102 protein-coding genes, 1 tRNA gene and 2 pseudogenes (1 of these 105 running past the window's edge) are annotated in these 111,947 nt (G+C 71.9%); 48 read left to right on the forward strand and 57 right to left on the reverse strand.

All coding sequences use genetic code 11. The features are described 5' to 3' along the window. Positions 1-176: 176 nt before the first annotated feature. A complete protein-coding gene (locus AB0D29_RS19705; RefSeq protein ID WP_362855691.1) occupies positions 177-1,370 on the reverse strand; it encodes an acetyl-CoA acetyltransferase in 1,194 nt (397 codons plus the stop codon). 211 nt (positions 1,371-1,581) lie between these two features. Here AB0D29_RS19705 and AB0D29_RS19710 point away from each other — a divergent pair, with 211 nt between their 5' ends. Both AB0D29_RS19710 and AB0D29_RS19715 read left to right on the forward strand, forming a co-directional pair. Next, the gene (locus AB0D29_RS19710; protein WP_362855693.1) at positions 1,582-2,862 is read left to right on the forward strand and encodes an acyl-CoA dehydrogenase family protein; all 1,281 of its coding nucleotides are present in this window, start codon (positions 1,582-1,584) and stop codon (positions 2,860-2,862) included. Continuing rightward, entirely contained in the window at positions 2,862-3,344 is a 483-nt protein-coding gene (locus AB0D29_RS19715; protein WP_362855695.1) for a nitroreductase family deazaflavin-dependent oxidoreductase, read from the forward strand. Before AB0D29_RS19710 ends, AB0D29_RS19715 begins: the two co-directional genes overlap by 1 nt. A 97-nt stretch (positions 3,345-3,441) precedes the next feature. Here AB0D29_RS19715 and AB0D29_RS19720 read toward each other — a convergent pair whose 3' ends face one another. Continuing rightward, a complete protein-coding gene (locus AB0D29_RS19720) occupies positions 3,442-4,089 on the reverse strand; it encodes a TetR family transcriptional regulator (RefSeq protein ID WP_362811166.1) in 648 nt (215 codons plus the stop codon). A gap of 296 nt (positions 4,090-4,385) precedes the next feature. On the opposite strand from AB0D29_RS19720, the gene AB0D29_RS19725 reads away from it, so the two are divergent. The 3 genes from AB0D29_RS19725 (at position 4,386) to AB0D29_RS19735 (ending at position 8,342) form a co-directional block, all read left to right on the forward strand. Next, positions 4,386-5,180, forward strand: a complete 795-nt coding sequence (locus AB0D29_RS19725; RefSeq protein ID WP_362855696.1) for a VOC family protein — start codon at positions 4,386-4,388, stop codon at positions 5,178-5,180. A 193-nt stretch (positions 5,181-5,373) separates the two neighbouring features. Beyond that, the gene (locus AB0D29_RS19730) at positions 5,374-7,776 is read left to right on the forward strand and encodes a PQQ-binding-like beta-propeller repeat protein (protein ID WP_362855698.1); all 2,403 of its coding nucleotides are present in this window, start codon (positions 5,374-5,376) and stop codon (positions 7,774-7,776) included. 68 nt (positions 7,777-7,844) lie between these two features. Then, complete coding sequence (locus AB0D29_RS19735) at positions 7,845-8,342, forward strand: peptidylprolyl isomerase (protein ID WP_362855699.1); 498 nt, start codon at positions 7,845-7,847, stop codon at positions 8,340-8,342. 113 nt (positions 8,343-8,455) lie between these two features. Here the strand turns inward: AB0D29_RS19735 and AB0D29_RS19740 are convergent, their stop codons facing one another. Beyond that, on the reverse strand, positions 8,456-8,926 hold the full coding sequence (locus tag AB0D29_RS19740; protein WP_362855700.1) for a hypothetical protein: 471 nt from the start codon (positions 8,924-8,926) through the stop codon (positions 8,456-8,458). Positions 8,927-9,204: 278 nt separating this feature from the next. On the opposite strand from AB0D29_RS19740, the gene AB0D29_RS19745 reads away from it, so the two are divergent. Continuing rightward, positions 9,205-9,696, forward strand: a complete 492-nt coding sequence (locus AB0D29_RS19745; RefSeq protein WP_362855701.1) for a hypothetical protein — start codon at positions 9,205-9,207, stop codon at positions 9,694-9,696. A gap of 37 nt (positions 9,697-9,733) precedes the next feature. On the opposite strand, the gene AB0D29_RS19750 is transcribed toward AB0D29_RS19745, so the two are convergent. From AB0D29_RS19750 to AB0D29_RS19760, 3 genes are read right to left on the reverse strand one after another with little or no spacing between them, the layout of a single operon-like run. Continuing rightward, positions 9,734-10,510, reverse strand: a complete 777-nt coding sequence (locus tag AB0D29_RS19750; RefSeq protein WP_362855702.1) for an enoyl-CoA hydratase/isomerase family protein — start codon at positions 10,508-10,510, stop codon at positions 9,734-9,736. Continuing rightward, a complete protein-coding gene (locus AB0D29_RS19755) occupies positions 10,507-10,974 on the reverse strand; it encodes an OB-fold domain-containing protein (RefSeq protein ID WP_362855703.1) in 468 nt (155 codons plus the stop codon). Before AB0D29_RS19755 ends, AB0D29_RS19750 begins: the two co-directional genes overlap by 4 nt. A 7-nt stretch (positions 10,975-10,981) precedes the next feature. Beyond that, on the reverse strand, positions 10,982-12,133 hold the full coding sequence (locus AB0D29_RS19760; RefSeq protein WP_362855704.1) for a lipid-transfer protein: 1,152 nt from the start codon (positions 12,131-12,133) through the stop codon (positions 10,982-10,984). 94 nt (positions 12,134-12,227) lie between these two features. Between AB0D29_RS19760 and AB0D29_RS19765 the strand changes: the two genes are divergently transcribed. After that, the gene (locus AB0D29_RS19765) at positions 12,228-13,838 is read left to right on the forward strand and encodes a FadD3 family acyl-CoA ligase (RefSeq protein ID WP_362855705.1); all 1,611 of its coding nucleotides are present in this window, start codon (positions 12,228-12,230) and stop codon (positions 13,836-13,838) included. Here AB0D29_RS19765 and AB0D29_RS19770 read toward each other — a convergent pair. The 4 genes from AB0D29_RS19770 to AB0D29_RS19785 form a co-directional block, all read right to left on the reverse strand. Beyond that, a complete protein-coding gene (locus AB0D29_RS19770; protein WP_362855706.1) occupies positions 13,835-14,656 on the reverse strand; it encodes a hypothetical protein in 822 nt (273 codons plus the stop codon). The two genes, AB0D29_RS19765 and AB0D29_RS19770, sit on opposite strands and share 4 nt — an antisense overlap. 96 nt (positions 14,657-14,752) lie before the next feature. Next, the gene (locus AB0D29_RS19775; protein ID WP_362855707.1) at positions 14,753-15,481 is read right to left on the reverse strand and encodes a methyltransferase domain-containing protein; all 729 of its coding nucleotides are present in this window, start codon (positions 15,479-15,481) and stop codon (positions 14,753-14,755) included. A gap of 181 nt (positions 15,482-15,662) precedes the next feature. Continuing rightward, positions 15,663-15,875, reverse strand: coding sequence for a hypothetical protein (locus AB0D29_RS19780; protein WP_362855708.1), 213 nt, complete (start codon positions 15,873-15,875; stop codon positions 15,663-15,665). A gap of 172 nt (positions 15,876-16,047) precedes the next feature. Further along, positions 16,048-19,137, reverse strand: coding sequence for a BTAD domain-containing putative transcriptional regulator (locus AB0D29_RS19785; protein ID WP_362855709.1), 3,090 nt, complete (start codon positions 19,135-19,137; stop codon positions 16,048-16,050). Positions 19,138-19,269: 132 nt separating this feature from the next. Between AB0D29_RS19785 and AB0D29_RS19790 the strand changes: the two genes are divergently transcribed. Beyond that, complete coding sequence (locus AB0D29_RS19790; RefSeq protein WP_362855710.1) at positions 19,270-20,496, forward strand: amidohydrolase family protein; 1,227 nt, start codon at positions 19,270-19,272, stop codon at positions 20,494-20,496. Between the two features lie 59 nt (positions 20,497-20,555). Here the strand turns inward: AB0D29_RS19790 and AB0D29_RS19795 are convergent, their stop codons facing one another. Both AB0D29_RS19795 and AB0D29_RS19800 read right to left on the reverse strand, forming a co-directional pair. Then, complete coding sequence (locus tag AB0D29_RS19795) at positions 20,556-21,818, reverse strand: MFS transporter (RefSeq protein ID WP_362855712.1); 1,263 nt, start codon at positions 21,816-21,818, stop codon at positions 20,556-20,558. Positions 21,819-21,958: 140 nt separating this feature from the next. Continuing rightward, complete coding sequence (locus AB0D29_RS19800; protein WP_362855714.1) at positions 21,959-23,296, reverse strand: RICIN domain-containing protein; 1,338 nt, start codon at positions 23,294-23,296, stop codon at positions 21,959-21,961. Between the two features lie 117 nt (positions 23,297-23,413). Between AB0D29_RS19800 and AB0D29_RS19805 the strand changes: the two genes are divergently transcribed. The 3 genes from AB0D29_RS19805 to AB0D29_RS19815 all read left to right on the forward strand — a co-directional run bounded on the left by AB0D29_RS19805 (position 23,414) and on the right by AB0D29_RS19815 (position 25,242). Continuing rightward, positions 23,414-23,905, forward strand: a complete 492-nt coding sequence (locus AB0D29_RS19805) for a GNAT family N-acetyltransferase (protein WP_362855715.1) — start codon at positions 23,414-23,416, stop codon at positions 23,903-23,905. A gap of 69 nt (positions 23,906-23,974) precedes the next feature. Further along, positions 23,975-24,832: a trypsin-like serine protease gene (locus AB0D29_RS19810; protein WP_362855717.1), complete on the forward strand. Its 858-nt coding sequence runs from the start codon at positions 23,975-23,977 to the stop codon at positions 24,830-24,832. Between the two features lie 23 nt (positions 24,833-24,855). Next, the gene (locus AB0D29_RS19815; protein WP_362855718.1) at positions 24,856-25,242 is read left to right on the forward strand and encodes a hypothetical protein; all 387 of its coding nucleotides are present in this window, start codon (positions 24,856-24,858) and stop codon (positions 25,240-25,242) included. Between the two features lie 35 nt (positions 25,243-25,277). On the opposite strand, the gene AB0D29_RS19820 is transcribed toward AB0D29_RS19815, so the two are convergent. The 5 genes from AB0D29_RS19820 to AB0D29_RS19840 form a co-directional block, all read right to left on the reverse strand. Next, entirely contained in the window at positions 25,278-25,721 is a 444-nt protein-coding gene (locus AB0D29_RS19820; RefSeq protein WP_362855719.1) for an NUDIX domain-containing protein, read from the reverse strand. A gap of 119 nt (positions 25,722-25,840) precedes the next feature. Next, positions 25,841-27,025, reverse strand: coding sequence for an ABC transporter permease (locus AB0D29_RS19825; protein ID WP_362855959.1), 1,185 nt, complete (start codon positions 27,023-27,025; stop codon positions 25,841-25,843). A gap of 89 nt (positions 27,026-27,114) precedes the next feature. After that, positions 27,115-27,816, reverse strand: coding sequence for an ABC transporter ATP-binding protein (locus AB0D29_RS19830; protein WP_362855721.1), 702 nt, complete (start codon positions 27,814-27,816; stop codon positions 27,115-27,117). Positions 27,817-27,848: 32 nt separating this feature from the next. Then, the gene (locus AB0D29_RS19835) at positions 27,849-28,952 is read right to left on the reverse strand and encodes a peptidoglycan-binding protein (RefSeq protein ID WP_362855723.1); all 1,104 of its coding nucleotides are present in this window, start codon (positions 28,950-28,952) and stop codon (positions 27,849-27,851) included. Further along, complete coding sequence (locus AB0D29_RS19840) at positions 28,949-29,440, reverse strand: hypothetical protein (RefSeq protein ID WP_362855725.1); 492 nt, start codon at positions 29,438-29,440, stop codon at positions 28,949-28,951. The genes AB0D29_RS19835 and AB0D29_RS19840 overlap by 4 nt, the downstream gene beginning before the upstream one ends. 90 nt (positions 29,441-29,530) lie before the next feature. Between AB0D29_RS19840 and AB0D29_RS19845 the strand changes: the two genes are divergently transcribed. From AB0D29_RS19845 to AB0D29_RS19855, 3 genes are read left to right on the forward strand one after another with little or no spacing between them, the layout of a single operon-like run. Next, positions 29,531-30,193 (forward strand): response regulator transcription factor, encoded by a 663-nt coding sequence (locus AB0D29_RS19845; protein ID WP_362855726.1) that lies wholly within the window; start codon positions 29,531-29,533, stop codon positions 30,191-30,193. Then, on the forward strand, positions 30,190-31,521 hold the full coding sequence (locus tag AB0D29_RS19850) for an ATP-binding protein (protein WP_362855728.1): 1,332 nt from the start codon (positions 30,190-30,192) through the stop codon (positions 31,519-31,521). Before AB0D29_RS19845 ends, AB0D29_RS19850 begins: the two co-directional genes overlap by 4 nt. A gap of 26 nt (positions 31,522-31,547) precedes the next feature. Then, positions 31,548-32,345, forward strand: a complete 798-nt coding sequence (locus tag AB0D29_RS19855; protein ID WP_362855729.1) for a L,D-transpeptidase family protein — start codon at positions 31,548-31,550, stop codon at positions 32,343-32,345. Here AB0D29_RS19855 and AB0D29_RS19860 read toward each other — a convergent pair. The 3 genes from AB0D29_RS19860 to AB0D29_RS19870 all read right to left on the reverse strand — a co-directional run bounded on the left by AB0D29_RS19860 (position 32,317) and on the right by AB0D29_RS19870 (position 33,637). Continuing rightward, positions 32,317-32,940: a hypothetical protein gene (locus AB0D29_RS19860; RefSeq protein WP_362855960.1), complete on the reverse strand. Its 624-nt coding sequence runs from the start codon at positions 32,938-32,940 to the stop codon at positions 32,317-32,319. The two genes, AB0D29_RS19855 and AB0D29_RS19860, sit on opposite strands and share 29 nt — an antisense overlap. Before the next feature lie 65 nt (positions 32,941-33,005). Next, complete coding sequence (locus AB0D29_RS19865) at positions 33,006-33,383, reverse strand: hypothetical protein (RefSeq protein ID WP_362855731.1); 378 nt, start codon at positions 33,381-33,383, stop codon at positions 33,006-33,008. After that, positions 33,380-33,637, reverse strand: coding sequence for a hypothetical protein (locus AB0D29_RS19870; protein ID WP_362855733.1), 258 nt, complete (start codon positions 33,635-33,637; stop codon positions 33,380-33,382). Before AB0D29_RS19870 ends, AB0D29_RS19865 begins: the two co-directional genes overlap by 4 nt. A gap of 170 nt (positions 33,638-33,807) precedes the next feature. On the opposite strand from AB0D29_RS19870, the gene AB0D29_RS19875 reads away from it, so the two are divergent. The 5 genes from AB0D29_RS19875 (at position 33,808) to AB0D29_RS19895 (ending at position 40,210) form a co-directional block, all read left to right on the forward strand. Further along, positions 33,808-34,755: an LLM class F420-dependent oxidoreductase gene (locus AB0D29_RS19875; RefSeq protein WP_362855735.1), complete on the forward strand. Its 948-nt coding sequence runs from the start codon at positions 33,808-33,810 to the stop codon at positions 34,753-34,755. A 25-nt stretch (positions 34,756-34,780) separates the two neighbouring features. Then, on the forward strand, positions 34,781-35,566 hold the full coding sequence (locus tag AB0D29_RS19880; RefSeq protein ID WP_362855962.1) for a glucose 1-dehydrogenase: 786 nt from the start codon (positions 34,781-34,783) through the stop codon (positions 35,564-35,566). 114 nt (positions 35,567-35,680) lie between these two features. Continuing rightward, positions 35,681-36,802: an LLM class flavin-dependent oxidoreductase gene (locus tag AB0D29_RS19885; protein WP_030706821.1), complete on the forward strand. Its 1,122-nt coding sequence runs from the start codon at positions 35,681-35,683 to the stop codon at positions 36,800-36,802. A 196-nt stretch (positions 36,803-36,998) separates the two neighbouring features. Beyond that, positions 36,999-38,738 (forward strand): D-aminoacylase, encoded by a 1,740-nt coding sequence (locus AB0D29_RS19890; RefSeq protein ID WP_362855964.1) that lies wholly within the window; start codon positions 36,999-37,001, stop codon positions 38,736-38,738. After that, positions 38,735-40,210, forward strand: coding sequence for an aldehyde dehydrogenase family protein (locus tag AB0D29_RS19895; RefSeq protein ID WP_362855736.1), 1,476 nt, complete (start codon positions 38,735-38,737; stop codon positions 40,208-40,210). The genes AB0D29_RS19890 and AB0D29_RS19895 overlap by 4 nt, the downstream gene beginning before the upstream one ends. A 48-nt stretch (positions 40,211-40,258) precedes the next feature. On the opposite strand, the gene AB0D29_RS19900 is transcribed toward AB0D29_RS19895, so the two are convergent. The 3 genes from AB0D29_RS19900 to AB0D29_RS19910 are packed head-to-tail and all read right to left on the reverse strand — an operon-like array spanning position 40,259 to position 43,913. Beyond that, positions 40,259-42,046, reverse strand: coding sequence for a hypothetical protein (locus AB0D29_RS19900; protein ID WP_362855737.1), 1,788 nt, complete (start codon positions 42,044-42,046; stop codon positions 40,259-40,261). Positions 42,047-42,100: 54 nt separating this feature from the next. Next, positions 42,101-43,189, reverse strand: coding sequence for a DNA alkylation repair protein (locus AB0D29_RS19905; protein WP_362855738.1), 1,089 nt, complete (start codon positions 43,187-43,189; stop codon positions 42,101-42,103). A gap of 34 nt (positions 43,190-43,223) precedes the next feature. Next, entirely contained in the window at positions 43,224-43,913 is a 690-nt protein-coding gene (locus tag AB0D29_RS19910) for a hypothetical protein (RefSeq protein ID WP_362855739.1), read from the reverse strand. A 312-nt stretch (positions 43,914-44,225) separates the two neighbouring features. Here AB0D29_RS19910 and AB0D29_RS19915 point away from each other — a divergent pair, with 312 nt between their 5' ends. After that, positions 44,226-45,791 carry an APC family permease gene (locus AB0D29_RS19915; protein ID WP_362855740.1) on the forward strand — a complete coding sequence of 522 codons (1,566 nt, stop codon included), beginning with the start codon at positions 44,226-44,228 and terminating at the stop codon, positions 45,789-45,791. A gap of 138 nt (positions 45,792-45,929) precedes the next feature. After that, positions 45,930-46,208: a hypothetical protein gene (locus tag AB0D29_RS19920; protein ID WP_362855742.1), complete on the forward strand. Its 279-nt coding sequence runs from the start codon at positions 45,930-45,932 to the stop codon at positions 46,206-46,208. A gap of 69 nt (positions 46,209-46,277) precedes the next feature. On the opposite strand, the gene AB0D29_RS19925 is transcribed toward AB0D29_RS19920, so the two are convergent. Then, the gene (locus AB0D29_RS19925) at positions 46,278-46,676 is read right to left on the reverse strand and encodes a VOC family protein (RefSeq protein WP_362855743.1); all 399 of its coding nucleotides are present in this window, start codon (positions 46,674-46,676) and stop codon (positions 46,278-46,280) included. A 278-nt stretch (positions 46,677-46,954) separates the two neighbouring features. On the opposite strand from AB0D29_RS19925, the gene AB0D29_RS19930 reads away from it, so the two are divergent. Together AB0D29_RS19930 and AB0D29_RS19935 are read left to right on the forward strand one after the other, a co-directional pair. Beyond that, positions 46,955-47,485 (forward strand): hypothetical protein, encoded by a 531-nt coding sequence (locus AB0D29_RS19930; RefSeq protein ID WP_362855744.1) that lies wholly within the window; start codon positions 46,955-46,957, stop codon positions 47,483-47,485. Between the two features lie 131 nt (positions 47,486-47,616). Then, entirely contained in the window at positions 47,617-48,105 is a 489-nt protein-coding gene (locus tag AB0D29_RS19935; RefSeq protein ID WP_362855746.1) for a hypothetical protein, read from the forward strand. Positions 48,106-48,121: 16 nt separating this feature from the next. Here the strand turns inward: AB0D29_RS19935 and AB0D29_RS19940 are convergent, their stop codons facing one another. Next, positions 48,122-48,367 (reverse strand): DUF397 domain-containing protein, encoded by a 246-nt coding sequence (locus AB0D29_RS19940; RefSeq protein ID WP_362855747.1) that lies wholly within the window; start codon positions 48,365-48,367, stop codon positions 48,122-48,124. Then, complete coding sequence (locus tag AB0D29_RS19945) at positions 48,364-49,200, reverse strand: helix-turn-helix transcriptional regulator (protein WP_362855749.1); 837 nt, start codon at positions 49,198-49,200, stop codon at positions 48,364-48,366. Before AB0D29_RS19945 ends, AB0D29_RS19940 begins: the two co-directional genes overlap by 4 nt. 127 nt (positions 49,201-49,327) lie before the next feature. Here AB0D29_RS19945 and AB0D29_RS19950 point away from each other — a divergent pair, with 127 nt between their 5' ends. Further along, positions 49,328-49,768: an ATP-binding protein gene (locus AB0D29_RS19950; protein WP_362855750.1), complete on the forward strand. Its 441-nt coding sequence runs from the start codon at positions 49,328-49,330 to the stop codon at positions 49,766-49,768. Between the two features lie 7 nt (positions 49,769-49,775). Here AB0D29_RS19950 and AB0D29_RS19955 read toward each other — a convergent pair whose 3' ends face one another. The 4 genes from AB0D29_RS19955 to AB0D29_RS19970 all read right to left on the reverse strand — a co-directional run bounded on the left by AB0D29_RS19955 (position 49,776) and on the right by AB0D29_RS19970 (position 53,405). After that, the gene (locus AB0D29_RS19955; protein WP_362855751.1) at positions 49,776-50,327 is read right to left on the reverse strand and encodes a hypothetical protein; all 552 of its coding nucleotides are present in this window, start codon (positions 50,325-50,327) and stop codon (positions 49,776-49,778) included. Positions 50,328-50,377: 50 nt separating this feature from the next. Then, the gene (locus tag AB0D29_RS19960; RefSeq protein WP_362855753.1) at positions 50,378-51,070 is read right to left on the reverse strand and encodes a hypothetical protein; all 693 of its coding nucleotides are present in this window, start codon (positions 51,068-51,070) and stop codon (positions 50,378-50,380) included. 133 nt (positions 51,071-51,203) lie between these two features. Next, positions 51,204-52,064, reverse strand: coding sequence for a TIGR03619 family F420-dependent LLM class oxidoreductase (locus AB0D29_RS19965; RefSeq protein ID WP_362855755.1), 861 nt, complete (start codon positions 52,062-52,064; stop codon positions 51,204-51,206). Between the two features lie 135 nt (positions 52,065-52,199). Further along, positions 52,200-53,405, reverse strand: a complete 1,206-nt coding sequence (locus tag AB0D29_RS19970; protein ID WP_362855966.1) for an ADP-ribosylglycohydrolase family protein — start codon at positions 53,403-53,405, stop codon at positions 52,200-52,202. Positions 53,406-54,380: 975 nt separating this feature from the next. Between AB0D29_RS19970 and AB0D29_RS19975 the strand changes: the two genes are divergently transcribed. After that, positions 54,381-55,466 carry a tyrosine-protein phosphatase gene (locus tag AB0D29_RS19975; RefSeq protein WP_362855756.1) on the forward strand — a complete coding sequence of 362 codons (1,086 nt, stop codon included), beginning with the start codon at positions 54,381-54,383 and terminating at the stop codon, positions 55,464-55,466. 104 nt (positions 55,467-55,570) lie between these two features. Here AB0D29_RS19975 and AB0D29_RS19980 read toward each other — a convergent pair whose 3' ends face one another. The 7 genes from AB0D29_RS19980 to AB0D29_RS20010 form a co-directional block, all read right to left on the reverse strand. Continuing rightward, positions 55,571-58,147: a bifunctional FO biosynthesis protein CofGH gene (locus AB0D29_RS19980; RefSeq protein WP_362855758.1), complete on the reverse strand. Its 2,577-nt coding sequence runs from the start codon at positions 58,145-58,147 to the stop codon at positions 55,571-55,573. 51 nt (positions 58,148-58,198) lie between these two features. Next, positions 58,199-58,981 carry an SDR family oxidoreductase gene (locus tag AB0D29_RS19985; RefSeq protein ID WP_362855760.1) on the reverse strand — a complete coding sequence of 261 codons (783 nt, stop codon included), beginning with the start codon at positions 58,979-58,981 and terminating at the stop codon, positions 58,199-58,201. Between the two features lie 167 nt (positions 58,982-59,148). Then, positions 59,149-59,565, reverse strand: a complete 417-nt coding sequence (locus AB0D29_RS19990) for a contact-dependent growth inhibition system immunity protein (RefSeq protein WP_362855761.1) — start codon at positions 59,563-59,565, stop codon at positions 59,149-59,151. A 26-nt stretch (positions 59,566-59,591) separates the two neighbouring features. Next, positions 59,592-59,984: a polymorphic toxin type 28 domain-containing protein gene (locus AB0D29_RS19995; RefSeq protein WP_362855762.1), complete on the reverse strand. Its 393-nt coding sequence runs from the start codon at positions 59,982-59,984 to the stop codon at positions 59,592-59,594. Next, the gene (locus AB0D29_RS20000) at positions 59,891-64,156 is read right to left on the reverse strand and encodes a putative T7SS-secreted protein (RefSeq protein ID WP_362855763.1); all 4,266 of its coding nucleotides are present in this window, start codon (positions 64,154-64,156) and stop codon (positions 59,891-59,893) included. The genes AB0D29_RS19995 and AB0D29_RS20000 overlap by 94 nt, the downstream gene beginning before the upstream one ends. Next, the gene (locus tag AB0D29_RS20005; RefSeq protein ID WP_362855765.1) at positions 64,156-64,788 is read right to left on the reverse strand and encodes a hypothetical protein; all 633 of its coding nucleotides are present in this window, start codon (positions 64,786-64,788) and stop codon (positions 64,156-64,158) included. Before AB0D29_RS20005 ends, AB0D29_RS20000 begins: the two co-directional genes overlap by 1 nt. Next, positions 64,785-65,177: an SseB family protein gene (locus tag AB0D29_RS20010; RefSeq protein ID WP_362855766.1), complete on the reverse strand. Its 393-nt coding sequence runs from the start codon at positions 65,175-65,177 to the stop codon at positions 64,785-64,787. Before AB0D29_RS20010 ends, AB0D29_RS20005 begins: the two co-directional genes overlap by 4 nt. 741 nt (positions 65,178-65,918) lie before the next feature. Here AB0D29_RS20010 and AB0D29_RS20015 point away from each other — a divergent pair. Next, positions 65,919-66,737, forward strand: coding sequence for a helix-turn-helix domain-containing protein (locus AB0D29_RS20015; RefSeq protein WP_362855768.1), 819 nt, complete (start codon positions 65,919-65,921; stop codon positions 66,735-66,737). A 77-nt stretch (positions 66,738-66,814) separates the two neighbouring features. Continuing rightward, a pseudogene (locus tag AB0D29_RS20020) lies at positions 66,815-66,982 on the forward strand (Uma2 family endonuclease); the annotation flags it as partial. 41 nt (positions 66,983-67,023) lie between these two features. On the opposite strand, the gene AB0D29_RS20025 reads toward AB0D29_RS20020, so the two are convergent. Further along, the gene (locus tag AB0D29_RS20025; protein WP_362855770.1) at positions 67,024-68,244 is read right to left on the reverse strand and encodes a PLP-dependent aminotransferase family protein; all 1,221 of its coding nucleotides are present in this window, start codon (positions 68,242-68,244) and stop codon (positions 67,024-67,026) included. 121 nt (positions 68,245-68,365) lie between these two features. Here AB0D29_RS20025 and AB0D29_RS20030 point away from each other — a divergent pair, with 121 nt between their 5' ends. Beyond that, positions 68,366-69,223 carry a hypothetical protein gene (locus AB0D29_RS20030; RefSeq protein ID WP_362855771.1) on the forward strand — a complete coding sequence of 286 codons (858 nt, stop codon included), beginning with the start codon at positions 68,366-68,368 and terminating at the stop codon, positions 69,221-69,223. Between the two features lie 115 nt (positions 69,224-69,338). On the opposite strand, the gene AB0D29_RS20035 is transcribed toward AB0D29_RS20030, so the two are convergent. The 3 genes from AB0D29_RS20035 to AB0D29_RS20045 all read right to left on the reverse strand — a co-directional run bounded on the left by AB0D29_RS20035 (position 69,339) and on the right by AB0D29_RS20045 (position 71,687). Further along, complete coding sequence (locus AB0D29_RS20035) at positions 69,339-69,548, reverse strand: DUF397 domain-containing protein (RefSeq protein WP_362855773.1); 210 nt, start codon at positions 69,546-69,548, stop codon at positions 69,339-69,341. A 216-nt stretch (positions 69,549-69,764) separates the two neighbouring features. Next, positions 69,765-70,649 carry a helix-turn-helix transcriptional regulator gene (locus AB0D29_RS20040; protein WP_362855774.1) on the reverse strand — a complete coding sequence of 295 codons (885 nt, stop codon included), beginning with the start codon at positions 70,647-70,649 and terminating at the stop codon, positions 69,765-69,767. Between the two features lie 303 nt (positions 70,650-70,952). Beyond that, positions 70,953-71,687 carry a GPP34 family phosphoprotein gene (locus tag AB0D29_RS20045; protein WP_030390041.1) on the reverse strand — a complete coding sequence of 245 codons (735 nt, stop codon included), beginning with the start codon at positions 71,685-71,687 and terminating at the stop codon, positions 70,953-70,955. Between the two features lie 540 nt (positions 71,688-72,227). On the opposite strand from AB0D29_RS20045, the gene AB0D29_RS20050 reads away from it, so the two are divergent. From AB0D29_RS20050 to AB0D29_RS20070, 5 genes are all read left to right on the forward strand, one after another. Next, positions 72,228-74,510, forward strand: coding sequence for a hypothetical protein (locus AB0D29_RS20050; RefSeq protein ID WP_362855775.1), 2,283 nt, complete (start codon positions 72,228-72,230; stop codon positions 74,508-74,510). Positions 74,511-74,998: 488 nt separating this feature from the next. Beyond that, positions 74,999-76,738, forward strand: a complete 1,740-nt coding sequence (locus AB0D29_RS20055; RefSeq protein WP_362855967.1) for an MFS transporter — start codon at positions 74,999-75,001, stop codon at positions 76,736-76,738. 119 nt (positions 76,739-76,857) lie between these two features. Then, positions 76,858-77,061, forward strand: a complete 204-nt coding sequence (locus tag AB0D29_RS20060; protein ID WP_362855777.1) for a hypothetical protein — start codon at positions 76,858-76,860, stop codon at positions 77,059-77,061. A 220-nt stretch (positions 77,062-77,281) separates the two neighbouring features. Beyond that, positions 77,282-77,971, forward strand: coding sequence for a sortase (locus AB0D29_RS20065; protein WP_362855778.1), 690 nt, complete (start codon positions 77,282-77,284; stop codon positions 77,969-77,971). Positions 77,972-78,109: 138 nt separating this feature from the next. Beyond that, positions 78,110-79,420 carry an ATP-binding protein gene (locus AB0D29_RS20070; protein WP_362855779.1) on the forward strand — a complete coding sequence of 437 codons (1,311 nt, stop codon included), beginning with the start codon at positions 78,110-78,112 and terminating at the stop codon, positions 79,418-79,420. A gap of 109 nt (positions 79,421-79,529) precedes the next feature. Here the strand turns inward: AB0D29_RS20070 and AB0D29_RS20075 are convergent. After that, positions 79,530-79,602, reverse strand: a tRNA-Arg gene (locus AB0D29_RS20075). A gap of 930 nt (positions 79,603-80,532) precedes the next feature. On the opposite strand from AB0D29_RS20075, the gene AB0D29_RS20080 reads away from it, so the two are divergent. Continuing rightward, the gene (locus tag AB0D29_RS20080) at positions 80,533-82,968 is read left to right on the forward strand and encodes an IPT/TIG domain-containing protein (protein WP_362855780.1); all 2,436 of its coding nucleotides are present in this window, start codon (positions 80,533-80,535) and stop codon (positions 82,966-82,968) included. A gap of 75 nt (positions 82,969-83,043) precedes the next feature. On the opposite strand, the pseudogene AB0D29_RS20085 reads toward AB0D29_RS20080, so the two are convergent. From AB0D29_RS20085 to AB0D29_RS20100, 4 genes and pseudogenes are all read right to left on the reverse strand, one after another. After that, positions 83,044-83,145 (reverse strand): annotated as a pseudogene (locus AB0D29_RS20085) (DNA mismatch repair protein MutT); the annotation flags it as partial. Positions 83,146-83,461: 316 nt separating this feature from the next. Then, entirely contained in the window at positions 83,462-83,848 is a 387-nt protein-coding gene (locus AB0D29_RS20090) for a nuclear transport factor 2 family protein (RefSeq protein ID WP_362855781.1), read from the reverse strand. Positions 83,849-83,943: 95 nt separating this feature from the next. Further along, entirely contained in the window at positions 83,944-84,456 is a 513-nt protein-coding gene (locus AB0D29_RS20095) for a hypothetical protein (protein ID WP_362855783.1), read from the reverse strand. Further along, positions 84,453-85,271 (reverse strand): hypothetical protein, encoded by an 819-nt coding sequence (locus AB0D29_RS20100; RefSeq protein ID WP_362855785.1) that lies wholly within the window; start codon positions 85,269-85,271, stop codon positions 84,453-84,455. Before AB0D29_RS20100 ends, AB0D29_RS20095 begins: the two co-directional genes overlap by 4 nt. Before the next feature lie 544 nt (positions 85,272-85,815). Here AB0D29_RS20100 and AB0D29_RS20105 point away from each other — a divergent pair. Both AB0D29_RS20105 and AB0D29_RS20110 read left to right on the forward strand, forming a co-directional pair. After that, positions 85,816-86,271 (forward strand): peptidase inhibitor family I36 protein, encoded by a 456-nt coding sequence (locus AB0D29_RS20105; protein ID WP_362855786.1) that lies wholly within the window; start codon positions 85,816-85,818, stop codon positions 86,269-86,271. 93 nt (positions 86,272-86,364) lie between these two features. Beyond that, positions 86,365-87,228, forward strand: a complete 864-nt coding sequence (locus AB0D29_RS20110) for a hypothetical protein (RefSeq protein ID WP_362855788.1) — start codon at positions 86,365-86,367, stop codon at positions 87,226-87,228. A gap of 71 nt (positions 87,229-87,299) precedes the next feature. Here the strand turns inward: AB0D29_RS20110 and AB0D29_RS20115 are convergent, their stop codons facing one another. Further along, positions 87,300-87,869, reverse strand: coding sequence for a hypothetical protein (locus AB0D29_RS20115; RefSeq protein WP_362855789.1), 570 nt, complete (start codon positions 87,867-87,869; stop codon positions 87,300-87,302). Positions 87,870-88,807: 938 nt separating this feature from the next. Here AB0D29_RS20115 and AB0D29_RS20120 point away from each other — a divergent pair. Both AB0D29_RS20120 and AB0D29_RS20125 read left to right on the forward strand, forming a co-directional pair. After that, positions 88,808-89,608, forward strand: a complete 801-nt coding sequence (locus tag AB0D29_RS20120) for a BTAD domain-containing putative transcriptional regulator (protein ID WP_362855791.1) — start codon at positions 88,808-88,810, stop codon at positions 89,606-89,608. A gap of 130 nt (positions 89,609-89,738) precedes the next feature. Continuing rightward, a complete protein-coding gene (locus AB0D29_RS20125) occupies positions 89,739-90,509 on the forward strand; it encodes an alpha/beta fold hydrolase (protein ID WP_362855792.1) in 771 nt (256 codons plus the stop codon). Between the two features lie 90 nt (positions 90,510-90,599). Here AB0D29_RS20125 and AB0D29_RS20130 read toward each other — a convergent pair whose 3' ends face one another. The 4 genes from AB0D29_RS20130 to AB0D29_RS20145 all read right to left on the reverse strand — a co-directional run bounded on the left by AB0D29_RS20130 (position 90,600) and on the right by AB0D29_RS20145 (position 97,523). Continuing rightward, entirely contained in the window at positions 90,600-91,061 is a 462-nt protein-coding gene (locus AB0D29_RS20130) for a hypothetical protein (protein WP_362855793.1), read from the reverse strand. Between the two features lie 73 nt (positions 91,062-91,134). Beyond that, a complete protein-coding gene (locus tag AB0D29_RS20135) occupies positions 91,135-95,253 on the reverse strand; it encodes an SGNH/GDSL hydrolase family protein (RefSeq protein WP_362855795.1) in 4,119 nt (1,372 codons plus the stop codon). A 168-nt stretch (positions 95,254-95,421) separates the two neighbouring features. Continuing rightward, complete coding sequence (locus AB0D29_RS20140; protein ID WP_234323422.1) at positions 95,422-95,958, reverse strand: hypothetical protein; 537 nt, start codon at positions 95,956-95,958, stop codon at positions 95,422-95,424. 287 nt (positions 95,959-96,245) lie between these two features. Continuing rightward, positions 96,246-97,523 (reverse strand): M6 family metalloprotease domain-containing protein, encoded by a 1,278-nt coding sequence (locus AB0D29_RS20145; RefSeq protein ID WP_362855797.1) that lies wholly within the window; start codon positions 97,521-97,523, stop codon positions 96,246-96,248. A gap of 280 nt (positions 97,524-97,803) precedes the next feature. Here AB0D29_RS20145 and AB0D29_RS20150 point away from each other — a divergent pair, with 280 nt between their 5' ends. From AB0D29_RS20150 to AB0D29_RS20160, 3 genes are all read left to right on the forward strand, one after another. Further along, positions 97,804-98,586: a TetR/AcrR family transcriptional regulator gene (locus tag AB0D29_RS20150; protein ID WP_362855798.1), complete on the forward strand. Its 783-nt coding sequence runs from the start codon at positions 97,804-97,806 to the stop codon at positions 98,584-98,586. Between the two features lie 62 nt (positions 98,587-98,648). Next, positions 98,649-100,187 (forward strand): MFS transporter, encoded by a 1,539-nt coding sequence (locus AB0D29_RS20155; protein ID WP_362855800.1) that lies wholly within the window; start codon positions 98,649-98,651, stop codon positions 100,185-100,187. Positions 100,188-100,295: 108 nt separating this feature from the next. Further along, on the forward strand, positions 100,296-101,105 hold the full coding sequence (locus AB0D29_RS20160; protein WP_362855802.1) for a class III extradiol ring-cleavage dioxygenase: 810 nt from the start codon (positions 100,296-100,298) through the stop codon (positions 101,103-101,105). Here the strand turns inward: AB0D29_RS20160 and AB0D29_RS20165 are convergent. Next, complete coding sequence (locus AB0D29_RS20165) at positions 101,102-101,746, reverse strand: Uma2 family endonuclease (protein WP_362855804.1); 645 nt, start codon at positions 101,744-101,746, stop codon at positions 101,102-101,104. The genes AB0D29_RS20160 and AB0D29_RS20165 overlap by 4 nt on opposite strands. 550 nt (positions 101,747-102,296) lie before the next feature. Between AB0D29_RS20165 and AB0D29_RS20170 the strand changes: the two genes are divergently transcribed. Next, positions 102,297-103,274, forward strand: coding sequence for a sigma-70 family RNA polymerase sigma factor (locus tag AB0D29_RS20170; protein WP_362855806.1), 978 nt, complete (start codon positions 102,297-102,299; stop codon positions 103,272-103,274). A gap of 173 nt (positions 103,275-103,447) precedes the next feature. Here the strand turns inward: AB0D29_RS20170 and AB0D29_RS20175 are convergent, their stop codons facing one another. Then, complete coding sequence (locus tag AB0D29_RS20175; protein ID WP_362855808.1) at positions 103,448-104,404, reverse strand: YafY family protein; 957 nt, start codon at positions 104,402-104,404, stop codon at positions 103,448-103,450. Between the two features lie 195 nt (positions 104,405-104,599). On the opposite strand from AB0D29_RS20175, the gene AB0D29_RS20180 reads away from it, so the two are divergent. The 3 genes from AB0D29_RS20180 to AB0D29_RS20190 all read left to right on the forward strand — a co-directional run bounded on the left by AB0D29_RS20180 (position 104,600) and on the right by AB0D29_RS20190 (position 107,727). Continuing rightward, positions 104,600-106,039, forward strand: coding sequence for an MFS transporter (locus AB0D29_RS20180; protein ID WP_362855969.1), 1,440 nt, complete (start codon positions 104,600-104,602; stop codon positions 106,037-106,039). A gap of 173 nt (positions 106,040-106,212) precedes the next feature. Then, positions 106,213-107,163: a 1-phosphofructokinase gene (gene pfkB / locus AB0D29_RS20185; protein WP_362855810.1), complete on the forward strand. Its 951-nt coding sequence runs from the start codon at positions 106,213-106,215 to the stop codon at positions 107,161-107,163. Positions 107,164-107,220: 57 nt separating this feature from the next. Beyond that, complete coding sequence (locus AB0D29_RS20190) at positions 107,221-107,727, forward strand: hypothetical protein (protein WP_362855811.1); 507 nt, start codon at positions 107,221-107,223, stop codon at positions 107,725-107,727. 26 nt (positions 107,728-107,753) lie between these two features. Here AB0D29_RS20190 and AB0D29_RS20195 read toward each other — a convergent pair whose 3' ends face one another. After that, on the reverse strand, positions 107,754-108,524 hold the full coding sequence (locus tag AB0D29_RS20195; protein WP_362855813.1) for a DUF6227 family protein: 771 nt from the start codon (positions 108,522-108,524) through the stop codon (positions 107,754-107,756). 192 nt (positions 108,525-108,716) lie between these two features. Here AB0D29_RS20195 and AB0D29_RS20200 point away from each other — a divergent pair, with 192 nt between their 5' ends. Next, entirely contained in the window at positions 108,717-109,358 is a 642-nt protein-coding gene (locus AB0D29_RS20200) for a vitamin K epoxide reductase family protein (RefSeq protein WP_362855815.1), read from the forward strand. Positions 109,359-109,451: 93 nt separating this feature from the next. Here AB0D29_RS20200 and AB0D29_RS20205 read toward each other — a convergent pair whose 3' ends face one another. Next, a complete protein-coding gene (locus tag AB0D29_RS20205) occupies positions 109,452-109,862 on the reverse strand; it encodes a rodlin (protein WP_362855817.1) in 411 nt (136 codons plus the stop codon). Between the two features lie 271 nt (positions 109,863-110,133). Between AB0D29_RS20205 and AB0D29_RS20210 the strand changes: the two genes are divergently transcribed. Then, the gene (locus AB0D29_RS20210) at positions 110,134-110,637 is read left to right on the forward strand and encodes a hypothetical protein (protein WP_362855819.1); all 504 of its coding nucleotides are present in this window, start codon (positions 110,134-110,136) and stop codon (positions 110,635-110,637) included. A gap of 155 nt (positions 110,638-110,792) precedes the next feature. Further along, positions 110,793-111,032 (forward strand): chaplin, encoded by a 240-nt coding sequence (locus tag AB0D29_RS20215; protein WP_362855821.1) that lies wholly within the window; start codon positions 110,793-110,795, stop codon positions 111,030-111,032. Positions 111,033-111,117: 85 nt separating this feature from the next. Here AB0D29_RS20215 and AB0D29_RS20220 read toward each other — a convergent pair whose 3' ends face one another. After that, positions 111,118-111,465, reverse strand: coding sequence for a hypothetical protein (locus tag AB0D29_RS20220; RefSeq protein ID WP_362855823.1), 348 nt, complete (start codon positions 111,463-111,465; stop codon positions 111,118-111,120). 195 nt (positions 111,466-111,660) lie between these two features. Further along, positions 111,661-111,947 carry the end of a chaplin gene (locus AB0D29_RS20225; RefSeq protein ID WP_362855825.1) on the reverse strand. It continues 883 nt past the right edge of the window, so the window shows 287 of its 1,170 coding nt (coding positions 884-1,170); its start codon lies beyond the right edge, outside the window; its stop codon occupies positions 111,661-111,663.

Consider the following 111,947-nt stretch of genomic DNA (forward strand, 5'->3'; position numbering starts at 1 on the left):
CGAACGCACTGCCGCCGAGCTCTCCGACCTCCCGACACGTTCGACGTCCGAGGAGACACCCCGGCGCGCGCCCGGCCCCGTCACAACCGGCCCCCGCCGTACCCGGCCCGAGCGGCGCAGCCGACCGGCTCACCCCTGCCGAACCGCCGGAGGCAACCCGCAGTCACCCGACCCCCTCACCCCCGCCCCAGCAGGACCGTGCCCGATGAGCAGAACCAGCCGCCCGTGCCCGAGGCGAGGGCGACCCGCGGGAGGCTGCCGTCGGGTTTGGTGACCTGGCCCGGGCCCGCCTCGCCGCGGAGTTGGCGGACCGCCTCGACCAGCAGGAACAGGCCGCGCATGCCGGGGTGGCAGGCCGAGAGGCCGCCGCCGTCGGTGTTGACGGGGAGTTCCCCGTCGCGCAGCAGCCGGCCCTTCTCCACGAACGCCCCGCCCTCGCCCTTCGCGCAGAAGCCGAGGTCCTCCAGGGTCACCAGGGTCATGTAGGTGAAGGCGTCGTAGATCTCCGCGAGGTCCACGTCCGCCGGGGTGAGGCCGGCCCGCTCGAAGGCGATGCGGCCCGAGACCGCCGCCGGCGAGACCGTGAAGTCCTCCCACTCCGACATCGTGGTGTGGGAGACCGACGTGCCCGAACCCAGGATCCAGACCGGCTCCTTCGCCGTGTCCGGCACGTAGTCCTCCGCCGCCAGCAGCACCGCGCAGCCGCCGTCCGAGCGGATGCAGCAGTGCAGCTTCGTGAAGGGGTCCGCGATCATGTCGGAGGACAGGACCTCGTCCACGGTGATCGGGTCCCGGAACATCGCGTCCGGGTTGGTCGCCGCGTTCGCCCGGGCCTGTACGGCGACCGCGGCGAGCTGCTCCAGCGTGGTCCCGTACTCGTGCATGTGCCGGCGGGCGGCCATCGCGTACTTGGAGATCAGCGTGTGTCCGTACGGGACCTCGAACTGGAGCGGTCCCCGCGCGCCGAACGAGAGGTTCGAGGTGCGCCGGCGCGCCTTGATGTCGGCGCGCGCGGTGGAACCGTAGACCAGCAGGACGGCGTTGGCGTGTCCCGCGGCGATGGCGTCCGCCGCGTGGGCGGCCATGACCTCCCAGGTCGAGCCGCCCACCGAGGTGGAGTCGACCCAGGTGGGGCGCAGGCCGAGGTACTCGGCCACCTCGACGGGCGCGAGCGTGCCGAGGCCGGCGGAGGCGAGGCCGTCGATGACGGAGCGGTCCAGGCCGGAGTCGGCCAGGGCGCGCCGGGCGGCCTGCGCGTGCAGGGCGTACGGGGTGGGGCCGTCCACCCGGCCGCAGTCCGAGAGGGCGACGCCGACCACCGCGACCCTCCGGCGGGCGCGGGAGGCGGTTGCGGGCGTGAGTCCAGGCATGGGAAGTCCAGGCATGGGAAGGACGGTATATCTGACGTATCGTCAGATGCTAGAGGGTCGGGCCCTCCTCCGCCCCCGCTCCCGGCGTCGCCGGCGCCCGCAACCCGCCCTCGCCGCCCCCTGTGCATCTGCCGCCGCCGGGCCTAACATGACGGCCCGTCAGATACGCCCCCGGCCGCCGCCGGGCGGTGCCCCCAGGAGGAGCCAGACGATGGATGCCGCCTTCACCGCGGAGCAGGCCGAGATACGCCGCACCCTGCGCGAGATCCTGGGCAAACGCTGCGGCCCCGACGAGGTCAAGGCCGCGGTCGGCACCGCCGCCGGACACGACCGCGAGCTGTGGCAGCAGCTCGCCGAGCGGCTCGGGCTGCCCGGCCTCGCCATCGCCGAGGAGTACGGCGGCGTCGGCTGCACCGCCGCCGACCTGGCCCTGGCCTGCGAGGAGACCGGGCGGGCGCTGCTGCCCTCGCCGCTGCTGGCCACCGCCGCACTCTGCGCGCCCCTGATCACCGCCCTCGGCACCGACGCCCAGCGCTCCGCGCTGCTCCCGCCGCTCGCGGCCGGCGGGCTGACCGCCGCCCTCGCCGTACCGGGCCCGGCGCTGGCCACCGCACTCGCGCTGACCGGCGACGACAGCGCCGGGCACTGGTCCGGCGGCGGCCGCGCGGGCGGGATCCAGGCCCGCGCCGACGCCGCGGGGACGGGCTGGCGGCTGTACGGGGAGGCCGCCCAGGTGCTCGACGGGCACAGCGCCCCGCTGTTGCTGGTCGCGGCGCACACCGGGGGCTTCGCCCGCAGCCGTACGCTGCTGTTCCTCGTACGGGAGGACGCGCCCGGGCTCGTACGGTCCCGGCAGGCCGTCCTGGACGAGACCCGCCCGCAGGCCAGGATCCAACTGCGCTACGTCCCCGCCGAGTTGCTGGGCGGCGAGGAGGGCGACGTGGTGGGCGCCCTCGCCGCCACCGGACGCACCGCATCCGCCGTGCTCGCCGCCGAGGCGGTCGGCGCAGCCGGGCAGGCCCTCGCCCGCACCGTCGAGTACGTACGCCAGCGCGAGCAGTTCGGCCGGGCGATCGGCTCCTTCCAGGCGGTCAAGCACCGGCTCGCCGACCTCTACGTACAGGTGCAGGCGGCCCGCTCGGCCGCCTACTACGCCGCCTGGGACCCGGACCAGGGTGGCCTCGCCCTCGCCCAGGCGCTGGAAGCCCTGCGGGTGACCGCCGGCGAGGCGATCCAGCTGCACGGCGGCATCGGCTTCACCTGGGAACACGACGCACACCTCTACTTCAAGCGCGCGGCCGCCGACGAACTGCTCTTCGGCCCGGTGCACCGGCTGCGGGCGCACGCCGCGGACCGCGCGGGCCTGTTCGCGGCCCCGGCCGCGGACCCTGCCGCGCCGCCGGTGGCCCCGGCCCCGGCTCCCGCCACGGCCGCTCCCCCCGTCCCGCCCGCCCCGCCCGTCCCGCCCGCCCAAGAGAAGGTGGCCGTCTGATGGCTCCCGTGGCACCCGGCGTCAAGCTGATGCAGAAGGTCTCCTCGACCATGCTCTTCGCCAAGATCGCACCGCACTTCATCCCCGCCCTGGACAAGGCGGTGCACAAGCTCACCCGAGGCAAGGTCATGCTCAGCGCCCAGATGCTGCCGGGCGTGATCCTCACCGCCAAGGGCGCCAAGACGGGCGAGCCGCGCACCACCCCGCTCGCCTGCATGCCGGAGAACGGCGGCACGAGCTGGGTCCTGATCGGCTCCAACTTCGGCCGGCCCGGGCACCCGGCATGGACCGGGAATCTGCTCAAGCACCCGGACGCGGACGTGAGTTGGCAAGGCCGGGACATTCCCGTACGGGCCCGGCTGCTGGCGGGGGAGGAACGCGCGGCGGCATGGCAGGCGGTGCTGGGGTTCTGGCCGCCGTACGCGACGTACCAGGCGCGCATCGAGCGCGAGATCCGGTTGTTCCGCCTGGAGCGCCGCTGATCCCAGGCGGTCGTGCACGCCCGCGCGAAGCACGGGCACGGGAGGTGCCGGCGACGCGAGGCCGCCCAAGGCGGCGGACCCCGGAAGGGATCCGCCGTTACTTGGTCGGCTTCTTGCCCGTGATGCCGAGGTGGACGAGCAGCGCCAGGTTCGGCTTGAGCTCGGCCTGCTTGACACCCCAGGTCTGGAAGCCCTTCTGGTGCGAGGCGACCGCGGCCAACATCGCGACCAGCGAACCGGCCATCGCCGCGGGGCTGACGTCCTTGTCGACCTTGCCCTTGGCCTGGAGCTCCTTCATCGACTCCGTCAGGGAGTTGGTGACCGAGTTCAGGATCTTCATGCGGATCTTGTAGAAGCGCTTGTCGCCCTCGGCCGCACCGAGGTCGACGACCCGCAGGATCGCGTCGTTGCGGCGCCAGAACTCCAGGAAACCCTCGACGAGTTCCTCGGCGGCGGACCAACCGGACTTGCCGACCCAGGTCCGGCCCTCGACGAGCGACGTCAACTGCGCGCCCTCGGTGGCCATTTGTTCGGCGATCTCCAGGACGGCGCCCTCGACGTCCGGGAAGTACTGGTAGAAGGTCGCGGGGGAGGTACCGGCCTTGCGGGCGACGTCGATCACTTTGACGTCGCGGTACGGCGAGGAGCTGAGCATCTCGCTGAGGCAGTCGAGCAGCTTCTGCCGCGTCGCCTGGCCGCGCCGGCCGGCGACACGCCCGTCGACGGTGCGTACTTGTCCTGTCATGCCGTCAGCTTACCGAGGGGTGATCGGCGCGCTATTCGGCCGCCTGCAAATGGGGTTACGGGGTCCCTGGCCTGGGTGGGAGGCGGTCCGAAGCGTCTCGGTGGCGGATTTCCGGACGGCCCGGGCCCGGGCGCGCCCCGGGTGCGCCCCGTGGTCGCGGCCCGGGCGTGTCGCCCTGATCCGCGAGGTTTCCCCCGAATAGTCTTATCAACAGGCTGTGGACAAGTTTTCGGACGGATCATGGCTGAGAGGGTTGGGAGGGTACACACCCCCGCACAACGGAAGGAACCGGGCCCATGGCCGCATTCGCGGAAGGCGCACCCTGCTGGGTGGACGCCTCGCTTCCGGACGTCGAGGCGGGCAAGCGCTTCTACGGCGAGCTGTTCGGGTGGACCTTCGCGGACAGTGCGGGCGCCGAGTACGGCCACTACACGCAGGCCTACAGCCGCGGCCGCAACGTCGCCGCCCTCGCCCCCAAACCGGACGGCCGGATGCCCACCGTCTGGGGGGTCTACCTCTACACGACCGACGCCTACGCCTGTGCCCAGCGCATCCGCGCCGCCGGCGGCCAGATGGTGATGGACCCGATGCCGGTGGGCCCGTACGGCACCGCCGCGATGGCCGCCGACCCCGGCGGGGCCGTCTTCGGCCTGTGGCAGCCCGGCACCCACCACGGCTTCGAGGCCCAGCAGGAGCCGTACACGTACTGCTGGAGCGAGGTCTACACGCGGGCCCGCGACGCCGTCGACGTCTTCTACGCCAAGGTCTTCGGCTACGTCCCGCAGGACCAGGACGACGCCGGAGTCGAGTACCGCATCTGGTCCCCGCCCGGCGGGGCGCCCGGCACCGACACCGCCGTCCTCGGGCGCAGCCTGATCACCGACGCCTTCCCGGAGATCATGCCCGCGCACTTCCTCGCCTACTTCGCGGTCCCGGACTGCGACCAGTCCGTCGCGATGGTCCAGCGGCTCGGCGGCCGGATCACCGCCGACCCCTTCGACACCCCGTACGGGCGGATCGCGGTCGTCGCCGACAACCAGGGGGCGGTCTTCGGGCTGCTGTCGGAGCCCCGGACGAAGCCGGACGCGTAGGCCCCGCGGCCCCTTCGCCGAGCAGATCACACCGCGCTGCCCGACGTGCCGGGGCCGGACCCGGCCCGGGCCTGACAGAATCGGGGTTGCGCGACCCGGGCGGCGCCCGGAGTGAGACGCTGCACGGGGCCCAGGGCCCCGTGCCGGTGGAAGCGGGCCCGGCGAGGGCCCGTACGGGGAGGTGTGGAGGCGAGTGGTGGAGCAGCTGACGCAGCACGACCCGAGACGGATCGGCCCCTTCGAGGTGCTGGGACGGCTCGGCGCCGGCGGCATGGGGCTGGTCTATCTCGCGCGGTCCGCGTCCGGACGGCGGGTCGCGATCAAGACGGTGCGCACCGAGCTCGCCGAGGACCAGCTGTTCCGGGTCCGCTTCACCCGCGAGGTGGAGGCGGCCCGCGCCGTGTCCGGCTTCTACACCGCGGCCGTGGTCGACGCCGACCCGCGCGCCGCCGTGCCGTGGCTGGCCACCGCATACGTCCCGGCGCCCTCCCTGGAGGAGATCGTCAACGAGTGCGGGCCCATGCCCGCCCAGGCCGTACGGTGGCTCGCGGCCGGCATCGCCGAGGCCCTGCAGTCCATCCACGGCGCCGGCCTCGTGCACCGCGACCTGAAGCCGTCCAACGTGCTCGTCGTCGAGGACGGCCCGCGCGTGATCGACTTCGGCATCGCGAGCGGGGTCTCCAACACCCGCCTGACCATGACGAACGTCGCCGTCGGCACCCCCGCCTACATGTCGCCCGAGCAGGCGAAGGACTCGCGCAGCGTCAAGGGCGCCAGCGACGTCTTCTCGCTCGGCTCCACCCTCGTCTTCGCCGCCACCGGGCACCCGCCGTACCACGGGGCGAACCCGGTGGAGACGGTCTTCATGCTGCTGCGCGAGGGACCCAACCTGGAGGGGCTCCCCGAGGAGCTGCGGCCGCTGATCGACTCCTGCATGCAGATGGACGCCACGCAGCGGCCGACCCCGGCCGACCTGCAGGCGCAGCTGGCCCCGCACCTGTTCGACGGCGGAGACGACAGCGGCACCGCGTCGGCGTGGCTGCCCGCGCGGGCCGTCGCGATGATCGAGGCCCGGCGCGCGGGCAACCGCACGCCCGCCGCGGTGGTGCCCGCACCCGCCCCCGGCCCCGGCCGGGACGCCGGCTCCGGCGGCCCCGCCTCCGCGGGCGCCACGCACCGCCGCCAGCGCGGTGGCGCCGACCCGTGGGTGGACCCGCGCACCGGGCAGGCCGTACCGCAGCGCCCGCACCGCCCGCCGATGTCCCCGGCGCCCTCCGGCGAGCCGGTGCGCCTGGGCGGCTCGCCCGTGCCGATCGGGCCCGGGCCGCGCGCGGGCTCCGCGTCCGCGCACGCCCCCGTCGCGGACTCGGCGACCGGCTGGGTCCGCCCGCCCGGCGGCGCGGTCGCCGTCACCCCCTCCGCGGTGGCGGTACCGAGCCCGAGCACGGGCCCGGCCCCGGACAGCGGCCGCTGGCGCCCGTGGCGCTTCCGCATGTCCAACGAGGTCTGGGGCACCCCGACCGTCGCCGGCAACCTGCTCTACGTCACCTCCTTCGAGGTCCACGCGCTGGACGTGGCGAGCGGCCGCCGCCAGTTCAAGACCCGCGACGTGGCCTGGTCCATGGCCGTCTCCGACGGCCGGATCCACGCCTCCGACGGCCCCTCCCTCTACGCGCTCGACGCCTCCGACGGCTCCGAGCGGTGGCGGCTGTCCGCCGACGCCTGGGTGTACGCGCTGCGCGCCGACCGCGGCACGGTCGTCACCGCCACCCGCGGCGGCGGCGTACAGGGCTGGGAGGCGTCCAGCGGCCAGAAGCTGTGGGAGCTGACCGGAGCCCAGAGCGACTTCGAGACCCCGGAGGCGGCCCCCGTCCTGCACGACGGCACCGTGTACGTGTGGCAGGACGCCCGGCTGCGCGCGCTCGACGCCCGCAGCGGCCGCGAGTCCTGGTCGTACCCGGTCGGCGACGCGGCCTCCTGCGGGAACGTGCCCGTGCGGGTCACCCCCGCCCCCGACGGCAACGTCTACATCGCGGCCGGCACCCGGGTGCTCTCCGTGGACCGGGCCTCGGGCCGGGTCCGCTGGCACTTCGAGGCCCCCGCGGTCTTCCTGGCCGCCCCGGCCTTCGCCCCCGGCGCGGCCGTCACCGGCGGCGGGGTCTACCTCGTGGACTACCTGGGCACCGTCTACGCCCTCGACGCGGCGACCGGCCACGACCGCTGGCGGATCGCGACCGAGTCCCGGCAGTCCTCGGACCCGGTGGTCGTCGCGAACGGCAACGTGCACCTGGGCGCGGGCAGCGCGCTCTACACGCTCGACGCGGTCACCGGCACCCCGAAGTGGCGGTTCGCGGCGGGCGGCGAGATCACCGGCCTGCCGGCGGTCGCGGACGGCCGCGTGCACTTCGGCTCCGCCGACCACTGCCTCTACACCCTGGACGCGGCGGGCGGTCAGCTCCGCTGGAAGCTGGCCACGGGCGGCGAGATCACCGGCGCGCCGGTGGCGGAGGCGGGCGTGGTGTACGCGTGCAGCAAGGACCGCTGCGTGTACGCCCTGGACGCGGCGAAGGGGACGGGCACCCGGACCAGCGGCTGACCTGCCCGGAGGCGGGGCTGCGGCCCCGCCGGGTAGCGCACCGCACCGGGAGTGACAGGATGGACCCCATGAGCGACAACGTCTACTTCGACATCACCATCAACGGCGCCCCCGCCGGCCGCATCGTCTTCGCCCTCTTCGACGAGGTCGTCCCGAAGACGGCGCGCAACTTCCGCGAGCTGTGCACCGGCCAGAACGACTACGGCTACGCCGGCTCGGGCTTCCACCGCGTCATCCCCCAGTTCATGCTGCAGGGCGGTGACTTCACCAACCACAACGGCACCGGCGGCAAGTCCATCTACGGCGAGAAGTTCGAGGACGAGAACTTCCAGCTGAAGCACGACCGCCCGTACCTCCTGTCGATGGCGAACGCCGGCCGCAACACCAACGGCTCGCAGTTCTTCATCACCACGGTCGTCACCTCGTGGCTCGACGGCAAGCACGTCGTCTTCGGCGAGGTCGTCGAGGGCAAGGAGCTCGTGGACCAGATCGAGGCCCTGGGCACCCAGTCCGGCGCCCCCAAGGGCAAGATCGAGATCGCGTCCTCGGGCGTCGTCAAGGCCTGATCAGCACCCTCCCGCCCGGCCGGCCGGCCCCGCCCCCACCCGGGGGCCGGGGCCGCCGCCATGTCCACGCCGTGCCGGCCGTCCGGGCTACGGGTGGTTCCGGGCGGCGGCCGTCACAGCTCGTTCGCCGGGGGGCCGGGTGCGGGGCCGGGGCGGGTGCGGCGCGGGGGGCGGCCGCGCATGACGGCGGCGCCCAGGAGGATCAGCGCGCCGGCGCCGTAGGCGTTGGCGAGGCCGTCACCGAGGCCCTGGCCGTCACCGCCCACCGAGAGGCTTCCGGCGGCCTGGCCCTGGCGGACCGTCCACAGGACGGCGAAGCCGAGGACGATGACCCCGGCCAGCGCCATGAGCAGGCGCGAGCGGAGCACGACCGCGGCCAGCGTCAGGGCGGCCGCGAAGACGAAGGGGAGCAGGAGCGAGCCCAGCAGGGCGGCCTTGTGATCGGTGATCCCGGCGGCGGTGAAGAGCTCCTGGACGCGGTAGTCCCGTCCGTGACGGCCGTCGTACCAGGCACGGAAGGGGCTCCAGACGGCGGCCGCCGCTCCGATCAGACCCATCAGCGAGCCGAGTAGGTTGCGGATCATGCCCGGCCCTTCGAGAGAGGGGTCTCGATCCCGACGCTACGCCCGGCGCCTGTGGCGCGCATGCGGGGGCGGTCGGACGGAGTCCGGCCCAGCGGCCCGAAGCCGCTGAGGCCCCCTGGGGCCGAGGGGTGCGAGGGGTGCGTTGAGGAGCGGTCGCTACGCCCGGCGCCTGTGGCGCGCATGCGGGGACGGTCGGACGGAGTCCTTACGCCCCCCTTACGTGGCGCGCTTCGGCTGGTAGCGTGGCCCGCCGTTGCCCAGGGGGAGGAGATCTGGCCATGGTGGCTGGGCGTCGTATCAGGTTCACCGCGGTGCTCGTGGCCGTCGTGTTCGCACTGACCGGGTTCTCGTCGCACGGCGGAAGCAGCAGCAGCGGGAGCAGCGGCAAGAGCAAGAGCAAGAGCAGCAGCAGCGGGGGCGGCTGCTCCAGCTCCAAGAGCAAGAAGAAGAAGGGCCACGGCAACGGGAGCAGCAGCAGCCCGACGCCCTCGGCGAGCGCGACGTCGGCGCCCGCGCGGGCCGTGCTCGTCAGCTGCGTCGGCGCGGACGGCAAGGGGGCGACCGTCCAGGTCACCTCCACCGTGGACACCGAGCGCACCGTGCGGGTGCCGGTGACCTACAGCGGTGCGAACGGTGCGACCGTCGACGCCGGCTCCGTGAAGGTCACGCTCAAGGCGCGCGAGAGCCGGACCGTCGTGGTCCCGATGACAGCCCCGGGCAAGGCCGCCGAGGTGAAGAACTGCCTGGTGGGAGCGGTGGATCGGGCGTAGGCCACGCCCGGCCCGGCCCGGCCCGCCCCGCCCGCCCTCACCGCACCCGCGGCTCCGCCGCCCCGCGCCGCGCCGTGAACAGCTCCGCCTGCCGCTCCGGTGCCAGGTTCCCCAGCGCGATCAGCGCCGGGGCCTGGGCCAGGGCCTGCTGGAGCGCGGCCTGCTTCGCCGACCACAGCGCCCGTACGGTGCCCTGTACGGCCTCCGTCGGGAAGCCGGCCAGGGTCTCCGCCGCCCGCAGGGCCGCCGGGAGCAGCCCGTCGGGCGCGGTCAGCTCCGAGACGAGCCCGATCTCGTGGGCCCGGCGCGCAGAGAGCCGTTCCGCCGTGCCCATCAGGGACATCCGGGCGGCCTCCCCGAAGGGCATGCGCTGCGCCATGTAGACGGCCTCGTAGGCACTGACCATGCCGTACGTCGTGTGCGGGTCGAAGAACGTCGCCGTATCGGAGGCGATCAGGAACTCCGCCTCGCCCAGCAGGTAGAAGGCCCCGCCGCAGGCCATGCCGTTGACGGCGGCGACCACCGGCTTCCACAGGTCGCCCGCCTTCGGGCCGATCGCGATCAGCGGGTCGTCGGTCGAGTACGGGGACCCGGGCTGCGGCACCTCCACGGCGCGGTCGATGCCGGTGCAGAAGGCGGCCGTCCCGGCGCCCGTGAGCACCACCGCCCGCACCTCCTCGGCGAACCGGAACTCCCGCCACACCGCGCTCAGTTCGTCCGCCGTCGCCAGGTCGATGGCATTGTGCTTGCGCTCCCGGTCCAGGGTGACGACCGCGACCCCGGTCGCCTTGTCCCGCTCCACCCGTACGGTCACGACTTCTCCAGCAGCCAGCGCGGCACGGCCATCCCGCCGATCTCGGTGAAGGCCACCTGTACCCGCGCGCCGATGCGCAGCCGGGCCGGGTCCATCGAGTCCAGCGGGGCGTCGGCCGAGGTCACCAGGTTCCCGGCGAGCCGGATGTGCGGGGCGTCGGCGAGCTCCACGAGGACCACGTTGTACGGGGCCTGCGCGGCGTACGCGGGCAGCAGTGGCGGATGCGGCCGGACGTAGGACCAGATCCGGCCGCGGCCGCTCATCCGGCGCCACTCGCTGTCGAAGGACCTGCAGTGCGGGCAGCAGGGGCGGGGCGGGAAGCGCAGCCGCCCGCAGGAGGCGCAGGCCTGGACGCGGAGCTCGCCCTGTGCGGCGTACTCCCAGAAGGGGGCGCCGTCCTCGTCGGGGACCGGCAGGAGCAGTTCGGCCGCGGCCTCGGCGGCGGCTTCGGATGTGGTGGTCATCGGTCGGTCAGCTCCTCAGCAGGATCGCGGACGTCGGGACACCCTCGCCCGCCGTCACCAGGCAGGTCGCGGCGTCCGGCACTTGGGCGGTGGAGATGCCGCGCAGCTGCTTGACGCCCTCGTTGATCAGGTTGAAGCCGTGCACGTAGGCCTCGGACAGACCGCCGCCCCCGGTGTTGATGGGGAGCCGGCCGCCCATCTCCAGGGCCCCGCCCTCGGTGAAGGCGGCGCCCTCGCCGCGTCCGCAGAAGCCGTAGCCCTCCAGCGAGAGCGGGATCAGCGGGGTGAAGGCGTCGTAGATCTGGGCGACGTCCACGTCCTGCGGCCCGAAGTCGGCCTGCTTCCACAGGTGGCGGGCGGCGGTCCAGGCGGGCCCGGAGAGCGGGTCGTCGTTCCAGTAGTTGACCATGCCGTGGTGCTGGGAGGGCAGGCCCTGGGCGACGGAGTGGACGTAGACGGGCTTCTGGCGGCAGTCGCGGGCCCGCTCGGCGGAGACGATCACGCAGGCCAGTGCCCCGTCGGTCTCCAGGCAGTTGTCGAAGAGGCAGAGCGGGTCGCTGATCATGCGGGAGGTCATGTACATCTCGCGGGTCAGCGGGCGTTCGTACATCATCGCGGCCGGGTTGGCGTTGGCCCGGTTGCGGCAGGCCATGGCCACGTTGAAGAGGTGGTCGCGGGTGGCGCCGTACTCGTGCATGTAGCGGCGGGCCAGCATGCCGATCTCGTCGGCGGGGCGCAGCAGCCCGAAGGGGCGGGTCCACTGGCCGGGGGTGGGCAGCTGGACGGCCGTGTTCTTCCAGGGGCGCGGGCCGGAGCCGCGTTTGCGGGAGCGCCAGGCGACGCCGACGGTGGCCTGGCCGGTGGCGACGGCGGAGGCGAGGTGGCCGACGGTGGCGCAGGAACCGCCGCCGCCGTAGCCGATCTTGGAGAAGAAGGTGACGTCGCCGGCGCCGATGGCCTTGGCGACCTCGACCTCGTCGGTCTCCTCCATGGTGTAGGAGGAGAAGGCGTCGACCTCGGAGGGGTCGATGCCGGCGTCGGCGAGCGCGGCCAGGATCGCCCGGCAGGCCAGTTCCTTTTCGGACTGCGGCAGTTGTCTGGCAAAGGCGGTCTGCCCGATGCCCACTATCGCCGTAGCGTCCTTGAGCGTTGCCGCCATCGCCACCTCCGGGGTGCGCCAGTACTGACAGCCGCGAAGGCTACAGCTAATCTGACGGATAGTCAGCTACTGGGTTCGCGGGAGGATGACACGCATGGGCGACGACGCACGCGCAGACCTGCGCTGGGGCAGCATCGCGGGGCTCGTCCGGGCGGCAGCGGTACGGTACGCCGACCAGGAGGCCGTCGTCGACGGCCGCGTCCGCATCAGCTACGCGCAGCTCGGCGAGCGCGTCGAGCGCGCCGCGGCCGCCTGCATCGCCGCCGGGGTCGAGCCCGGCGACAGGGTCGCCGTCTGGGCCCCCAACACCCTGGAGTGGATCGTCTCCGCGCTCGGGGCCGTCTCGGCGGGCGCGGTGCTCGTGCCCCTCAACACCCGCTTCAAGGGCGCGGAGGCGGCGTACGTCCTCCGGCGCAGCCGGGCCCGGCTGCTCTTCGTCACCGGCACCTTCCTCGGCACCTCCTACGTCGCCTCCCTGCGCCGGGCCGCCGGCGAGGGCCCCGGCTCCGGGCCGCTGCGCGGACTGCCGCACCTGGAACAGGTCGTCGTCCTCGCCGAGGATGCCCCCGAGTCCTTCCGCACCTGGAAGGACTTCCTCGCGGGCGGGGACCGCGTACCGGCCGGAGCGGTCCGCGAACGTGCCGCGTCCATCCCCTCCGACGCCCCCTCCGACATCATCTTCACCTCCGGCACCACCGGCAGTCCCAAGGGCGCCGTCATCACCCACGCCCAGTCCCTGCGCTGCTACGACGTGTGGTGCGAGCTCGCCGGACTGCGCGAGGGCGACCGCTACCTGATCGTGAACCCCTTCTTCCACACCTTCGGCTACAAGGCCGGGATCATCGCCTGCCTGATGCGCGGGGCCACGATGGTCCCGCAGCCCGTGTTCAACGTGGACACCGTCCTCGCCAACGTCGCCGCCGAGCGGATCTCCGTACTCCCCGGGCCGCCCACCCTCCACCAGTCCCTCCTCGACCACCCGCACCGCGACCAGCACGACCTCTCCGCCCTGCGCCTGGTCGTCACCGGCGCCGCCGTGGTCCCGCTCAGGCTCGTCGAACGGCTGCGCGGCGAGCTGCACATCGCCACCGTCCTCACCGCGTACGGGCTCTCCGAGGCCAGCGGCATCGTCACCATGTGCCGGCGGGGCGACCCCGCGGAGATCATCTCCGAGACCTCCGGACGGGCCATCCCGGACACCGAGGTGATGATCGTCGGCGCGGACGGGACGGCGCGGCCGACGGGCGAGGCCGGCGAGATCCTGGTCCGCGGCTACCACGTCATGCAGGGCTACTTCGAGGACCCCGACGAGAGCGCCAGGGCGATCACCCGGGACGGCTGGCTGCACACCGGCGACGTCGGGTTCAAGGACGCGCACGGCAACCTGCGCATCACCGACCGGATCAAGGACATGTTCATCGTCGGCGGCTTCAACGCCTACCCCGCCGAGATCGAGCAACTCCTCGGCCTGCACCCGGACATCGCCGACATCGCGGTCGTCGGGATCCCCGATCCGCGCCTGGGCGAGGTCGGCAAGGCGTACGCGGTCCGCCGCCCCGGCTCCACGCTCACCGCCGACGACCTGATCGCCTGGTCCCGGCGGGAGATGGCCAACTACAAGGTGCCGCGGGCGGTGGAGTTCGTCTCAGAGCTGCCGCGCAACGCGAGCGGCAAGGTGCTCAAGCGCGAGCTGCGGGCCCGCTAGCGGGCGTACGAGCCGAGGCCGATCAGGCAGTACACGTACTGGTTGAGGACGGTGGCGCCCCGCGTGTAGCGGTAGGAGAACGCGTACTGCGTCTTGGGATTGGAGTTGCAGCGGTCCATGTCCGAGGTGCCGGGGATGCTCTCGATCACCTTGTAGTGCGCGTCGGACGCCGAGCAGGAGACCTCGTCCACGCCGGTGACGGTCTTCGGGGTCGTCGAGTCCGGCAACTGGCCGTTGAGGCAGGTGCCCCGGTCGAAGGGGCTCGGCTCCGGGGTGGGTTCCGGAGCCGGAGCGGGTGCCGCGCTGTACGGGGTGGGCGCGGGGTTCGGGGCGGTGGTGGGCTCCGCGGACCACGGCGTGGAGGAGGGAGGGGACAGCGCGCCGGTCGAATAGGTCGGGGTGGGGGAGGCGGAGTTCTTGCCGTTGTCGTCGTGGTCGTTGTTCACCGCGATGAAGACGACGACGATCACGGCGGCGACCAGCAACGCCGCGAGGCAGCCGCGGCCGTTCGCCAGGGAGGACTGGCCGGGCTGCGGCGCGCCCGCGCCCGCACTGCTGGTCGCGCCGACGGCACCGGTCGCGAACGCGGCTCCCACCCCGGCTGCCGCTCCGGTTCCCACCGAGGTCTCCGCGTCGGCCCTCGAGACGCGGATGCGCAGCAGTAACTCCTGGTCCCCGACGCGGGCCCGGACGAGGTCGCCGTTGCGGCAGGACGGGATGCGCAGCCGGGCCGGGCCGGACGGCAACAGAACGGGGAGGATCACCCCGTGGGAGGCCTGCTGAGGGGTGATCGTTATGGGCATTTCCTGCGACGACACCGGCTGCTCCAAAGGGTGAGGGTGGTGCGGTAGCGCGCTGCCTGACGGACCCTCGCCGATTGTGTCGCGTGCACCGGTGGTGACGCAGCGATTCCGCTAGGTAGGGCGGCGGGCCAGTACCAGCCGCCAGCGGGGGGCGCCCCCGTTCTGCCGCCCGAAGTGCTCCAGCGGCACGGTCTCCACGGTGAAGCCGGCGGCCTCCAGGTCGCGGCGGACCCCGCTGAGCGGGAAGGTCCGGTAGTACATGACGAACGACGGCCGCCACACCGCGTTGCGCACCCGCATCGCGGCGTCGAAGCCCGCCGCCACCCACCACACCGGGGAGCTCGCCGGGATCGGGGCGCCGATCGGGAAGGCGAAGACCCCGCCGGGGCGCAGGGCGCGGTGCACCCCGGAGAAGAGGGCGGGCCGCTCGGCCGGGAGGAAGTGGCCGAAGGCGCCGAAGCTGACCGCCAGGTCGTACGAGTCCCCGAGCGCGGGCGGCAGCGCCCGCGCGTCGGCCCGTACGAAGTCCACGCGCTCGTCCGGGTGGGCGCGCCCGGCCTCGGCCAGCATGCCGGCGCTGAGGTCCACCCCGGTCACGCGGTCCCGGCAGAGCCTGCGCAGCATGCCGATCGCGGCGCCGGTGCCGCAGCAGACGTCGAGCCCGGCGCCGAAGGAGCCCTCCCGCTGGGCGAGGGTCTCCTCCACGGCGTCGAGCATCCGGTCGGGGGTGCGGAAGGGCGTGTGGTCGAACTTCGGCGCCAGCAGGTCGTAGCCCCGCTCGATCGAGGAGAGGCCCTGCACGGCGAGTTCGCGGACGCTCGGCCCGTGGGAGGAAAACACACCCCCAGCGTATGCCGCGGCCCGCAGCCCGGTGCGGACCCGCGGACCCCGGACGCACGCGTGCGGCGGTCGCGGTGGCTCCCCCTCCGGGCCACCGCGACCGCCGTTCCCCCGTTGAATCCCCCGTACGTCTTGCGTTCTTGCGTGGTGCGTCTGCGTCCTGCGTCGTGCCGCGTGCGTGTTACGGGCGCGGGCCGGACGCGTGGTTGTCCAGCGTCTGGATCTCCTCGGCCGGCGTCGGCGGAGCGGGAACCGGAGCGGGAGTCGGGTCGAGCGGCTTGATCTCGATGCCCGAAGCGTGGTTGTCCAGGGTCTCGACGTCGACGCCCGGGGCGTGGTTGTCGAGCGACTTGCCGTCGCCGTCGGTCGGCAGGATGTTCTCGTTCGTCGTCATCGGTTCTCCTGGTGGATGGGTGGGGCCCGCTCGGCGATTCCCCCGATGACCGCCGAGCGGGTAGTCCTCCAACCGACCCGGGTGCCCCCCGACGCGCCGGGTCGATGCACCTATCGTGCCGAGCGGCGATAAACGAACGATGAACGCCTCGTTCAACGGGCGTCGTCGCAGGTCAGGCCGCGATCTCCGAGGCTAGCAGGGCCTGCACCTCGGCCAGTTCAGCGGACCCCAGCTGCCGGAAGACGGCCTCCGCGTCGCGCCAGCACGCCCGCGCCCGGTCCGTCTGGCCCAGCCGCCGCAGCGCCTTGCCCAGCACCGTCAGCACGGTGGCCCGGCGCCACTCCCCGCCGATGCCGCGCAGGGCGATCGCCTGCTCGGCGTGCGAGGCGGCCAGGGTGGGCCGGCGCGCCGCCAAGTGGGCCACGGCGAGCCGGAAGTGGGTCACGCCCTCCCACAGCGGCTGCCGGTTCTCGTGGAAGAGGGACAGCGCCTCGGTGAGCTGGGCGAGGGCCTCGCCGAGCCGGCCGGCCTGGGTGAGCGCGATGCCCAGCGCGTAGCGGCCGTTGGCCAGGCGCAGGGTCAGGCCCATCCGGTCGTAGATGGCGATGCCCTGCTGGGCGAGGTCTATGGCGCTGGAGAGGCGGCCCAGTTCCACGTGGATGCGGGAGAGGTTGCACAGGGCGCTGGCCTCGCCGACGTTGTTGGCGTCGGCGCGGAAGCCCTCGATGGCCTCCAGCAGGTAGCGCTCGCCGTCCGCGTGCCGGCCCTGGTAGAGGGCGATGATCCCGCGGTCGTTGGGCGCCCAGCAGCTGGGCAGCGGGTCGCCTGCCTCACGGGCGAGCACGGTGGCCCGGGCGGCCTCGTCGTCGGCTTCGGCGAAGCGGCCCGCGACCAGGTGGACGTTGGTGAGGGTGGTGCGGGCGCGCCCCTCGGCGTACGGGTCCTTGGCGGCCTGGGCGGCGTCGCGCAGGGCGACGGCGGCCGATTCGTACTGCCGGGAGTTGGCCCCGGACTCCGCCAGGTCCTTCGCCGCCCACAGCAGGTCCACGGCCCGCCGCAGGACCAGCGTCTCGCCGCCCCGTACGGCGGCCTGCCGTACGCACGCCAGCAGCGGGTCGGCCTCGGCGTACAGCCAGTCCAGGGCGGCGCGCGACTCGGCGAAGACCAGCCCGGGGTAGTGGGTGTCGGACAGGTGCGCGGGCAGCCGGTCGCCGGGGCGTTCCAGGGCGTACACCCCGGAGGCGGTGGCCAGGTAGAAGTCCAGCAGCCGGTCCAGGGCCGCCTCGCGCCCGCTGGGCGGCTGCTCGTCGCGTTCGGCGCAGGCACGCGCGTAGAGGCGTACGAGGTCGTGGAACCGGTAGCGGCCGGGGGCGGCGGATTCGAGCAGGGAGCAGTCGACTAAAGCTTCCAGGAGGTCCTCGGTGTCGTACTCGGGGAGGTCGAGTACGGCGGCCGCCGCCGAGAGGGAGATGTCGGGGCCGTCGGCGAGGCCGAGGAGGCGGAAGGCGCGCTGCTGGGCGGGTTCCAGCTGGCCGTAGCCGAGCTCGAAGGTGGCTTTGACGGCGAGGTCGCCGGCCTGGAGCTCGTCGAGGCGGCGGCGCTCGTCGCCCAGCTTGGCGGCGAGGACGGAGACGGTCCAGGTGCGGCGGGCGGCGAGCCGGGAGGCGGCGATGCGGATGGCGAGCGGCAGGAAGCCGCAGGCGCCGACGACGTCGAGGGCGGCCTGGCGTTCGGCGCGCACGCGCTCTTCGCCGACGATCCGGGTGAAGAGCTGGAGGGCTTCCTCGGGGCTCATCACGTCGAGGTCGACGAGATGGGCGCCTGCGAGGCCCGCCATGCGGACGCGGCTGGTGACGAGGGCGGCGCAGCCGGCGGTGCCCGGCAGCAGCGGGCGGACCTGGGCGGCGTCGCGGGCGTTGTCGAGCAGGACCAGGACGCGGCGGCCGTCGAGGGTGGAGCGGTAGAGCGCGGCGCGGTCGGCGGGGGAGTCGGGGATGGCGGTGTCGGGGGTGCCGAGCGCGCGCAGGAAGGAGCCGAGGACGGCCTCCGGTTCCGCGGGGCGGGCCTCGGTGCCCTGGAGGTCGACGTAGAGCTGGCCGTCGGGGAAGTGCGGGCGGGCGGCGTGGGCGACGTGCACGGCGAGGGTGGTCTTGCCGACGCCGCCGATGCCGGCGAGCGCGGAGACGGCCATGACCTGGTCCTGGGCGCCGCCGGACAGGATGGCGCCGAGCTCGTCGACGAAGCTGGAGCGGCCGGTGAAGTCGGGCACGGTCGCTGGCAATTGGGCGGGCCTCACGTGGACGGTCGCGGCGGCCGGGGCCGGGTCCTCCGCGCGGGCGAGATCGGCGTCGGCGTTCAGGATGCGCTGCTGGAGCGCGGCCAGTTCGGGGCGCGGGTCGACGCCGAGCTCGTCGGCGAGGAGGCGTCGGGTGTCGGCGTAGACGGCGAGGGCCTCCGCCTGCCGGCCGCTGCGGTACAGGGCGAGCATGAGCAGCTCGCGCAGGCGTTCCTGGAGCGGGTGGGCGGCGGTGAGGGCGGTGAGCTCGGAGACGGCCTCGGCGTGGTGGCCGACCTCCAGGTCGAGGTCGAGCCGGGTCTCCAGCAGCTGGAGGCGCCATTCGGCGAGCCGGGTGCGCTCCGTCTCGGCGTGCGGGCCGGGGACCCCGGCGAGGGGTTCGCCGTCCCAGAGGTCGAGGGCGCGGGCGAGGAGCGTACGGGCGAGGGTGCGGTCGCCGGCGGCGCGGGCGGCGTCGGCGTCGGCGGCGAGGCTGCGGGCGACGCCGAGGTCGAGGGTGGCGGCGGAGCGCAGCCGGATGGCGTAGCCGCCGGACTCGGTGACGAGCAGCCCGGGGGCGACGACCTTGCGCAGGCGGGAGGCGTACGTGCGGATGGTGGCCAGGGCCTGTTGCGGCGGGTCCTCGCCCCAGATGGCGTCGATGAGCTCCGGCGCGGTGGCGGTGCGGCCGTCGCGCAGCAGGAGGACGGCGAGCAGGGCGCGCTGCTGGGGGGTGCCGGAGGGCAGCGGTTCGGCGCCGCGCCAGGCGCGGACGGGGCCGAGGACGGCGAAGCGGGACTCGGCGGGGGTGGCCGTGGTGGCCGGAGCGGCGGGAGCGCCAGGGGTGGCCGGAGCGGAAGGGGTGGTGGCCGTGGCGGCCGTGGCGGCGTCCGGGGTCGGGCGCGGGGCCGGGCGTTTGGACGTGGTGGTGGGCCGGGCTCCCTCGGGGTGCTTCCGCGGGTGCGGGATGGCCGGTACGCCGTCCATCTGTCGTCCCCCTGCCTTCCGTTCGGTGTAAGGGTCAGTCTGCCCTGTCTTGCGCGTACACGTCAGCCCGTCCATGGCCGATCACAGACCAACTAGCTGACGGTTCGTCAGATCGGCGCTACGGTATGAGCCATGGAGACCTTCCCGAAGATCATCTCGGTGGACGACCACACGGTTGAGCCCCCCCACGTCTGGCGGGACCGGCTCCCGTCCAAGTACCAGGACACCGGTCCCCGCGTCGTCCGCGCCCCCTTGAAGGAAATGACCTTCCTCGGCGGCAAGTTCGCCCCCGTCATGGGGGCCAAGGGCGACGACGGCCCGATCGGCGACTGGTGGGTGTACGAGGACCTGCACCGGCCGCTCACCCGCCTCGACACGGCCGTCGGGTACGACCGCGACGAGATCAAACTGGAAGTCATCACCTACGAGCAGATGCGCCCGGGGTCCTTCTCGGTTCCCGACCGCCTCGCCGACATGGACGTCAACCACGTCCAGTCGGCCCTGTGCTTCCCGACCTTCCCCCGCTTCTGCGGCCAGACGTTCACCGAGGCCAAGGACCGTGAGCTGGGACTGCTCGGCGTACGGGCCTACAACGACTGGATGGTGGAGGAGTGGTGCGGCCCCGAGGCCCGCGGCCGCCTCATCCCCCTCACCCTGATCCCGCTCTGGGACGCCCGCCTGGCCGCCGCGGAGGTCCGCCGCAACGCGGCGCGCGGCGTGCGCGCGGTCGCCTTCTCGGAGATACCCCCGCACCTGGGCCTGCCGTCCATCCACACCGACGAGTGGGACCCCTTCCTGGAGGCGTGCAACGAGACCGGCACGGTCATCGCCATGCACATCGGCTCCTCCTCCCGGATGCCGTCCACGTCCGCGGACGCACCGCCGGCGGTCGGCTCCACCATCACCTTCGCCAACTGCTGCTTCTCGATGGTCGACTGGCTGATGAGCGGCAAGTTCGAGCGCTTCCCCAACCTGAAGATCATGTACGCGGAGGGCCAGATCGGCTGGATCCCGTACATCCTCGAACGGGCCGACGTGGTCTGGGAGGAGAACCGGGGCTGGGGCGGCGTCGCGGACAAGGTGCTGCGCCCGCCGTCGGAGCTCTTCGCCGAGCACGTCTTCGGCTGCTTCTTCGACGATGCCTTCGGCCTGAAGAACCTCGACTCGATCGGCGTCGGCAACGTCCTCTACGAGACGGACTACCCCCACTCCGACTCGACCTGGCCGAAGTCCCGCGAGGTCGGCGAGGCCCAGATGGGCCACCTGGCACCCGACGTGGTGGACCGCATCGTGCGCGGCAACGCGATCGACCTGCTGGGGCTCACCCCGGACGGCCTGTGGGCGGGCCCGGGGGCGTAGTCCACGGCCGGGGGCGGCCGGTGGCGGCCGGGGGAGCAGGGGAAGGCGGCGGGCCGCGCCTACGGTTGCCCGGCTCCCGCGTGGTGCGTGCCGGCGCCGAGCGGCCCCGGTCCCCGCCCCGCGCCCGTCCCCGCCCCCGGCCGCGCCGCCACTAGCAGCAGCGCCACGGCCAGGCCCGCCGCCGTGAGCACCGGCAGCAGCACCCGTACGTCCACGACGGCCACCAGCGCGGCTCCGAGCGCCAGGGCCAGCGCGTTCGGTACGAAGATCAGGGTGTTGGCGGTGGCGGCCGCGCGGCCCAGCACGGCGTTCGGGACCTCGCGCTGCACCGCGGTCAGCGCGGCGACCAGCACGCACGGCAGCCCCGCGCCGATCGCCGCGCTGCCCGCGAGGGCCGCCGCGTCGTACGGCAGTGCCCTGGCCCCGGCGCCCAGCGCGAACAGGGCCGCTCCCGCGGCCGTGAACACCCGCTCCGGCATCCGCCGCAGGAGCGGGCCCGCCACCAGCCCGCTCAGGACCGAACCGGCGCCCTGCACCGCGTACAGCACCCCCACGTAGGTGGGCGCGTGCCCCAGCACGCCGTCGGCGACCGCGTAGATCACCGCGCCGTTCAGCCCGGCCAGGAACATCACCGCGGCGCCGGCCAGGACCAGCGGCCGCAGCACGGGCGAACCCCACACGTGCCGCCCGCCCTCCCGCACCCCCGCGAAGCCGCCGGGCGCCGCGATCCGCTCCGGTTTCTCCTCGCCCACCCGCAGCAGGGCGAAGATCCCTGCGGCCAGGGCGAACGTCACCGCGTCGAGCAGGGCCACGGACGCCCCGCCGTACCGGACGAACAGGACCGCGCCCAACAGCGGCGCGAGCAGCTTCACGCTCTCGTTGGCCGTCATCCGCAGCCCGTTGAAGTCCCCGAGCAGCCGGCCGTCGACGGCCTGCGGCACCAGGGCCGCCTCCGCCGCCTCGTGGAGCGTGCCGCAGACCCCGTACACCAGCAGGACGGCGAACAGCAGCCACACCCGGTCCGCCGAATCGAGCAGGAGCAGTACGGGCAGCAGCGCGGCCATCACCAGGCAGGCGCCGACCAGGAGGGCCCGCCGCGGCAGCCGGTCGGCGACCGCCCCCAGCGCCGGCCCGGCCAGCACCGGCGCCCACAGGGCGAACACCGTCAGCGCCGCGAGGGCGTCCGAACCGGTCAGCGACTTCACCCAGATCCCGGACGCCAGCCACATCGCGGTCGTGCCGACCCCCGACACCACCACCCCGGCGAGAAAGAGCCCCGCATTGCGGTCCCGCAGGACCCGTCCCGCTCCCCAACCACCCATCGCACCAGCGTCGGCCTGAGGAGGGCCCCCGGGCATCGGGCAACCGCCCTATTCCCCGGACTGTTTTCCCGCGATCTGTTTTCCCGCGACGGGCCGCCCGCGTCGGGGAGACGGGGCGGCCTGGCGCGCGGGCGGGGGGCCTACTTCGGGGTGACCCAGATCTGCCGCTTGTTCGTGTTCGCCGTGTAGAGCTGGACCGCCGTGCCGTTGGCGGTCGCGCCGCCTGTCACGTCGAGGACCTTGCCGGAGGCCACGTGGACGATCTGGCCCTTGGCGTTGACGGACCAGCGCTGGGCCGCCGAGCCGTTGCAGTCGTAGAGGCTGATCTTGTTGCCGTCGGCGCTCGCGTTGCGCGCGTTGTCCAGGCACTTGCCGAAGGCGCGGAACGTGCCGTCCTTGCCCAGGATCCACGACTGCGCGGCGGAGCCGTTGCACGTGTAGAGCTGGATCTGCGTGCCGTTGGCCGCCTTTCCGCCCTTGACGTCCAGGCACTTGGCGCCGATTCCGGTCACCCGGCCCTGCGGGGACAGCGCGGCTCCGGCGCCGGCCGCGAGGCGGCGCAGGCCCTGGACGTCGAACTGCTGGACGTAGGTGCCCGCGCGCTTGTCCTGGTAGGCGTAGGTGGGCGAGCACATGACCGGGAACTGGCCCGAGTCGGTGCCCTTCACGCAGTCGCTCTTGTTCAGGCTGCGGTTGGCGTGCGCCAGGCCCAGCGTGTGCCCGATCTCGTGGCTGACGTGGTTGCGCATGTACGTCTCGCCCATGGCGGCGGTCGGCTTGCCGGCCGGGGTGAAGAACGAGTCGTCGATGTAGGCGTCGCCGCTGGTCACGGTCTCGGGCACGGAAGAGCTGGTGAAGCCGCAGCTGAGGTTGGCGGTGCCCGAGCCGTCGCGGACCACCTTCCAGCCCTTGCTGCCCATGCTGCCCTCTCCGGCGGGAGGCACGCACGGGCGGTGCAGGACGCCGATGATGACCTCGCCCTTGGGGCGGACGTAGTCCCAGCCGACGGGCTTGGTGTCGACGGTGACCGGCAGGTTCGTGACGCGGCGCAGGTCCGCGGCGGAGGCCTGGACGTACGGGCCCAGCCAGTCGGCGGACTTCTGGTCGTAGAACTTGATCGTGTAGCCGGTCTGCAGCCACTTGGTGGCGCCGCTCAGCTTCCAGCCTTCGCCCGACGGCGGTGCGGGGGCGGCCGCGGCGCCCGCCGCGGCCGACCGTGTGGCGGGCTTCGGGGCGTCCGCGCCCGGCGCCATGACGCCGTCCTTGAAGGCGGTGCCGTCGGAGGCGCCGACGGCGGAGTCCTCGGCGTGGGTATCGGGCGCCTCGGCCGTGAGGGGGGCGGAGGGGGCGGAGGGTACGGACGGTGCGGTCTCGCCGGTGTCCTCGGTGCCGAATGCGGTGGGGGAGAGCTGCAGACTTCCCACGATCGCGACCGCGGCCGCCGAGGCGACCATGGATATCCGGTGCTTGCCTGTCAATCGCAAGTGTTCGTCGCCCTCTCTGAAGGCTCTCAAGGAATCGGAGCGACGCCGATTAGATCAAGAGCCAAATGCCCGTGCAAACCGCACAGTTGGATGACCGGCTAGCATCGGGACGTGCCGCGACTCCAGCTGCTGAGCTTCGACCACGCCCCGGCCCTGCTCGCGTTCGAGCGGGAGAACCGGGCCTACTTCGCGGCGTCCGTTCCGGACCGGGGCGATCACTACTTCGCCCACTTCGACGAGCGGCACCGGGCGCTGATGGCCGAGCAGGAGGCGGGGCTGTGCCTCTTCCACGTGCTGGTGGAGGACGGCGGCGCGGTGGTCGGGCGGGTCAACCTCATCGACGTGGCGGACGGTTCGGCCGAGCTCGGGTACCGGATCGCGGAGAAGGCCGCCGGGCGGGGCGTGGCCACGGCGGCCGTGCGCGAGGCCTGCGAGCTGGCGGTCACGGAGTACGGCCTGACCGCGCTGCGGGCGGTCACGACGCTCGACAACCCCGGTTCCCGGGCCGTACTGGCCCGCACGGGCTTCCTGCCCGACGGCGAGATCGACCTCGACGGCCGCCCCGGCCTGCGCTTTCTGCGCGACCTGCGCACACCCGCCTGACCGGCCCGCCCCTTGCACCCAGCCCTGCGCCCGAGGCATGCTTCGCCAGGGCAAATCGGAAGGATCATCATGCCGGTGGACAAGCGGACCGTCGTGACGGCGGTGCTGTGTGCGGTGGCGGCTCTGGGGGCTTCCGCCGCGGTGGCCGAGCTGGTGCCGCCGCCCGAGGGGGCCGCGCCCGTGCGGGCGAAGGCCGGCCCGGCGGCCTCGCCGACGGCCACATCGCGATCGCAAGCGGCGAAGCCCCAGCTCTCGACCCCGCCCGGAGCCACCCTCCCGCCCGCCGTCACGCCTCCGCCCGGTGGTCCCGCGGCCTTCACCGGGGCCCTGTTCACGGACGGGCTGGACAGTGACCACTTCTGTACGGCCACCGTGGTGCACAGCCCCGGCCGCAACATGATCATCACCGCCGGGCACTGCCTGCTCGAGGGCGACCAGGGCGGCGGAACCGCCGTCTTCGCACCTGCGTACGCGAACGGCATGGCCCCGTACGGCACCTGGAAGATCGAGGAGGTCTTCGAGGACGACCGCTGGGCCGAAGGTACGGACGACGACTACGACCTCGCCTTCGCCCGCCTCGCCCCCGACGTCAAGGGCCGCACCATCGAGGACGTGACCGGCGCGGCCGTGCTCGACACCAGCGGGCGCGCGGGCGAGGAGGTCACCGTCACCGGCTACCCCGCCGACCGCAAGATCCCCCGCACCTGCACGGCGGTCGGCGTCCGGGAGAGCGCCACCCAACAGCGCTTCGACTGCGCCGACTTCCCCGGCGGCACCAGCGGCAGCGCGTGGATCGCCCGCGACGGCAAGATCATCGGCATCCTCACGGGCGGCGACACCGACGACGTGTCGACCAGCACGATCCTCGGCGAATACGCCGCCTCCCTGTACGCCAAGGCCACGGCGAAAACCCCCGCAGCCCGCTGAGCCGTCTCTTTAGGATCATGGACATGGACATGGACGAGACGATCGGCATAGGCCCGGGCGACGCGGAGCTGGCCCACGAGGCGGCGGCGGTCGCTGTTTCCTGGGTTCTCGAGGGAGAGCTCACGGAGCAGCGGGAATCGCAGTTGATCAATGTGCGCGCGCACGGAAACTCCCACGAATGGATGGGGGACGCGATGGAGGTCAGCGCATGGGTGAAGGCCCTCCGTGACGCCGTCGACGCTGCCACCGACGACGAAGAGGGCCGGCGGCGCGTGGCCGAGGCGAAGGACACGGCGCTCCGGGAGCTGCGGGAGCGACTGCTCTTCTTCATCGACATGGATTGGTTGAAGGCGACCTCCGACCACCCCGGCGCCCGTGAGTCCCTGCGCAGGATCGTCGCCACCGGCTGACCCGAGGGCGGCTGACCCGAGGGGGCCCCGGCCGGTCAGGCCAGCAGCCCCAAGTGGACCGGTTCCGCCGGGGCGTTCGTCAGGAGTTCCGGGAGGCGCGGGGGCCACAGGGGTTCGCCCAGGGTGGCCAGGCGGTCCGCGGGGAGCCACTGCCAGTGGATGCCGGGGGACTCCAGGACCGGTTCGCGGTGGGGGCCGCGGGCGAGGTAGATGTGCTCGTGCTGGCGGACCGGGATGCCCTGGTGGGTGAAGTCGTGCTCCCAGGTGCACAGCAGCCGTTCCGGCTCCAGGTCGGTCCACCCGGTCTCCTCGCGCAGCTCTCGCCGCACGCAGTCCTCGGGGCTCTCGCCGGGATCTATGCCGCCGCCGGGCGGCAGCCAGTGGATGCCGACCTCCACGTTGTCCTCGCGGAAGAGGAACACGGATCCGGCCGGGGACAGGATGACAACGCGCGCCGCGTGACGTGGAGTTCGCCTCATCACCTCAGGGTACGTCGGTGATCGGTTCAGGGGGACGGGCTCGTCGGCACCGGTCTTTCGCCCGCCCCCCTGTCGCCGCCCCCCTGTCGCCACCGCCCCTCCCGGGCCGCCCGACCGCCCTACGCCGCCGCCAGCGCCAGCGTCGGCGACAGCCGGGCCGCGCGCACCGCCGGGTAGAGGCCGGCCACGGTGCCGATCGCCAGCGTGCAGGCGAAGCCGCCGGTCACGGCCCAGAGGGGGACCACCCAGGGCAGGTCGCCGGCGCGGGCGTAGACCGCCGTGGCCGCGCCGCCCAGGACGATGCCCGCCAGCCCGCCGAGCCCGGACAGCAGCAGGGATTCCGTCACGAACTGGATCCGGATCTGCCCCTTCGTCCCGCCCAGGGACCGGCGCAGGCCGATCTCGTGGCGCCGCTCCAGCACCGAGATGATCATGGTGTTGGCGACGCCGACCCCGCCCACCAGCAGGGCGATCCCGCCCAGCCCCAGCAGCAGGGTGCTGAAGGCGCCCTCCGTGGCCGCCTTCGCCTGGAGCGCCGCCGAGGGATCGGTGACCGAGACCGCGCTCGGCGTCTGCGGGTTGGCCGTCTGGGCGATGAGCTTCCTGACCGCCGCGACCCGCTCGTCCGCCGACCGTTCGTAGACCGCCGTCGGATGGCCGTCGAAGCCCAGCAGCCGCTCGGCCGCGTCCCAGCCGATCAGCGCGGAGCGCTCGATCTCCGGGGCCAGCGGGATCGGCTCCAGGATGCCGATCACCGTGAAGTACCGGCCGCCGATGAAGACCTGCTGGCCCGGCTCGGTGATGCCGAGTCGGCGCGCGGACACGTGCCCGAGCACCACCGAGGGGTAGCGGCCGGTGGCCCCGTTGAGCCAGGTGCCGCTGCCCATCCCGGCGCGCAGGGTGCCCAGCAGGTCGTCCTTGGCCGCCTTGAGCACGACCCCGCCCGTCTCCTCCTTCGGGATGTTCTCGGAGCGCCGTACGGACTCGGCCACGTCACCGGTGGTGCCCACCGACTCGACGCCCTCGATCCGGGAGACCATGCCGGGGGCGTCCTTGGGCAGCTTGGTGTCCTGGCCGCTGAACATCCCCTTGCCGGGCGTCGCGACCAGCATGTTCGTGCCGAGCGCGTCGAGTTCGCGCAGCAGCTTGGCCTGGCTGGAGGAGGAGATCCCGACCACCGCGATCATCGTGGCGATGCCGATGGCGATGCCGAGCGCGGACAGGAACACCCGCATCGGGCGCGAGCGCAGGCCCGCCGACCCGACGTGCAGGACGTCCCGCGGGGACAGCCTCGGCGGGGTCAGCTTCCGCGCCCGCCGGCCCCCGCCCGTGCCAGAACCCGTGCCAGAACCCGTGCCCGCGTCCGCGCCCGTACGTGTCCTCGTACGGCCCCTCACGCCACCACCTCCGCCCGGCTCCGTACGTCCGCCACGATCCGTCCGTCGCGGATCCGCACCTGCCGCGGCAGGCTCGCCGCGATCTCGTTGTCGTGGGTGATCACGGCGATGGTGGCCCCGTCCTGGTTCAGCTCGTGCAGCAGCTCCATCACCGACTCCCCGGACGCCGTGTCCAGCGCGCCCGTCGGCTCGTCGGCCAGCAGCAGGTCCGGTGCGCCCGCCACCGCCCGGGCGATGGCGACGCGCTGCTTCTGTCCGCCGGACAGTTCGTGCGGCCTGTGGTCCATCCGGTCCCCGAGGCCGACCCGCTCCAGGGCCCGCGCCGCCCGGCGGCCGCGCTCGGCGCGCGAGAGGCCGCTGTAGAGCAGCCCCTCGGCGACGTTGGCCCGGGCGCTGATGCCCGGCACCAGGTGGAAGGACTGGAAGACGAAGCCGACGTGCCGTGAGCGCAGCGCCGACAGCGAACGGTCCGAGAGGGCCGCGATGTCGTGTCCGGCGATCCGTACGCCGCCCGACGTCGGGCGGTCCAGGGTGCCGACGATGTGCAGCAGGGTGGACTTCCCGGAGCCCGACGGGCCGACGATGGCGAGGAGTTCGCCGGCGGTGACGGTGAGGTCGACGTCGCGCAGGGCGGTGACCCCGCCGGGGTACTCCTTGGTGACCCCGGTCAGCTCCACCACCGTCTCTGTGGGCTTCATGGGCTTCATGGGCTTCATGGGCGTCGTGGCCGTCACAGCGTCGGGATCCCCACCTGCATGCCCTCCTTGAGGGCGTCGCCGGTCACCTCGACCCGGCCGTTGCCGAACATGCCCAGCTCGACCTTGACCTCGCGCGCCTTGCCGTCCTCGACGACCTGGACGCCGAAGCCGCCGCCCGCGAGCGCGAGCAGTGCGTTGACCGGTACGGAGAGCACGCCCTTGCGGGTCTCGCCGGTGAGGGCGACCGTCACCGGGGACTGGTCGGGGGCGTTGACCTCGGCCGGCTTGTCGAAGGTGACGGACACCTCGACCTTGGCCTTCTGATCGCCTCCGCCACCTCCGCCGCCCGCGCCGCCGTTCTTGTCGTCCGGGGCGGCCGTCCCGCCCACCGAGTCGATCTTTCCGGTGGCGCTCGTGCCGCCCGGCAGCCGTACGGTCACCGGGTCGCCGGCCTTCGCCGCCGCCGCCTTCGCCGCGTCGATCTGGAAGCGGACGATCCGCTCGGTGCCCGTCACCGTCAGCACCGGCTTGCCGGGCCCCGGCTCGTCACCGACCGCCGCGTCGGCCTTGCGCACCCGCTGCGGCCCCGAGGCGAAGGCGATGTCCTCCTTGCCGACCTCGCCCGTCTCCGCCGCCTTGTGCGCCTTCTGCCACCGCTTGACCGCCGTCGCCGTGCCCGCCGTGAAGGTGGCGTCCTCCGGGTCGAGCCCGGTCCCGTACCCCAGCGCCTGCAGGTTCCGCTTGAGCTGCTTGACGTCCTCGCCCTTGTCGCCGCTCTTCAGCGGCCGGTACATCGGCGTGGACCCGTACATGAGCCGCACCGCCTTGCCGTTGACCTCGTACAGCCTCCCGTCCCGCTCGACCGCCGAGCCCTCGGGCGCGACCCACGTCAGCACGCCGGGGCCGCCCGCGTTCAGCTTGCGCTCCTGCGCGTAGCCGAGGGTGCCCTCCACCTGGAGGCCCGAGCTGAGGTCGCCGCGCTGCACCGGCGCGGTGGCCGGCGGCAGGCCGCCGCCCGCGCGCTGCTCCTGCCCGCCGGCGCCGCGCTGCGGCTGGGCGATCACGGCGTAGCCGCCGCCCGAGAGGGCCAGGACGGCGGCCAGCGACCCCAGCAGCCACTTGGCGCGCCTCCTCATCGGGCCGTTTCGCACTTCTTCTGGGCCTCCTCGAAGGCCTTCTCCTGACCCTTGGGGATCTCGGTGGCGCTTTTCATGCCGCCGTTGTACTCGGGGTCCTTGAGGGCGACCCCGTTCTCGCGCATGCACCGGATCCACTTGAGCTCCTGGTCCTTCTCCTCCTGCGTGGGCTCCTTGCCCGACCCCGGTCCGCCCATCCCGCAGGCCTTCATGGCCTCCTGCATCTTCTGCGGGTCGGCGCCGCCGCCGAGGGTCATCCCGCGCGGGTCCTGGCCGGGCTCGGGGTCGGGCACGTCTATGCCGTGTTCGCGCAGGCACTGACGCATCTTCACGGCCCGGTCGGCGTCCGCGCCGGCCCCGCTGCTGTTCCCGCCACCGCCGCCGGAGGCTTCCTTCTTCCCCGCCGAGGAATCGTTCGCGCAGGCGGTGGCGAACAGGGTCAGCCCGGTGACGACCGCGGCCGTGCTCATGATCAGGGATCGCTTCATGGGCCCGATCCTGCGGTGAAAGGGCCTTTCGCTTCCCTCTCGCACCCTGCTTACGACGGCGAAATACGGATCTCCGGTAAAGAGGACGCCATGCGCGTACTGGTGGTGGAGGACGAGGAATTCCTCCGGGAGATGATCGCCGAGGGGCTGCGCCGCGACGCGCTCGCCGTCGACGAGGCGAGCGACGGCCTGGAGGCCCTGCGGCGCCTGCGCCTGGGCGAGTACGACGTCATGGTCCTGGACCGCGACCTGCCCGGCCTGCACGGCGACGAGGTCTGCCGGCAGGTGGTGCGCGAGCGGCTGCTGACCCGCGTCCTGATGCTGACCGCCTCCGGGACCGTACGGGACCGCGTGGAGGGCCTCGGCCTGGGCGCCGACGACTACCTCACCAAACCCTTCGCCTACGACGAGCTCCTCGCCCGCGTGCTGGCCCTCGGCCGGCGGGCCCGTCCGGCGCTGCCGCCCGTACTGGAGCGCGCCGGGATCGCCGTCGACACCGCCAGGCGCAGTGCCACCCGCGACGGGCACCGGCTCGCGCTGTCCCGCAAGGAGTTCGCGGTGCTGGAGGCCCTGCTGCGTGCCGAGGGCGCCGTCGTCAGCAACGACGACCTGATCGAGCAGGTGTGGGAGGAGGACACCAGCTACTCCACCAACGCCGTCCGCGTCACCCTCAGCAAGCTCCGCGCCAAGCTGGGCGAGCCGCCGCTGATCGAGACCGTGCCGGGCGCGGGCTACCGGATCGCCGCGTCGTGACGCGCCGCCCGATGTCGCGCCGCTCCTCGCCCCGTCGCCCGTTCGGCAGGGTCCTGCGCACCGAGCGCGGCCGCCTCACCGCGCTCTACGGCGCGCTGCTGCTCCTCGCGGGCGGCGGACTGGTGGCGCTGGTCTACGTCCTGGTCGGCCAGGGCCTCTACGCGAGCGTCAGCGGGGCCGTCCGCACGGTCAGCCCCGCCTACGTCCTCCCCTCGCCCGGCGTCACGCCCGGTGCCACGCCCTTCCTCCCGCCGCCCGGTACCGCCTCGCCCGGCCCCCGGGCCGACACGGGCCGCAGCTGGGAACCGGCGCGGCGGCGGCCCTCGGGCGAGCCGCCCACCCCCGAGGAGCTCAAGGGCTACGCCTTCACCCAGAACCTCTCGGACGCGGTCACCGACGCCACCCGGCACCGGCTGCTCATGTACTCCCTCCTCGCCCTGGCCGTCTTCGCCGTGCTGTCGATCTGGCTCGCCTGGTGGATGGCGGGCCGGGTGCTGCGCCCCGTCGGGGTGATCACCGAGACCGCGCGCCGCCTGTCCGGCGAGAACCTCGACGAGCGGATCTCCCTCGACGCCCCGCCCGGCGAGCTCAAGGAGCTGGCCGACACCTTCGACGCGATGCTGGGCCGGATGGAGCACCTGGTCTCCGCCCAGCGGCGGTTCGCCGCCAACGCGGCGCACGAACTGCGCACCCCGCTGGCGGTGCAGCGGGCGGCCGCCGAGATCGGGCTGGCCGGCGACCCGTCGCCGGAGAAGGTCGCCCGGATCCGGGCGAAGCTCATCGGCGTCGCGGACTCCAGCGAGCACCTCATCGAGTCCCTGCTGCTGCTCGCCGTATCGGAACAGGGGCTGGAGGCGACCGGGCCGGTGGACCTGGCGGCGCTCGCGGCGGCCGAGCTGGCGGCCTGCCCGCAGCAGGGGCTGACCGTCGTACGGACCCTCGCGCCGCTGACCGTGACGGGCGACCGCGCGCTCCTCGGCCACCTCCTGCGCAACCTGCTGATCAATGCGGTACGTCACAACCGCGCCGGGGGCCGGATCGCCGTGGCGACCTCCGCGGAAGGGGAACTGACGGTGTCGAACACCGGTCCCGTGATCGATCCGGCGGACGTGCCCGGGCTCCTGGAGCCCTTCCGGCGGCGCGCCGAACGGCAGCACACCGCAGGTGAGGGCGCCGGTTTGGGTCTCTCGATCGTGGCGTCGATCGCGCGGGCGCACGGGGCGCAGCTGGCGGCCGAGGCCAATCCGGAACCGGAAGGAGGTCTGACGGTCCGTGTCCTGTTCCCCGTGCCCGGCGGGACGCGCACACCGCGGGCGCACCTCCTGTGAAGACCGCCTGATGTACGGTCGGTTCAATGAGCAAGCACGCCCGAGCACGCTCCCGAGCGCCCCGTACGCCCCGCCGTGTGGCCCTGGCCGCCACGCTCGGCCTCGCGACCATCGCGGTTGGCTGGGTGTACGTCGCCCAGGACCCGGACAAGACGGCCGACGCGGCGCCGCAGGCGCGCGCGGACGCCCGCCCGCAGGCGGCGGACCGCGCCGCCCGTGACGTCCGGCGGTCCCCCCTGCAGGGCCTGACCGGCATCAGCGAGCAGACCCGCGAACGGATCCCGGCCGATTCCCGCCAGCTCATCCTGGTCACCGGCAAGGCCGGCGACTCCTCGGAGTCCACCGCCGCGCTCTACACCCGCCCGGCCGCCGACGTCGACTGGGTGCGGGCCGAGAGCTGGCCGGCGCGCAACGGGGCCAAGGGCTGGTCCACGGAGCGCACGTACGGGGACCTGACCTCCCCGATGGGCGTCTTCGCGCTCACCGACGCGGGCGGCCTGCTCCCGAAGCCGCCGGGCACCCGGCTCCCGTACGACAAGGACCGGGGCTTCGTCGCCTCGGGCCGCGGGGTGAACGGCGAGTCGCTGGCGGGTTCCTTCGACTACGTCGTCGCCATCGACTTCAACCGCAGGCCGGGCAAGTCCCCGCTGGACCCGGTGATGCCGGAGGGCGAGGAGAAGGGCGGCAACATCTGGCTCCACGTGGACCACGACGGCCCCTCGCAGGGCTGCGTCGGGATCCCGAAGGAGGCCATGAAGAAGGTCCTGGAGACCCTCGACCCGGCGGCGAAGCCGGTCATCGTGATGGGGCCGGAAGGGTTCTGACCTCGGGGCGGAGCAGCAGCAGCCCGATGTAGGCGAGGTCGAAGACGCTGCACAGGATCCCCAGGCCGAGGATGAACGGGGAGCCCTCCACCACCCCGAACAGCAGGGTCGGGGCCAGCGTCCCCAGCCACTTGGCGACGGCGATGGTCAGGGACTGCCCGCGCGGCCCCCGCCGGGCGGCGTACAGGGCGATGAACAGGCCGGACATCAGCAGGTTCTGCAGGAAGGCCGAGTACCGGGTCGCGTCGTGCGTCCCGAAGTGCGCGAGGAACAGCCACTGCACGGCGAAGCCGGTACCGAACACCAGGACGGACCAGGCGGCGAAGAGCGGGCGGGTCACGAAGTCCGGCAGCTCGGCCCGGCCGAACCGCAGGTAGGTGTAGACGATCACCACGTCGGCCGCCGCCCACACCACGTTCACCACGCCCTGCGCGGAGACGCCGGCCGTGACCTCGTGGACGGCGTAGGTCGCCTCCCAGGCGAAGTTCAGCGCGAGCGCGGCGACGGGCATCGCGTACGTCCGGTCCCGCAGCCCGACGCGGATCGCCTCCACGTACACGACCGTCCAGGCGATCCCGCTGACCAGCGTGAGCATCAGATCCACCCGCGCACCTTAGGGCGTCTCGTACGGGTCGGGAAGGGTTCTGGCCGGAGCGCCGGTCAGACGCCGAGGTCCAGGACGCGCACCGGTTCGCCCTCCCACCGCTTGGCGAGGGTGGTGGCGACGATCGCTCCGTCGGGGCGCTCGGGCGTGGGCTGGGCCGCGTACTGGGTGTGCGCCGCGGCCCAGGTCTCCCGGCGTGCGAGGGCCAGCGCGGCGGGCAGGTCCAGATCGAGGACGGTGATGCCCGGCAGGGCGGCGAGGTGCTCCGCCGTGCCGGGCCGCGTGCGGTCCGCTTCGACCAGCGCACAGGAGGGTGCGTAGAGGTACCAGCCGGCCTCGGCGTGCGCGCGGTGGATGAGCCGGGAGGCGAGGACGTTGCCCTGTCCGGCGGCCAGCATCGCCGTCTCGTCCAGCACGATGTGCGTGTCCGTCACCGGTCCCTCGCCTCCGCCAGGCGCCGGTCCAACTCGGTGTCCAGGTCCTGCTGTTCGGACGGGGTCGGGGCATAGCCGTTCCAGTCCTGCAGTGCGGCGCGGGCGCGCTCGGCGCGCTCGGCCCGCTCGGCCGGAGTGAGCAGCGTCTCCGCGAGACGGGCCAGGTAGGCGCGCAGCGACAGTCCCTCGGCGGCGGCTATGGCGGCGAGTCTGTCCTTGGCTTCCTCGGGGATGCGGATGTTGGCGTCGGCCATGAGCGTGCTCCTTCCCGTGCTACGAGGGTACGGGTACGCACCCGTACCCGCAATCTCCGGGGCCGGGCCTTCGGGATCGAGCCCTCCCTCTTGTCTGACGGGCCGTCAGCTACGACGATGGCCCGGCACCGACAGGACGAATCGGCAGACGAAGGCGAGGCGGGCCCGCCATGGCGCGCGTGTTTCCGGAAGGTCGGCTGGTCTACGGGATGCAGCTCCCGATCCAGTCGCAGAGCACCATCTACGCCGAGCCCTGGGAGGCGTCGGCCACCGCTGCGGATCTCGCCGAGATCGCGCGGGCCGCCGACCGGTCCGGCTTCGGGTACGTGGCCACCTGCGACCACGTGGCCATCCCGCGGCGGCTCGCCGGCCCCATGAGCACCATCTGGTACGACCCGGTGGCCACCCTGTCCTTCCTCGCCGGCATCACCGAGCGCGTGCGGCTGCTGAGCCACGTGGCGATCCTCGGCCTGCGCCACCCGCTGATCAGCGCCAAGCAGTACGCCACGCTCGACCACCTCTCCGGCGGCCGGCTGATCCTCGGCGTCGGCGCGGGGCACGTCCAGGAGGAGTTCGAGGTCCTCGGCGTGGACTTCGCCCGCCGCGGGGCCGTCCTCGACGAGACCCTGGACGCGCTGCGGGCGGCGCTGGGGCCCGAGGAGTACCCGGAGTTCGAGGGCGAGCGGTTCTCCTTCAAGGACCTCGGCCAGCTGCCCCGGCCCGCGCAGGAGCGGATCCCGGTCTGGGTCGGCGGATCCTCGCCCGCCGCCGTCCGCCGAGCCGCGGTCCGCGGGGACGGCTGGCTCCCGCAGGGGGACCCGCGCGACAAGCTCCCGGCGCAGATCGCCCGCATCCGGGAGCTGCGCGCCGGGGCCGGGGTCACCGGCCCCTGCGAGATCGGCGCGATCACCGAGGCGCTGTACGTGGGCGAGCCCGGCTGGGACACCGGCCGCCGGACCCTCACCGGCAAGGCGGAGGCGCTCGCGGAGTCCCTGCGGGAGTACAAGGCGCTCGGCGTGGACCAGATCCAGGTCCGCTTCCGCAGCCGCGACCGCGCCGAACTGACGGACCAGATCACCGCTTTCGGGGCCGAGGTCGGCCCCCTCCTCAACGACTAGGCCGAGACGATCAGGGAGCATGACCATGGGCAAGCTGGACGGGCGCGTCGTCATCATCACCGGCGCGGCACGCGGCCAGGGCGAGCAGGAGGCCCGGCTGTTCGCCGCCGAGGGCGCCAGGGTGCTCCTCGGTGACGTGCTGGACGAGCAGGGCGCGGCGGTGGCCAAGGACATCGGCGAGGACCGGGCCCGGTACGTACGGATGGACGTGAGCCGCGAGGAGGACTGGGCGGCCGCGGTCGCCACGGCGAAGGAGGCCTTCGGCGGGATCGACGGCCTGGTCAACAACGCGGGCATCCTGCGCTTCAACGAGCTGACCGCGACCCCGCTGGAGGAGTTCCAGCAGGTGGTCCAGGTCAACCAGGTCGGCGCCTTCCTCGGCATCAAGACCGTGGCCCCCGAGATCGAGGCGGCCGGCGGCGGCACCATCGTCAACACCTCCTCGTACACCGGCCTGACGGGCATGGCGTACGTCGGCACCTACGCCGCCACCAAGGCGGCCATCCTCGGCCTCACGCGGGTGGCGGCGCTGGAGCTGGCGGCCAAGGGGATCCGGGTCAACGCGATGTGCCCCGGCGCCGTGGACACCCCGATGGCCAATCCGGGGCTGCTGGACCCGGCGAACATGACCGACGAGGCCAGGGACGCCATGGCGGAGCTCTACAAGCGGGTGGTCCCGATGGGGCGGGTGGGGCAGCCGGAGGAGATCGCCAAGCTGGCGCTCTTCCTGACCGGCGAGGACTCCTCGTACATCACCGGCCAGCCGTTCGTCATCGACGGCGGCTGGATGGCGGGCGTCAGCATCCTGTAGCGGTCCGCCGGCATATCTGATGGAGCGTCAGGTATTGACGCTCCCGCCCCCGCGATGGAACAGTCGAGACATCGAATCTGACGCAACGTCAGAAACCAAAGGACGGTGAACCCCTTGGAATTCGGGCTCTTTGTGCAGGGATACGTGCCTGAGGCGCGGTCCAAGGTCGACCCCGAGGCAGAGCACAAGGCGCTGATCGAGGAGACCGAGTACGTCATCCAGGCGGACAAGTCCGGCTTCAAGTACGCCTGGGCCTCCGAGCACCACTTCCTGGAGGAGTACTCGCACCTGTCGGCGAACGAGGTGTTCCTCGGGTACCTCGCCCACGCCACCGAGCGCATCCACCTCGGCTCCGGCATCTTCAACCCGCTCGCCCCGGTCAACCACCCGGTCAAGGTGGCCGAGAAGGTCGCCATGCTCGACCACCTCTCCAAGGGCCGCTTCGAGTTCGGCACCGGCCGCGGCGCCGGCAGCCACGAGATCCTCGGCTTCCTGCCCGGCATCGAGGACATGAACGGCACCAAGGAGATCTGGGAGGAGACCATCGCGGAATTCCCCAAGATGTTCCTCCAGGAGGAGTACGAGGGGTTCCAGGGCAAGCACTGGTCGCTGCCCCCGCGGAAGATCTTCCCCAAGCCGTACGGGAAGGCGCACCCGGCCATGTGGTACGCCGCCGGGTCCCCGTCCTCGTACGCGATGGCGGCGAAGAAGGGCCTGGGCGTCCTCGGCTTCAGCGTCCAGAAGGTCTCGGACATGGAGTGGGTCCTCGACCAGTACAAGACGGCGATCCGCGAGGCGAAGGCGATCGGCGCGTTCGTCAACGACAACGTGATGGTCACGTCGACCGCGATCTGTGCGGAGACGCACGACAAGGCGGTGGAGATCGCGGTCAACGCGAACATGAACCGCTTCCAGTCGCTGGTCTTCCGCTACCACGACACCTTCCCGCGGCCGGAGGCGATCCCGCAGTGGCCGGAGACCCTGCCGGAGTACAACGCGGAGATCATCGAGCTCCTGATCGCGGAGGAACTCCTCATCTGCGGTGACCCGTCGGAGGTCCGCGCCCAGTGCAAGCGCTGGGAGCAGGCGGGCGCGGACCAGCTCTCCTTCGGTCTGCCGACCGGGGTCTCGTACGAGGACACGATGACCACGATCAAGCTCATCGGCGAGCACGTGATCCCCGAGATAGACACGGACCCGGTGCACCGCACGACGCGCTTCCGCCAGGCCGTCTGACCCGGCGGGGAACGGGGACGGCGTCTTCCCGGACCGCCGTCCCGCACCAGCCCCGGCCGGGCGGCCTCCGGCCGGGGCCAATCCAGCCTCGCCGGCGGGGCTGCAATACCCGGCCCCGCCGGCGTTTGAGGCGCGGGGTGTGGGGCGGAAGCCCCACGAGACGGGCCGCAACGCGAAGACCGGCAGAAGGGACGTCATGCTCGACCACCTGATCAAGGGCGCGACCGTAGTGGACGGCACCGGCGCCCCCGCCCGCGTCGCAGACGTGGGGATACGCGACGGCCGGATCGCGGCGATAGCCGCACCCGGCGCCGTCACCGAAGGAGCCCGCACCAGCGAGGACGCCACCGGCCTGGTCCTCACCCCCGGCTTCGTCGACCCCCACACGCACTACGACGCCCAGCTCTTCTGGGACCCGTACGCCACGCCCTCCATGAACCACGGCGTGACCACCGTCGCCGGCGGCAACTGCGGCTTCACCCTGGCGCCGCTCAACCCGGCCCGCCCCGAGGACGCCGACTACACGCGCCGCATGATGAGCAAGGTCGAGGGCATGGCCCTCAAGGCCCTGGAGGAGGGCGTCGACTGGACCTGGTCCACCTTCGGCGAGTACCTCGACGCCCTGGAGGGCCGGATCGCCGTCAACGCCGGGTTCATGGTCGGCCACTGCGCCCTGCGCCGCCACGTCATGGGCGAGGACGCCGTCGGCGGGCAGCCCACCCCCGAGCAGATGCAGCAGATGCTCGACCTCTTCCACGACGCCATGAACGCCGGCGCCTGGGGCCTGTCGACCACCCAGTCCTCCACCCACTCCGACGGTTCCGGCGCCCCCGTCGCCTCCCGGCACGCGAAGCCCGCCGAACTCCTCGCCCTCTCCAAGGCCGTCGCCGAACACGAGGGCACCCAGCTCGAAGCGATCGTCGCGGGCTGCCTGGACCAGTTCGCCGACGAGGAGATCGACCTCTTCGTCGACATGAGCGCCGCCGCCGGACGCCCCCTGAACTGGAACGTCCTCACCATCGACGCCTCCGTCCCGGAACGGGTGCCGCGCCAGCTGATCCCCAGCGAGCGCGCCCGCAAGGCCGGCGGCCGGATCGTCGCGCTGACGATGCCGATCCTCACCCCCATGAACATGTCGCTGGGGACCTTCTGCGCGCTCAACCTCATCCCCGGCTGGGGCGAGGTCCTCGGCCTGCCCGTCCCCGAGCGGATCGAGAAGCTCCGCGACGCCGGCGTACGCGCCGAGATGCTGCGCCGCGCCGACAGCAAGGAGGCCGGCGTCTTCCGGCGCCTCGCCAACTTCGGCCGCTACGTCATCGGCGACACGTACAGCAAGGAGAACGAGGGACTCTCCGGCCGCGTCGTGAACGACATCGCCGCCGAGCGCGGTCAGGACCCGTTCCAGTGCCTGGTGGAGATCTGCGCCAACGACGACCTGCGCACGGTGCTCTGGCCGATGCCCACCGACAACGACCCGGCGAGCTGGGCCCTGCGCGCCGAGACCTGGCAGCACGAGGACGTCATGCTCGGCGGCTCCGACGCCGGCGCGCACCTGGACCGCATGTGCGGCGCCCCGTACACGACCCGCTTCCTCGGCGACTGCCTGCGCGGCCGCAAGCTGGTCCCGCTGGAGCAGGCGGTACGGATGCTCACCGACGACCCCGCCCGGCTGTTCGGGCTGCGCGAGCGCGGCCGGATCGCCGAGGGCTACCACGCGGACCTGGTCCTCTTCGACCCGGAACGCATCGAGGCCGGCCCCGCGACCCTCGTCCACGACCTGCCCGGCGACAGCCCGCGGCTGGACGCGCGGGCCATCGGCATCGTCTCCGTACGGGTCAACGGCGTGGAGACCATCCGCGACGACGAGGTCACGGGGGCGGTCCCCGGGATCGTGCTCCGTTCGGGCCGCGACACGAGGACGGTGAGCACCCGATGACGGACGCGCAGCCGCAGAAGCTCTACATCGGCGGCGAGTGGGTGGAGCCCGCCGGCGGCCACTACGAGGTGGTCAACCCGGCGGACGAGTCGGTGGTCGGGCTCGCCCCCGAGGCCTCGCGCCCGCAGGTCGAGGACGCGGCCCGCGCCGCGGCCGAGGCCTTCGAGAGCTGGTCCCGCACGAAGCCCGAGGACCGGGCGGCGATCCTCGACCGGGCCGCGGACATCATGCAGCGCGAGTTCGATCCGTGGACGGCGCTGGCCCAGGCGGAGACGGGCGCACCCACCGGGATCGCGCGCGGCATGCAGGTCGGCGTCGGCGTCGCCCGCTTCCGCCGGTACGCGCGCGGGGCCCTCGAACCCGTGGAGAAGGGCCTGCCGCCGCAGGTCACGGAGGCCGGCCCGATGGGGAAGGCGGGCATCCTCGGCGCGCTGGAGGTGCGCCAGCCGGTCGGCGTGGTCACCTGCATCACCTCGTACAACAACCCGTGGGCGAACCCGGCGGGCAAGGTGGCCCCGGCCCTGGCCATGGGGAACACGGTGGTGGTCAAGCCGGCCCCGCAGGACCCGCTGTCGGTGTTCAGGATGGCGGACGCCCTGCACGAGGCCGGGGTGCCGGCGGGCGTGGTGAACGTGGTGAACGGCCAGTCGGTGGAGGTCGGCGAGGCCGCCGTGGACTCCCCGTACGTGGACATGGTGTCCTTCACCGGTTCCACGGGCGTCGGGCAGCGCATCGCGGAGGTCTGCGGCCGGACGATGAAGCGGCAGCTGATGGAGCTGGGCGGCAAGGGCGCGGCGATCGTCTTCGGGGACGCCGACCTGGACGCGGCGGTGATGGGCATCGGCACCACCTTCTCCTTCTACTCCGGGCAGATCTGCACGGCCCCGACCCGGGTGATCGCCCACCGGTCGGTCTACGACCAGCTGATCGAGAAGCTCACCGGCTACCTGGCCTTCATGAAGGTCGGCGCCCCGGCGGCGGCCGGCACGGTGGTGGGCCCGGTGATCTCGGCGGCGCACCGGGACCGCGTGGAGTCGTACGTCGAGCTGGGGAAGAAGGAGGGCGCGCGGATCGCGTACGGCGGCGAGCGCCCGGTGGTGGGGGAGCACGGCAAGGGCTTCTACGTGGCCCCGACCCTCCTCGTCGACTGCACGAACGACATGCGGGTGGTCCGCGAGGAGATCTTCGGCCCGGTGGTCGTGGTCGTCCCCTTCGACGGGGACGAGGACGAGGCGGTCCGGCTGGCCAACGACAGCGACTTCGGCCTGCTGAGCTACGTGTGGTCGGGGGACTCGGCGCGCGCGTTCCGCGTGGCGCGGCGGCTGCGGGCGGGCGGGGTCGGCGTGAACACCATCGGCCGCAACATGGAGGCGCCGTTCGGCGGCTTCAAGCGCAGCGGGGTGGGGCGCGACGTGGGCTCGTACGCGCTGCACGCGTACAGCGAGATCCAGTCGATCGTCTGGACGGGCTGACGCGCGGCAACGGCCGGCCGGGGGCGGGTGCCCCCGGCCGGACCCGGGTCATGCCCGCGGGGTGCGCGGGGGCTTGCGGTAGCCGAGGGCCTCGGCCAGCTCGTCGTTGCCGCCGCCGAAGGCGGCGAAGGCCTTCGGGTCGTCCGTCTCCAGCCGTCGCAGGGCGGCGCCCGCCCGGTCCCGGGGCGGGTCGTCGTCGTGGGGCAGCCGCCAATCGAAATAGAGCGACCCGCCGGTGCCGGGAGGCGGCGCGGACGGTTCGTACCTGAGATGGACCACCACGGTGTCCGGGTCCCGCCAGTCGGTGCCGATCCAGCGCGACGAGAGCTCCCACCGGGCCGTCAGCTCGGGCCGCTCCCGCAGACCTGCCGCGATCAGGCGGGCGGTGCTGCGGGCCGGCCAGCACCAGGAGTGGTCCCGCTCGGCGCGCGCGAGGTCGGCGTCGTAGGCGGCGGCGTCGAAGCGGTACGCGGGCGGCGGAGGGCCGACCGCTCCGCGCCAGCCGTCCCACACCACTGCGTCGCCGTCCCGGCGGATGGTCACGTACAGCGCGCCGCAGCAGCCCTCGGTGCAGTACGCCTCGGCGAGCTGCACCTCGCGCGGCTCCGGCGCGGCGCGCAGCCGGCCGCTGTCGAGCAGGTACTCGGGCGGGTTGCCCCTGCCCTTCCCGAACAGTGCGGGGACGAGCGGGATCCCGTCGATCAGGATCCGGGTCTCGACGGCGGAGGAGTCCTCGGACTCGTGGACGACGACCAGCTCCCACCGAGGGCGGTCCCCGGCTTCGGTGCGGGTGAAGGGCAGGTGCCGGTTGCGCCGGAACCAGTCGGCCCGACGGTCTCCGGGAACGGGCTCCGGCGCGGCCGCGGGCAGCAGCCGGTCCAGGGCGTCGAGCAGCGCCCGGCGCCGCCCGGGCCGCCAGTTCAGCAGGACGGAGGCGCCACTGTGCAGGTCCAGGGCGATCGACAGCAGCAGTGACCGGTGCTCCGGGGTGGGGGGCAGCTCGTCGGCGTGCCGGACCAGGGCCTCGTACACGGCCCGGGCCGGCAGGTAGTCGAGGATCTCGGCGCGGCTGTCGAGTTGGTCGGCCATCCGGTGCAACAGCCGGCCGGTCAGCGCGAGCAGCTCGGCGTCCTGCGGCCGGGCCCGGAGCAGCCCGCGCAGGTCGGCGGCCTCGGCGATGCGCCGGGCGAGCCACATGGCCCGCGGATCGTCCGGCAGGGAGACCAGAGCGGACCGGGTGGCCTCGGCGTCGCCGGAGGTGATCGCCTCGGTCAGGGGGGTCAGCTGCTCGGAGCGGTCGCGGCTGCGGATGACCAGCAGGGCGGCCGCCTGCCGGTCGAGCGGGTCGAGGGCGGCGCTCGCGGTGTCCGCCAGGCCGTGCAGCATGCCGAGGGCCTTGAGGCAGGCCACGTCCTCGGGCTCGCCGAGGCGGATCAGCAGGGCCATGCCGACGCCGACGGCCGCGGCGTCGGTACCGCTGCGGGTCAGCTGCCTGGCGGTCCGCCGGGCGGCGTCCTCGTCGGTGAGGGCGAGCCGTGCGGTGTGTGCGCGCAGGGTCCGGTGGGGCATGGCCAGTTCGGCGATCCGCCGGTGGACGGCCCCGGCGGCCCGTACCGGGTCGGGGTCGGCGAGCAGGGGCGTGAGGGCGTCGGTGACTTCGGCCTGCGCCTGCTGCCAGGTCAGGTCCGCGCGGCTGGGCTCCGGTGGCGCGTCGGGCAGCGGATAGCCCTTGCGCGGGACCCGGCCGTCCGGCTCGATGCCGTGCCGGAAGAGGGCGTAGTCGTACAGGGAGGTCGTCCGGGGGGCGAGCGGCTCGCGCTCGTCGCGGACGCTCATCGGGCGGGGTGGGACTCGATTCCGTAGGTCATGCGAGGAGCCTGCCAGGCCGGGTCAGGGCGCGTCCAACGAAAATGCGGCCTCGCCGCGGACCCGGCCGTTGACCTGGAGCTGCACCAGGTGCTCGCCGGAGTGGTAGCGGCGGGTGGTGATCGGCTTGAAGGAGTGCCGCTTGGTGCCGCTGAGGGTTTCGCCGGGGGCCAGGGCGCGGGTGAGGAGTTTGAAGACCTTGGGGGTGCGGGTGCCGTTCGCCTTCGTGTGGTGCACGACGTAGTCGACGACGAGCTCGGCCGGGAGGGTGCCGGTGTTGGTGACCGCGTAGTCGAAGACGAGGTACTCGCCGACGGCGACCCGCGGGGTGGAGAGCACCGGCCCGCGCACGGTGACCGGCACGTCCGGGGCGTGCCCGAGCAGGGTCAGCGCCTCGGGCCGGCCGGCCTTGATCAGGGTGCGCAGTCCGTGGCGCACGACGCGGTCCGTCGTGCCGGTGGGGCCGGTCAGCCAGCGGGCGGCGGTCTCGACGGCGAGCGCCGGGTGGTCCCGGCTGATGTCGTTGAGGTGGTTGGAGACGGAGCGGCGGACGTACTCGGACTCGTCGCGGTAGAGGGCGTCCAACACCGGCAGGGCCGGGCGCGGGTCTGCGACGAAGGCGGGCAGCTGCGGGGCCCACGGCAGCCGGGGCCGGGTGCCCTCGCTGGCGAGGCGCCGTACGTGCGGGTCCGGGTCGTCCGTCCACGTCCGTACGACGGCCAGGGCGCGGGCCGGGTCGGCGCGCAGGAAGGGCCGTACGGCGGATTCGGCGGTCAGCCGGGAGGTGAGGTCGTGCAGCAGCGCCAGCCCGGGCTCGAACACCTCCAGCCCGCGGACGGCGACGGCCTCGTTGACGGGGAAGGTCATCCAGCCCTCGAAGCCCGGGTCGGCGAGGGCGGTGCGCACGACGGTCTCGAAGCCGGGCCAGTCCTCGGGGAGGTCGGCGAGCACGGCGTCGCGGACGGCGCCGACGCGGCCGCTGTACGTCAGCCCGTCGAGGGCGTCGGCGCGGGCGCGCAGGGCGGGCGCGGACCGGCGGCCGCCCGCCCGGGCGAGCAGCCGGGCCAGGGTGCTGACGGTTTCCGCGCTGAGGAGCTCATCGGCCGTGGGCATGGGGACAGTCTCGCGGATGCCGGTCCGGCGTCGCTCAGTCCACGTAGTAGTCGGTGAGGACGCAGCCCTTCACCAGGGCCGGTTCCTTCCGGTAGCCGCTCGGCGGGTTGAAGCCCTCGTGGCAGTTCAGCATCAGGAGTCCGGCCTGCGGGGTCAGCAGGGAGCTCATCGCGGCCGAGCTCTCGGATCCCATGGCGAAGTCCTGCCCGATGACGATGCCGCCGTTGGGGTCGCCGCCCTGCTGCGCGGCGGTCTCGGCCTTGAAGGCGGTCTGGAAGGCCTTCGCGTCCTTGATCATGTAGATGCTGGTGCGGCCCCTGCTGCCGCAGGCCCCGCGCTCGGTGACGGCGGCGGACTTGAGGAACTTCTCGTCCGGGCCGGTGCTCGACGAGGTGCCCGCGGGGATGACCTTGATCGGGTCGCACGGGGTGAAACCGTTGACGAAGCGGGCGGCCGCGGCCATGGTCGCCGCCTTGGGGAGCTTCTGGAACGCCGTCCCGTCCTTGGGGGCGTTGCCGTTGACGCCGCCGTTCTTCGTCGGGTTGTCCAGCGTGCCCTCGTTGGGGCCGCCGTCGCCGGTGCCGTTGGCGGCGCCGTTCGCGCCCGCCGCGACGGAATCCCCGCCGACGCCGCCGAGCGCCGGGTTGTCGCCGCCTCCGCAGCCGGTGAGGGAGAGCAGCGCCGCGGTGGCCGAGATGGTGATGATCAGTGGCTTGAAGCGCATGGTTCCTGTATCCCCCGGTAAATGACCTTGAACGGCGGCGACTCTAGAGCGGTGATCATGTCCACGGCAAACCAGAGGGAAGAAAACTCGCACGGGAAAGTTTGAAAGCGCCCAAAACGGACATGGCTGCGGTTTCCGCATCCCGAAAGCTTCTCCTGGGAGCCTGCTGAACCATGGCCGGAGGTGGAAGTGAACCTTCTATTAAGAGTGCGTTAACGGTCTCGGCCTCGGGATTCCAAGGCGTTCGGGGTGCCCGGATTCCGGACTTCGATCGTCCAGATGTGGAAAACGCACCATCTAACGTCCTGACCCATGACTCAGCTGGACGTTCGGCCTCGGGCCGGAGACACGGTAAGCGGCGTCGCCGAGGGCGACGTTCGCGGCAAGGGCCTCGGCAAGGGCTCCGTCGGCCTCGTGGGAAGCGCCGTCATCGGCATCTCCACCGTCGCCCCCGTCTACTGCCTGACCTCGACCCTCGGCTCCACCGCCGGGGAGGTCGGCATGCAGATGCCGGCCATCTTCCTCGCCGGCTTCCTCCCGATGCTGCTGGTCGCCTTCGCGTACCGCGAGCTCAACAAGGCCATGCCGGACTGCGGCACCTCCTTCACCTGGACCGTCAAGGCCTTCGGCCCGCGGATCGGCTGGATGTGCGGCTGGGGCCTGGTGATCGCCACGATCATCGTCCTCTCCAACCTCGCCGGCGTCGCCACCTCGTACTTCTGGCTGCTGGCCGGTGAGATCACCGGCAACGACTCGATCGCGGCCCTGGACGACAACAAGCTCGTCCACATCGCCACCTGCCTGACGCTGATCGCCGTCGCGACCGCCATCAGCTACCGCGGCATGACCGCCACCAAGGGCGTCCAGTACGCGCTGGTCGGCCTCCAGCTCGTCGTGCTCGCCGTCTTCGTCGCGATGGCCTTCCAGAAGGCCTCCGCCGGCACCTTCGACACCGGCCTGGACTTCTCCTGGTCCTGGATGAACCCCTTCGCGGTCGAGTCCATGGCGGCCTTCACCGCCGGACTCTCGCTCTCGATCTTCATGTACTGGGGCTGGGACGCGTGCCTGGCCACCAACGAGGAGACCACCGGCTCCACGAAGACCCCCGGCCGCGCCTCGCTCATCGCGATGGTCGTCCTGGTCGGCTCCTACCTCGCCACCGGCGTCGCCGCGCAGATGGCCGTCGGCGCGGGCGGCGAAGGCCTCGGCCTCGCCAACGAGGAGACCTCCGGCAACGTCTTCGCGGCCCTCGCAGGCCCCGTGATGGGCCCCGTGCTCGGCATCCTGCTCTTCGTGGCCGTCCTCGCCTCCGCCGCGGCGTCCCTGCAGACCACCTTCATCCCGGTGGCCCGCACGGTCCTCGCCATGTCGACGTACGAGGCGCTGCCGCCCGCCTACGCCAAGGTCCACCCGAAGTTCAAGACCCCGGGCCGCGCCACCGTCATGGCGGGCGTCGCCACCGGCGCGTTCTACACGGTGATGACCCTCGTCAGCGAGAACGTCCTGACCGACACGATCTTCGCGCTCGGCCTGATGATCTGCTTCTACTACTCGCTGACCGCGTTCGCCTGCGCCTGGTACTTCCGCGCCGAGCTGCGCCGCTCCACCCGCGACCTGCTCTTCAAGGGCGTCTTCCCGGTCCTGGGCGGGCTGCTGCTGGCCGCGGTCTTCTTCAAGACCCTCTACGACGCCTGGGACCCGGCCTACGGCTCCGGCTCCACCATCCCGGGCCTCGGCGTCGGCAACGTCTTCGTCATCGGCGTCGGCCTGCTGGCCCTCGGCCTGGTCATCATGTTCGTCACCGAGCGCCGCAGCCCCGCCTTCTTCCGCGGCCAGGTCCTGACGAAGTCCACCCCGGCCCTGGTGGTCGAGGACTGACCACCCCCGCGCACCCCGTGCGCACCCCCCCGCTGAGTCATCCCCGCGGCCCCGGATCGATCCCCCCGATCCGGGGCCGCCGGCGTTCCGGGCAGGTCGGGCGGTGACCCCGGGTGCGGGGGAGTCGTTGGGCCGGGCATGAACGCCATGAAGCGCACCCTCGCCGCCCTGGTCGTCACCGGCGGCGCCGCCCTCGCACTCACCCCCGTCGCCGCGCACGCCGACGAGCCCGCCGCTCAGGCGCCCCCGGTCGTCGGCCGGGTCGTCGACATCGTCGACCACCCGACCCAGACCGTCCAGGACGCGAAGACGGCGGTCGCGGTGACCACCTCCGCCGCCGGCACCGCCACGGGGGCCACGGACGCCTCCCTCACGGCACCCCTGCACACCCTCCCCAAGACCCCGGCGGTCAAGTAACCCCGCCCCGGCCGGTACGGGTCACCAGGGCCGGCGGGATCTCGCGGGCCGCCCGGCGGCACCGGCCGCTCAGCCCCAGGTGCGGGAGCAGAGCACGAGCCGGTAGCCGTCGGGGTCCTCGATGGTGACCCCCCACTCGTCCCAGTACGGGTTGTGGGCGGCGACCCGCGTCCCGCCGTGCTCGACGAGCCGCTGGACCAGGGCCTCGTCGGGCGTCTCGCCGAGGTAGAGCACGAACAGGTCGTCGACGGTGGGCACCGGTAGGATCGGGTTCGAGGCGTCACGGGTGAGCTCGAAGTGCCAGCCGCCGCCGGCCGGTCCGACCATCAGCAGGTCGTGCTCCCCGGGCGCGCTCCCGGTGGTGCGCCACTGCACCTCCAGGCCGAGCCCGTCGACGTAGAAGCGTTCGACGGCCTTCAGATCGAGGGAGGGCCGGGCGACGCGGACGTGTGTACGTGAATCGATCATGTGCGGCAGCGTACGAAACCCGAGTGGCGCGCGGGGCGCGGGAAGTTCGGCCACGCCGAAGCTTTGGCCAGTAATTGACCCGAGCCCGCCGTGTCCGAATTCCGCTTGCGGCCCGGCGCCCGGGCCCCGCCTGCGCGGTACGGCCCCGGCGCCGATTCCCCTCACTCGAGGCGGGCGGCGAGTATCAGCCATATGGCGTCTGACCTGCGAAAATAACGATGCCGGGGACCGATCTCGCGGCCTAGGATCGACCCCCACTCACATGGGGGATACACATCATGAACAAGAACCTCTTCCGCGCGTCCGCGGTCGCCGCTGCCGCCGTCGCCTTCTCGGGCGTCATCTCCATCTCGCAGTCCGCGAGCGCCGCGCAGACCTGCTCGCCCGCCAGCGCCAACGGCTGGGCCAACTCGATGCCCGGCGTCATCCCCGAGGCGACGCTGCACGCGCCGACCTGCGTCGAGGCGCTCCCGGACAACAAGGTCCGCGGGAAGGTGACCGTCGGCTGGGAATTCATCAACGACGGCCAGTCCGACATGACCAGCAAGCGCTACACCTCGTTCAAGGTGACGACGCGGCTGGAGAGCCGTGTGCCGGGCGGCACCGACGTCGTGGTCACCAGCAAGACCTGTGACCTCACGGCCAACATCAACGCGTCCCCCAAGAGCTCCGTCACCTGTCTGACCCCGTCGGCCACCCTGGACCCGAAGAAGCAGTGGTCCGGCGACGCCACGGTCGTCTACGACATCGAGGGCGACAACAAGGGCCCCGTCACCTGGGAGCTGGCCGGCTCGCCGCTGATGAGCTAGTGCCGTACCACCGGCCGAGCGGGTGGAACCTTCGGGTCGCGGGCGAGTCGCCCGCGCGGTCGGCATGCACGGGCGGGCGCGGTTGCTTGGGTGGGCGCGTCCCATCCGAGCACTCCTCCAGGGAGATCCGCGTGTCCCATCGTCCGGTCCTGCGCAGCCTGGTCATCGGAGCCTGTACGGCGGCTCTGATGGCCGGCTCCGGCATGCTCACCCTCACCGCCCAGGCGGAGGGCCGGCCGGCGGCCTCCGCCGGCGTCGCCCCGGCCCGGATGACCCGCGCGGAGCTGACGGTCATCGACTTCTGGGAGCAGTACTACGACGCGACCACCGGGTACCACGGCGAGGGCAAGGGCACCCTCGCCGTCCGGAGGGAACACCTCACCGCGGAGCTCGACGAGGCACTCGGGCAGTGGAGCTCCGACCATCAGGCCGATCCGGTCTTCCGCAGCCGGGAACTGCCCACGGAAGCCGCGATCGTGACGGCCGGCGCCGGCGTCGACGCGGGTCACGAGAAGGTCGTCGTGACCCAGACCTTCGAGAACGGCACCACCCAGGACGTCTGGTACCAGGTGAACCTCGAAACGAGGACCATCGACGTCCTCCAGGACCCGACGACCTGATCCCGACGCCTTCCCGCTAGCCCGCCGTGATCCCGCCGAGGAAGACACCCCAGCTCGCGGGCGTGACGGCGAGCTCGGGACCGGCCGTCACCTTGGAGTCCCGGACGTGCACCGCGTCCGTGCCGGCGGCGACCTCGACGCAGGAGTCGCCTTCGCTGCCGCTGTACGTGGACTTGTGCCAGGAGAGGGCGACCTCGACACAGTTGTCGCCCTGGCTGCTGCTGTAGCTGCTCTTGAACCACCGCAACTCGGAGCTGTTCACAGGGATCCTCGCATTCGCATCAACAGGCCCATGCTGTCAGCAGGATTGAGGGCCTGGATGCGAAGTTTGGCATATTGCTGATGGAGATTGCTGATGGCTTTCGGGTCAGAGATGACCTGGCCCATCTGCGGGCCTTCGGTGTAGCCCAGCCACTCGTGCTCCTGGGTTTCTAGGAGACAGAAGGGGCCGTCGGTGCCCGCGTGCTCAGGGCTGATCCTCGGCATGATCTGGAGATCCACATTGGGCAGATCCGCCACCTCCAGCAGGTGGTCGATCAGCTCGCGCGTCACCTCCGGTCCGCCCGTCTGCCGCTCGATCACCGCCTGTTCGATGATGAAGCTGAAGGCGACGTACGGCGTCTTGAGGAGCAGGGCTTGGCGGGCCATCCGGAAGGTGACGCGCGCCTCCGCCTCCTCCTTCGTCGCCAGCGGCGGCACGTCCCGGATCTGCGCCCGCGCGTAGGCCTCCGTCTGTAACAGCCCCGGTATCGACCTGCACTCGTACGTATTGAGGGCGATCGCGTCCTCTTCCAGCTCGGCCCACCGACGGAACCACTTCGCCAGCCCCCGCCGCCGCGACAGCTTCTTCGCCGCGATGCGGATGACGCCGAAGCCGTCCAGCACCTCCTCCGCCTTCTCCACGAACTTCGTGGACGGGTGGCGGCGACCCTGCTCCACCGAGGCCACGTACTGGACCGAGTACCCGACCAGCGGCCGGAGCTGCTCCTGCGTCAAGTTGGCCCGTTTGCGGAACGCCTTGATCGTCTCGCCGAAGTTCCGCAGGTCGTCGTCCGGTTCGACCTCGGCGTCGCCGCTCTCGTCGACACTCGTCACAGCGGTCACCTCCCCGAACAAGGGTCACGCACGGTGACTGTCACTGTCCAGAGCGTGGACTACTACAGTTGAAAAGTAGTAGTTGCCCTGCTGGGAAGTTCCCTGGCCGCACGGGACGTTCAGTCCCATGACCACACCCCCTGGCTCCGCCCAGGCCCTCGTACGCGTGTTCACTCAGCGTTTCAGTTCCACCCCGCGCGGCGCCCGCCTCGCCCGCCAGTTGGCCCTCGTCGAGCTGCATGACTGGGGTTTTCCCGAATCCACCAGGCTGTCCGCCGACGCCGGGCTGCTCGTGGCCGAGCTCGCCGCCAACGCCGTCACCCACGGCCGTGTCCCCGGGCGGGACTTCGAGCTCAAGCTGACGTTGCTGGAGAACGCCCTGCGCGTCGAGGTCTCCGATGCCCGCCGCGACCGCCGCCCCACCCCGCTGCCGCACGCCTACCAGGCCGAATCCGGCTACGGACTCCGCATCGTCGAGGCCCTCGCCGCCGGCTGGGGCGTCACGGACCGGCTGATCGGCAAGACGGTCTGGGCCGAGCTGGCCCGCCGGGCGGGCCACCGGACGTAGGCGCGGGTCAGGACCGCCAGCGCGGCGCGTCGTCGTCCGGGGTGTCCGGGCTGGCGAAGTGGAACGGTACGCCGAGGTGGGCGGCCAGGGCGCCGCCCGCGTGGGTGGCGGCGGCCGCCGACGGGTGGAGCGGGCCGGCGTCGGCGCCGTCCAGGGCGCGCACGGCCGTGCCCCAGTAGATCGTGGCCAGGCACTTCTCCCCGGCCGGCTCGTCCGTGATCGCCAGCAGTTTCACGAACCAGTCGTGGACGGTGTCCCCGTCCCAGACGGCCTCGACGGCCACCACGCGGCCGCTGATGCCGAGGGCGAGGGCGGAGAGCGAGTCCAGGTCGAGCGGCGAGTCGGGGGTACGGGCCACCCGGTCCCCGAAGTGCAGGTAGCGCAGGTGGACGATCTCCTGCGCTTCCCGCAGACCGACGCCGTGGACGCGCCCGGCCTCCCATACGAGCCGGGTCGCCTGGAGGGGGCTGTCCTGGAGGACGTACCCGTCGGCCTGGGTGCGGATCCCGGCGGGGAGGGCCTGCCACTGGTTCTCGGCGTCGGTTGCGCGGTTCGTCATGGCGTCATGATCGGCGGGCGGGCCGCGGCCGTCGAGGGGATTTCGGCGGGCTACTCCCTCGAGCGCCGGGGCCGACCGTACCTGCGGCGGCGCAGCTCGTCGACCTCCAGGTCCGAGCGGCGGCGCTGACCGGCCGTGAACATCGTGCCGCCGATGAGGAGGAACAGGCCGCCGGTGATGCCCAGGCCCAGCGGGTCGAGGGCGCGGCTGCCGGTGGTCTCCATCCAGGGGTCGAGGCCGCCGAGCCGGTCCTTGAAGAGGACGACGTGCCCGCCCGGCGCCACCTGGGCGTAGCAGTTCCGGATGGCGTCGAGCTCGTGGCTCTCGCCCGACGGCTCGACCGCGCGGCAGTAGAAGCGGGTGTCGCCCTGGGAGTTGGTGTACTCGCGGGACTCCGTCACCACCGCGTCGACCCGTTCGCCGAGCACCTTCAGGTACGACTCGTTGAGGTTGGAACCGGCGAAGACGCCGAGCGCCATGGCGCCGAAGCCCACGAGGGTGGCGGCTCCCGCCCGGTTCCAGAACGTGCCGGCGACGCCCGCGCCGAGTCCGGCCGCGGCGAGGACGACGAGCACTCCGACGTACAACAGGCCGTACGGGAACTGGGAGATGAAGCCGCCCAGCGTGGCGCCCCCGGCGACGAACACGGCCCAGAACAGCGAGTTCCGTGTGCGCCGGGCCCGCGGCGGGCCGGCCTTCCCCATGGGCCCGGTCGTCCGGGCTGCCGTGTCGGCCGTGTCCATGTCGCTCTCCTCCGAGCCCCCGTGTGCCGTCCGCCCGAGCCTACGCAGGGGCCGGGCGGGCGTGCCCGGAGGGTTCAAGGGCTCGGAGGGGCCAAGGGTTCAGAGGGGCCAAGGGCTCAGAGGGGCCAAGGGCTCAGAGGTACTGGGCGAACTCGTCCAGGGTGCGCAGCACCTGCGGCTTCGGCGCCGAGGGCAGCTGGAGGACGACCTCCTCGATGCCCAGGTCGGCGTAGTGGCTCAGCTTGCCGGGGCTGGGCTGGACGGCGTACGGGACCACCTGGAGGGACTTGGGGTCGCGTCCGGCGGTCTCCCAGACCTGGCGCAGCACCGGAAGCGTCTCGGTGAGGCCGCCGCCGCCGATCGGGAGCCAGCCGTCGGCGTGGTCGGCGATGGCGGCGAAGAGCTTCGGGCCGGCCGCGCCGCCGATCAGGGTGCGGGGGCCGTGCAGGGGCACGCCGGGGGCGAGTTCGCGCGGGGCCTGGACCGGCTTGGGGTGGGCGCTGCTGGCCTGGACGGAGCAGTACTGGCCGACGTACGCCGTGGGTTCCGGGGCCCACAGGGCGCGCATCAGGGCCATGCGGTCGCGGACCAGCTCGCGGCGGGTGGGCCACTCGACGCCGTGGTCGGCGGCCTCCTCGACGTTCCAGCCGTAGCCGATGCCGAGGGTGAAACGGCCGCCGGAGAGGTGGTCCAGGGTCGCGACCTGCTTGGCGAGGTCGATCGGGTCGTGCTGGGCGACGAGGGTGATGCCGGTGCCGAGGTGCAGGCGCTCGGTCACGGCGGCGGCCTGGCCGAGGGCCACGAAGGGGTCGAGGGTGCGGCCGTACATCTCGGGGAGTTCGCCGCCCATGGGGGCCGCGGTGTCGCGGGCGACCGGGATGTGGGTGTGCTCCGGGAGGTAGAGGCCGGAGAAGCCGCGCTCCTCCAGGCTGCGGGCCAGGCGTACGGGGGAGATGGTGCGGTCGGTGAGGAAGATGGTCGTGGCGATCCGCATGGGTTCTGGCACCTCCGAGACGTGGGACACGCAACGGTACGGGCTGGACCCGCGATTGTTGAGGGGGCGTCAGGTGGTGGGGTCGTGCTTCGGCCGTGCGGCGGGCCCGCGTCAGCCGCGCGGGTATCCCGTGCGTCAGCCGCGCGGGTACCGGGCCAGCCAGCCGGGGGAGGCCTCCGTGGGGCTGTGGAGGGTCGGGCCCTGGGTCATCTCCAGGGCGAAGTCCTCGGCGATCTCCAGCAGCGTGGCGCGGCCTTCGAGCTCGGCGAGCCAGGCGGCCGGGAGGGCCGTCTCGCCGTGGAGGGCGCCGAGCAGCGCCCCGCACAGCGCGCCGGCGGCGGTGGAGTCGCCGCCGTGGTTCACGGCGAGGCGCAGGCCGTGGGCGATGTCCTCGGCGACGAGGGCGCAGTAGACGGCGACGGCGAGTGCGTCGGCGGCGTCGGGGCCGTCGGCCGTGTCGGGGGCGTTGGCGGTGCCGGGGGCGTGGGGGCCGTCGGCCGCCCGGCCGAGGGTTTCCACGGCCCGGGGCCCGGGCGAGCCCTGGGTGACGGCCGACAGGGCGCGCTGGAGGGCGTCCGTGACGGGCTGGTGGCCGGGGCGGGCGCCCAGCAGGCCCAGGGTCCGCTGGACGGCGGAGTCGAGGGAGTCGCCGCGGATCAGGCCGTGGACGATGACGGCGAGGGCGCCGGCCGAGAGGGAGGCGGTGGGGTGACCGTGGCTCTGCGCGGCGCATTCGACGGCGAGCTGGAGGACGAGGGCAGGCTCCCAGCCGACCAGCAGCCCGAAGGGGGCCGAACGGGCGGCGGCGGCCGCGTCGCGGGCGGCGGGGTTCTTCGGCTGGTCGAGGGTGCCGAGGGTCTCGTCGGCGAAACCGGTCAGGCAGGCGCGGTCCGGGGCGCGGCGGGCGTAGAGCCACTCCTCCTGCGCGAGCCAGCCGTTGTCCTCGCGGCGCTCGTCGGGGCCCCAGTCGTTCTGGGTGGCGGCCCAGCGCAGGTAGGCGCGGTGGATGTCGGTGGGCGGGTGCCAGGCGCCGGTGTCCCGGCGCACGTGGGCCCGTATCAGCCCGTCCACGGTGAAGAGGGTGAGCTGGGTGGCGGCGGTGACCCGGCCGCGGCGGCCGTGGGCGGGCGCGGGCGCGGTCAGGCCGTCGGGGCCGTGGGCCTCGCGGATGCCGTCGAGGGTGAGGCCGAAGAGGGGCGCGCCGAGGGCGTCGCCGAGCGCGGAGCCGAGGAGCGTGCCGCGGACACGGCTGCGGAAGTCCTGCTGCTCGATGCGGCCCCAGAGCCCGGTGACGACGGCGCGCCCGAGCGTCCGCCCCTCGCCCGCGGCGGGCTCGGCCACCCTGTGCCCTGCGGGCCCGGCTCCGGCCGCGTGCCCGTGCCCGTGCCCGTGCCCGGCGGGGCCGTCGGCGGCCGCGTCCCCGGTCCCGTGCCCGGCTGTGGCAACGGGTGCGGGCGGGTGTCCGGCTCCGGCTGCGGGCCCGACGTCGCCAAAGGGTGCGGCCATGTGCCCGGTTCCGCCCGCGGGCGCTGCGGGTGCGGGCGGGTGTCCGCTTTCGGGGGCCGTCCCCTGCCCTGCGGGGCCGCCGGCGAACCGGGCTCCGTACTCGGCGGATCCGGCTACGGCGGGTGCGGGCACGTACCCGGCTGCCGGATGGGCCACGGGCTCGGTGGCAGGTACGGCGAAGGGCGGGGGTCCTGCGGCGGGTTCGAAGCCGACCTCCGGCGCGGCGGGTACGCACGCGGCTCCGGCCACGCCCATGGGTACGGGTGCCGGTTCCGCCGGGAATCCGGCCACGGGTCCTGCCATGGCTGCGGCAGCGGGTGCGGGCACGTATCCGAAGGGTGGGCTCCCCGCCTCGGGCCCGGCGGTGAAGCCGGCTGCGGGGCCCGGCGCGGGCTCGGCGGCAGGTGGGGCGAAGGGCGGCGGGCCGGCCGGGAATCTGGCCAGGGGGCCTGCCGCGGGGCCGGGCAGGGCCTGTCCGGCTTCGGGTACGGGCCCCGTTCCGCTGTTCGTACCGATCATTTCGTCCACCCCCGGCACCCCGCCCCCGCTGACCACTTCACCCGATGCCCGGCGCCCGGCACTGCACTCGTACCCGCCGCGCATGCGAAACCCGCACTGTAGTAGACAGCTTCGATCGAATCCGGAAGTGGTTCGCCAAGAGGCCCGTAAGTGATCAAAGAACGGCCAGATCGAGAACACTTCCAGCCGCGACCTGGCTCATGGCACGTTTTGTCACTTGCCTTCGAGCCGGTTGTTTTCGGCCACGCCTCGTTCATGCGACGTTCTCCGGAGCCGCTGAGCCTCGAACGCATGAAGAAGGCTCTCCTCGCCGCGACCGCCGTCGCCGCCGCACTCACCGCTTCCCTGGTCGTGGCCCCCGCCGCCACGGCCAACGGCCTGGACCGCCTCCCGTGGGCCGGTCACCAGAACGACCGTTCCGCCATCCCCTTCACCGAGGCCACCGTCACCGCCGGCGCCGACGGCTCGTTCACCCTGCGGTGGAAGGCCCGTGGCACCAAGCGGGTCGAGATCAAGGCGAACGGCAAGGTCGTCGCCAAGGGCGGCGCCGAGGGCCGGGCCGTGGTCACGGGGCTGCCCGCCGCCGACCGCCAGTGGTTCGACTTCAAGCCGGAGCGCGGCGGCAGCCTGCGCCTCGCCGACCGCCAGATCAAGCTGGACGGAGCGGTCAACTTCCGCGACGCCGGCGGCTACCGCACCACCACCGGCCAGTGGGTCAAGATGGGCGAGATCTACCGCTCCGACGCCCTCAACAAGCTGACCGCGAACGACCTGGCCAAGCTGGAGCGCCTGCGCGTCAAGACCGTCTTCGACCTGCGGATGGAGGACGAGCGCACCAAGGACGCCGACAAGGTCCCGGCCGGCGCCACCTACGTCGTCGCCGACGTCTTCGCCGGCTCCGGCTCCTTCCAGACCCTCCCGAAGACCCCCGACGAGGCCGTCAAGGCCATGGTCGACGCCGAGAAGGCGATGGTCAGCGGCGACGGCGGCAAGAAGGCGTACACCCAGGTCTTCGACGGGATCCGCAACGACCACCGCCGCTCCGTCCTCTTCCACTGCACCGCCGGCAAGGACCGCACCGGCTGGGCCAACGCCTCCCTGCTGACCGCCCTCGGCGTGCCGAGCGAGACCGTCATGGCCGACTACCTCGCCAGCAACGACTACCGCAAGGCCGCCAACGACGCGGTCCTCTCCCACCTGCCCGCCCAGCAGGCCGCCGTCTACAAGCCGCTGCTCGACGTGCGCCCCGAGTACCTCAACTCCGGCTACGACGAGGTCAAGGCCGAGTACGGCTCCTTCGACCGCTACCTGAAGGACGGCCTCGGCATCGACTCCCGCGAGCTGCGCCGGCTCAAGAAGGACCTGCTCGTCGGCTGACCGCCACCAGGAGCGCGCGGGCCCGGCCGGACGCCACACCGGCCGGGCACCGCGCGCCGCCGTCAGTCCACCGCCGTCAGTCCACCGCCGTCAGTCCACCGCCGTCAGTCCAGTACCGGCAGCAGTTCCGGCAGGTGCCCGTCCGAGGCGCGGGCCGCGTCCTGCCGCTCCCGCGGCACCTCCCCGTACAGCGTCGTACGGGCCTTCGCGGGCCGCCCGGCCGCCTCGGCGACGGCGATCAGGTCCTGGACCGACTTGTACGAGCCGTAACTCGACCCCGCCATGCGCGAGATGGTCTCCTCCATCAGGGTCCCGCCCAGGTCGTTGGCCCCGGAGCGGAGCATCTCGGCCGCGCCCTCCGAGCCCAGCTTCACCCAACTCGTCTGGATGTTGGTGATGTGCGGGTGGAGCAGGAGCCGCGCCATCGCCGTCACGGCGCGGTTGTCGCGGACCGTCGGGCCGGGCCGGGCGATGCCCGCCAGGTACACGGGCGCGTTGGTGTGGATGAAGGGGAGCGTCACGAACTCCGTGAAACCACCGGTCTGCTGTTGGATGCGGGCCAGCGTGCGGAAGTGGCCGAGCCAGTGCCGCGGCTGGTCCACGTGCCCGTACATCATGGTCGACGAGGACCGGATGCCGAGCTCGTGCGCCGTCGTGACGACGTCGATCCAGTCCGCCGTCGGCAGCTTCCCCTTCGTGAGCACCCAGCGGACCTCGTCGTCGAGGATCTCCGCCGCCGTGCCCGGGATGGAATCCAGCCCGGCCTCCTTGGCCGCCGTCAGCCAGTCCCGTACGGACATCCCCGTCCGCGTGGCCCCGTTGACGACCTCCATCGGCGAGAAGGCGTGCACGTGCATGCCGGGGACCCGCTGCTTCACCGCGCGCGCGATGTCGAAGTACGCCGTCCCGGGCAGGTCCGGATGGATGCCGCCCTGCATGCACACCTCGACCGCGCCGACGTCCCAGGCCTGGGCCGCGCGGTCCGCGACCTGGTCCAGCGACAGCGTGTACGCGTCGGCGTCCGTGCGGCGCTGCGCGAAGGCGCAGAAACGGCAGCCGGTGTAGCAGACGTTGGTGAAGTTGATGTTCCGCGTGACGATGTAGGTGACCTCGTCGCCCACGACCGACTTGCGCAGGTCGTCGGCGATCCGGCACAGCGCGTCGAGCGCCGGGCCGTCCGCGTGCAGCAGCGCGAGCGCCTGCGCGTCGGTCAGCTTCGTCGGATCGTCCGCGGCCTGCGCGAGGGCGGCGCGTACGTCGGTGTCGATGCGCTCGGCCACCATGCCGGGAGCCGCCGCCTCGCGGAGGGCCTCCCAGTCCCCGTACACGTGGTCGAAGTCCTCGCGGCGGTCGCCGGTGCGTCCCTCGGAGTCGATGGTGGCGTGCAGGTCGGTGCGCCCGTAGGCGACGAACCCCTCGTCCGGCTCCTGCCAGGGCCGCCCCTCGACGGTGGCGCCCTCGTCGGCCAGCCCGGTCTCCGGGTCGGCCAGCGCCCGTACGTGCGGCAGCAGCCGCGGGTCCAGCCACGGCTCGCCGCGCTGCAGGAACTCCGGATAGATGGTCAGGCGTTCGCGCAGCTCGAAGCCGGCGGCCCGGGTGCGCTCGGCCAGCTCCTCGATGTGCGGCCAGGGGCGCTCGGGATTCACGTGGTCGGGGGTCAGCGGCGAGACCCCGCCCCAGTCGTCGATGCCGGCGCCGATGAGCAGGGCGTACTCGGCGTCCACCAGGTTCGGCGGGGCCTGGATCCGGGCGCTCGGGCCCAGGATGTGGCGGGCGACGGCGATGGCGGCGGCCAGCTCCTCCAGCTCCGCGTCCGGCATGCCGCGCATGGCGGTGTCCGGCTTGGCGCGGAAGTTCTGGACGATGACCTCCTGGATGCCGTGGTAGCTGCGCTGGATCCGACGGAGCTCGAAGAAGGCCTCGGCCCGCTCCTCGTAGGACTCGCCGATGCCGATCAGCACCCCGGTGGTGAAGGGGACGTTCGAACGCCCCGCGTCCTCCAGCACCCGCAGCCGTACGGCCGGTTCCTTGTCGGGGGAGCCGTGGTGGGGGCCGCCGGGCTCGGACCACAGGCGGGTGGCGGTGGTCTCCAGCATCATGCCCATGCTCGGCGCGACCGGCTTGAGGCGCTGGAGGTCGGACCAGGACATGACGCCCGGGTTGAGGTGCGGGAGCAGCCCCGTCTCCTCCAGGACGCGGATCGCCATGGCGCGGACGTAGGCGAGGGTGTCGTCGTAGCCGTGCGCGTCGAGCCATTCGCGGGCCTCGGGCCAGCGGTCCTCGGGGCGGTCGCCGAGGGTGAACAGCGCTTCCTTGCAGCCCATCGCCGCGCCCTGGCGGGCGATGTCGAGGACCTCGTCGGGGGAGAGGTACAGGCCGTGGCCGGCCTTGCGGAGCTTGCCGGGCACGGTCACGAAGGTGCAGTAGTGGCACCGGTCGCGGCACAGGCGGGTGAGCGGAATGAAGACCTTGCGCGAGTACGTGATGACACCGGGCCGGCCGGCGGCGGCGAGCCCGGAGTCCCTTACGCGTGCGGCGGACGCGGCGAGGTCCCGCAGGGCCTCGCCGCGCGCCTGGAGGAGCACGGCCGCCTCGGTCGCGTCGAGCGCGACGCCGTCTCGCGCCCGCCGGAGCGCGCGGCGCATCGCGTTGTCGGTCGGAGCGTCACTCGGAGTGGTCATGGGCCGAGCATACGATCCGACGTTGCTGCGGTGGGGCGGCGGTGGAGTGGCTCATCTCATCAGCTCACCGGCGTTGACCAGCAGGGACTGGCCGGTTATCGCCCGCGCCCGGTCGGAGGCGAGGAAGACGGCGGCGTCGGCGACGTCCCCGTCGGTGGCGAGATCGGGCAGTGCCATGCGCTCGGTCAGCCGGGCGTGGACCTCGGCCTCCGGGACGCCCTCGGTGTGGGCGGTGAAGGTGACGAAGGCCTGCACGGGCGGGCCCCACATCCAGCCGGGCAGCACGGTGTTGACGCGGATCCGGTGGGGGCCGAGCTCGCGGGCCATGGAGTACATGGCGGAGGTCAGGGCTCCTTTGGAGGCGGCGTAGGCGGCCTGCTGCACCTCGTTGGGCGCGGCGACGGCGGACTGCGTCCCGATGATGACCACCGAACCCCCGCGCTCCTTGAGCGCGGGCAGACAGGCCCGGGTCATCCTGAGGGTCCCCAGCAGGTTGACGTCGATGATCTGCTGCCAGGTCCCGAAGTCGGCGTCCTCCAGTCCACCGAAGTACGAGTCCCAGGCGGCGACGTGCACGACGGCGTCGACCCCGCCGAAGCGCTCGACCCCGAGGGCCGCCAGCGCGGCGCACTGCCCCTCGTCGGAGATGTCGGTGGGGCGGTACGCGGTATGGGTCCCCTCGGGGTCGATCTCGGCGGCGGACTTGGCGAGGTTCGCCTCGGTCCGCGCCCCGAGCACGGCGTTCCCCCCGTCCCGCACGACGGCGGCGGCCACCTGGTGCCCCAGCCCGGCCCCGACGCCGGAGACGATGACGGTCTTCCCTCGCAACAGCATGACGGACCTCCGCGCGGCACGGCGTATCTGACGACGCGTCAGGTTACGGCGCGGGCGCGACCCTGTGAAGGGGCGCGACCCCGGTGGGTGCCGGAGGTCACCGAGGCGGTGGTCAATCCGACCGGGGCCATGGGGCCCAGGGGGCGGCTTGGGCCGTCGGAGGCACGTCAATCGACCCCATGTGAAGCCTCCAGGAATTTAGCCTTGTCGCGTTCAATGTATGGCGAAAGATCGGTAAGCACCCGCAGGATGTTCCGCATTTCCCTTGTCAGGGCCGGGTGTGCAGCCCACGTCTCCGCCTTCCGCGTGAGAGCCGCCGACAGCAGGTCGTCGTCATAGAAGCCGCCGTCGTTCTGAGCCGGTGCCGTTTCGCGTAGAATTTCAAGTGCGAGCGGGAGCGTCCACGGAAGCCCGACATCCTGCCCGATGAGGCGCCCGAGCTCGTACGCTGTCAGCTCGCCGACAGGCAGCCGTCGCAACCTGTAAACGGCTTTGACCAGACTGGTCGACTCGGCCGGCGGTTCGGGCCAGACATCTCCTTCGAGGTCTTCGAGAGTGCGGGTGCGTTCAAGGTCCTTGCTCATTGATGTCCTTCGCGGCGGGTGGGGGGCTATCGGTGTCCGATTGAGTGAAGGAATCCGTTCAAGCGATCCAACATTTGAATTGTCTCCTTCCGCTTGTTGATCAGGACTTCGAGTCCACGGTCGGTTATGGAGTCCGGGAGGTTTGAAATCTCGCGCTCCAGTGTCCTCCTCACGTGATCGAGCCCGTTTCTGGCCTGGGTCAGGTCGGATATGTGATCGAACGGAGTTCCGTCCTTCTTCCTCGCTACGACTTCCCCGCCTGCCTCTCTTCGGGCGGCATCGTAATGGTTGTGATTCGGCTGGGAGTTGATTTCTCCAACCGGGTCTACCTTGATGTTTTCCAGTTCTCTATAGCGCGCTGGGCCGCATCGCTCAGACCCAGCTCGGGGCAGGGTGTCAGGCCCAGAGGATCCGACCACGTGTGGGGGTTCGTGACGTACGTGGCCGGGTTCGGGGCCGGGGTGAGGCCCAGGGGGTCCGGGGTGAGGTAGCGGGCCGTTTCGGGGTCGTACGTGCGGAAGTAGTTGTGGTGGAGGCCCGACTCGGGGTCGAAGTACTGGCCCGGGAAGCGGAGGGGGGTGTAGGCGGCGGCGTCGCGGGTCCACGTGGTCGCGCCCCAGAGGGTGGAGCGGGCGCGCCAGGCGATCTCGCCTGCTTCGGAGATCAGTTCGCGCGGGGTGCCGATGAGGTCCGTGACGATGGCGAAGAAGCGGTCGTCCGTGCTGCCGAGGACACGTTCCGCCTGGGTGAGCGGGTGCAGGCCTTGGTGGGTCCAGGTGAGGGTGACCGGGCCGGCCGTCTGCTCGCAGAGGGTGGTGCCGTCCCACGTGAAGAGGGTTTCCTCCGCGACCTCGCCGGTGGGCGCCAGGCGCTGCTTGGCCGTGCGGCGGGACAGGGCGTCGTAGCGGTAGCGCCAGCGCGTGCCGTCCGGGGTGGTGACCCCGGTCAGCCGGTCCTCCGCGTCCCACTCGTAGTGCCAGGTTTCCGGCTTGCGGGAGAGACGGGTCTTCTGCCGGAGGGTGACCCGGCCGAGGGCGTCGTGTTCGTAGCGGATCGAGCCGGCGCGGGTGATGCGGGTGCCGGTGTACGCGCGTTCGCCCCGGGCCTCCGCGCCCGGGTGGTGGGCCGGCCAGGAGGCGCTGGTCTGGTTGCCGGCGTCGTCGTAGGCGTAGCGCTCGGTCCAGTCGGTCGCGTCGACCGCGGTGACCCGGGCCGCCGGGTCCAGGGTGAAGGTGCGGGGACCGGCGAGCGCGTCGTCGATCGCCGTGAGTGCGCCGTCCGTGCGGTAGCCGTAGCCACGCCGCTGGAGGGTGCGGCCGTCCGGGCCGACGAGGTGCTGGTCGGTCAGGCGCCCGACCGGGTCGTAGGCGTGGGCCAGGCTCAGGTCCGCGCCGATGGTGCGGGTCAGCTCCCGGCCCGCGGCGTCCCGCTCGAACGTCAGGGTGCGCCCCGATGCGCTGAGGGCACTGCGGCGGCCGGCCGCGTCGTACGTCCACTCGGAGAAGGCCCCGGCGGGGGTGGTGCGCCCCGCTCTGCGGCCCACGACGTCGTAGGTGTGGGTGAGAGTGCGTCCGTCGACCGTCTCCGAGACGACGCGGCCGTACCGGTCCCGTACCAGGGCCAGGGTGGTCCCGTCCGGTGACACGGCCCGGGCCAGCTCGTCGAAGGCGTCGTACGCGTAGGACGTGATCCCGTCCGCCGTCTCCTTGCGCACGAGGAGGGAGAGGGCGTCGTGCGCGTACGTGGTCGTGGCGCCGAGTGCGTTCGTACGGGAGACCAGGCGGCCCGCGGCGTCGTACCCGTAGGCCAGGGTGCGGTCGTCGAAGTCCGTCTCGGAGGCGAGACGGCCGACCGAGTCGTAGGCGTAGGTCCAGGTCAGACCTTGGGGGTTGGTGACCGAGGTCAGGCGCAGCTCGGTGTCGTGCGTGAAGGAGTAGCGGACGCCGTCCGGGCCCGTCCGGGCGGTCAGGAGGTCGAAGTCCCCGTACTCGGAGAGCGTCAGCCCGCCCACCGGGTCGGTGTGGGAGGTGCAGTTGCCCTCGCCGTCGTAGGTCCAGGACTCCGTGCCGCCGTCGGCGGTCTCCCGGTGGAGCAGGCGGCCCTCCACGCTCCAGGTGAGGCGGGTGGTGTGCCCGAGCGGGTCGGTGACGGCGATCGGGCGGCCGAAGGCGTCGCGCGCGTACCGGGTCGTGGCGCCCAGCGGATCGGTGATCTCCAGGGGCAGGCCGGCCGGGTCGCAGCGGACCGTGGTGACCGCACCCAGGGGGTCCGTCACCGAGGCCAGGTGGCCGCGGACGTCGTAGGTGAAGCGGTTCGTCGCGCCGTGCGGGGCGGTGGCGGAGGTGCGGTTGCCGTGGCCGTCGTACGTCGCGCGGGTCACCCGGCCGTCCGGCTGGACCACCGTGACCGGCAGGCCCAGCGCGTCGTACTCGGCCCGTACCTCGCGTCCGTCCGGGCGGACCACCGTGGTGAGCCGGCCCTGATCGTCGTAGACGTATCGGGTCGTGTGGCCCAGCGGATCGGTGCGGGTCAGCAGGCGGTCGTGCGCGTCGTGGGTGTAGCGGGTGGTCGCGCCCGTCGGCTCGATCTCGGCCGTGATCCGGGCGCGGTCGTCGACCAGGTACCGGGTCTCGTGGCCGAGGGAGTCGGTGTAGGTGGTGGAGCCGTCCCCGTAGGTGAAGCGGACGTCGAGGTGGCCGTTGGTGCCGGACTGCGCGGTGCAGCGGTGCTGTTCGTCGTAGACGTAGTCGAAATGGCGGTCGTTGGTGTCGGTCCAGGAGGTGATCCGGCCGAGTTCGTCGTAGCCGAACCGGAGCGGGCGGCCGGAGGAGTTGGTGACGTGCGTGAGGTGCCCGTCCGTGTACGCGTAGCGGAGCACTTCGGTGCCGTCTGCGAGGGCAAGGCCGGTGATGCGGCCTTCCGATGAGCTGAGGCGCAGCTCGTAGCCACCGCTGTGGGCCAGACCGGTCGGCGCGCCCGTCTCGTCGTAGTCGAAGGTGATCCAGTCGCCGCCCCGGCCGTCGAGCTGGCTGAGGAGGCCCTCGTCCGTGAAGTGGCGGACGTCCCCGGACTCGGGGTCGGCGACCGTGTATCCGCCGTCCGCGTCCAGGACGAGCGGCCAGCGCTGACCGTGGGCGGGGAGCACGGGAGTTCCGGGCTCCGGGTGCGGGTAGACGAGCAGGCTGCCGTCCTCGCGTACGAGGATCACGCCCTCCTCGTCGATCTCCAGGCGCTGGTCCACCGTGGACGCCCAGCTCGGGCCGAACCAGCGGCCCGCGCGGTACGAGGACTCGAAGGTGCGGGTGAACACGAGCGGCAGCGAACCGGGCAGGACCAGGTCGGTCTGCGGCAGGACCATCCGGCCCGTCGCGACGTCGACGGGGTCACCCTTGCACTTCAGGTTCGCCTTGCGGCGGGCCGCTGCCTCGGCCTCCGCCTTCGCGGCCGCGCGAGCGGCACTCGTGCTCGCCGCTTCCTCGGCGAACCGGGCGCCGGCTCGGAGGGTGGGCAGGCCCTTCGCGCCGATGAGATCGGGAAGGAGACGGCCCTTGAACTCGCTGGGGTCCGCCATGTAGCTGTCGATCATCGGGCCGGGGATGCGTTCGGGGTGGGACGCGGTCGAGACGAGACCGGCCAGCGTCATGGTGAAGTTCTGCTGGAAATCGGCCGGGTGCGTCAGGTTGTACGGGTCGAACGGGTTCAGGCCGCGGGCGAAGTTCAGCGTTCCCGCCGCGCCCTTGGCCACGCCGCCCGCGAGGTGCGTGAGCTCGACCGCCTCCGAGCCCGCGTAGTCGTACAGCCCGGCCAGGAGCCGGTCCTTCGCCGGAGGTTCGGCCGGAGCGTGCTCCATGGCGGCCTTGAGGGTGCGCTCGGCCGCCCGGGCGGCCTCGTCGCGCTGCCTGCGGGCCTCGTCGAGGATCTCCTTGGCCCGCTTGCGGGAAGCCTCACCCGGGTCGGCGCCCTCCACCGGCACCGGGCCCGCGTCACGGCCGGCCTTGGACGCCGCCTTGAAGGCGTCCTCCTTGGCGACATGTGCGTCGTGGGCGTCCTTCGTCGCCTTCACCGCCGCCTTGTGGAGCGCGATGGCCTCGCCCGCCTGCTTCTGCGCCCACTCCACCGTCTCCGCGTACAGGGTGAGCGCGCCGGCCGCCGACTCGCACGCGTCGGAGGCGCGCAGCCAGTCCGTGGGGTGCATCGCGAACTTCTCGCGGAACGCGTCGGCGGCCTGCCCCTTCCACCGGTCCGAGTCCAGGGCCTTCATGCCCTGCCCGACCCGTTCGAAGGCCGCCTGGAAGTCCGTGAAGTGCTTGGCGGTGGCCCGGATCGCCGACGACTTGCCGTGGACCAGCTCGTCCGCCTGCTCGCTCTGGCCGAGTTCCTGCTCCGGTACCGAGGCCCCGAGACGGGAGGCGACGCCGTCGCCGAAGTCCTCGACCTTGTCGGCCCAGTCGTGCGCGCCGACCTTGTCGAGCGCACCGCCGACCTCGTCGGTGGCCCGGTCCACCCCGTGACCGATGACCTTCTTCGCCGAGTCGACCCCGTCCCCGATCTTGTCGAGACCCTTGTCGACCAGGCCGCCCCAGTCCGTCATCAGCCCTCACCACCCGGCTGCGGCTCGGGTGCCGGGCCGACCATGCCGTCCACCACGCCGTCCATCTCGTCGCGCAGGCCGACGGCGTCGAGGATCTGGTTGGACAGGAGGATGTCCGAGCTGTTGACGTCCCGGACGGCCGTCTTCCAGGCCTCGTTGCCGTTCTTCGTGGCCTCGCCGAAGGACTCGGGGCTGTAGTCGGCGTCCCGTATCTGGGTGATCGGGTTGTCGGAGAGGACCTCGCCCCAGTCCTTGTCGATGACGTCCTTCTCGGAGGCGTACGGATTGCCGAGCGCCGCGTTCGCCACGACCTTGAAGCTCCCCTGGATGTACTGCTCCTGTTCGTGCACCAGGCCCGCCGACAGCCCCACGCTCTCGGCGAACGTGTTCCCTTGCTGCACCAGCGAGCGGACCCCCCAGCCCCAGCGCTCGCAGAACGTGCCCAGCGTGGACGTCAGATCCGCGTGCCCGGTCTCCAGCCCGCTGAGCCCCAACTCGGTGAAGCCGCCGCCCATGCTCGCCGTGCCCACCGACCCGATCTCCTTCAACTCGGCCAGGCTGTCCGTGATCCCCTTGGCGATCTGACCCAACGCCTGCTTCGAGACGTCGAGATCCGCTCCGTCCCCGCTCACGCGGCCGCCTCCCCGTCGAGTGCCGCCGTGTCCGGGACGATGCCCCGCATCGGCGGGAGCACCATGCCGTCCGGGCCGGCCGCGTTCCATGCGACCCCGCAGGGAAAGTCCAGCGCCGGCACGATCCCGTCGAGCAACCGCGCACCGACCACCCGCCGGTACGCCCACTCGCGGTCGCCCTCGCCCCGGGCCTCGGCGAACCGCGCCAACGCCTCCTCGTCGGAGAAGACGCAGATCCAGTCCAGCCCGCCCAACTCGGCCGTCCACAGCCCGCCGTGCGCGTCCAACGGCACCAGGACCACCCGGCTGCGGAAGTCCGCCAGCCGCTCCAGCAACGCTTCCCGGGCCTGCGCCACCGGATCGGCCTGCACCGAACCAGCGGCGGCCACATCCGACGGCCTCGAACTCGCGCGCCGCTCAACGGCATCGGCGCGCAGCCGACCCCATTCCTCGTCGAAACCCACCTGGACCCCACCCCGTCCGTCCTGATCGAACGAACCTTCGCATGAGGGGGCGGGGTGGGCCAACTTTACTGTTCGGTAGTGCACAGATCGAGACAAGGGTGTGGGCATCTTGGATGCTTGTGCTGTTGGGGATCCGGGTGCGTAGCAGCTAGTTGCGCGATGTGTAGTCGCCTTGCTCGCGTGACTGGATTCCATTGCGGAAGCAACAGCACCCCGATTCGGTGCGGGTCGAGCTCGCGGGGCATGGAGTTCATGGCGGGGGTCGGGTCCCCCTTGGTGGAAAGCTGCGTGCCGGTTGTGAGGGGTGCGGTTGCGTCGGTGGTCAACCACCAAAGAACCGGGGGAAGAACCAGACCCAACCCCTCCAGCCTCCCCGTTCGACCGCAATCGCCCGGTCGGGTGAATCTGTCCAACTCGACTGGATTCGCGTGGGGTTGGCTGGCATATGCTCGCCGCGACAACTCCAGACATGAGACGGCCCCCGGCGGGACAGCGAATCCCAGCCGAGGGCCTGATCCACGAGGAAGTAGCACCTTCCCGATGGCCTTCCAGAAGCTTAGCCGGGTCATGCCCGCATCGCTCCGTGCCTCGCGCGGAACCGCCCGATCCGGTGGCCTTTCCGGCGTCCGACACACCAACGTCCCCCTCACGGCCCACTTCACCGTCGTGAGCAACCGGCTTGCGCAGAGCGGGGAGCTGTCGCTCCTCGCGATCGGCACCGCCGTGCACATCCAGTCGCTGCCCGAGGGCGCCCAGGTCAGCATCCGGGCCCTGGCCGAGCGCTTCCCCGAGACCGAGTACCGCATCGGGCGGGCGCTGAACGAGCTGGAGGCGGCCGGGTTCCTGCGCCGCACGCGACTGCGCACGGCTGAGGGCAAGGTGGTCACCCGCACCGTGTCCTACAACCTCCCGCTGGCCGACACCCCGCCGGAGCCGCTATCGCCGCCGGACCCGCCGGGCCCGGGCCCGGAGCCCGAACCGCCCACGCCGGAGCCGGAGCCGGGGCCCGGGCCCGTGGTCGAGCCGCCGGGCGAGCGTGACGGCGTACCCGAGCCCGCGCCCGAGCCCGCACCGGAGTCACGGGCGGCCGCCGCCCCGGGGCTTCGGCAGGAGGCCGCGCAGCTGCTGGCCGGCCTGCGGGTGCGCGAGCCGCGGCTGCTGCTCGCCGAGCGGGACGTCGAGCGGCTCGCACCCGCGGTCGTGGAGTGGCTGGATCGCGGGGCCGCGCCCGAGGCCGTACGGCGCGCCCTCACCGCGGACGTGCCGTCCGACCTGCGCAACCCGGCGGGACTCGTCGCCTACCGGCTGCGCGCCGCCCTCCCGCCCCCGCTGCCCGCGCCCGACTGGCGACCCGTCGGCGCCCCACCACCCGACCAGCCCCGGCACCCCTTCCAGACCTGCGATACCTGCGAACGCGCCTTCCGTGCCCCGACCCCCGGCGGCCACTGCGGCGACTGCACGGCCCACGCGCGAAAGGCTGCCTAGCATGAAGGTGATGACTCGGCCCCCTGGGCACGGACGAGGAGCCACCATGACCATCACTCACGACGACGAGCGACTGGGCGCACCTCGGTACTCCTGACGTCGAGGACGAACCAGAGGGGATCATGCGGCATCCCGACATCATGGTGATCGCGTGCGAGGACATGGAGGGTCAAGGGCCATTCGACCCCCGCACGATCATCGCTGCTGTCGAGGTCGTCTCCCGTTCCAACCCCGACAACGACTGGACCATCTCGACCGACGGCCTGCCCCGCTACGAGGACACCCCCTAGGCCACCACCGCCCCGGCCAGACGGGTCAGGCCCTCCGCGATCTCGGCCGGGGTGTGGGTCGTGAAGGAGAGGCGGAGGGTGCGGGGGTCCGGGGTGGTCGGGTGGAAGGGGGCTCCCGGGACGAAGGCGACGCCGTGGGTGAGCGCCGTCTTGAGGAGGGCGGTCGCGTCGTGGCCCTCCGGGAGCCGGGCCCAGACGAACATGCCGCCCTCGGGGCGGTTCCACGCAGAGCCCGCCGGAAGGGCCGCGCCCAGACCCGTCAGCAGGGCGTCGCGCCGTTCGCGGTACGCCGTGCGGACCGTGGCGATGTGGGCGGCCAGGTCCGTCGTCGCCAGGTAGTGGGCCGCGGCGAGCTGGTCCACCGTCGAGGTGTGGAGGTCCGCGGCCTGCTTCGCGACCACCGCGGCCCGGCGCAGGGCCGCCGGGGCCCGGAGCCAGCCCAGGCGGAGCCCCGGCGCCATGATCTTCGAGAAGCTGCCGAGCAGGGCCGTACGGTCCTCCGCCCCCGGGTGCGCCGCGAGCCACGGGACGTCGCGGCCCTCGTAGCGGAGGTCCCCGTACGGGTCGTCCTCCACCAGCCACAGCCCCAGCCGCGCCGCGATCCGCGCCACCGCCGCCCGCCGGGCGGCCGGCAGGGTGCGTCCCGTCGGGTTCTGGAAGGTGGGGACGGTGTAGAGCAGCTTCGGGCGTTCGCGGGCCACGAGGTCCGCGAGGGCCTCGGGGACGATGCCTTCCCCGTCGCAGGGCACGGCCACCACCCGCGCTCCCGCCAGCCCGAAGCACTGGAGCGCCGCCAGGTAGGTGGGGTCCTCGACCAGCACCACGTCCCCGGGTTCGATCAGGGCGGTGGTGAGGAGGGTGAGGGCCTGCTGGGAGCCGGAGGTGATGACGACGTCGTCCGCGTCGGTGGGCAGCCCGCGCGCCGTGGTGCGGGCGGCCACGGCCGCGCGGAGTTCCGGCGCGCCCTCGGTGGTCGAGTACTGGAGCGCGCGCCGCGCCGACGCCGCGAAGGCGGCGTCGTACGCGGCCCGCAGGCCCTCTGTGTCGAAGAGCTCGGGCGCGGGGAGGCCGCCGGCGAAGGAGATGACCCCGGTGCGTTGGGTGAGGGCGAGGATCTCGCGTACGGGGGAACCCTCGACCGAGGTCGCACGGGCGGCGAACGCGGGCGGCGGCGACGCGGGCACAACGGCATTGCCGGGCATGGCGGTAGCGGACATTTGCGCTCCTCCGGAGACGGGTGCGCGCATCGTAGCCAGGGAAAGGACGGCATGTATGTATCAGGGGGTGGACCCTTCCGGACCCCTCCCCATCTGATGCCGCATCAGCTAGACCGTTCCCATGACGACAGGAGAGCAGGAACCGCAGCCGGACACCCGCGTCGACGACTACGCCGCGCTCGCGTCCGTCGGCCCCTACGGCGTCCGCCCCGGCCATGCGCTGATCACCATGGTGGAACCGCACCCGGGCCACGAGTACGCGTACAACCGCTGGTACGAGGACGACCACTACTACGCCGGCGCCATGGCCATGCCCTGGATGTACGCGGGCCGCCGCTGGGTCGCCACCCGCGAGCTCCAGGAGCTGCGCTACCCCGAGAAGTCGGCCGTCGCCCAACCGGTCACCGCGGGCTGCTACATATCGACGTACTGGGTCACCGAGGGCCGCTACGACGAGCACATGAAGTGGACCGTCGGCATCAACAAGCGCCTGAACCGCGACGGCCGCGTCTACCAGGACCGCACCCACGTCTTCACGGCCTTCCAGGACCACGCGGCCACCGTCTACCGCGACGGCGCCGCCGGCCCGCGGGACTTCCATGCCCTCGACCACCCGTACGCCGGCCTCGTGGTCCAGGTCATCGACGCCGACGGGCCCGAGCAGCGGGCCGAGTTGCTGGAGTGGCTGCGCTCGCGCGCCCTGCCGAAGAGGCTGCACGGCTCCCCGGCCGCGATGGTGACGGTCTTCCGGCCCACCCCGCTGCCCGGCGACCGCATGACGTACGTCAAGCAGGTCGAGGGGGTGGATACCCGGCTCACGCTGCTGTGGTTCCTGGAGGTCGATCCGCGGGAGTGCTGGGACCGCTTCCAGGGGCTGGACGTCGAGGTGGCCGGGGCGGGGCTGGGGAGGGTGGAGCTGGTGGCGCCGTTCGTCCCCACGGTGCCGGGGACGGACCGGTACGTCGACCAGCTGCGCTGACCGTCCGGGGCCCCGCCCGTGCCCGTACGCGGACATGGCCGAGCCCCCTCGGCCAAGACGGCGGACCGGTCGAGAGGGCTCAAGTAGGAGGGACGGTTGGGACGCGCCGTGATCTTCAGGCGAGGCGTCCCAGCCGGCCCTCGGTGACGTCGGCTACGAAGGAGGTCCAGGAGCCGGGCGCGAAGGTGAGGGACGGGCCGTCCTGCACCTTCGAGTCGCGGACGGCGATGGCCTCCATGACGGGGGACTTGACCTCGACGCAGGCGCCGTTGGCGGAGTAGGAGGACTTGACCCAGTTGTCCGTGGCGCCCTGACGAATAGCCATGTTTCTCTCCGGTGAGCGAGTAGTTCCGGTGTGTTGTCGGCCATTTCCGGCTGACCTGATCGACGCTACCCGCAGCTCCTGATAGGTGAACGAAGCGTTCACCCGACCGAGTGGCATATTCCATTCAGGCCTTATGTGGCCGGGGAGTGACGGTGTACCGTACCGACCCCTTCGCCACTCGCCCGGCACGTCACGGGGCCATTCGACCTATTCGAACTATTCGCCCTTGTCCGCGTATTCACCGATGATGTCGGAGATGAACTGGCGGGTCTGGTCGACGTTGAGGGCCTGCGCGCGCAGGTGTTCGTACATGACGCTGTACTTCTGCACGTCGTTGGCCTTCTCCAGGTACAGGTCGCTCGTCACGCCCTCGATGTAGACGACCGTCGAGTCGGACGCGTCCGGGAACTCCAGGATCGCGTACTGGCCGTTGACCCCGGGATGGGCGCCCAGCGAGAAGGGCATCACCTGCACGGTGACGTGCGGCTGCTCCGACTGCTCTATCAAGTACTCCAGCTGCCGGGTCATGAGCTGGGCGTCGCCCACCTGCCGGCGCAGCGCGGCCTCGTCGATGACCGCCCACAGGCGCAGCGGCCCGAGCTCCGGGTTGTTGTTGTCGGTCTCGGAGAGCCGCTTCTGGCGGTGCATCCGGACCTGGACCCGCTTGTCCACGTCGGCCGGGGCGGTCTCCGGCCAGGCGCCGCGGACGAGGGACTGGGCGTACTCCGTGGTCTGGAGCAGGCCGGGGATCACCAGGGGTTCGTACGTGCGCAGGCTGGCGGCGTCCGTCTCCAGCCCGATGTAGACGCTGTACGGGATGTCGCCGAAGGCGTGCCACCAGCCCTGCTGGCGGGAGTCCTTGGCCATCTGCATGAGCGAGTCGATGAGCCGGCGGTCCTCGACCTCGTACACGTCGCACAGGTCGCGGACGTCCCGCTGGCTGATGGAACGGCGGCCGTTCTCCAGCCGGCTGATCTTCGACTGGGAGACGAGGAGGCGCTCGGCGACCTGTTCGGCCGTCATGCCCTTGTCCTCGCGGAGCTTGCGCAACTCCATGCCCAGTCGGCGGCGTCGGACGGTGGGATTGACATTGGACGCCACGGGAACGGCACCTCCGCCTTCTTCTGTCGTGCAGCGGTCTCTCTGCGTGTCTGATGTCGAGCAGACTGCCACCGAAGCGGGCGCCGCCGCTGGGGAACGGCCGGGAAAACACAGACGCGCGGGGTGGCGGGGTCGGCGAACCGGCCCCGCCACCCCGCGCGCTGGCGGCTCCCGAACCGGGTCTTTGCGGACGTCGGTCACGGCGATGGCGTTGCGATGGAGCTGAGGTCGAGCCGAGCCGGATCCGCGATGGATCCGTGACCCGAACTGGTTGTAACCGGTGGAACCGGTGTAACCGGTGGATCAGTGCGCGGCCGCGCGGGCCATCGCACCGGTCCGGCGCGGCTGCAGCGGGACGCTGCTCGCCGTGGCCCGGGCCGGTGGTGCCGGTGCGCGGTCACGGCGCGGCTGTGCGGCCACACCGTTCTGGACGTCCATCACGGCGTGCGCCACGAGTCCGCCCATCGGGTCGTGCCGGATCAGGTCCCGCAGTCGGGATCTGGACGACCGCCCCTCGTTGCCGGGGTACAGGTGCTTGCCGAGTCCGACCGCGTGGGCCAGTGCGGCAAGCGCCGCGGTCCGCGGGTCCGGCGGTACGCCGGTGCGGATCGCACTGTCGAGCCGGGCTCGGATCTCCCGGCTGATTTCCGTGTCCGTCGCCTGGTAGCGAGTTGTCGGCAACACACCGCACATCTGTCCCGCGACGGCATGGACCATGCCGCAGCGCTCCAGATGAGCGAGGTAAATCTGACGGAGCCCCAGTCGGGGTCCGCCGATCCAGTGGACGGCCCGTACCGGGCTGCCGCGCCTGCGCAGCAGTTCCAGTGCGGAGTCCAGAGTCGGATCTCCTGTCGGCCGTGGCATCACCACGGCGATACGATCCCCATCAGGGGCTATCCGTCCTGCCAGAGCCAGCTCCACTAGCTGTGCCCCGGCCAGGCCGAGGTCGAGCGACTGCGGCTGCGCCGTGGTACCCGTGGCCGGGTCCAAGGCGAGCAGCAGAAGCTCCTCCGGAATTGTTCTGCGGCTCCTGCCCATCCATGCCTCCCCGCGTGGATGAGTGACAGGGTGACGCCTCTCACATTCATCTGTCGAGAGCGCGTGGCCGCTTTGTGGGGGAACCCGCAGCTATGTCGTTCTCGTCTAGCACGTGGGCGATGCCCCCGAGACGGGACACTGTTAGACATTCGGACAGCCGGACGTGGCGGCGATGGAGGAGGAACGGTGGCGGGCGAGTCCCCCGACAAGTCGGTAGATGCAGGAGCGCCGGGGGCGGCGGAGTCGTCCGCGGAGCGTGATCCGAGGCTGTCGGTGTTCCGGCCGAGGGATCCCGAGGACCGGGACGTTCGCGCCGGCGAGGCGGAGAGGGCGACGGAGGCGAAGGCGGAGTCGGGGACGGAGGCGAAGGCGGAGACGAAGGGCGGGGCCGAAGCGGTTCCCGAGCCCGCGGCTGAGCCCGAGTCCGCGGCTGGGTCTGAGTCCGCGGCCGAGTCCGCGGCTGAGCCCGCAGCTGGGTCTGAGTCCGAGTCCGCGGCTGAGTCCGCGGCTGAGCCCGAGTCCGAGCCCGCGGCCGAGTCCGTGGCCGAAACCGACGGTGCGCGGGATCCGCTGCGCGAGGCGGTGGCGGCATGGGTCGCGAAGACCGACGCCGCCGCGGAGACCTCCGAACGGGTGGATTCCGATGCGGATCCGGCCGCCGATGCCGATGCCGATGCCGATGCGGCGGATGCCGACGCGTCCGGGGTGGATGCCGAGGTGCGGGCGGAAGAGCCCGACGCCGCCGGGCCGGCGGTCGCGCCGCAGCGCGAGGCCGCTCCGGACGCCCGTGCCGAGGAGCCGGTTCCGGCTTCCGTTCCGGCTTCCGTTTCCGGTTCTCCTTCTGGTTCCGCTTCGGCTTCCGGTACCCGTTCCGGTTCGGCTGCGGAGGTGACGCCCGCGGACAGCGAGCGCACCGCCGTCTTCCGTGCGGTGAAGCCGGATGCCGCTTCCGCTTCGGCTCCGGCCGCGGAGCAGGCGAAGCCCGCACCCGCAGCCGAGGAGCCCGCTGACAGCGAGCGCACGGCCGTGTTCCGGGCCGTGAAGCTGGATTCCGCTTCGACCCCCGCCCCGGAGCGTCCGAAGCCCGAGCCCGCTGTCGACGAGCCCGCGGACAGCGAGCGTACGGCCGTGTTCCGCGCGCCGAAGCCGCCTTCCGCTTCGGCTCCGGTCGAGGAGGCGAAGCCCAAGGCCGGCAAGCCCGCGGACAGTGAGCGCACCGCCGTCTTCCGGGTCCCGAAGGTGGATGCCCTCAAGGCGGAGACCCCCAAGCCCGCCGCCCCGAAGCCGACCCTGGCCAAGCCGGCCGAAGCCAGGTTCACCCCGGCCGAGACCAAGCCCGCCGAGACCAAGCCCGCCGAGGCCAAGCCGACCGGGACCAAGCCCGGCCAGGCCGGGCCCGCCGCCGCGGAGCCCAAGGGCAGCACCTTCGTTCCGCTGCGTCCGGAGAGCGTCGCACCGGCGCCCGAGGCCCGGCAGCGGCCGAAGCTGCCCGCCGCCGTGGACCGGTCCGAGCGGACCACCCAGCAGCCGCTGCCGCCCAAGCCGCCGCTCGACATGCTGGCGGACCTCACGAACAACCCGCCCCCGCCGCCGAGCCCGATGCGCACGGCGGTCCGGCGGGTCAAGATCTACGCCCCGCTCGTCGCGCTCCTGGTGATCATCCTGGCCGTCGTACAGCTGGTGCGCCCGCTGCCCGAGCCGACGCTCGTGATGACCGCGAAGTCCTCGTACACCTTCGAGGGCGCCAAGCCGCAGCTGCCCTGGCCCACCGAGGGGCAGGCGTACATGGCGGCCGCCGGCCTCGGCACGCTCGGCCAGTCCGGCGAGCAGAAGCCCGTGCCGATCGCCAGCGTCACCAAGTCGATGACGGCGTACATCATCCTGCGCGACCACCCCATCAAGAAGGGTGAGCAGGGCGCGATGATCGACATCGACAAGACGGCCGAGACCGAGGGCAAGAAGAACGACTCGGTCAACAACGAGTCCACCCTCGACACGGTCAAGGAGGGCGACAAGATCTCGGAGTACGACGCGATCGCCGCCCTCATGATCCCGTCGGCCAACAACATCGCGCGGCTGCTCGCGCGCTGGGACTCCGGTTCCCAGGAGGCGTTCGTCAAGAAGATGAACGACACCGCCAAGGAACTCGGCATGACCAACACCACGTACACGGACCCCTCGGGTCTGGACGCGACCACGGTCAGCACCGCCGAGGACCAGGTCAAGCTGGGTCTGAAGCTGGTCGAGATCGAGACGCTGCTCGACATCACCAAGAAGCCCAACTGGGTCGACCCGTACGGCAAGTCCTGGCGGAACTGGAACGGCCTGACCGGGCCCTCCGGTGCCCTCGGCATCAAGACCGGTACGACGACCAAGGCGGGCGGAAACCTGCTCTTCGCCGCGCAGAAGAAGGTCGGCAACACCAACCAGCTGATCGTCGGAGCCGTCCTCGGCCAGCACAAGCCGGCGATCATCGACACCGTGCTCGCCGCGAGCAAGCAGCTGATGGTCGCCACGCAGAAGGCCCTCGACGGCGCGACCGTCGTGAAGAAGGGCGAGGTCGTGGGCTACGTCGACGACGGTCTCGGCGGCCGGACCCCCGTCGTGGCCACCGCAGACGTGCAGGCGGTCGGCTGGGCCTCGCTGACCGTCGACGTCAAGCTCGCGGACGGCGGCGCGAAGATGCCGCAGACGGCGAAGGCCGGGACGGAGGTCGGCGTGCTGACCGTCGGCGAGGGCGCCAGCCAGGTGAAGGTGCCGGTGGCGCTGCAGAGCGACCTTGCCGCGCCGGGCATCGGCAGCAAGCTGACGCGCGTCGGCTGACATCCGGTGAGAGCGTGGATCCGGCGCCCCGGGCAACCCCGGGGCGCCGGGGCGCGTCTTGGCACCCGGGACGTGTGCGGGTGTGGACTCATGTGTTGGGGAGAGCGGCAGTGACCACTGCTGAGCAGCAGGGCCGGCGTCAGGAAGCCATCCCGCCGGCCGACGGCGGGGATGCCGAACGGGGCTCCGGGGTACCCGAGCCGTCCGCCGGCCACGACGCCGCGCCCGGCGCCATACGGCCCCGCGGCCTCGCCCGGCCCGGCTCGACCGGCTCCGGTCCGGATGCCGGTTCCCCCACTGATCTCGATTCCCCTACCGATCTCGTTTCCGACCCAGGTTCCGATCCAGGTTCCGGTTCCGGCGCCGAGGCGGATGCCGCCGCCCACGCCGGTGCCGAATCCGCCGCCCATGCCGCCGCCCACGTCGATCCCGCTGCCGAGCCCGTCGGCCTCGTCCGCGCCGCCCTCGGCTGGGCCCGGCGCCACCCCGTGGCCGTCGCCACCGCCCTCGCCGCCGTGCTCCACGTGGCCTGGTTCTTCAGCTTCGCCAACAGCGGCGGCGACCTGGCCGCGCAGGACGCCTGGGCCGAGTTCGTCGGCCGCCATCCCGACTCCGCGTACAACCTCGCCTGGTACGGCGGCATGCACCCCGTCTCGTACAGCGTGGTCTCGCCCTACCTCATGCACATGCTCGGCGTCCGCACCACGATGATGATCGCGGGCACCGTCTCGGCCGGCCTGCTCGCGCTGATCCTCACCCGCTGCCGCGGCGCCGTGCGCGAGCCGCTGTGGCCCGCCCTCGCCGGGGTGTACGGGCTGCTCTGCAACGCCCTGTCGGGCCGCGTCACCTTCGGCCTCGGCGCGATGTTCGCGCTCGCCGCGGTCGCCGCCGTCTTCTGCTGGCCCCGCAAGTGGGCGCAACGCCGCTGGGCCAAGGCCGCGGTGGCGGCCCCGCTGGCCGGGCTCGCGACCGCCGCCAGCCCCGTCGCCGGCCTCTTCCTCGGGGTGATCGCGGCCGCGCTGTTCCTGAGCCGGCGGCGCCCGGGTGCGTACGCGCTGGGGCTGGCTCCGGTCGCCGTGGTCGGGCTGTCGGCCTGGCTCTTCCCGTTCTCCGGGACGCAGCCGATGAAGATCGGGTCGGCCGGGCTGCCGTTCGTGTTCGCGCTGCTGATCCTCTTCCTCGTGCCGAAGCGGTGGAAGACGGTCCGGATCGCCTCCGCCGTCTACGCCCTCGGGGTCTTCCTGACCTGGGTGATCGACTCCCAGGTCGGCTCCAACGTCACCCGGATGGTGATGCTGTTCGGCGGGGCCGTGCTGCTCGCCGCCCTCGCGCACGAGGTCCCGCGCTCGCGCCGCTGGTACGGGGTGCTGCTCGCCTTCGTCGGGCTGAACGCCTGGATCACCGCCAACAGCATCACGGACATCATCCGCACCACCCCGGTGGCCGCCTGGAACCGGGAGCTGGCCCCGCTCGTCGACCAGCTGCAGAAGGCGGGCGCCGACCGCGGCCGGGTCGAGGTGGTCCCCGCCAGCAGCCACCGCGAGTCCTCCGCCTTCCCCTCGTACGTGAACCTCGCGCGCGGCTGGAACCGGCAGGCCGACCTGGAGCGCAACCCGCTCTTCTACGACGACACCCTCACCGCCGAGAGCTACCGGGCCTGGCTGGAGCGCTGGGCGGTGCACTACGTGGTGCTGCCGGCCGACAAACCCGACTCGGGCGGGGAGGACGAGGCGAAGCTGGTGCGCGAGGGTCTCCCGTACCTCCAACAGGTGTGGGGCGACGCGAACTGGCAGCTGTTCAAGGTCTACGAGCCGACGGACCTGGTGGCCGGACCGGCGACCGTGGTGCGGGCGAGCGCCGACCGCCTGGTCATCGACGTGAAGAAGCCCGGGCGGGTGCTGGTGCGGATCCCGCACTCCCCGTGGCTGGGGCTGGTGGACGGGGCGGGCAAGCCCGTGCCGCCGCCGCAGGAGACCTTCGCGTCGAAGGCGCGCGGCGGGACCGGGGAGGGCGGGGCGCTCCGCAAGGAGTACGCGAACACGGCCGGATGCCTGTTCAAGGCGGCTCCGGACGACAGCGGCGACGTGTGGACGGAGCTGCTGGCTCCGGCGCCGGGGGAGTACCGGGTGGCGGCGAAGTACCAGCTGCCGCGGGGGACGCCCTGCCCGGAGGACCTGGTCCACCAGACGCTGGGGCAGCCGAAACTGCCGGCCCCACCGCGCCGGTGATCCGCACCCCCGGTCCTTGATCGGAATTCTTTACATGCCGGTCCGGGTGCGTTGGTCCGTTTATATGCATACGATCCCAGTAGTCCGATTGGGTGCTTCCCGAAGGAGTTGACGACGGGATGAACAAAGAGCAGAAGCGCGACGTCCGGACGGCCCTCGCGAAGGCGCAGGAGCAGGTGCAGCCGCCGCGTGTGCCGGGGCACGGCTTCGACGGTCCGGTACGGAGCAAGGTCAAGGGCGGGCTGCACACGAAGGCCGCGCTCAAGCGGGCCGGCACTCCGCAGGGGGACCGCATCGGCGAACGCACCAGTGGCCTGAGCTAGCCGACTGAGCCGACCGAGCCGACTGAGCCGATCGAGCCGATCGGCCTGTCACTGGACGTAGCCCTTCCGGCTTCCGGCCGGAGGGGCTTTTTCCGTCTCCGACTGTTCGCCGGGTGGTGGCCGGAGAATCGTTACATCGCCGACGGAATACCCACATATGCCCCACGTAGCGTCATGGCCGTCCCACCCGCCCCGCACGCCCGCACGGAGTCCGTACGCCATGACCAGCACCCTCGCCCCCGTCCGCGGCGCGCGCACCGCCGCCCACCCCGCCCGCACCGCCCGCCGGACCCGCCGGACCCGCCGGGCCGTGGCGGCCGTCGCCCTCGCCGTCGCGGTCTCCGGGGGCCTCGTGGCCTGCGCCGGCGGCGGGCCGAAGCTGCCGCCGGACCCCAAGGTCGGCAGCACCGCCGCCCCCGCCCTCGCGCCCGGCGCGGACGCCGCCCCGGCGCTGCCGCCGTCGAGGCCGACGGGTATGAAGATCGACGCGGCGGGCGTGGACGCCAAGCGGATGGTCGACCTCAAGGTGGACCCGGTCTCCGGAGAGCTCGGCGTGCCGAACGCCGACACCGACGCGGACAGCCCCGGCTGGTGGACCGAGGGGGTCACGCCGGGCGAGAAGGGCGTCTCCGTGCTCGTCGCGCACTTCGACACCAGGCACGGGCCGGCGCTGATGAAGGACGTCAAGAAGATCAAACTGGGCGACGTGGTGGAGGTGCCGCGCGAGGACGGGCGGACGGCCAGGTTCAAGATCCGCGAGATCGAGGACGTGGACAAGAAGGACTTTCCGACCGACAAGGTCTACGGGGACACCGAACGCCCCGAGCTGCGCCTGCTGACCTGCGGCGGCGAGCTGAAGGACGGGCACCGCACCAACAACGTCATCTTCTACGCCGACCTCGTGGCCTGATCGGGTCCCGCGTGCGAACCCGCCCGATCCGCCCGATCCCGCCGACCACACGCGGAAACGGGCGCACTACCGTGAGCTGACCGGGGAACCGTGAACGGGGGACGCGGAACACGGGACGGGGAACGGGGAACGGGGACCATGAACGACGCGATGAGGGCGCAGCCGCCGCGCCCGCGGCTGCCCGCCTGGGCCTCCACCCTGATCTGGAAGGCCGCGGTCTTCATCACGCTCATGTGCTGCGGGCTCGCGGCGCTGCTCGGCGTCCTCGTGCACCGCGCCATGACCCACCAGACCGTCAGCACCGCCCGCGAGAAGGCGCTGACCAAGCTGGAGCGGACCATCAAGGCCTACGAGACGGGCGCGCGCCTGCCGCGCGGCGAGGGCATCGACCCGGTCGGCCTGCCCCCCGAGCTGCGCACCCTGGCCGTCAGCGGCAAACGCGGCACGGCGCTCGGCGAGAACCGCGGCCGCGCCGCCATGTGGGCGGCCGCGCCCGCCGAGGAGGGCACCGCGATAGCCGTCTCCGTGGACTTCCGCGCCGGCGAGCAGACCATCGCCGATCTGGACCGGGCCATCCTCGGCTCCTCGGGGCTCGCCATCGGCGTCACGCTCCTCATGGGTGCGTTCGGCGTCACCCGGATCACCCGGCGGCTGCACCTGACCGCGCAGGTGGCCCGCCGGATCACCGCCGGCGACCTGGACGCGCGGGTCGGCGACAGCGCGCGGAACAAGGACGAGGTGGCGGCGGTCTCCCGGGCCCTGGACACCATGGCCGCTTCGCTCCAGGGCAAGCTCGAAGCGGAACAGCGGTTCACGGCGGACGTCGCACACGAGCTCCGCACCCCGCTCACCGGCCTGAACGCCGCCGCCGAGCTGCTGCCGCCGGGCCGCCCGGCCGAGCTCGTACGGGACCGGGTCCAGGCGATGCGCTCGCTGACCGAGGACCTGCTGGAGATCTCCCGGCTGGACACGCGCAGCGAGCGCGTGGAGCTGGACTCGCACGACCTGGCCGACCTGGCGGCGCGCACCATCCGGGCCTCCGGCACCGACACGGTCCTGGAGGTGGTCTCCTCGCCGCGGGTGGAGACGGACCGGCGCCGGCTGGAGCGGATCCTGGGCAACCTCGTGGCCAACGCGCACAGCCACGGCGCGGCCCCGGTCACGGTCACCGTGGACGGCCGGACCCTGACCGTGACCGACGAGGGTCCCGGCTATCCGGAGTACCTGCTCACCAGCGGCCCGCAGCGGTTCCGTACGGAGGGCACGAACAAGGGCCACGGGCTGGGCCTGACCATCGCCGTGGGCCAGGCCCGGACCCTCGGCGCCACCCTCGCCTTCCGCAACCGGGAGACGGGCGGCGCCGAGGCCCGCGTCACGCTCCCGGGGCCCGCAGCGCCGGGAGCAACGGCCGCGCCTCGGCGTCGAGATGAGCCCCCAGCCCGCCGCTGAGCCGCGCCACCCGGCACCGTGTGCGTGCGATGGCGGCGGCAAAACCGAGGGAGATCACCCGTAGCGACGAAGGACCCCCAACCGCTTCCGGCTGGAGGTCCTCGAAGTGTGCCCTCGGCAGGATTCGAACCTGCGACACCGGCTTTAGGAGAGCCGTGCTCTATCCCCTGAGCTACGAAGGCTGGGGCTTGTCGGAAACGTTGCCGGAAACCCCAGAGGGATCGCCCGAGCCGCTTCGGCAAGCGTGCTGGTCAGATGACGTGCGCCCACTCGGGTGTAGATGCCCTCACGGACACTTCTCCCGGCACACGCCTGGTAGTCGCCTGACCGCTGACAGCCTAGCGGATCGTGCTGGGAGTGGTCGCATGGATTGCCGTGGGAGTGGCCTGAGGTGAAGGCATCGTCGTGACCTGGGGTTTCTGAGCGTCTGGGGTGCTGGGTGGCGAGGCCGGGGGTGCTGCACGGGTGTGGGCAGGCTGCTGGAGCGTCCGTTCTGTTCCGCTTGCCATGGACGGGGCCTTAACGGAGCGACGGCCGCGCCGGCGTCACGCGGATCCCTTCGGAGCGACGCCACGATGTCCGCCGCCTAACCCGGCGTAGGTCCGTGAGGGGGACTCGTCGGCAAGCCGAGTCCCGGACGGCAGCAGGACACAGGGTCTTTCCGCTAGACACCGGCCCATGATCATCGGTTGCAGCAAGGAAAAGACCGCCCGTTGGCGATCCGAGGACGGGACGGGACTTCGGAAGCGGCCCGAAGGGGGGAGCCCATGTCGTTGAAACGGCTTCCCGAAGTGAACCGGCGAGCACTCCGCGGGGCGCGCGGCTGGCCTCGTGCACTGGTGCTCGCGCTCGCCGTCACGCTCGCGGTGGTCGCTCCCGCCGGCGGGGCGGGCGCCGAGCCGCGTCCCGGAGTCCCGCCCACGGCCGCCGGGCCGGCGCGGGCGGACGGAGAGGGAACGCTGACGCGAGCCCCGCTGAAGCGACGCGTCGACGTACGGTCGCTGCCGCGCCCCCAAAGCACCGCCAAGCCGCAAGTACGCCCCTCCCTCCCAGCTCCGAAGCGGCGCGCGCCTGCGGGTCCGAAGCGGGAGGCGAGCCTGCCGGTCACCTCCGTGGCCCTGACCCCGAAGGACACGAAGACCGGAGGGTCTTCGAAGGCGGCGCCGTCCACTGCCGTCATCGAGCGGCTGAAGACCTTCCGCACGCTCGGGAACGCCGACAACGCCACTGCCGCCCAAACCGCTCCCTCCGACACGCAGCTCGCGGTCGGGCCCACCCACATCGTCCAGTTCATCAACCGGTCGGGCCGGATCTACGACAAGGCCGGTACCCCCGCCGGTGCCACCTTCGACCTGGGTACGTTCTTCGGCTTCCCGGCGAACACCGGCGGTGATCCGCGGGTTCACTACGACGCAGGGTCAGGCCGCTTCTTCGCCGCGTACGAGGGACTCCTGACGGGCGGCGACGAGGTCGACGTCGCGGTCAGCGACACCTCCGACCCTCGCGGGAACTGGTCCGTCTACATCGCCGCTGCCAACAGCGGCAACGTGCAGCACGACCGGCCCAAGCTCGGCTACACCGACGACAAGGTCACGCTGACCTGGAACAACTACGACCTGGCCGCGACCCCCAAAACGTTCCTGGGCGAGGTGACCGCGGTCGTCAACAAGGCGGAGCTTCTGGCCGGTGGCTCCTCGGTCACCATCACCACGTTCGGCCAGGACAACACCAAAGGCGAGGTCGCCCCGGCCGTTTCGCTGTCGGGAATCCTCGACCAGTTCGTGATGGAGCATGCCGGCACCGACATGGTGGTGACCACCATTAGCGGTGTGCCCGGCGTCAGCCCGGTCACCCAGACCGAGAACACCATCGCCATCGGGACCGCCGACCCGCCGCCGGACGCGGCCCAGCCGGCCGGGGGCGACTCGTTCATCGAGACCAACGACGACCGGATTCTCTCGGTCGTCTGGCAGAACAACCGCTTGTGGGGCGTCTTCAACGTCAGCTGCACCCCCGTCGGTGACACCGCGGTCCATGTCTGCCAGCGGTACATCCAGATCTCGACCGGCGGCACTCAGACCCTGGCGACCAATCTCGACCTCGGCATGGTGGGCGGCGACATCTACTACGGCTCGCTGGCCCTGAACGACGAGAACGACCTGTTCTCCGGATTCACCGCCTCCTCCTCCGCCATGTTCCCCACCGCGGTCGCCATCGCGGTCCCCGGAGGCAACTTCCCGGCGAGGACGTTCGGCGACTTCTACGCCGCAGGGACCGAGGCCTACGCATGCCGCTGCCTCGGCAGGCCGCGCTGGGGTGACTACTCGGGCACGGCCCGCGACCCGAGCAACCCCAAGGACGTCTGGACGGTCCAGCAGATCGGTGCCATGGCCAACACCGGGATCGGCGGGGGCGACTGGGGCACCGCGATGGACCGCGTCACGCTGTCCCCGCCCACCGTCACCAGCGTCACCCCCAACCACGCACCCGAACTCGCACAGTGCGTGAACACCGTGACCGTGCGCGGCACGGAATTCCCCACGCACGGCGCCACCGTCAACTTCGGCTCCGTGCCGGCGACGAACGTGAACGTCATCGGGCCCGAGGAACTGACCGCACAGGCGCCTCAGCAGGCGCGGGGCACCGTTGACGTCACCGTGACCAACGCCAACGGCACCAGCCCGGTCACTGCCGCCGGCCGGTTCACCTACGACCCGGACGCCTCCCCGCCGGCCACGTTCGCAACCATCTCGCCGACGCCGAACAGCGCCGGCTGGAACACCACCAGCCCCGCTCTCGTCAACATCGGCGCACTCGACGGGTCCTGCGGCTCCGGCGTACTGAAGATCACCTACAGCGCAACCGGTGCCCAGCCGGCCGGATCCACCGACGTCCCCGGCGCGGCTGCCGCCGTGGCCATCACCACGAACGGCGTCACCACGGTGACGTACACCGCCACCGACGCCGCCGGAAACACCTCTGCACCGCAGACGATCACGGTGCGGCTCGATACCGCGGGGCCGGTGATCACCATCGTGCGCCCGGTGGCCGGCACCTACCTGTACCGCCAGCCGGTCACCGCGTCCTACTCGTGCACGGACGCCACATCGGGGGTGGCGAGCTGCGTGGGCACGGTCCCCAACGGCAGCCCGATCAACACCTCGGCGCTCGGCTCGCGCACGTTCACGGTCAACGCCACGGACAATGCCACGAACCCGTCCACCAAGAGCGTTACCTACAACGTGGCGTACCGAATCTGCCTGCTCTACGACCCCAGCCGCCCCACCCGGCTGCTCGGCCAGGTCGTCATCAGCCTGCGGATCTGCGACGCGAACGGCAACAACCTCTCCAACCCGAACATCACGCTCACCGCCAGTCGCATCACCGGCCCCGTCACCAGACCGGTCACAGGCCGCTTCAACTACCTCCTCTCCTCCTACAGCCTGCCTGTGAGCACCCAGAACCTGCCCAACGGCAACTACAACCTCGAATTCACCATCAGCGGAGCCGACACCACCACCCACGTGGCACCCTTCACCCTGCGCTGAGCCCCAAGATCCCGTCGGACGTACTGGCCCGGCCCCTCGGGGCCGGGCCAGTACGCGTCAGTGACCTTGGGGCTGGCTTGGAGCACGGTCGTGGACGATGGCGGCCGCGACCAGCAGGGTCATCGAGCCGAGCGCCGGCTCAAGGGGCGGCGAGCGGTCGTCATTCTGCTGAGTCACAGGGATTCCTCTGACGATGGTCGACGGCGGCGGCCAGCGGGCCGCATCGGAGCCTCGGCGCGCGCTGTCCCTGGTGCCCTGAATGGCCGATGCCCGAGACGGGCTGACAGCGCTGTCTCGCGCATCCAGTGGGCTGGGTGTCGACGGTGCCGTCTAAAGCCTCTGAGCTGCAGCGATGGGCTGAGCGTTCCGAGGAGGGGAGCGGAGCATTTTCGGCAGCTTCCGCAGTAGGCCTCTGACCTGGGCTTTTAGGGTTTCCGTCAAGCCCCACGAAGGCAGGGTGTGGAGACCTGGTTGTGAGGCCGGGCCACCGCGGTCAGGGGGCGTCGGGCGGGACGGGGGTGGCCTGGTGGTAGTACATCTGCCACTCGGCGTCCGTTCCCTGCCTGCGCCAGAGCGAACTCCGCCGCGCCCGGACCCCGGCGATCGTGGTCTCGTACGTGAGGTGCACCAGTCCGGGCGCCAGCAGGACGCCGGTGATGTCCGAGGGCTCGTAGCGCGGTCCGTCCGCCGCCGCTCCGTCCATCTCGGGCAGAGCGGCGAGGATTTCCTCGTACGTCCACCGGCGGCCGGAGGCGCCGACTTCCACGAAGCGGGGGTCGAGGAGGGGGCGCGTCAACGACTGCGAGGTGCGCACGCCCGGGTCCATCAGGCGCAGCTCGCCCGCGATCGCTTCGCGCACTGCGTCGGTCTCTTGGCTCATTGCCGCATCTTCGCCCAGGCTGCGGTGACCGACACGGCGGGGTCGTCCGGTGTGGTGCCCCTCTTCGGGGGAGGGGCACCACGGGGCGGGGTGGGTCAGTAGCGGTCGTGCGAGGCGTTCTCGTTGTACAGGCCGGAGACCAGGTTCTCCGCCGGCCAGTAGTCGCCGCAGTTCGGGGCGAAGCTCTGGCTCGGGCCGCTGTAGCCGGAATTGAAGTAGACGCGGTAGTCGGCCACGCATTCGCCGTTCGACGCCGAGGCCGCGTTGTTCTTGACCGCTTGGCCGCTGCCCTCGTTCGTCATCGTGCAGGCGGACACGGTTCCGGAGATCTGGCCGGGCCGGAAGACGTACCGGACGAGGGTGGCCCCGTTCGGCGAGTAGCCGAAGTAGTCCGGGATGTCACCGTCCGAGACGAAGCAGGGGCTGGAGGAGTACCAGGTCTGCCCGCCGCGGCTGTTGAAGTGGATGGCGAAGCAGTAGCGGTTGCCGTTCGAGGTGCACGCGTCCCCCTCGTAGGTGGTGGCCGCCGACGCCGGCGTCACCGAGAGGGACAGCGCGCTCAGGGCACCGACTGCCGCGACGGTGGCGATTCTCTTGATGATGTTCATCGGTTCCCTGCCACTGTGTACGCCTGCGCGGCCTTCGCCGCGTTCTTGTCCTTCGCGGCCCGCTCCTCCGTGAGCTTCGGCGCGTTCTGCTCGATCGCCTTGCGCTGCTTCTCGGTCTCCTTGCCGTTCCAGACCTTGATCAGGTCGGTCTGCTGCTTGCACTCGACGTCGGCGACCGCGTGCGCGATCTCTTCCTTGCCGGCGGTCGGGGCGGAGACGGGGATGCCGAGGGAGCGGAGGTCTTCGAGGGGGTGGCTCTGCTGGTAGCCCTTCCCCTTCATGCAGGAGGACCACTGCGCGAACGCCTTGACGACGTCCGGGTCGCTCTTGGTCTCGTCGAAGACCTTGACCCCGACCGTCTCGGCTTCCGGGGTCTGGGGCACCGGGAACATCCGGCGGGTTTCGCCGCGGCAGCCGTCCTGCGGTACCTCCTTGCCCGCGTAGGTGCTGCCCTTGAGCTCGGGTCCCTTACCGGTGAACACCGCGGTCTCGGCACCGGGAGCGGGCTCCCAGCGCGCGGGTTCCTTGATGTCGGTCGGGAGGTGGTGTCCGTACTTCTTCGCCACCTCGAGATCGGAGACGCCGTAGCGCCGCCCCATGGTCGCGTCCGCCTGGGCCCGCGCCGCCTGGTCGGAAGCCTGGGGCGGGCCGAAGTTCTTGAATCCGTAGCGTGCCATGCAGGACCGCCACTGGTCCTGTACGGCGACCTTCCAGGCATATCCGTCCGCGGGCTTCGCGGTGAATTCGTCGAGCGGGAGGGTGAGTCCCAGAGCGAGGCCCTTGGTGGGAGCCGACGGAATCTGGTCGAGCGCCATCCGAGCGGGTGCGGCATTCACCGGCGCACCCGGGTCCTGAGGCGGGTTGCCCGCCTGTTGCGTTCCGCATGCGGCGAGGAGTGCCACGAGAGTGGCGGTACCCGCTATGGCTCTGATCGGTCTCAACGTGAAGGGCCTTTCGCGTGATCGGTCTGTTGCCGAACTTCGACGGAGGGGAGCTTCAAGCATTTCGGGCCGCGCTCACGTTACCCGCCGCGACGAGTTCCGATTGTGAAGACTTTCGCGCTTACGGGGTGAGCGATTCCGGATCGGATTTTCGTCGAATAAAGAGGGGCGAACAAGCCATTCCGGATATGGTTCGTCGGGGGGTGGTCTCAGTCGGTGTGGTGGGCCGTGGTGAATCTTCGCAGGTCAACGCCGGGGGAACGGGTGGCGCTACGGTCTGCCCGGTGCGGGGCTCGGGTGGTTTTCAGACATCGAGGGGAGGTTCCGGGCGAATATTCCAACGGGTTTGCGATCCCCCGGGGTTAAGGTGCCGGTGGCCGCTTGGAATCAAGAGGCGCAGTCACATATGGGGGAAGAAATGAAGCTGAAGCGCGTGGCGGCCACGGCCGCGGCCCTTTCCGCGTTCGCAGGCGTGGGTCTTGCCTTGGCGGCGCCGGCGAGTGCCAGTTCCACCTTGGGCAGTACCTGCTCCGATCTGCGTTTCAACGGGCAGTGTCTCCAGCTGTTCTACAACAGCGGTTTCGGTGGCTCCTACTCGTACTACGAGGGCACCACCAGCGTTCCCGTCATGGCCTCCAGTGACAAATTCCTGACCGGCGGGGCGGGTCAGGGACAGGAAATCAAGAACAATGCCGCCTCGGCCAAGAACCACACCTCCCAGGGCTTCTGGGTGAGCATTTACTACAACAGCTGGGGCGATGGCCCTTGTGACGCCATCGCGCCGAACAGGTCCGCCTCGAAGCTCGTGAACACCTACAACGAGAACGCGTCCGCCTACAGCGGCAAGGGCGACGGCTGCTACGTCTTCAACTGACCGGCCCTCGACGCATCCCCAGAGGCATAGGCGTACGCAGTGAACTCATGCTCAAGGAGAAGGGGGCGGCCCGGCCGGGTCGCCCTCGGGGTGTTGTGCCTCGGTCTGGTCCTCGCCGTCGCCGGCTGTGCGAGCGGTGAGAGGGGCGGAAGCGGAAGCGGCCCGGAGTCCCGGCCCGCCGGCGCCGACGCGCCCTCCGCGGCTCCCGCGGCAAGGGCCCCGGGGCCGAGTGCGCGGCTGCCGATCGCGCGCTACAGCCTCACCACCGAGGAGTCGACCCTGCTCTCGAAGGCCGAGCGACGGGCCATGACCGAGTGCATGAGCCGGTACGGCCTTCCCTACGACACGGTCTCCGACAGCCCGCCGGGCTCGTCCGACCGCAGGTACGGAATCCTGGACAAGACCGAGGCGCAGACCCAGGGCTACCACCCCGCGAAGGTGTCCGACCTCGGGCTGAAGAGGCCTTCCGACGAGGCCTGGAAGGTCCTCACGGGCGACGTCGGCACGTACAAGGGGCATGAGGTTCCGCCCGGTGGCTGTGTGGCGGAGGCGGGCAGGGCCCTGCGCGGCGACGCCGAGCCGCCCGCCGCGGCGAAGACGGCCCAGGAGATCTCGGTCGGCGCGTTCGAGGAATCGCGTTCCGCACCGGAGGTGAAGAACGTCGTCGCCGACTGGTCCGCGTGCATGAAGGGCAAGGGGTTCACCTACGCCTCCCCCCTGGACCCGGCGGACGACTTCACGGGCCGGCCGAGCGCCACCCCGCAGGAAGTGTCCACGGCCGTGGCCGACGTGGCCTGCAAGGAGGAGACGAAGCTGGTCGACACGTGGCTGGGCGTGGAGGCCGCGATCCAGCAGACCAAGCTGGCGGCCCACGGCGACGCGCTGGCGGTGCTGGAAGAGCGGCACAAGCAGCAGGTCGACGCCGCCCGCACGATCCTCGCCCGGGCCGGAGAGTAGCGCGCGCGGAACCCACCGGAAGGGCACGCCGACGGCAGTCGACGTGCCCTTCCTGACGCGCAGTTGGTGCCTCAGTGGTTGATGTCGACCACGATCCGGTTCGGAGCGGTGAGCTTCGAGATCCGGTACGAGGAGTGGTCGCCGAGGGCGAGCCCGATGTTGAACTCGCGGGCCTCGGGATCGGTGGCGCCGGTGAGGCCCTGCCCCTTGAGGCTCGGGAAGTTGTAGTTCTGGTACTTCGGCCCCGTGTACACCGACTTCAGGGTGGTGAAGTCGAACCCGGTCGCCGGGGACAGCTTGATCTTCAGGTACTGCTTGCCCGTGATCGGGACCACGTGCTGGCTCCCCTCGTCACCGCAGCAGGTCAGCGGGGTGGTCTGGGTGGTCGTGGTCCACTGTGGAACCGGCCCTTCGCCCAGGTCGATCACGAAGCGGTCGAAGCCCGGGTGGGTCGCGGCGCGGACGCCGAGCACGCAGGTCCCCTGGCAGTCGGGGGCGGCGGCCGTGGAGGCCGCGTCCGCGACGCCGGCCGGCGTCGCGGCGAGCGCGGACGCCTGGGCCTGGGGCACGGCCATGCACAGGGCGCTCGCCGCGACCGCGACGGTGGACGCCAGGAAGCGAATTGCCTTTTTGGAATGCACGAGAAAACTTCCCCTCATCATGCTCGTAATGCGCGCATTGGTCTCATGGCGACATGCTGTCCGGATGCGCGGACGCGAAGTGCTGCTTGTGTTTTCCTGACGCGCCCGTACCTCCCCCGTATTCGGCGTGGACGACGGGAATGTCGTCGAGCGGGGGGATGGTGTGCACCGGTTGTGCGGCGAGACGGACCGCTGTGCCGACCGGGCGGAACGGCGCGCGCGAGGTGGTCGGTCGCGGGCTCGCGAGCCGTGTTTCCGTGGCGCGCGGTCGGCCCGGATCCGACGTGCGGAACGGGCTCCGCACCGCTCGGCGGAGGTTCCCCCCGTCCCGCCGAGCGGGTGCGTCAACCCGCCAACCGCTTGCGGTGGTCGTGCCGGCCGGCGGCGTAGCCGATCTCGCACAGGGCCACCAACGGCGGTTGTCTGCCGGGACCATACCCATAAGTAGCCCCAGGTTGGCGGGGTTTTCCCGGGGTGTCGGCCGTTGATCGGCGGCTGCGGCCGCTCTGCCGGGCGGGTGCTCGGCCGCCGTCCCCGCGGGGTGCCCGAGCGCTGCGGGGCCCTTGGGGCGCGGGCTCGGGCCGGTCCTGCGGGCGGTCGCCGGGGCGTCCGGATCCCGCTGCGAGATGTCCGGTTCCGGGCTGTTCCGCCAGTCGCCCGGGGTGCGTTTCACGCCGTTTGATTTTGGCCTGAATTACGCGATGTGCTGGCTGGAAATGGCTTGTCGAGCAGGCCTGAAAAGTGGAGCTGATCCATCCGGAAATGGGTGTGAGATATGGCTCATCCCCTCACCTCAAGTGTTCCTCAGATACGAGTTGGGCGGCTTGACTCGATGTGCATACGCAATGAAGATCGATGGGTGCGGAGGGGGGCTGCGCGATGCGGATCAGTCGTGCGCGTCCCCTTTGTGGCAAAGAGATCTACCAGGGGGAAATGCCGTGAAGTTCCAAGTGCTCGGACCGGTTGAGATAGAGACAGAGGACGGGGCCCAGGTATCGCCGAGAGCGCTCAAGCTCCGCTCCCTGCTGGCCTACCTCTGCGCCCATCACGGTGAAGCCGTGTCCTCCGGACGGCTCATCGAGGCCCTCTGGTCCGGAACCCCTCCCCAGACCGCCTCCACCGCACTGCACGTCTACGTGTCCAAACTGCGCAAGCACCTCCAGGCGCTCGACCTCGACGCCGCCGCGCTCATCACCACCCAGCCGCCCGGCTACCGGCTGCGGCTCGTCGGGTGCGACCTGGACGTCTACGAATTCGACAGACTGCTGGCGACGGCCCGGGAGTTCCGTCGGGCCGGTGACCGGGAGCGGGCCTCGGCGACCCTGGACCAGGCCATCTCGCTCTGGCGCGGACAGGCCCTCGAAGACCTGCGCGCCATACCCGCCTTCGAGTCCCTCGGCCGGCGGCTGGACGAGCGCCGCTCCTTCGCCCACGAGCAGCGGTTCGAGCTCGAGCTCGAACTCGGGAACCACAAGGCTCTCGTCGGTGAGATCTACGCCCTGCTCGACGACCGCTCGACGTGGGAGAACCTCTATGCCTACCTGATGGTGGCCCTCTACCGCAGCGGACGGACCGCCGAGGCGCTGGCCACGTACGGCAAGGTGCGGCGCAACCTGGTCGAGGACCACGGCATCGAGCCCGCGCCGCGCCTCCAGCGCCTGCAGCACGCGATCCTGACGCACGCCCCCGCCCTCGAAGACTGTGGCGCGGATCAGTTGGTCGGCGTCAGCGCCGCGTGAAGCGGCCTTGGCCCGCTGCATAGGCTGACTGAACGCGGGGCGGCCCGGGGCGACCCCGGGCCGTCCGGAGCGACCTGGAGCGACCCGGAGCGATCGAGGTCGAGGACACGAGCAACGAGGAGAGCCACTGATGGTCGGGCCGCGAGTCGCCGGGCAGTCCCCAGCCGTTCCCTGGTGGCCGCCGCTGCGGACGCAAGGGGACGTCGCGCCCCGCGTACGCCTCCTGGTCTTCCCGCACTCCGGGTCCGGCCCCAGCACGCTCTACCCCGTCGTCGAGGCGCTGCCCGCGCACGTGGAAGTGCTCGGGCTGTCGCTCCCCGGGCGGGAGCGCCGCTTCGGCGAGCCTCCGGGGTGCCGGCTCGACCAGGTCCTGGACTCCGTATCCGACGAGGTGCTCGGCCGCGACCCGCTGCCCACGGTGGTCTTCGGGCACAGCCTCGGCGCGCTCCTCGCCACCCGCGCGGCCCTCCTGCTCGGCGGGCAGTGCCGGGCGGCGGTCGTCAGCGGCCAGGTGCCCGGTGGGAACCGGCGCCGGGCCCATGCGACGGCCACTCAGGAGGACGCCGAACGGCTGCTGCGCGAGGGCGGGGGCACGCCGCAGTGGGTGCTCCAGGATCCGGAGATGCTGGCGCACGTCACGCGGGTGCTGCGGGCCGACATCGAGCTCAGCCGGGAGGCCGCGGCGGGGTTCGGGGACGTACGCCTCGACGTGCCGCTCCACGTCCTGGGCGGCACGGCGGACCCGCTGGTCCCGCACGAGCCGCTCGACGGCTGGGCCGCGCACACGAGCGGCCCGTGCCGGGTGCGCCGTTTCGCCGGAGACCATTTCTTCCTGCTGGCCCAGGAGAACAAGGGCGAGGTCGGGGACATCCTGCGCCGGGCCCTCACCGCGGAGTTCTGAGCCCCCGGCCCCGCCGCGTCATGCGGGACACACCGGTGTGGCCGGGCCGCTCCTGGCCGAGGGCCACGGGCCGCTGACCCCGCGGCGGATCTAGAACATGTCCTTGTCGATGCCGACGGCGACCATCCCCGCCACCAGCAGCACACCGATGGCGATGAGCCCGGCGCGGCGCCAGGCCGGCACCGCGCACACGGCGACGAGCGCCGGTCCCAGCGCCAGGGCGATCAGGTTCGGCGCATTGGTTTCGGGGGCGTCGCGCGGCGCGAAGGGTCCGATGATGGCGAGTGCGTACAACTGGAGGGCGAGGGAGGCCGCCGCTGCCGTCTTCCGCGGCCGCACCCCCATCAGGGGCAGCGCCACCGCGAGGATGACCGCGGCCAGCGCCACCCACGCGAGGATGCCGGTCAGCGGGTAGTAGGTGAGACAGACAGACGTGCTGTCCGCGCAGCTGCGCTTGTCCTCGGCGTCGGCCCACTGCCACAGGCCCAGTGCCAGCCACCCGGTGACGGCGCCGGTGAGGGCGGCGCCGGCAACGCCGTAAGCCTTGTTCATGGAGCGAAGCCTTTCAGAGGAACGGGCAGGGGCCCTGAGTACGGATACTCAGGGCCCCCACGCGCAAAGGGTGTTACTTCATTTCCTTGAACGTGTCCTGCAGGGAGTCGGCGTACAGCCGGGCACCCGAGATCTTCGGGTGGAAGGACTGCGCGGAGGTCGGCACGCCGTCCTCGTCACCCGGGGTCTTGTCCACGACGATGCCGTGGACGGACTCGGGGCTGCCGCAGATCGCCTTGTTCAGGAAGTTGTCCGTGGGATCGGAGAACCACGCGTTCACGCCGAAGTTGGCCCGCGCGTCCGCGACCGCACCCTTCATCTCGGTGACCAGCAGTCGGCCGATCTCGTTGATCCAGGGCTGCTCGTCCCCGTTGATGCCGGGGATGCAGATGGTGCCCTCGAGGAGGGGCGGGTAGCCCATCAGCACGATCTTGGCGTGGGGAGCCCGGGCCTGGATCTGCTGGAGCGTCACCTGGATCGAGGGACGCACCGACGTCTTGATCAACCTGGGCTCGGTGACCTTGAGCGGCTCCGACATGTCGCTCAGGTTCGCGTGCTGGCAGTTGAGGAGTACGGCTGCGTAGATGCACTCCTTGATGACGTCGGTGAACCGCGCGTCGTTGCCCCCGATGGACAGCGTCACCAGGGTGGTGTTGTCGTCGAGGTACCCCTTGTCGAGCTGGGGGAGCTCGCCGTACGAGGGCTGTCCCTTCTTGCCCTCGGTGTTGGTCGGGCCCAGGATGTCGGCGGAGAGGATGTTCTCCGTCTGTGCTCCGGAGCAGGCGATCAGGTGGTAGTCCATGTTGCCGTCGCGGTCGTCGGACATGGCGCCGATCGACTTGGAGTAACCCGGCAGGGTGGCCTGGCGCGACCACGCGTACTTGGACCGGTGGCAGGCGTTGCGGAGCTTCTTGTCCTTGCCGAGGACGTCGGTCTCCTTGTAGTAGTCACCGCCGCCGGACGCGGAGGCACCCTCGCCGGAGGAGTACGAGTCGCCCATGGCGACCACGAAGTTGGCCGGCTTGGCACCGAGCGGCTGGAAGCCCACGGCGTCCCAGGCGATGTCCTCGGAGCCGTCCCCGTCCTTGCTGTGATTGTCCAGGACCACCTGAGGGGTACTGGTGAAGTTGAAGACGCCGAGGTCGGCCCACTTGTTCTCCATCACCCGCTGCGGTTGCACGCGCACGGGGCTCTTGGAGTCGGTGCCCTTGACCTGGTAGGAGGCCTGCCGGGTGTGCGCCCCGTGGTCCGGGATGTGGACCCAGACGCGCATCCAGCCCCGGTCCGGCTTGTTCAGCGTCCAGGTACCGGAGGTGAACAGCCTTGCGCCCTCGGCCGTGTTCTTGTCACGGGTGTGGCTGAACCAGAAGTGGTTGCGGAAGCCCGCACCGATCTGGTGTGTGTCGATCTTGCCCGGGTAGGCCCCGCCCGACCCGCTGAAGGTGAACTGGAACGTTCCTGCCGAGACGTTGTTGGCACAGTTGCGTGCTCCACCCGCTGGGTAGAACCCGTTGGGCAGGTCGTCGATGACGTGGGTGCCCTCGGGGAGCCCGATGGTGCAGCGCGGCGGGTACGAGGCCTCGTCCGGCTGTTCCGGGTAGGTGTCGTTGAACCGGTGGACGGGCGTACCGCACTGCGCGTCCTTGCAGTTCTTCCAGGTGGCCGGCTTGGTGTACCAGCACTTCAGGTACAGCGGGTCCGAGGTGTTCGGGTCGCCGGGAAGCAGGCAGGCGCCCTGACCGGTCTTGTTCGAGTCGGTGTCGCTGATCTTGGAGCGGTCGCAGTCGTTGGACGCGTCGCAGAACAGCCCGATGGGCGGCATCGCGCGGGTGCGGTCACCCGGGTTGAGCCACCAGGCCTCACGGAAGCCGGCGCCGAACTTGCCCGGCTTCTCCATGGCCTCGATCGGGCGGGCGGCCCAGCCGATCACCTTCTCCTGGTACGGCCAGTGCTGCGGGGAGGCGGCGTGGTAGTACGCGTTGCCGCCGCTGGCGTCCTCCAGGAACGGCGTGCGGTTGGCCTTCCACAGGGGGTTCGCCGGGTTGTTGGTCCAGCCCACGCCCCACTTGCCGCTGTTGGCGCCCGCGGTCGACTTCGGGTGGTAGCCCGCGTTGTACGACCACAGGGCGTACGTCCAGTTCTCGATCCACTTGGGGTGGCCGTCGTTGATGACGAGCCCGTCCCGGCGAGTGGTGTTCCACTTCTCGATGAGGATGTTGACGCCGGACGCGATGTTGGCCGCGTAGTCGAGCGCGACGGCCTCCTGCTGGACGACCGTCTTGGGCTTCTCGTCCTTCTTCTCGTGGCCGTGCATGCGCATGCCGTCGGTCACCTGCGTGATGCCGTAACCGCAGTCCGCGTCCGCCCAGTCGATGGCCCACGGGTCCTGCTGCTGACCGTTGGAGGCGTACTTGACCCCGTAGAAGTTGCCGATCAGGGAGTTGGCGGTGACACCGGGCACGGCGTAGCGCGTGGCCTGCCACATGTTCGACTCCTGCGCGGTGATGCCGAGCAGCACCTGCGAGGGCACGTGCCACTCGTCACCGCGGTCCGGAGTGCCGTTGGGGTCGCCGTCCAGCGTGGTGAGCGGGAAGAGGGACTGCGGCGCGTAGGCCGCCATGCCCGTGTTCTTCCAGTTCGCCGGACGCGTGGCGCCCTTGTTGAGCTGGCCGATGACGGTCTGGTTGACCGCCCACTCGACCTGCCGCGGCGTGGGCTGGAAGGCCTGCTTGCGGGGGTCGTTGCGGGGGACGGAGCAGAACCGGTCGGCGTCGACGGTGTCGTTGGCCGGAGCCGCCGCCGCTGCCGAGGAGACGGCGGAAGGCGCGTTCTTGGCGTTCGGCTTGGCGGCCGGCTTGGCGCCGCCGGCGTTCTCCAGGGCGGGGGAGGTGCTCTGGCCGTCCTGGAGGGACTTCTCGCCACCGATCGGGTCGGAGGTCGGCAGCGCGTCGAGCTCGAGGGTCTTGCCCGTGTCCATGGCCTTGATCGTGGTGCGCGCGGCGCGGGCGCTCAGTGCGTCCTCGGGACGCAGCCGGGAGTCCTTGCCGTCGGCCCAGCGGGTCATGACCGTGGCCTGGCCCTCGCTGGAGACCGTGGCCTCCTTGGCGATGCCGCCCGGGTTCTTCACCGCACCCGGCAGCGTGCCGGTGTTCGTCGCCGTACCGGTGACGAACACGGTGCCGGACGGGGTGCGGGCCAGGTCGAAGGCCTCCAGCTTGCCGGTGGCCACCTGGGTGCCGGCGGCCTTGCCGTCGGCCTTCTTGACGTCCGCGGCGGTGATCCGGTTGACCTCACCCGTGGGCTCCGGAGCGACGGGGCCGCCCTTCGCCGAGGGGGCGAGCAGGCCGCCGGGCTTCCCGGCGGGCTTGGCGCCGGGCTGGACGCGGTCGATGAAGGTGACGCCGCCTTCGGCGTCGGCCATCAGCTGGAACGGAATCGCCGAAGTCCGCTTGATCGGCAGGACCTTGGCTTCCTTGGTGTCCTTGCCGTCCTTGGCCACCTTGACCAGGGTGGGACCCTGGGCGGCGACGATCTCGCCGTTGACCGGGATCGCCGAGGTCACCTGGCCGGGCACCGTCAGGATGTCGGCCTTGGCCGAGGGCGCGTCGATGCTGACGAGCCGCGTCTCGTTCTTCGCGGCCGTCTCGTCGGCGAACTGCGAGAAGACGGCCGTGTCGCCCGTGCCGCAGCCCGGGGAGAAGTAGCCGAGGCTGGCCTGCACCGGCAGCTTGGTGATCTGCCCGGTCCGCAGGTTGACGATGGCGGTGAACGCGCCGCGCGCCATCAGCTCCGGCTTGTTGGTGAACGTACGCGGCGCGTACGCGACGGCGGCGTGCGTACCGGACTGGGTCAGGCAGGCGTTGCCGATCCAGGTGTCGGTGTCGAAGCCGGGCTCGGACAGTGTGGCGGCGGTGCGCCACTTGTAGCCGTCCTTCTCGTCGGCGAGCAGGACGTGGAAGCCCGTGCCGTCGCCGGACGTGGTCCACGCGCGGTCCTTCGACCCGCGGTAGTCCTTGCCGAGGGCCGCGGAGCGGTCCTGCTCCGGAACGGCCTCGGGCTTGGGGGCGTCACCGCCGGGGGCCTTGGGGCTCGGGTCGGCCGCCGCGTTCGTGGGCGGGGTCGGCGCCGGGGCGGCGAGGGCCTGCGACGTGGCGATGCCGGCGGCCATGGACAGGGTGAGGGCGGCGGTCACGGGTATCCGTGCCCGCCTCAATCTGTTGCGGTTCACTCTTCGCTCTCTGGATTTGTAATGTACATGTCACGACATGGCGCGTCGGGGGCTCCGCCCTCGGGCTCGGCGTGCTGCCGGACCGGAGGTGTGCCGCCGGACGGTGAGTCGGTGAGTCGGTGAGCGGGGCGGCTAGTTGCAGGCGCCGACGCCGCGCGTGTGGTCGACGACGACCTGGCCGGCCTTCTTCATGTACGAGTAGACCGTGCCGCACCAGCCCTTGTTCTGGTACACGGGACCGGCGTAGGTGGTGAAGGTGCCGAAGTCCTCGGTGTCCGGGGTGCTGGTGTAGTTGTCCTTGAGGCGGACGCCCATGTACTGGGCCGAGCCGGTCTCGTTGTGCAGGACGGCACAGGTCGGCCGGTCGTTGAGCCGCGGGCCGGTCTCCTGGCCGTTGGTGTAGACGTAGATCGTCGCGTAGCGGCGGGCGTCGGGCAGCCGCTCGGCCAGGACGATCTGGTCGTAGCCGGCGCCGCACACGGTCGAGGCCGCGGCGGCGGCCTGCTTGTTCGCCTGCACGAGGGTCTTGGTGGACGCCGAGGCGTCGGCGGCGACGGTGAAGTGCTGCCCCGGGGTGTCGGCGATGGCCGCCTGGGGGGCGACGAGGCCGAGCGCCGCGAACGTGGTCGCGGTGGCGAGCGTGATGCGCAGCGAGGTCTTCATGGACATGGGGTGGTCACTCCTCTGAATTGCCATGATGTGGCGCGAGCGAGGAGGAGCGGTCCGCCGTTTGCTGAGTGTCGCCCCCCGACGATCGCTTGGGGAAGCTACCAAGGACGATTCCGGGAGGAATTCCACATAAAGCCGATACCGCCGGGCATCGGAGGGAATTTAACCGCAGTGCACGAACCGGCTTTAGCCAGAGGAAAGGCGCGGTGACCTGCAATCAGGCCACGGGCGCGGGAATGGCCGGAGCCACGCTGGTGCGTGACTCCGGCAAGGGCCCCGTGGGGGAGCTACGGCCGGGTGATGCGGACCTGGTAACTGCCGTTGCGCAGCTGCCCCACCACCGAGACGCTGATGCCCGCCTTCTCGTCGGTGAAGGTCTCGCCCGGCCGGAACGGGGCGTCCGACAGCTCGGCGTGCACATTGGGCCGGCGCGTGCACCCGCCGCTCGCGTTCGCGCTGTCCGACACCGTGATCGGGCCGTGCCCGGTGTCCACGTCGGAGTCCACCTTGTAGACGAGGACCCCGGGCTTGCAGACGGCTTCGTCGTTCCCGGCCCGGGTCCGCACCTCCACCGCGTACCCGGCGCTCTCCGAGAGCGGGATGAAGGCCAGTTTCGTGCCGCCCCGCACTCCCAGCGGGGACAGGGTGTGGTCGCTGGTGCCCGACTTGGACGCGCAGCTGATCTGCGTGCTGTCCAGCCAGCCCAACTTCCACTTGTGCCAGCCCATGAGGTCGTTGTTGGCGCCCCAGTCCTCGCTCATGATGTCCCAGTGCCCGACCGTGCTCCCGCCGTCGGCGGTGTAGAGGTCGGGCAGCCCGAAGACGTGCCCGTTCTCGTGCGGGAGCACCCGGTAGCCGGTCTCCCGGTAGGTTCCGGAGCCGTCGTCCTGCCGGCTGTAGACGAAGGACGTGTTGGCCAGCGGCACCCCGTCGGCGACGGGGGCCTCGCCGTTGCCCGAGAAGGTCACCGACAGGACGGTGTCCAGGGCGGACGGCCCGGCGTTCGGCGTGATCAGGATGTTGATCAGGTCGTACCGGCTGAAGTCCACCTCGGGGTCGGCGGCCTTCGCGATGTGCTCGACGAGCTGCCGGTAGCCCGGCTCGTACGGGGACCCGCGCTCGATCCCGTACGCCGCGAAGGGCATCGGCATCCGCAGCCACGTGCTTATCGGGGCCTCGGGCCGGTAGGTGAGCCGGCCGTACGAGCTGGTGCGGAACCAGTCGGCGGTCTGGGGGAAGAACTCCGCCAGCCGGTCCGCGGCCGTGCCCTCGCCCTTGGCGTCGGGGAAGTCGACCATCAGGTTCAGGGCGCGGACCTCGCCGGTGGAGCGCGAGTACCCGGGCGGCGTCGGCAGGCCCTCGGACATCTGCACGCCCATCGTGCCGGCGATCCGGCAGGGCGCGAGAGCCGATTCGACGGTCGTGGCCACAGGGCCGGCCGCCGAGTGCCCGCGACTGGATATCCCGGTGCTGGCGGTCGCGCAGACGCCGAGGGCCAGCGCGGTCAGGCCGATGAACGCGCTGGTGCGGCGGGGCTTGCGTATCCGGTGGCGGGTCTGCGGCATGGAGATCGCCTTCGGGTCCGCGGCAGCCGGCCCTGTCCCGGTCTGCGCTCTGTGCGATCACCCTCCGACGGGCGCGGCGCGCCCGCGCGCCGGGAGAGGCCGAACGTGCACGGTGCTGTGACTCAGGTCACACGGGCGAGTGAAATAACCGGGGACGGGATCCCCGTTTGTACGTGAGTCCCGCAAAGCGGGGACCGGCTCCCCGTTTGGATGGGCCGAAGGAGTTGTCCGTACGACGAACCGTCCGTACCGCGTGTCACCGTGCCAGGGAGGCCCCGGAATGAAGCGCCCCACCGCCACCGCCCCGGCGGCCCCGTCCGCCCTCGTGGCGGCCGTGGACCTCGCCCCGGCCGGGACCGCCTCGAAGCCGGCGCGCGTACGGGAGGGGGCCGGCGCCCGGGCGTCGGGCGCGGCCCGCGCGGACGGCGTCCCGCGCCCGCGCGCCGACGCCGTGCGCAACCGCGAGCGGATCCTGACGGCGGCCCGCGAGGTCTTCGTCGAGTTCGGCTCCGCGGCCCCCTTCGACGAGGTGGCCCGGCGGGCCGGCATCGGCAACGCCACCCTCTACCGGCACTTCCCCGACCGCCCCACCCTCGTCCGGCAGGTCGTGCTCTTCGTGATGGACCGGGTCACGGCCTCGGCCGAGACCTCCCTCGCCGAGGAGTCCCTCTCCGGAGAACCCGACGCCTTCGCCGCGCTGTGCCGCTTCACGCACGCCGCGGCCGACGAGCGGATCGGTGCCCTGTGCCCGATGCTCGCCGAGGACTTCGACCGCGAACACCCCGAACTCCTCGCGGCGCAGACCGCCTTGCAGACGGCCGTCGAGACGCTGCTGGCCACCGGCCAGGACGCCGGAGTGATCCGTACGGACATCGGCGTCGGCGACCTGATGGTCGCCCTGTCCCAGCTCAGCCGCCCGCTGCCGGGCACCGCCTGCCTCGACACCGACCGCTTCGCCCACCGTCACCTCCAGCTCTTCCTCGACGGGCTCCGGGCGCCGGCCCGCTCCGAACTGCCGGGTTCGGCGGCCACTTTCGACGACCTCCGGCAAAAAACCATGTGACGCGCACAAAGCTCGCCAACTAGTCTTTTTCAGTCATTCCGCACAGTGAAGTGGGTACCTCCATGTCAAAAACAGCCGCGACTCCGCCGCTGGCTGCCGATCCCAGCCGCTGGAAGGCACTCGTCTTCATAGCCCTGGCCCAGCTGATGGTCGTCCTCGACGCGACCATCGTGAACATCGCCCTGCCCTCCGCCCAGACCGACCTCGGGATCTCGGACGGCAACCGCCAGTGGGTCATCACCGCGTACGCGCTGGCCTTCGGCGGACTGCTCCTCTTCGGCGGCCGCATCGCCGACAAGTGGGGCCGCAAGAACGCCTTCATCGTGGGCCTCATCGGCTTCGCCCTGGCCTCCGCGCTCGGCGGCGCCGCGAACGGCGAGGCCATGATGCTCGGCGCCCGCGCCCTCCAGGGTGCCTTCGGCGCACTGCTCGCACCGGCGGCCCTCTCCCTGCTCGCGGTGATGTTCACCGACGCCAAGGAGCGCGCCAAGGCCTTCGGCATCTACGGTGCGATCGCGGGCGGCGGCGGCGCCGTCGGCCTGATCCTCGGCGGCTTCCTCACCGAGTACCTCAACTGGCGCTGGACCTTCTTCGTCAACATCCCCTTCGCGATCGTCGCGGCCGTGGGTGCCTGGATGGTCATCCGTGAGCCCGCCGGCGGCCGCAACCGCGCGCCGCTCGACATCCCCGGCGTGATCCTGTCGACCACCGGCCTCGTCGCGCTGGTCTACGGCTTCACCCGCGCCGAGTCGGCCGGCTGGTCGGACGCCCTCACCGTGACGATGTTCGTCGCCTCGGTGCTGCTGCTGGCGGCCTTCGTCCTCGTCGAGTCCAAGGTGAAGTCCCCGCTGCTGCCGCTGCGCGTGCTGCTGGAGCGCAACCGCGGCGGTGTCTACCTCTCGCTCGGCCTGGCCGTCATCGCCATGTTCGGCCTGTTCCTCTTCCTGACCTACTACCTCCAGGTCGTGAAGGGCTTCTCGCCGGTCAAGACCGGCTTCGCCTTCCTGCCGATGATCGCGGGCATGATCACGGGCTCCACCCAGATCGGCGCCCGTCTGATGACCCGGGTCGCGCCGCGCCTGCTGATGGGGCCGGGCTTCCTGCTCGCCGCCGTCGGCATGCTGCTGCTGACCCAGCTTGAGGTCGGGTCCTCGTACCCGGCGCTGATCCTGCCGGCGCAGCTGCTGCTCGGCCTCGGCATGGGCACGGCGTTCATGCCGGCCATGTCCCTGGCCACGCACGGGGTGAACCCGGCCGACGCCGGAGTCGCCTCCGCCATGGTCAACACCTCGCAGCAGGTCGGCGGCGCCATCGGCACCGCGCTGCTGAACACGATCGCCGCCTCGGCGACGACCGCGTACCTGACCGACCACGCGGCCGAGGCCGCGGCGGGCGGCCCGGCCGGACAGCTGATCCAGGCGCAGGCCATGGTCGAGGGCTACGCCTCCGCCATCTGGTGGGCGGTCGGCATCCTGGTCGCCAGCTCGGCCATCGCCCTGGCGCTGATCAACACCGGCCGTCCGAACGTCGGCGGTCCGGTGGCCTCCGGCGCCGGCGAGGGCGCGGACGCCGAGCTCAAGGTTCCGGTGATCGCCCACTGACGGCGGTACCCGCACGGGAATGACTGATCACCCCGTTTGGTTCAAATTTGAACCAAGCGGGGTTAGTCTTTTCGGGCAGCCCTGCACCGACGACGGAGGAGCGCCCCCATGACCCCGGCCACCGCACCCCAGCCCCCCTCGGCGCGCGGGACCCGCATGCCGGCGCTGTACCTCAGCCACGGGGCGCCGCCGCTCGCCGACGACCCGGTCTGGCCGGGGGAGCTGGCCGCCTGGTCCGCGGACCTGCCCCGCCCCACGGCGATCCTGATGGTCTCCGCCCACTGGGAGGAGGCCCCGCTCGCCCTCGGCGCCACCGAACAGGCCCCGCTCGTCTACGACTTCTGGGGCTTCCCCGAGCACTACTACCAGGTGCGCTACGACGCCCCGGGCGCCCCGCGGCTCGCCGCGTCGGTCCGGGCGCTCCTCAAGGCCCCCGGCACCCCGGTCCAGGACGTACCGGACCGCGGCCTCGACCACGGCGCGTACGTCCCGCTGGTGGAGATGTTCCCGGAGGCCGACATACCGGTGCTCCAGATCTCCCTGCCCACCCTGGACCCGCGCCGCCTGATGGACATCGGCCGCAAGCTCGCGCCCCTGCGCGACGAGGGCGTCCTCATCGTCGGCAGCGGCTTCTTCACCCACAACCTGGCCGCCCTGCGGCACCCGGGCGTCCCCGCCTGGTCCGCGGAGTTCGACGCGTGGGGCCACGAGGCGCTGGCCTGCGGCGACATCGACTCCCTGCTCGACTTCGAGACCAAGTCCCCCTCGGGCCGTCTCGCCCACCCCCGCACGGAACACTTCGCCCCGCTCTTCGTCACCCTCGGCGCGGCCGAGGCCACCGGCGACCTCACCGCCCGCCGCGACCCGGTGGACGGCTTCTGGATGGGCCTCTCGAAGCGCTCCCTCCAGTTCGGCTAGCTCCTGCGGGGTCCCCCGGTGATCGATTTCGTGATCGCGAACCCCTTGGCCGGCCCTTCCGGGATGGTCACCGCGGTGCCGTAGGGCAGCCGCACCTCGGACTCGTACCGCGCCTGGTCGGGTACGGGGCCGGACAGCATCCTGACGCTGCCCTGGCCGTCGTAGTCGTCGATGATCAGGTATACGGGGATCCCGGCCCTGGCGTACGCACGCCGTTTGCGGTCGCGGTCCCGCTCGAGGCTCTCCCTGCCGGGTGACACCACCTCGGCGATCAGCTCCACACCGGAGGCGTCGATCCCGAGGCCCTCCTCGATGACGTGCTCTTCGGCGTCCTCCAAGGCGATGAACACGTCCGGGATCCACACCTTGCGTTTGTGGACGACGTTGAGGTCCTGGTACGCGGCGAATTCGCCGCCGTCCAGGAATCTGTCGAGGGCGCGCCGCAGCCGGTTCGCGATCTGGCCGTGTGCGTATCGACCCGTCGGTGACACCTCGATGAACCCCTCGACGATCTCGGCGTGATAGCCCTCGGGGAGTTTCATGGCTTTCCATGCGTGCCACAGGACGTCGTCCAGGTCCGACGGGGGAGTCGCGACCTTCGGCATTACGGCCTCCAGCGTCTCGTGGGCGAGAGCGGTCATGTGCGGCACACCTCCTCTCAGTGTGGGCGTCGCCCGCCGGACGGCACAAGCGACTCTTCGACGCTAGGGGCCAGCCAGGCTATGCCGAGGGAATATGCCCGTGTTCTCACTCGGAGGGGTGGCGGGCCGGATTCGGGCGGAACGGGCCACTTGTGGCGTATACGGCCATTCCTTCGGCCGTGCAGGCAACCAGAAGCCGGTGGGGACCGTCTTCAGGGTGGGAGTGCAGTCAGGGGCGGCGTTGTTCCGGAGTGACGGCCGTCTCACGGACGGTGGGATCGCGGAGTTCCGCGAGCGCCGCCGGATCGGCCTCGGTTCCGGGCCTGACCTGCACCTCTTCGAGTTCCCGCGGTATCCGGCCCCCTCTCGTGGCGGGGCAGGATACTGCAAGATCTCGAAAAAGAGGGAGCGACGTGGGAATTCTGTCCCGATTCCAGTCGTTGTTTCCTTCGGAAGCGGGCACTCGGGAGAGTGTCCGAGGACGTACCACCCCACCAGGTGGCCGTCCGGCAGCCGCACCGCGACCGAACTTCATCGCAAGGGAGCACGCATGGCAACCCGCGCCGTCGCCCGTCGTCAGTCCACGAGCAGCGCCCGCGCTGTGGGCGGGGAGATCGCAGACCGCGACCTGGTCGGCATGTACCTGGACGAGATCGCGCGCACCCCGCTGCTCGACGCCGCCAAGGAAGTGGAGCTGTCCCAGATCATCGAGGCGGGCGTGTACGCCCGGCAGATCCTCGACGGCGAGATAGACCGTGAGGGCGAGTCCCCGGCCCGCGAGGAGCTGGAGGCGCTCGCCGCCGAAGGCGAGCGCGCCAAGGAAGTCTTCATCCGCTCCAACCTCCGCCTCGTCGTGGCCGTCGCCCGGCGCTACCCGCGCAGCGGCCTGCCCCTCCTCGACCTGATCCAGGAGGGCAACGCCGGCCTGGTCCGCGCGGTCGAGAAGTTCGACTACGCCAAGGGCTTCAAGTTCTCCACGTACGCCACGTGGTGGATCCGCCAGGCCATCACCCGCTCCATCGCGGACCAGTCCCGCACCATCCGCCTCCCCGTCCACCTGGTCGAGGAGCTGGGCCGGATCCGGCGGGTCCAGCGCGAGTTCAACCGCGAGAACGGCCGGGACCCGGAGCACGCCGAGATCGCCGCCGAGCTCGACACGACGGAGAAGCGCGTCGGTGACGTACTGGACTGGGCGCGCGACCCGGTCAGCCTCAACATGTCGGTCGACGACGACGGCGACACGCAGTTCGGCGACCTCCTGGAGGACACGTCCGCGATCTCGCCCGAGCAGTCCGTGCTCTCGCTGCTGCGCAGCGAGGAGCTGGAGGACCTGCTCGGTAAGCTCGACCAGCGCACCGCGTCGATCATCAAGATGCGGTACGGCATCGACGACGGCCGCGAGCGGACCCTGACGGAGGTCGGCAAGCAGCACGGCCTGACCCGCGAGCGGATCCGCCAGATCGAGAAGCACGCCCTGCTGGAACTGAAGCGGATGGCGCGCGACACCGGCTTCGACGCCGTGGCCTAGAGCGGCCCGCAGCGAAGCCCCCTGTACGAGCCCCGGTGCCTATCCCCCCCCAGGCGCCGGGGCTCCCCCCTTTCCGGGCTCTGCCCGAACCCGCGCAAAATCCAGCCCCTCCGGCGTTTGAGGAGCGGGGGTCTGGGGGCGGAGCCCCCAGGGGGTCCGGGGCGGAGCCCCGGTTACGGCGCGGACGTCGCCGACGTGAGCCGCGCGGCCAGCGCACCGGCCGCGGCCCGTAGCGCCGCAGGCTCACGCACGGTGAACGGCACCCCCGTCAGCGCCAGCCGCGCGGCAACCCACTCCGGCGCGTCCCCGCTCTCGAACCGGACCAGGGTCTCCCCGCCACCCCCCGGGAGGGCCCCGCTCCGCAGCCACTCCGGCAGCTCCGCCGCCCCCGCGGCGAACGCGACCTCCACCACGTACCGCTCCGCGCCCCGCGCGCCGAGCCCCCGCCGCACGAACTCCTCCGCGTCCACCGGCAGGGCCCGCGCCGCGAACCGGGCCCCCGTCGCGAAGGCCTCGGACACCCGGTCCACCCGGAAGGTCCGCCAGTCCTCGCGCTCCAGGTCGTAGGCGACCAGGTACCACCGGCTCCCCGTGCTCACCAGCCGGTACGGCTCCACCAGCCGCCGCGACTCGGCCCCGTCCCCCGCCCGGTACGCGAACCGCAGCCGCTCCGGCCCCGCCACCGCCGACGCCATCACCGTCAGCGTCCGCGGATCCACGCTCGCCCCGTCCCCCCGGGTCAGCGCGATGGTGGCCGACTGCAGCGCGCTCACCCGGTGCCGCAGCCGTGACGGCAGGACCTGTTCCAGCTTGGCCAGGGCCCGTACGGAGGCCTCCTCGACCCCCTCGATGGCGTGCCCGGCCCCGGCCCGCAGCCCCACCGCGATCGCCACGGCCTCCTCGTCGTCGAGCAGCAGCGGCGGCATCGCCGCCCCCGCCACCAGCCGGTAGCCGCCCTCCGAACCCAGCGTGGCCTCCACCGGGTAGCCGAGGTCCCGCAGCCGCTCGATGTCGCGCCGGATGGTCCGCGAGCTGACCCGCAGCCGCTGCGCCAGTTCGCTCCCGGGCCATTCGCGCGGGGTCTGGAGGAGGGACAGCAGGGACAGCAGCCGTGCCGGGGTGTCGGTCATGCAATCCAGGTTGCCAGCGAAATAGGACACCGACTGACCTACATCGGGTCTAGGTTTCTCTCCATGACCACCGAGACGCCCAAGACATCGCCCGAAAGAGAGAACGGGCCCGTACGAGAAGAGCGGACCGACGTAGCCCACGACGCACCCAGTTCACCCGCCGACCGCCGCCGCTGGCTGGCGCTCGCCATCGTGATGACCGCGGCCTTCATGGACCTGGTCGACGTCACGATCGTCAACATAGCGATACCCAGCATGCGAGAGAACTTCGGCGCGTCCCCCAGCGCGATCCAGTGGATCACCGCCGGCTACGCCCTCGCCTTCGCCGCCGGCCTGATCACCGGCGGCCGTCTCGGTGACATCTACGGCCGCAAGCGCCTCTTCCTCCTCGGCATCGCCGGATTCACCGCCGCCTCGCTGCTCTGCGGCATCGCCGCGAACCCGGGGATGCTCGTCGCCTCCCGCATCCTCCAGGGCGGCATGGCCGCGCTGATGGTCCCGCAGGTGCTGGCGATCATCCACGTCACCTTCCCGCCCCAGGAGCGCGGCAAGGTCTTCGGCATGTTCGGCGCGATCGTGGGCCTCGGCGCCGTCTCGGGCCCGATGCTCGGCGCGCTGCTCACCGAGTGGAACCTCTTCGGTCTCGAATGGCGCCCGATCTTCCTGATCAACCTGCCCGTCGGCATCGCGGGCGTGATCCTGGGCCGCAAGTTCATCAGCGAGTCCAAGGCCCCCAAGGCCCTGCGCCTGGACCTCGTGGGCGTCGTCCTCGCCACCCTCGCCATGGTCATGCTGATCTTCCCGCTGACGGAGGGCCGCGAGAACGGCTGGCCGCTGTGGGGCTTCGTCTGCATGGGCGCGGCGCCGTTCGTCTTCGCGGGCTTCATCGCCTACGAGAAGTACAAGATCAAGAAGGATGGCTCCCCGCTCGTCGAGCTCTCCCTCTTCAAGGTCAAGAGCTTCGCCGGCGGCATCGCCGTCCAGCTCACCTTCGGCATCGCGACCGGCATCTTCTTCCTGGTCTGGACGATGTACATGCAGATGGGCCTCGGCTGGAGCGCCCTGCGCGCCGGCACCACCGGCATCCCGTTCTCGATCGCGGTCTCGGCCGCCGCGGGCATCTCCGTCGGCAAGCTCGTCCCGCGGTACGGCCGCAAGGTGCTCCAGGCGGGCGCGCTGATCATGGCCGCCGGTCTGCTCCTCTACATCTGGGAGTCGGAGCACTACGGCATGGAGATCGCCTCCTGGCAGATGGCCGCTCCGCTCGTCCTCATGGGCATCGGCATGGGCCTGATCGTGGCCCCGCTCAACGACACCACGCTGTCCGAGGTGCCGCGCCAGGACGCCGGCTCGGCCTCCGGGCTGATCAACACCACCGGCCAGATGGGCAACGCGCTCGGCCTCGCCCTGACCTCCGTCGTCTTCTTCGGGCTGATGGACGACGACAAGGTCTACGGCCCGCCCTACGTCGAGGCCTTCCGCGGCGCGCTGTGGTGGGTCGCGGCCGTGCTGCTCGTGATCTTCGCGGTGATGTTCCTGCTGCCGCGCAAGCCGATCCCGATCGACCAGCGCGAGGGCGCCGCCGAGCACGCCGCCGAGCAGGGCGGCCCGGCCGCCGAGAAGGTCCCGGCCTAGACCGCGCGCGTTCGCCGCGAGGGACACACCACGGACATGCCCGCCCCTCCTGGGCGGGCATGTCCGTTTTCCTCTGTTCCGTTGTTCCGTCTCGTCACCGGCGTACGGTGAGGGAAATCCACCGATACGGACGAGGCGGCGATCGAGGCCGCCGGTACGGAAGTCGTGCTCGTATGATCCTCACCGTCACGCCCAACCCCTCCCTCGACCGGACCTACGAGGTCCCCTCGCTGGACCGGGGCAGGGTGCTGCGTGCCACCGGCGACCAGGTCGACCCCGGCGGCAAGGGCGTCAACGTCGCCCGCGCGGTGGCCGCCGCGGGCGCCCGTACGACCGCGGTGCTCCCGCTCGGCGGCGGCGCCGGCATCCTGCTCGCCGAACTCCTGGGCGCGCACGGCGTGGACGTCACGGCCGTCTCGATCGCCGGCCAGACCCGCTCGAACATCGCCGTCGCCGAACCGGACGGCACCCTCACCAAGATCAACATGCCCGGGCCGGAGCTCTCGCCGGAGGAGGCCGCGCTCCTCCTGGAGACCGTCGCCGCAGGAGCCGGCGAGGCCACCTGGACCGCCTGCTGCGGCAGCCTCCCGCGCGGTCTCGGGCCCGGCTGGTACGCCGACCTGGTCACCCGGGCCCGCGCGGCCGGCGCCCGCGTCGCCGTGGACACCTCGGGCCCCGCGCTGCCGGCGGCGCTGGCCGCCCGCCCGGAGGTGATCAAGCCGAACGCGTCCGAGCTGGCCGCGGCGGTGGGACGCCCGCTGTCCACGCTGGGGGACGTGCTCAAGGCCGCGGAGGAGCTCCGCTCGCTCGGCGCCGGGGCCGTGCTGGCCTCCCTCGGCGGGGACGGCCAGCTCCTGGTCTCCGCGGCGGGCGCCTTCCACGGCACGGCGCCCGTCCCGGCGGTCCGCAGCACGGTGGGCGCGGGGGACGCAGCCCTGGCCGGCTTCCTGATCGCGGGAGGCGCCGGGCCCGACGCCCTCGCCTCGGCCGTGGCCCACGGCGCGGCCGCCGTCCAACTGCCCGGCAGCGCCATGCCGACACCGGCGGACCTGCGCCCCGAGCGGGTCCGCATCACCCGGGACCTGCCCCTGGACCTCGCCCTCACCGAGCCCGCGACGCCGTAGTCCGTACCGGGTGGGACGCGCCGGACGACGGGCGTGGGGCGGCCGCGGGCCACACGAATGCTGCCACTCTCGTCGTCCACGGATGTCACTACCTTCTACGCCCTCTTCTCCGCGACCTGCTTCACCCTGGTGGGCCTGTGGTGGAACGTCGTCCAGAGCCACCACGACTGGATGCGCGAACCCGCCCTGCGGCGCGTGGTCGGAGGGATCTACCTGTCCTTCCTGCTGCCCGCCCTGATGGGCCTGTTCGCCCAGGTCGGCGGCACCGAGCAACCGCAGGTCTGGCGGGCGGCCTTCATCGTCCTCGCGGTGGTCGGCTGCGCGAGCACCCTGCGGCTGCTGGCCCGGGCGCGTGGCGACCGCTTCCTGACCTGGCAGCAGGCCGCCGCCGCCCTGCTCTACGCACTGATCGCCGTGGTCGGCGCGGTCCCCGAACTCGCCGAGCCGCTCGGGCTGCAGCCCATCCAGGCCGAGGCGCTGATGCTGATCGGCCTGATCGTGCTGGGGCACGCCCTGGTCTGGCGGTTCATGGCCGGCGAAGGCCGCGCCGCCGCCGCGGACTAGGCCGTCTCACCACCCCGGCGGGAGAGTCACCGTACGCGGGCGCGGTGCTCCATGGCTCCGCGCGCGGCGGCCTCGCTCTCGTACACCTCGCACATGTGCCGTCCGTCGGGCGTCGCCGTGTGCTCGACCTCCCAGAGGCTGACCTCGGTCCCGTCCAGCAGCACGAAGGCGTGCTCGTACAGGCTGAAGCCGGCGTCCCGCCCGTCCGACAGGCACTGCCGGCCGCCGAACGCCTGCGTGATCTGGTGCGCGTACGCCGTCCTCAGTAACGCCGCCACCGGCTCGCCGGGCCGGTCCCCGTTCTCCGCGCGCCGCAGCACCCGCCGGGCGTGGTCGGCGGACTGCTCCACCACGTACTCCCGGTGCCGCCGAGCCGGCGCCGAGGCCGCGAACAGCGCGCTCAGCGCCGCCACGTCGTTCTCCGGCTCCTCGTCGCCCGGCAGCAGCACCGGATCCGGGGTGGCGCCGGCGGAGCCCTCTCCGAACAGCCGGGACACCGCCAGGCAGGTCTCCGCCTTGCTCGCGAAGACCTCGTGGCGGACCCTGCGGTCACCCTCGGGCAGGTACGTCAGCTCCCACAGGGAGAGCGAACCGCCGTCGGCCAGCAGGTAGGTGTGCCGGTGGGTCTCCCGCCAGACGCCGGTGGCCGGGCTGTGGTGGGTGGTGTAGAGCGAAGAGCTGTGGGCGAGCGCCGTGCCGAGGCGCTCGACCAACCTGTCGGGCAGGTCGAAGGAGTTGAGGGCGCGGCCGAGGAGTCGGTCGAGGTGCGCCTCGGTTGTCTCGTACGGATCGCTCAAGGTGGGTCTCCAGGCCGTCGCAGCTTGTCACTTCGCGGAAGCTCAACGTAACCCCTGGCTCTGACATCACGTCCGGGGTTCGGTAAAACGTCCGGGAAGCATCGGAGGTTCCCGCCACCCCTTCAGGTCAACTTGCGTACGGATGGGCACGGTTAGGCCCGCTCTGTGCGGGAGCGCGGGACTATGGGCCACATGGCAACGAATACAGTGGGCGTCCCGCGCCAGCAGGGACGGCCCCGCAGTGGACACGAAGGCGAACGGGACGCACCGCCGCGCGGGTTGGCCTGGCTGCTGGCCCTCACCGGGGCGGCCGGGCTGCTGGCCTCCTGGGTGATCACCCTCGACAAGTTCCTCCTGTTGGAGGACCCGGACTTCAAGCCCGCCTGCAGCCTGAACCCGGTCGTCTCGTGCGGCAGCGTGATGCAGAGCGAGCAGGCGGCCGCCTTCGGCTTCCCCAACCCGATGCTGGGGCTGGCCGGGTACGCCGTCGTGGTCTGCGTCGGCGCGGGCCTGCTGGCCGGCGCCCGCTACCGCGGCTGGTTCTGGCTAGGACTGAACGCCGGCACCCTCTTCGGCGTCGGCTTCTGCACCTGGCTGATGGTCCAGTCGCTCTACGAGATCAACGCGCTGTGCCTGTGGTGCTGCCTGGCCTGGGTGGCGACCCTGCTGATGTTCTGGGCGGTCACCGCGCACAACGTCCGTACGCGCGTCCTGCCCGCCCCCGGCCCGCTGCGGGGCTTCTTCACCGAGTTCGGCTGGGCCCCGCCCGCCCTGCACGTCGGAGTGATCGGGATGCTGGTCCTCACCCGGTGGTGGGACTTCTGGACCGGCTGACCGCGGCCGGAACGCCGTACTGCGGCACGGCACGCGCGAGGGCCCCGGTGGCTGGACGCCACCGGGGCCCTCGTCGGTTTCGGCGAGCGGAGATCAGCTGCCGGCGGAGAGGTTGCCCGACAGGACCGGGATGTTGCTCAGGATGTGCGAGAGCGGCTCGTCGCCCTTGGCCTGGGTGGAGTTCTCGGTGCACTGCTGGTTCTGCGGGTTCGACAGGACGTTGATGTCCTGGACGCCGAGGTTGAGCGCGGCGATCAGCGACTGGGCGTTGACCTTCGCCGGCAGGCCGATGCAGGGCTTGTTCAGGGTGCCCTGGACCAGGCCGAGCTGCGGGCTCAGGTCGCCGTGGGTCTTCTGGTTGCCGTAGACCTGCTGGGCACCGTTGCCGTTGACGGTGGTGACCCCGCCGTCGTTGCCGATGGCCATGGCCGGGGCCGCGGCAGCAGCGCCCGCGCCGACCGCAACGGCGGAGACCGCGGCGGCGGTCATGAACTTCTTGAACATCTTGATCCTTCTGTCGCACGAGTGCCCGCTGATGGAGCGCCCTGGTCAACTGCCCTACCAGGGGGTTGGTTCCGCTCCTTCACTCAAACGGCCTGCGCGCACCGATATTTTCCCCGGCCCGGGTGAGTGGCCTGCGGACGCGTGCGCGAAGCCCGTACGCAGCCCGCACAGGCGCACGTTCCGGTTGCGCTCCGTGTGAGGTGTTCGCACGGTGGGTGAGGGAGCGGATCGCTCGGGTCCGCTTGTGTGCCCACCACCAGAAGGAACGCTCATGCACCGCACGAAGCCGTCCCGCGCCCGCCTCCTCGTACCGTCGGCCCTCGCCGTCGTCATACTGTCCGGCGCGGCCGCCCCCGCGGGCGCCGCGGACGGTGACGGCTCCGCGGCACTCAACGGTCGGGTGGCCTCCGTCCAGCAGCAGGTCGACAAGATCGAGCGGCGCGCGGCGGCCGCCGGTCCGATCGACGACCTGCTCGCGGGTCTCACCAAGACCATCCAGGACCTGCTCGCGTCCGTGGGAGGCCTGCTGCCGGGCGGGGTGAAACTCCCGCCGATCGAGCTGCCGAAACTTCCGGACCTGGAGCTTCCCGACCTGTCGGGTCTCATCCCGGAGCTGCCCGCGCTGCCCGCGCTGCCCGCGTTGCCCGCACTGCCTGCGGTGCCGGCTGTCCCCGCGGTTCCGGCGGTTCCGGCGGCTCCGGAACTTCCCGCGGTCCCGGAGCTTCCGGCGATCCCCGAGATCCCGGACGTCCCTGACCTTCCCGCCCTGCCGTAGGGCGCGGAACGACCGGGAACCTGCCGCATGGTTACGACAATTGAGCCGAACAGGTCTCTTCGTGCGCGTGGCCGTGTCGTCATGGGAGGCTGGACCGTTTCGCTCGGTGTGAGCCCCGGATCGGGGCAGAACATCGAACAGAAGGTGCACTTCCCATGAACTCTGCCAAGAAGGCCGCCCTGGTCCTGGCCACCGCTGGTCTCGCTGCGGCCGGTGCCGCCGGCTCCGCCGCCGCCGACTCGTCGGCCGAGGGCGCGGCCGTGGGTTCCCCCGGCGTCCTGTCCGGCAACCTGCTGCAGGTGCCGGTGCACATCCCGGTCAACGTCTGCGGCAACACCGTGAACGTCATCGGTGCGCTGAACCCCGCGTTCGGCAACCACTGCTTCAACGACTGACGTTCACCGCACGACCGACTGTGGGCGCCCCGGCCTCGCCGGTGGCGCCCACAGTCGTGTCGGTACGCGTTTCAGCCGGGGCGGTTCAGCCCTGGCCGCCGTTGAGCTTCACTCCGCCGAGCAGCGGGGACGCCTGGGTGGCGCCGTTCGCGAGACCGAGCACCGTGGCGGGCACTTCGTTGCGGACCTTGTTGACCCGCTGGACCGTGTCCACGACCTTGTTCACGCCCTCGCCCTGCTCGGCCAGCGCGTTGCCCACCGTCTGCGGCGCCGACTCGGTGAACGGTCCGACGGCGTCGAGGGCGTCCGTCGCCCCGCTGGTCAGGCTCATGGGGGGCATCGCGGCCGGAGGCTCGGCGGCGAAGGCGGTGGCGGAGGCGCCGAGGGCGGCGACCGAGCCGGCGAGGACAGCGGCGACCTTCGTGAGCTTCATTATCGAATTCCTCTTCTTTTTCGTGGGCAGCGGCGTCAGCGGCGACCGTCGCACCGCTTTCGCCCTGGGTAACGATTCCCCGCCGCTGCGGAAACGCGGGCGCGTGCGCGGTGCGGAACGGGTTCATGACAGCGGCCGGAGAATCCGACGAGGGATTCTCCGGCCGATATTTCTTCTGATTACCGGTATTGCCCGTCAGGAGATACGGGACCGCCGGTACAGAATGGCGCCGCCCAGGATGAGGGCCGTGGCGAGGGCCGCCGCGGCCGCGGGCTGACCCGCGCCGGTCTCGGCCAGCACGGGAGCGGTCACGTGTGCCGGAGCGGGAACCGGGGCGGGGACCGGAGCCGGCGCCGGGACCGGCGCGGGGGCCGGAGCCGGAGCGGGGGCAGGGGCCGGCGCCGGGGGCAGGTGGACGGGGGTGTCACCGGCGGGGGCGGCCGGCGGCTGGTCCGCGGGAGGTACGACCTCGGGCGCCGGAG

Origin of the sequence: Streptomyces sp. NPDC048424, from assembly GCF_040651555.1 — a bacterium.
In the GTDB taxonomy this organism is placed as follows: Bacteria; Actinomycetota; Actinomycetes; order Streptomycetales; family Streptomycetaceae; genus Streptomyces.

Bases quoted from the DNA above. Each gene is read 5' to 3' on its own strand.
- AB0D29_RS19705 (WP_362855691.1), bottom strand. From the start codon at position 1,370: ATGCCTGGACTCACGCCCGCAACCGCCTCCCGCGCCCGCCGGAGGGTC.
- AB0D29_RS19710 (WP_362855693.1), top strand. From the start codon at position 1,582: ATGGATGCCGCCTTCACCGCGGAGCAGGCCGAGATACGCCGCACCCTG.
- AB0D29_RS19715 (WP_362855695.1), top strand. From the start codon at position 2,862: ATGGCTCCCGTGGCACCCGGCGTCAAGCTGATGCAGAAGGTCTCCTCG.
- AB0D29_RS19720 (WP_362811166.1), bottom strand. From the start codon at position 4,089: ATGACAGGACAAGTACGCACCGTCGACGGGCGTGTCGCCGGCCGGCGC.
- AB0D29_RS19725 (WP_362855696.1), top strand. From the start codon at position 4,386: ATGGCCGCATTCGCGGAAGGCGCACCCTGCTGGGTGGACGCCTCGCTT.
- AB0D29_RS19735 (WP_362855699.1), top strand. From the start codon at position 7,845: ATGAGCGACAACGTCTACTTCGACATCACCATCAACGGCGCCCCCGCC.
- AB0D29_RS19740 (WP_362855700.1), bottom strand. From the start codon at position 8,926: ATGATCCGCAACCTACTCGGCTCGCTGATGGGTCTGATCGGAGCGGCG.
- AB0D29_RS19745 (WP_362855701.1), top strand. From the start codon at position 9,205: ATGGTGGCTGGGCGTCGTATCAGGTTCACCGCGGTGCTCGTGGCCGTC.
- AB0D29_RS19755 (WP_362855703.1), bottom strand. From the start codon at position 10,974: ATGACCACCACATCCGAAGCCGCCGCCGAGGCCGCGGCCGAACTGCTC.
- AB0D29_RS19760 (WP_362855704.1), bottom strand. From the start codon at position 12,133: ATGGCGGCAACGCTCAAGGACGCTACGGCGATAGTGGGCATCGGGCAG.
- AB0D29_RS19765 (WP_362855705.1), top strand. From the start codon at position 12,228: ATGGGCGACGACGCACGCGCAGACCTGCGCTGGGGCAGCATCGCGGGG.
- AB0D29_RS19780 (WP_362855708.1), bottom strand. From the start codon at position 15,875: ATGACGACGAACGAGAACATCCTGCCGACCGACGGCGACGGCAAGTCG.
- AB0D29_RS19785 (WP_362855709.1), bottom strand. From the start codon at position 19,137: ATGGACGGCGTACCGGCCATCCCGCACCCGCGGAAGCACCCCGAGGGA.
- AB0D29_RS19790 (WP_362855710.1), top strand. From the start codon at position 19,270: ATGGAGACCTTCCCGAAGATCATCTCGGTGGACGACCACACGGTTGAG.
- AB0D29_RS19795 (WP_362855712.1), bottom strand. From the start codon at position 21,818: ATGGGTGGTTGGGGAGCGGGACGGGTCCTGCGGGACCGCAATGCGGGG.
- AB0D29_RS19810 (WP_362855717.1), top strand. From the start codon at position 23,975: ATGCCGGTGGACAAGCGGACCGTCGTGACGGCGGTGCTGTGTGCGGTG.
- AB0D29_RS19815 (WP_362855718.1), top strand. From the start codon at position 24,856: ATGGACATGGACGAGACGATCGGCATAGGCCCGGGCGACGCGGAGCTG.
- AB0D29_RS19820 (WP_362855719.1), bottom strand. From the start codon at position 25,721: ATGAGGCGAACTCCACGTCACGCGGCGCGCGTTGTCATCCTGTCCCCG.
- AB0D29_RS19830 (WP_362855721.1), bottom strand. From the start codon at position 27,816: ATGAAGCCCACAGAGACGGTGGTGGAGCTGACCGGGGTCACCAAGGAG.
- AB0D29_RS19835 (WP_362855723.1), bottom strand. From the start codon at position 28,952: ATGAGGAGGCGCGCCAAGTGGCTGCTGGGGTCGCTGGCCGCCGTCCTG.
- AB0D29_RS19840 (WP_362855725.1), bottom strand. From the start codon at position 29,440: ATGAAGCGATCCCTGATCATGAGCACGGCCGCGGTCGTCACCGGGCTG.
- AB0D29_RS19845 (WP_362855726.1), top strand. From the start codon at position 29,531: ATGCGCGTACTGGTGGTGGAGGACGAGGAATTCCTCCGGGAGATGATC.
- AB0D29_RS19855 (WP_362855729.1), top strand. From the start codon at position 31,548: ATGAGCAAGCACGCCCGAGCACGCTCCCGAGCGCCCCGTACGCCCCGC.
- AB0D29_RS19860 (WP_362855960.1), bottom strand. From the start codon at position 32,940: ATGCTCACGCTGGTCAGCGGGATCGCCTGGACGGTCGTGTACGTGGAG.
- AB0D29_RS19870 (WP_362855733.1), bottom strand. From the start codon at position 33,637: ATGGCCGACGCCAACATCCGCATCCCCGAGGAAGCCAAGGACAGACTC.
- AB0D29_RS19875 (WP_362855735.1), top strand. From the start codon at position 33,808: ATGGCGCGCGTGTTTCCGGAAGGTCGGCTGGTCTACGGGATGCAGCTC.
- AB0D29_RS19880 (WP_362855962.1), top strand. From the start codon at position 34,781: ATGGGCAAGCTGGACGGGCGCGTCGTCATCATCACCGGCGCGGCACGC.
- AB0D29_RS19890 (WP_362855964.1), top strand. From the start codon at position 36,999: ATGCTCGACCACCTGATCAAGGGCGCGACCGTAGTGGACGGCACCGGC.
- AB0D29_RS19895 (WP_362855736.1), top strand. From the start codon at position 38,735: ATGACGGACGCGCAGCCGCAGAAGCTCTACATCGGCGGCGAGTGGGTG.
- AB0D29_RS19900 (WP_362855737.1), bottom strand. From the start codon at position 42,046: ATGAGCGTCCGCGACGAGCGCGAGCCGCTCGCCCCCCGGACGACCTCC.
- AB0D29_RS19905 (WP_362855738.1), bottom strand. From the start codon at position 43,189: ATGCCCACGGCCGATGAGCTCCTCAGCGCGGAAACCGTCAGCACCCTG.
- AB0D29_RS19910 (WP_362855739.1), bottom strand. From the start codon at position 43,913: ATGCGCTTCAAGCCACTGATCATCACCATCTCGGCCACCGCGGCGCTG.
- AB0D29_RS19915 (WP_362855740.1), top strand. From the start codon at position 44,226: ATGACTCAGCTGGACGTTCGGCCTCGGGCCGGAGACACGGTAAGCGGC.
- AB0D29_RS19920 (WP_362855742.1), top strand. From the start codon at position 45,930: ATGAACGCCATGAAGCGCACCCTCGCCGCCCTGGTCGTCACCGGCGGC.
- AB0D29_RS19925 (WP_362855743.1), bottom strand. From the start codon at position 46,676: ATGATCGATTCACGTACACACGTCCGCGTCGCCCGGCCCTCCCTCGAT.
- AB0D29_RS19930 (WP_362855744.1), top strand. From the start codon at position 46,955: ATGAACAAGAACCTCTTCCGCGCGTCCGCGGTCGCCGCTGCCGCCGTC.
- AB0D29_RS19950 (WP_362855750.1), top strand. From the start codon at position 49,328: ATGACCACACCCCCTGGCTCCGCCCAGGCCCTCGTACGCGTGTTCACT.
- AB0D29_RS19955 (WP_362855751.1), bottom strand. From the start codon at position 50,327: ATGACGAACCGCGCAACCGACGCCGAGAACCAGTGGCAGGCCCTCCCC.
- AB0D29_RS19960 (WP_362855753.1), bottom strand. From the start codon at position 51,070: ATGGACACGGCCGACACGGCAGCCCGGACGACCGGGCCCATGGGGAAG.
- AB0D29_RS19965 (WP_362855755.1), bottom strand. From the start codon at position 52,064: ATGCGGATCGCCACGACCATCTTCCTCACCGACCGCACCATCTCCCCC.
- AB0D29_RS19975 (WP_362855756.1), top strand. From the start codon at position 54,381: ATGAAGAAGGCTCTCCTCGCCGCGACCGCCGTCGCCGCCGCACTCACC.
- AB0D29_RS19980 (WP_362855758.1), bottom strand. From the start codon at position 58,147: ATGACCACTCCGAGTGACGCTCCGACCGACAACGCGATGCGCCGCGCG.
- AB0D29_RS19985 (WP_362855760.1), bottom strand. From the start codon at position 58,981: ATGCTGTTGCGAGGGAAGACCGTCATCGTCTCCGGCGTCGGGGCCGGG.
- AB0D29_RS19990 (WP_362855761.1), bottom strand. From the start codon at position 59,565: ATGAGCAAGGACCTTGAACGCACCCGCACTCTCGAAGACCTCGAAGGA.
- AB0D29_RS20000 (WP_362855763.1), bottom strand. From the start codon at position 64,156: ATGACGGACTGGGGCGGCCTGGTCGACAAGGGTCTCGACAAGATCGGG.
- AB0D29_RS20025 (WP_362855770.1), bottom strand. From the start codon at position 68,244: ATGTCCGCTACCGCCATGCCCGGCAATGCCGTTGTGCCCGCGTCGCCG.
- AB0D29_RS20030 (WP_362855771.1), top strand. From the start codon at position 68,366: ATGACGACAGGAGAGCAGGAACCGCAGCCGGACACCCGCGTCGACGAC.
- AB0D29_RS20035 (WP_362855773.1), bottom strand. From the start codon at position 69,548: ATGGCTATTCGTCAGGGCGCCACGGACAACTGGGTCAAGTCCTCCTAC.
- AB0D29_RS20045 (WP_030390041.1), bottom strand. From the start codon at position 71,687: ATGGGCAGGAGCCGCAGAACAATTCCGGAGGAGCTTCTGCTGCTCGCC.
- AB0D29_RS20060 (WP_362855777.1), top strand. From the start codon at position 76,858: ATGAACAAAGAGCAGAAGCGCGACGTCCGGACGGCCCTCGCGAAGGCG.
- AB0D29_RS20065 (WP_362855778.1), top strand. From the start codon at position 77,282: ATGACCAGCACCCTCGCCCCCGTCCGCGGCGCGCGCACCGCCGCCCAC.
- AB0D29_RS20070 (WP_362855779.1), top strand. From the start codon at position 78,110: ATGAACGACGCGATGAGGGCGCAGCCGCCGCGCCCGCGGCTGCCCGCC.
- AB0D29_RS20090 (WP_362855781.1), bottom strand. From the start codon at position 83,848: ATGAGCCAAGAGACCGACGCAGTGCGCGAAGCGATCGCGGGCGAGCTG.
- AB0D29_RS20095 (WP_362855783.1), bottom strand. From the start codon at position 84,456: ATGAACATCATCAAGAGAATCGCCACCGTCGCGGCAGTCGGTGCCCTG.
- AB0D29_RS20100 (WP_362855785.1), bottom strand. From the start codon at position 85,271: ATGGCGCTCGACCAGATTCCGTCGGCTCCCACCAAGGGCCTCGCTCTG.
- AB0D29_RS20105 (WP_362855786.1), top strand. From the start codon at position 85,816: ATGAAGCTGAAGCGCGTGGCGGCCACGGCCGCGGCCCTTTCCGCGTTC.
- AB0D29_RS20125 (WP_362855792.1), top strand. From the start codon at position 89,739: ATGGTCGGGCCGCGAGTCGCCGGGCAGTCCCCAGCCGTTCCCTGGTGG.
- AB0D29_RS20130 (WP_362855793.1), bottom strand. From the start codon at position 91,061: ATGAACAAGGCTTACGGCGTTGCCGGCGCCGCCCTCACCGGCGCCGTC.
- AB0D29_RS20140 (WP_234323422.1), bottom strand. From the start codon at position 95,958: ATGTCCATGAAGACCTCGCTGCGCATCACGCTCGCCACCGCGACCACG.
- AB0D29_RS20145 (WP_362855797.1), bottom strand. From the start codon at position 97,523: ATGCCGCAGACCCGCCACCGGATACGCAAGCCCCGCCGCACCAGCGCG.
- AB0D29_RS20150 (WP_362855798.1), top strand. From the start codon at position 97,804: ATGAAGCGCCCCACCGCCACCGCCCCGGCGGCCCCGTCCGCCCTCGTG.
- AB0D29_RS20155 (WP_362855800.1), top strand. From the start codon at position 98,649: ATGTCAAAAACAGCCGCGACTCCGCCGCTGGCTGCCGATCCCAGCCGC.
- AB0D29_RS20160 (WP_362855802.1), top strand. From the start codon at position 100,296: ATGACCCCGGCCACCGCACCCCAGCCCCCCTCGGCGCGCGGGACCCGC.
- AB0D29_RS20165 (WP_362855804.1), bottom strand. From the start codon at position 101,746: ATGACCGCTCTCGCCCACGAGACGCTGGAGGCCGTAATGCCGAAGGTC.
- AB0D29_RS20170 (WP_362855806.1), top strand. From the start codon at position 102,297: ATGGCAACCCGCGCCGTCGCCCGTCGTCAGTCCACGAGCAGCGCCCGC.
- AB0D29_RS20175 (WP_362855808.1), bottom strand. From the start codon at position 104,404: ATGACCGACACCCCGGCACGGCTGCTGTCCCTGCTGTCCCTCCTCCAG.
- AB0D29_RS20180 (WP_362855969.1), top strand. From the start codon at position 104,600: ATGACCGCGGCCTTCATGGACCTGGTCGACGTCACGATCGTCAACATA.
- pfkB (WP_362855810.1), top strand. From the start codon at position 106,213: ATGATCCTCACCGTCACGCCCAACCCCTCCCTCGACCGGACCTACGAG.
- AB0D29_RS20190 (WP_362855811.1), top strand. From the start codon at position 107,221: ATGCTGCCACTCTCGTCGTCCACGGATGTCACTACCTTCTACGCCCTC.
- AB0D29_RS20200 (WP_362855815.1), top strand. From the start codon at position 108,717: ATGGCAACGAATACAGTGGGCGTCCCGCGCCAGCAGGGACGGCCCCGC.
- AB0D29_RS20205 (WP_362855817.1), bottom strand. From the start codon at position 109,862: ATGTTCAAGAAGTTCATGACCGCCGCCGCGGTCTCCGCCGTTGCGGTC.
- AB0D29_RS20210 (WP_362855819.1), top strand. From the start codon at position 110,134: ATGCACCGCACGAAGCCGTCCCGCGCCCGCCTCCTCGTACCGTCGGCC.
- AB0D29_RS20215 (WP_362855821.1), top strand. From the start codon at position 110,793: ATGAACTCTGCCAAGAAGGCCGCCCTGGTCCTGGCCACCGCTGGTCTC.
- AB0D29_RS20220 (WP_362855823.1), bottom strand. From the start codon at position 111,465: ATGAAGCTCACGAAGGTCGCCGCTGTCCTCGCCGGCTCGGTCGCCGCC.